This window comes from Hymenobacter saemangeumensis, from assembly GCF_039541835.1.
Lineage (GTDB): Bacteria > Bacteroidota > Bacteroidia > Cytophagales > Hymenobacteraceae > Hymenobacter > Hymenobacter saemangeumensis.
Genome location: NZ_BAABGZ010000010.1, coordinates 115,344 through 229,337, shown reverse-complemented (window position 1 = coordinate 229,337; position 113,994 = coordinate 115,344). Strand labels below are relative to the sequence as shown.

General features: G+C 60.6%; 103 protein-coding genes, 3 tRNA genes and 1 pseudogene (2 of these 107 running past the window's edge). 69 read left to right on the top strand and 38 right to left on the bottom strand.

Going from position 1 to position 113,994, the window contains the following annotated elements:
- A protein-coding gene (locus tag ABD919_RS03780; RefSeq protein WP_345233931.1) for a tetratricopeptide repeat protein crosses the window boundary here: on the bottom strand, positions 1–1,042 show its 5' portion. The gene continues 89 nt to the left of window position 1, outside the view; 1,042 of the gene's 1,131 nt are visible here — the first part of the coding sequence; its start codon is at positions 1,040–1,042; its stop codon lies off the left edge, out of view.
- 375 nt (positions 1,043–1,417) lie between these two features.
- On the opposite strand from ABD919_RS03780, the gene ABD919_RS03775 reads away from it, so the two are divergent.
- The 4 genes from ABD919_RS03775 to ABD919_RS03760 all read left to right on the top strand — a co-directional run bounded on the left by ABD919_RS03775 (position 1,418) and on the right by ABD919_RS03760 (position 7,682).
- Positions 1,418–2,113 carry an SIR2 family NAD-dependent protein deacylase gene (locus tag ABD919_RS03775; protein WP_345233929.1) on the top strand — a complete coding sequence of 232 codons (696 nt, stop codon included), beginning with the start codon at positions 1,418–1,420 and terminating at the stop codon, positions 2,111–2,113.
- Positions 2,114–2,183: 70 nt separating this feature from the next.
- Positions 2,184–2,738, top strand: coding sequence for a metal-dependent hydrolase (locus ABD919_RS03770; RefSeq protein WP_345233928.1), 555 nt, complete (start codon positions 2,184–2,186; stop codon positions 2,736–2,738).
- Positions 2,739–2,804: 66 nt separating this feature from the next.
- Positions 2,805–6,533, top strand: coding sequence for a bifunctional metallophosphoesterase/BamA family protein (locus tag ABD919_RS03765; protein ID WP_345233926.1), 3,729 nt, complete (start codon positions 2,805–2,807; stop codon positions 6,531–6,533).
- Positions 6,534–6,692: 159 nt separating this feature from the next.
- Positions 6,693–7,682: a Ppx/GppA phosphatase family protein gene (locus ABD919_RS03760; protein ID WP_345233924.1), complete on the top strand. Its 990-nt coding sequence runs from the start codon at positions 6,693–6,695 to the stop codon at positions 7,680–7,682.
- Between the two features lie 216 nt (positions 7,683–7,898).
- Here the strand turns inward: ABD919_RS03760 and ABD919_RS03755 are convergent, their stop codons facing one another.
- The 12 genes from ABD919_RS03755 to ABD919_RS03700 all read right to left on the bottom strand — a co-directional run bounded on the left by ABD919_RS03755 (position 7,899) and on the right by ABD919_RS03700 (position 26,448).
- Positions 7,899–8,816: a hypothetical protein gene (locus ABD919_RS03755; RefSeq protein ID WP_345233922.1), complete on the bottom strand. Its 918-nt coding sequence runs from the start codon at positions 8,814–8,816 to the stop codon at positions 7,899–7,901.
- Between the two features lie 312 nt (positions 8,817–9,128).
- Positions 9,129–10,040 carry an Omp28-related outer membrane protein gene (locus tag ABD919_RS03750; RefSeq protein WP_345233920.1) on the bottom strand — a complete coding sequence of 304 codons (912 nt, stop codon included), beginning with the start codon at positions 10,038–10,040 and terminating at the stop codon, positions 9,129–9,131.
- Positions 10,041–10,189: 149 nt separating this feature from the next.
- Entirely contained in the window at positions 10,190–11,863 is a 1,674-nt protein-coding gene (locus tag ABD919_RS03745; RefSeq protein ID WP_345233919.1) for a DUF6029 family protein, read from the bottom strand.
- A gap of 71 nt (positions 11,864–11,934) precedes the next feature.
- Complete coding sequence (locus ABD919_RS03740; protein ID WP_345233917.1) at positions 11,935–12,516, bottom strand: TlpA family protein disulfide reductase; 582 nt, start codon at positions 12,514–12,516, stop codon at positions 11,935–11,937.
- Between the two features lie 83 nt (positions 12,517–12,599).
- Positions 12,600–14,663, bottom strand: coding sequence for a T9SS type A sorting domain-containing protein (locus ABD919_RS03735; protein ID WP_345233915.1), 2,064 nt, complete (start codon positions 14,661–14,663; stop codon positions 12,600–12,602).
- Positions 14,664–15,453: 790 nt separating this feature from the next.
- Positions 15,454–17,856: a polyphosphate kinase 1 gene (gene ppk1 / locus ABD919_RS03730; protein WP_345233914.1), complete on the bottom strand. Its 2,403-nt coding sequence runs from the start codon at positions 17,854–17,856 to the stop codon at positions 15,454–15,456.
- A 55-nt stretch (positions 17,857–17,911) separates the two neighbouring features.
- Positions 17,912–18,292, bottom strand: a complete 381-nt coding sequence (locus ABD919_RS03725; RefSeq protein WP_345233912.1) for a RidA family protein — start codon at positions 18,290–18,292, stop codon at positions 17,912–17,914.
- Positions 18,293–18,364: 72 nt separating this feature from the next.
- Positions 18,365–20,359 carry a DNA topoisomerase (ATP-hydrolyzing) subunit B gene (gene gyrB, locus ABD919_RS03720; RefSeq protein ID WP_345233910.1) on the bottom strand — a complete coding sequence of 665 codons (1,995 nt, stop codon included), beginning with the start codon at positions 20,357–20,359 and terminating at the stop codon, positions 18,365–18,367.
- Positions 20,360–20,954: 595 nt separating this feature from the next.
- Positions 20,955–22,358: a T9SS type A sorting domain-containing protein gene (locus tag ABD919_RS03715; RefSeq protein ID WP_345233908.1), complete on the bottom strand. Its 1,404-nt coding sequence runs from the start codon at positions 22,356–22,358 to the stop codon at positions 20,955–20,957.
- Positions 22,359–22,494: 136 nt separating this feature from the next.
- Positions 22,495–23,904: a T9SS type A sorting domain-containing protein gene (locus tag ABD919_RS03710; RefSeq protein ID WP_345233906.1), complete on the bottom strand. Its 1,410-nt coding sequence runs from the start codon at positions 23,902–23,904 to the stop codon at positions 22,495–22,497.
- A 553-nt stretch (positions 23,905–24,457) separates the two neighbouring features.
- On the bottom strand, positions 24,458–25,753 hold the full coding sequence (locus ABD919_RS03705; RefSeq protein WP_345233905.1) for a tyrosine-type recombinase/integrase: 1,296 nt from the start codon (positions 25,751–25,753) through the stop codon (positions 24,458–24,460).
- Positions 25,754–25,755: 2 nt separating this feature from the next.
- Positions 25,756–26,448 (bottom strand): XRE family transcriptional regulator, encoded by a 693-nt coding sequence (locus ABD919_RS03700; RefSeq protein ID WP_345233903.1) that lies wholly within the window; start codon positions 26,446–26,448, stop codon positions 25,756–25,758.
- A 369-nt stretch (positions 26,449–26,817) separates the two neighbouring features.
- Between ABD919_RS03700 and ABD919_RS03695 the strand changes: the two genes are divergently transcribed.
- From ABD919_RS03695 to ABD919_RS03615, 17 genes are all read left to right on the top strand, one after another.
- The gene (locus ABD919_RS03695) at positions 26,818–27,096 is read left to right on the top strand and encodes a hypothetical protein (RefSeq protein ID WP_345233901.1); all 279 of its coding nucleotides are present in this window, start codon (positions 26,818–26,820) and stop codon (positions 27,094–27,096) included.
- Positions 27,097–27,282: 186 nt separating this feature from the next.
- Positions 27,283–27,912, top strand: coding sequence for a hypothetical protein (locus ABD919_RS03690; protein WP_345233900.1), 630 nt, complete (start codon positions 27,283–27,285; stop codon positions 27,910–27,912).
- Positions 27,913–28,128: a hypothetical protein gene (locus tag ABD919_RS03685; RefSeq protein WP_345233898.1), complete on the top strand. Its 216-nt coding sequence runs from the start codon at positions 27,913–27,915 to the stop codon at positions 28,126–28,128.
- A gap of 72 nt (positions 28,129–28,200) precedes the next feature.
- On the top strand, positions 28,201–28,473 hold the full coding sequence (locus tag ABD919_RS03680; protein WP_345233896.1) for a hypothetical protein: 273 nt from the start codon (positions 28,201–28,203) through the stop codon (positions 28,471–28,473).
- Positions 28,466–28,774, top strand: coding sequence for a hypothetical protein (locus ABD919_RS03675; protein WP_345233894.1), 309 nt, complete (start codon positions 28,466–28,468; stop codon positions 28,772–28,774). The genes ABD919_RS03680 and ABD919_RS03675 overlap by 8 nt, the downstream gene beginning before the upstream one ends.
- Positions 28,775–28,795: 21 nt before the next feature.
- Positions 28,796–29,929 (top strand): DNA polymerase III subunit beta, encoded by a 1,134-nt coding sequence (gene dnaN / locus ABD919_RS03670; protein WP_345233892.1) that lies wholly within the window; start codon positions 28,796–28,798, stop codon positions 29,927–29,929.
- 14 nt (positions 29,930–29,943) lie between these two features.
- Positions 29,944–31,083, top strand: coding sequence for a DUF5131 family protein (locus tag ABD919_RS03665; RefSeq protein ID WP_345233891.1), 1,140 nt, complete (start codon positions 29,944–29,946; stop codon positions 31,081–31,083).
- Positions 31,076–31,501 (top strand): hypothetical protein, encoded by a 426-nt coding sequence (locus tag ABD919_RS03660; protein ID WP_345233889.1) that lies wholly within the window; start codon positions 31,076–31,078, stop codon positions 31,499–31,501. The genes ABD919_RS03665 and ABD919_RS03660 overlap by 8 nt, the downstream gene beginning before the upstream one ends.
- Positions 31,491–32,138: a 3'-5' exonuclease gene (locus ABD919_RS03655; RefSeq protein ID WP_345233887.1), complete on the top strand. Its 648-nt coding sequence runs from the start codon at positions 31,491–31,493 to the stop codon at positions 32,136–32,138. Before ABD919_RS03660 ends, ABD919_RS03655 begins: the two co-directional genes overlap by 11 nt.
- Positions 32,135–33,373, top strand: a complete 1,239-nt coding sequence (locus ABD919_RS03650) for a hypothetical protein (protein ID WP_345233885.1) — start codon at positions 32,135–32,137, stop codon at positions 33,371–33,373. Before ABD919_RS03655 ends, ABD919_RS03650 begins: the two co-directional genes overlap by 4 nt.
- 2 nt (positions 33,374–33,375) lie before the next feature.
- Positions 33,376–34,818 (top strand): DEAD/DEAH box helicase, encoded by a 1,443-nt coding sequence (locus ABD919_RS03645; protein ID WP_345233883.1) that lies wholly within the window; start codon positions 33,376–33,378, stop codon positions 34,816–34,818.
- On the top strand, positions 34,815–35,156 hold the full coding sequence (locus ABD919_RS03640) for a hypothetical protein (RefSeq protein ID WP_345233881.1): 342 nt from the start codon (positions 34,815–34,817) through the stop codon (positions 35,154–35,156). Before ABD919_RS03645 ends, ABD919_RS03640 begins: the two co-directional genes overlap by 4 nt.
- Before the next feature lie 2 nt (positions 35,157–35,158).
- A complete protein-coding gene (locus tag ABD919_RS03635; protein ID WP_345233879.1) occupies positions 35,159–37,630 on the top strand; it encodes a BT4734/BF3469 family protein in 2,472 nt (823 codons plus the stop codon).
- A gap of 254 nt (positions 37,631–37,884) precedes the next feature.
- On the top strand, positions 37,885–38,241 hold the full coding sequence (locus ABD919_RS03630) for a hypothetical protein (RefSeq protein WP_345233877.1): 357 nt from the start codon (positions 37,885–37,887) through the stop codon (positions 38,239–38,241).
- Positions 38,242–38,272: 31 nt separating this feature from the next.
- On the top strand, positions 38,273–38,656 hold the full coding sequence (locus ABD919_RS03625) for a VRR-NUC domain-containing protein (RefSeq protein ID WP_345233875.1): 384 nt from the start codon (positions 38,273–38,275) through the stop codon (positions 38,654–38,656).
- 12 nt (positions 38,657–38,668) lie between these two features.
- A complete protein-coding gene (locus ABD919_RS03620; protein WP_345233873.1) occupies positions 38,669–38,902 on the top strand; it encodes a hypothetical protein in 234 nt (77 codons plus the stop codon).
- A 39-nt stretch (positions 38,903–38,941) separates the two neighbouring features.
- Entirely contained in the window at positions 38,942–39,508 is a 567-nt protein-coding gene (locus ABD919_RS03615; RefSeq protein WP_345233871.1) for a hypothetical protein, read from the top strand.
- A gap of 45 nt (positions 39,509–39,553) precedes the next feature.
- On the opposite strand, the gene ABD919_RS03610 is transcribed toward ABD919_RS03615, so the two are convergent.
- The 8 genes from ABD919_RS03610 to ABD919_RS03575 all read right to left on the bottom strand — a co-directional run bounded on the left by ABD919_RS03610 (position 39,554) and on the right by ABD919_RS03575 (position 45,889).
- On the bottom strand, positions 39,554–40,108 hold the full coding sequence (locus ABD919_RS03610; RefSeq protein ID WP_345233869.1) for a hypothetical protein: 555 nt from the start codon (positions 40,106–40,108) through the stop codon (positions 39,554–39,556).
- Positions 40,108–40,710, bottom strand: coding sequence for a phage virion morphogenesis family protein (locus tag ABD919_RS03605; RefSeq protein ID WP_345233867.1), 603 nt, complete (start codon positions 40,708–40,710; stop codon positions 40,108–40,110). The genes ABD919_RS03610 and ABD919_RS03605 overlap by 1 nt, the downstream gene beginning before the upstream one ends.
- Complete coding sequence (locus ABD919_RS03600; RefSeq protein WP_345233865.1) at positions 40,711–40,899, bottom strand: hypothetical protein; 189 nt, start codon at positions 40,897–40,899, stop codon at positions 40,711–40,713.
- The gene (locus ABD919_RS03595; protein WP_345233863.1) at positions 40,878–42,194 is read right to left on the bottom strand and encodes a phage minor head protein; all 1,317 of its coding nucleotides are present in this window, start codon (positions 42,192–42,194) and stop codon (positions 40,878–40,880) included. The genes ABD919_RS03600 and ABD919_RS03595 overlap by 22 nt, the downstream gene beginning before the upstream one ends.
- 113 nt (positions 42,195–42,307) lie before the next feature.
- Complete coding sequence (locus ABD919_RS03590) at positions 42,308–43,570, bottom strand: phage portal protein family protein (RefSeq protein WP_345233861.1); 1,263 nt, start codon at positions 43,568–43,570, stop codon at positions 42,308–42,310.
- Positions 43,571–43,573: 3 nt separating this feature from the next.
- On the bottom strand, positions 43,574–43,987 hold the full coding sequence (locus ABD919_RS03585; protein ID WP_345233859.1) for a phage protein Gp36 family protein: 414 nt from the start codon (positions 43,985–43,987) through the stop codon (positions 43,574–43,576).
- A 2-nt stretch (positions 43,988–43,989) separates the two neighbouring features.
- Positions 43,990–45,417: a phage terminase large subunit gene (locus ABD919_RS03580; RefSeq protein WP_345233857.1), complete on the bottom strand. Its 1,428-nt coding sequence runs from the start codon at positions 45,415–45,417 to the stop codon at positions 43,990–43,992.
- On the bottom strand, positions 45,404–45,889 hold the full coding sequence (locus ABD919_RS03575) for a winged helix-turn-helix domain-containing protein (RefSeq protein ID WP_345233855.1): 486 nt from the start codon (positions 45,887–45,889) through the stop codon (positions 45,404–45,406). The genes ABD919_RS03580 and ABD919_RS03575 overlap by 14 nt, the downstream gene beginning before the upstream one ends.
- A gap of 70 nt (positions 45,890–45,959) precedes the next feature.
- Here ABD919_RS03575 and ABD919_RS03570 point away from each other — a divergent pair, with 70 nt between their 5' ends.
- The 23 genes from ABD919_RS03570 to ABD919_RS03460 all read left to right on the top strand — a co-directional run bounded on the left by ABD919_RS03570 (position 45,960) and on the right by ABD919_RS03460 (position 61,300).
- Positions 45,960–47,147: an ATP-dependent Clp protease proteolytic subunit gene (locus ABD919_RS03570; protein WP_345233853.1), complete on the top strand. Its 1,188-nt coding sequence runs from the start codon at positions 45,960–45,962 to the stop codon at positions 47,145–47,147.
- A 67-nt stretch (positions 47,148–47,214) separates the two neighbouring features.
- Positions 47,215–48,315: a phage capsid protein gene (locus tag ABD919_RS03565; protein WP_345233851.1), complete on the top strand. Its 1,101-nt coding sequence runs from the start codon at positions 47,215–47,217 to the stop codon at positions 48,313–48,315.
- A gap of 86 nt (positions 48,316–48,401) precedes the next feature.
- Complete coding sequence (locus ABD919_RS03560; protein WP_345233849.1) at positions 48,402–49,022, top strand: N-acetylmuramidase family protein; 621 nt, start codon at positions 48,402–48,404, stop codon at positions 49,020–49,022.
- Positions 49,019–49,312, top strand: a complete 294-nt coding sequence (locus ABD919_RS03555) for a hypothetical protein (protein ID WP_345233847.1) — start codon at positions 49,019–49,021, stop codon at positions 49,310–49,312. The genes ABD919_RS03560 and ABD919_RS03555 overlap by 4 nt, the downstream gene beginning before the upstream one ends.
- Positions 49,309–49,902, top strand: a complete 594-nt coding sequence (locus ABD919_RS03550) for a hypothetical protein (RefSeq protein WP_345233845.1) — start codon at positions 49,309–49,311, stop codon at positions 49,900–49,902. The genes ABD919_RS03555 and ABD919_RS03550 overlap by 4 nt, the downstream gene beginning before the upstream one ends.
- Positions 49,899–50,138 carry a hypothetical protein gene (locus ABD919_RS03545; RefSeq protein ID WP_345233843.1) on the top strand — a complete coding sequence of 80 codons (240 nt, stop codon included), beginning with the start codon at positions 49,899–49,901 and terminating at the stop codon, positions 50,136–50,138. Before ABD919_RS03550 ends, ABD919_RS03545 begins: the two co-directional genes overlap by 4 nt.
- Positions 50,125–50,352 (top strand): hypothetical protein, encoded by a 228-nt coding sequence (locus ABD919_RS03540; protein WP_345233841.1) that lies wholly within the window; start codon positions 50,125–50,127, stop codon positions 50,350–50,352. The genes ABD919_RS03545 and ABD919_RS03540 overlap by 14 nt, the downstream gene beginning before the upstream one ends.
- Positions 50,321–50,506 (top strand): hypothetical protein, encoded by a 186-nt coding sequence (locus tag ABD919_RS03535; RefSeq protein WP_345233839.1) that lies wholly within the window; start codon positions 50,321–50,323, stop codon positions 50,504–50,506. The genes ABD919_RS03540 and ABD919_RS03535 overlap by 32 nt, the downstream gene beginning before the upstream one ends.
- Positions 50,506–51,708 carry a DUF2586 family protein gene (locus ABD919_RS03530; RefSeq protein WP_345233837.1) on the top strand — a complete coding sequence of 401 codons (1,203 nt, stop codon included), beginning with the start codon at positions 50,506–50,508 and terminating at the stop codon, positions 51,706–51,708. The genes ABD919_RS03535 and ABD919_RS03530 overlap by 1 nt, the downstream gene beginning before the upstream one ends.
- 2 nt (positions 51,709–51,710) lie before the next feature.
- Positions 51,711–52,127: a hypothetical protein gene (locus tag ABD919_RS03525; RefSeq protein WP_345233835.1), complete on the top strand. Its 417-nt coding sequence runs from the start codon at positions 51,711–51,713 to the stop codon at positions 52,125–52,127.
- The gene (locus tag ABD919_RS03520) at positions 52,118–52,429 is read left to right on the top strand and encodes a hypothetical protein (RefSeq protein ID WP_345233834.1); all 312 of its coding nucleotides are present in this window, start codon (positions 52,118–52,120) and stop codon (positions 52,427–52,429) included. Before ABD919_RS03525 ends, ABD919_RS03520 begins: the two co-directional genes overlap by 10 nt.
- A 215-nt stretch (positions 52,430–52,644) precedes the next feature.
- Entirely contained in the window at positions 52,645–54,477 is a 1,833-nt protein-coding gene (locus ABD919_RS03515) for a tape measure protein (RefSeq protein ID WP_345233832.1), read from the top strand.
- A gap of 2 nt (positions 54,478–54,479) precedes the next feature.
- Positions 54,480–55,160: a DUF6046 domain-containing protein gene (locus ABD919_RS03510; protein ID WP_345233830.1), complete on the top strand. Its 681-nt coding sequence runs from the start codon at positions 54,480–54,482 to the stop codon at positions 55,158–55,160.
- Positions 55,160–56,128, top strand: a complete 969-nt coding sequence (locus ABD919_RS03505) for a hypothetical protein (RefSeq protein ID WP_345233828.1) — start codon at positions 55,160–55,162, stop codon at positions 56,126–56,128. Before ABD919_RS03510 ends, ABD919_RS03505 begins: the two co-directional genes overlap by 1 nt.
- Positions 56,125–56,544, top strand: coding sequence for a hypothetical protein (locus tag ABD919_RS03500; RefSeq protein WP_345233827.1), 420 nt, complete (start codon positions 56,125–56,127; stop codon positions 56,542–56,544). The genes ABD919_RS03505 and ABD919_RS03500 overlap by 4 nt, the downstream gene beginning before the upstream one ends.
- 2 nt (positions 56,545–56,546) lie before the next feature.
- The gene (locus tag ABD919_RS03495; RefSeq protein WP_345233825.1) at positions 56,547–56,768 is read left to right on the top strand and encodes a hypothetical protein; all 222 of its coding nucleotides are present in this window, start codon (positions 56,547–56,549) and stop codon (positions 56,766–56,768) included.
- Positions 56,769–56,770: 2 nt separating this feature from the next.
- A complete protein-coding gene (locus ABD919_RS03490; RefSeq protein ID WP_345233824.1) occupies positions 56,771–57,079 on the top strand; it encodes a hypothetical protein in 309 nt (102 codons plus the stop codon).
- Complete coding sequence (locus ABD919_RS03485; RefSeq protein ID WP_345233822.1) at positions 57,076–57,372, top strand: hypothetical protein; 297 nt, start codon at positions 57,076–57,078, stop codon at positions 57,370–57,372. The genes ABD919_RS03490 and ABD919_RS03485 overlap by 4 nt, the downstream gene beginning before the upstream one ends.
- The gene (locus ABD919_RS03480) at positions 57,372–58,259 is read left to right on the top strand and encodes a hypothetical protein (protein ID WP_345233820.1); all 888 of its coding nucleotides are present in this window, start codon (positions 57,372–57,374) and stop codon (positions 58,257–58,259) included. Before ABD919_RS03485 ends, ABD919_RS03480 begins: the two co-directional genes overlap by 1 nt.
- A gap of 3 nt (positions 58,260–58,262) precedes the next feature.
- The gene (locus tag ABD919_RS03475; protein ID WP_345233819.1) at positions 58,263–59,054 is read left to right on the top strand and encodes a LamG domain-containing protein; all 792 of its coding nucleotides are present in this window, start codon (positions 58,263–58,265) and stop codon (positions 59,052–59,054) included.
- Complete coding sequence (locus ABD919_RS03470) at positions 59,054–59,884, top strand: hypothetical protein (RefSeq protein ID WP_345233817.1); 831 nt, start codon at positions 59,054–59,056, stop codon at positions 59,882–59,884. The genes ABD919_RS03475 and ABD919_RS03470 overlap by 1 nt, the downstream gene beginning before the upstream one ends.
- The gene (locus ABD919_RS03465) at positions 59,874–60,410 is read left to right on the top strand and encodes a hypothetical protein (RefSeq protein ID WP_345233815.1); all 537 of its coding nucleotides are present in this window, start codon (positions 59,874–59,876) and stop codon (positions 60,408–60,410) included. Before ABD919_RS03470 ends, ABD919_RS03465 begins: the two co-directional genes overlap by 11 nt.
- Positions 60,407–61,300 carry a hypothetical protein gene (locus tag ABD919_RS03460; protein WP_345233813.1) on the top strand — a complete coding sequence of 298 codons (894 nt, stop codon included), beginning with the start codon at positions 60,407–60,409 and terminating at the stop codon, positions 61,298–61,300. Before ABD919_RS03465 ends, ABD919_RS03460 begins: the two co-directional genes overlap by 4 nt.
- A gap of 56 nt (positions 61,301–61,356) precedes the next feature.
- On the opposite strand, the gene ABD919_RS03455 is transcribed toward ABD919_RS03460, so the two are convergent.
- The 4 genes from ABD919_RS03455 to ABD919_RS03440 form a co-directional block, all read right to left on the bottom strand.
- Positions 61,357–61,752 (bottom strand): hypothetical protein, encoded by a 396-nt coding sequence (locus tag ABD919_RS03455; RefSeq protein WP_345233811.1) that lies wholly within the window; start codon positions 61,750–61,752, stop codon positions 61,357–61,359.
- Between the two features lie 297 nt (positions 61,753–62,049).
- Positions 62,050–62,123, bottom strand: a tRNA-Arg gene (locus ABD919_RS03450).
- Between the two features lie 163 nt (positions 62,124–62,286).
- Positions 62,287–62,360: transfer RNA gene (locus tag ABD919_RS03445), tRNA-Pro, on the bottom strand.
- A gap of 73 nt (positions 62,361–62,433) precedes the next feature.
- Positions 62,434–62,521, bottom strand: a tRNA-Ser gene (locus tag ABD919_RS03440).
- Positions 62,522–62,676: 155 nt separating this feature from the next.
- Here ABD919_RS03440 and ABD919_RS03435 point away from each other — a divergent pair.
- The 14 genes from ABD919_RS03435 to ABD919_RS03370 all read left to right on the top strand — a co-directional run bounded on the left by ABD919_RS03435 (position 62,677) and on the right by ABD919_RS03370 (position 86,345).
- Positions 62,677–63,660 carry a VWA domain-containing protein gene (locus ABD919_RS03435; protein WP_345233809.1) on the top strand — a complete coding sequence of 328 codons (984 nt, stop codon included), beginning with the start codon at positions 62,677–62,679 and terminating at the stop codon, positions 63,658–63,660.
- Positions 63,657–64,652 carry a hypothetical protein gene (locus ABD919_RS03430; RefSeq protein ID WP_345233807.1) on the top strand — a complete coding sequence of 332 codons (996 nt, stop codon included), beginning with the start codon at positions 63,657–63,659 and terminating at the stop codon, positions 64,650–64,652. Before ABD919_RS03435 ends, ABD919_RS03430 begins: the two co-directional genes overlap by 4 nt.
- A 211-nt stretch (positions 64,653–64,863) precedes the next feature.
- Positions 64,864–66,045 (top strand): acetyl-CoA C-acyltransferase, encoded by a 1,182-nt coding sequence (locus ABD919_RS03425; RefSeq protein WP_345233805.1) that lies wholly within the window; start codon positions 64,864–64,866, stop codon positions 66,043–66,045.
- A gap of 311 nt (positions 66,046–66,356) precedes the next feature.
- Positions 66,357–67,805 carry a toxin-antitoxin system YwqK family antitoxin gene (locus ABD919_RS03420; protein WP_345233803.1) on the top strand — a complete coding sequence of 483 codons (1,449 nt, stop codon included), beginning with the start codon at positions 66,357–66,359 and terminating at the stop codon, positions 67,803–67,805.
- A gap of 72 nt (positions 67,806–67,877) precedes the next feature.
- A complete protein-coding gene (locus ABD919_RS03415; protein ID WP_345233801.1) occupies positions 67,878–70,394 on the top strand; it encodes a TonB-dependent receptor in 2,517 nt (838 codons plus the stop codon).
- A 561-nt stretch (positions 70,395–70,955) separates the two neighbouring features.
- Entirely contained in the window at positions 70,956–73,436 is a 2,481-nt protein-coding gene (locus tag ABD919_RS03410) for a TonB-dependent receptor (RefSeq protein WP_345233799.1), read from the top strand.
- A gap of 136 nt (positions 73,437–73,572) precedes the next feature.
- Complete coding sequence (locus tag ABD919_RS03405) at positions 73,573–74,250, top strand: TIGR02117 family protein (protein ID WP_345233798.1); 678 nt, start codon at positions 73,573–73,575, stop codon at positions 74,248–74,250.
- A 536-nt stretch (positions 74,251–74,786) separates the two neighbouring features.
- Positions 74,787–77,258, top strand: a complete 2,472-nt coding sequence (locus tag ABD919_RS03400) for a TonB-dependent receptor (protein WP_345233796.1) — start codon at positions 74,787–74,789, stop codon at positions 77,256–77,258.
- A 335-nt stretch (positions 77,259–77,593) separates the two neighbouring features.
- Positions 77,594–79,279: a M28 family peptidase gene (locus ABD919_RS03395; protein ID WP_345233794.1), complete on the top strand. Its 1,686-nt coding sequence runs from the start codon at positions 77,594–77,596 to the stop codon at positions 79,277–79,279.
- 290 nt (positions 79,280–79,569) lie between these two features.
- Positions 79,570–81,027, top strand: coding sequence for a histidine--tRNA ligase (gene hisS, locus ABD919_RS03390; RefSeq protein ID WP_345233792.1), 1,458 nt, complete (start codon positions 79,570–79,572; stop codon positions 81,025–81,027).
- 159 nt (positions 81,028–81,186) lie between these two features.
- Complete coding sequence (hutH, locus tag ABD919_RS03385; RefSeq protein ID WP_345233790.1) at positions 81,187–82,680, top strand: histidine ammonia-lyase; 1,494 nt, start codon at positions 81,187–81,189, stop codon at positions 82,678–82,680.
- A gap of 70 nt (positions 82,681–82,750) precedes the next feature.
- Positions 82,751–84,721 carry a T9SS type B sorting domain-containing protein gene (locus ABD919_RS03380; RefSeq protein WP_345233788.1) on the top strand — a complete coding sequence of 657 codons (1,971 nt, stop codon included), beginning with the start codon at positions 82,751–82,753 and terminating at the stop codon, positions 84,719–84,721.
- Positions 84,722–84,871: 150 nt separating this feature from the next.
- Positions 84,872–85,210, top strand: coding sequence for a YbaB/EbfC family nucleoid-associated protein (locus tag ABD919_RS03375; RefSeq protein WP_345233786.1), 339 nt, complete (start codon positions 84,872–84,874; stop codon positions 85,208–85,210).
- Positions 85,211–85,232: 22 nt separating this feature from the next.
- On the top strand, positions 85,233–86,345 hold the full coding sequence (locus ABD919_RS03370) for a glycosyltransferase family 2 protein (RefSeq protein ID WP_345233784.1): 1,113 nt from the start codon (positions 85,233–85,235) through the stop codon (positions 86,343–86,345).
- A 239-nt stretch (positions 86,346–86,584) separates the two neighbouring features.
- Here ABD919_RS03370 and ABD919_RS03365 read toward each other — a convergent pair whose 3' ends face one another.
- Positions 86,585–86,803 carry a PspC domain-containing protein gene (locus ABD919_RS03365; RefSeq protein ID WP_345233782.1) on the bottom strand — a complete coding sequence of 73 codons (219 nt, stop codon included), beginning with the start codon at positions 86,801–86,803 and terminating at the stop codon, positions 86,585–86,587.
- A 160-nt stretch (positions 86,804–86,963) separates the two neighbouring features.
- Here ABD919_RS03365 and ABD919_RS03360 point away from each other — a divergent pair, with 160 nt between their 5' ends.
- Both ABD919_RS03360 and ABD919_RS03355 read left to right on the top strand, forming a co-directional pair.
- A complete protein-coding gene (locus tag ABD919_RS03360) occupies positions 86,964–88,769 on the top strand; it encodes a tetratricopeptide repeat protein (protein WP_345233781.1) in 1,806 nt (601 codons plus the stop codon).
- Positions 88,770–88,890: 121 nt separating this feature from the next.
- On the top strand, positions 88,891–89,874 hold the full coding sequence (locus ABD919_RS03355; protein ID WP_345233779.1) for a pyruvate dehydrogenase complex E1 component subunit beta: 984 nt from the start codon (positions 88,891–88,893) through the stop codon (positions 89,872–89,874).
- Between the two features lie 209 nt (positions 89,875–90,083).
- Here the strand turns inward: ABD919_RS03355 and ABD919_RS03350 are convergent, their stop codons facing one another.
- A complete protein-coding gene (locus ABD919_RS03350) occupies positions 90,084–91,475 on the bottom strand; it encodes a hypothetical protein (RefSeq protein ID WP_345233777.1) in 1,392 nt (463 codons plus the stop codon).
- 57 nt (positions 91,476–91,532) lie between these two features.
- On the opposite strand from ABD919_RS03350, the gene ABD919_RS03345 reads away from it, so the two are divergent.
- Positions 91,533–92,093 carry a DinB family protein gene (locus ABD919_RS03345; protein ID WP_345233775.1) on the top strand — a complete coding sequence of 187 codons (561 nt, stop codon included), beginning with the start codon at positions 91,533–91,535 and terminating at the stop codon, positions 92,091–92,093.
- A gap of 90 nt (positions 92,094–92,183) precedes the next feature.
- Here the strand turns inward: ABD919_RS03345 and ABD919_RS03340 are convergent, their stop codons facing one another.
- Together ABD919_RS03340 and ABD919_RS03335 are read right to left on the bottom strand one after the other, a co-directional pair.
- Entirely contained in the window at positions 92,184–92,603 is a 420-nt protein-coding gene (locus ABD919_RS03340) for an acyl-CoA thioesterase (RefSeq protein ID WP_345233773.1), read from the bottom strand.
- A gap of 155 nt (positions 92,604–92,758) precedes the next feature.
- The gene (locus tag ABD919_RS03335) at positions 92,759–93,499 is read right to left on the bottom strand and encodes a methyltransferase domain-containing protein (protein ID WP_345233771.1); all 741 of its coding nucleotides are present in this window, start codon (positions 93,497–93,499) and stop codon (positions 92,759–92,761) included.
- 88 nt (positions 93,500–93,587) lie between these two features.
- Here ABD919_RS03335 and ABD919_RS03330 point away from each other — a divergent pair, with 88 nt between their 5' ends.
- Both ABD919_RS03330 and ABD919_RS03325 read left to right on the top strand, forming a co-directional pair.
- On the top strand, positions 93,588–93,773 hold the full coding sequence (locus tag ABD919_RS03330) for a DUF2256 domain-containing protein (RefSeq protein WP_345233769.1): 186 nt from the start codon (positions 93,588–93,590) through the stop codon (positions 93,771–93,773).
- Between the two features lie 101 nt (positions 93,774–93,874).
- Complete coding sequence (locus tag ABD919_RS03325; protein WP_345233767.1) at positions 93,875–94,195, top strand: hypothetical protein; 321 nt, start codon at positions 93,875–93,877, stop codon at positions 94,193–94,195.
- Between the two features lie 36 nt (positions 94,196–94,231).
- Here the strand turns inward: ABD919_RS03325 and ABD919_RS03320 are convergent, their stop codons facing one another.
- The 5 genes from ABD919_RS03320 to ABD919_RS03300 form a co-directional block, all read right to left on the bottom strand.
- Entirely contained in the window at positions 94,232–95,041 is an 810-nt protein-coding gene (locus tag ABD919_RS03320) for a molybdopterin-dependent oxidoreductase (RefSeq protein WP_345233765.1), read from the bottom strand.
- Between the two features lie 4 nt (positions 95,042–95,045).
- A complete protein-coding gene (locus ABD919_RS03315; protein ID WP_345233763.1) occupies positions 95,046–95,732 on the bottom strand; it encodes a cytochrome b/b6 domain-containing protein in 687 nt (228 codons plus the stop codon).
- A gap of 373 nt (positions 95,733–96,105) precedes the next feature.
- Positions 96,106–97,992: a CHRD domain-containing protein gene (locus ABD919_RS03310; RefSeq protein ID WP_345233761.1), complete on the bottom strand. Its 1,887-nt coding sequence runs from the start codon at positions 97,990–97,992 to the stop codon at positions 96,106–96,108.
- A 293-nt stretch (positions 97,993–98,285) separates the two neighbouring features.
- Entirely contained in the window at positions 98,286–99,647 is a 1,362-nt protein-coding gene (gene ffh / locus ABD919_RS03305) for a signal recognition particle protein (RefSeq protein WP_345233760.1), read from the bottom strand.
- A 60-nt stretch (positions 99,648–99,707) separates the two neighbouring features.
- Complete coding sequence (locus ABD919_RS03300; RefSeq protein ID WP_345233758.1) at positions 99,708–100,187, bottom strand: LPP leucine zipper domain-containing protein; 480 nt, start codon at positions 100,185–100,187, stop codon at positions 99,708–99,710.
- 92 nt (positions 100,188–100,279) lie between these two features.
- Here ABD919_RS03300 and ABD919_RS03295 point away from each other — a divergent pair, with 92 nt between their 5' ends.
- Both ABD919_RS03295 and ABD919_RS03290 read left to right on the top strand, forming a co-directional pair.
- The gene (locus tag ABD919_RS03295) at positions 100,280–101,605 is read left to right on the top strand and encodes a glycosyltransferase family 4 protein (RefSeq protein ID WP_345233756.1); all 1,326 of its coding nucleotides are present in this window, start codon (positions 100,280–100,282) and stop codon (positions 101,603–101,605) included.
- A gap of 98 nt (positions 101,606–101,703) precedes the next feature.
- Positions 101,704–102,744, top strand: a complete 1,041-nt coding sequence (locus ABD919_RS03290) for a putative sugar O-methyltransferase (protein ID WP_345233754.1) — start codon at positions 101,704–101,706, stop codon at positions 102,742–102,744.
- Here ABD919_RS03290 and ABD919_RS03285 read toward each other — a convergent pair whose 3' ends face one another.
- Positions 102,745–104,754: an FG-GAP-like repeat-containing protein gene (locus tag ABD919_RS03285; RefSeq protein ID WP_345233752.1), complete on the bottom strand. Its 2,010-nt coding sequence runs from the start codon at positions 104,752–104,754 to the stop codon at positions 102,745–102,747.
- A gap of 30 nt (positions 104,755–104,784) precedes the next feature.
- A pseudogene (locus ABD919_RS23925) lies at positions 104,785–105,105 on the bottom strand (Ig-like domain-containing domain); the annotation flags it as partial.
- Between the two features lie 301 nt (positions 105,106–105,406).
- On the opposite strand from ABD919_RS23925, the gene ABD919_RS03275 reads away from it, so the two are divergent.
- Positions 105,407–107,095, top strand: a complete 1,689-nt coding sequence (locus tag ABD919_RS03275; RefSeq protein WP_345233748.1) for an FG-GAP-like repeat-containing protein — start codon at positions 105,407–105,409, stop codon at positions 107,093–107,095.
- Positions 107,096–107,155: 60 nt separating this feature from the next.
- On the opposite strand, the gene ABD919_RS03270 is transcribed toward ABD919_RS03275, so the two are convergent.
- The gene (locus ABD919_RS03270; protein WP_345233746.1) at positions 107,156–108,979 is read right to left on the bottom strand and encodes a hypothetical protein; all 1,824 of its coding nucleotides are present in this window, start codon (positions 108,977–108,979) and stop codon (positions 107,156–107,158) included.
- A 160-nt stretch (positions 108,980–109,139) separates the two neighbouring features.
- On the opposite strand from ABD919_RS03270, the gene pseB reads away from it, so the two are divergent.
- On the top strand, positions 109,140–110,159 hold the full coding sequence (gene pseB, locus ABD919_RS03265) for a UDP-N-acetylglucosamine 4,6-dehydratase (inverting) (RefSeq protein WP_345233744.1): 1,020 nt from the start codon (positions 109,140–109,142) through the stop codon (positions 110,157–110,159).
- A 71-nt stretch (positions 110,160–110,230) separates the two neighbouring features.
- On the opposite strand, the gene ABD919_RS03260 is transcribed toward pseB, so the two are convergent.
- A complete protein-coding gene (locus tag ABD919_RS03260; RefSeq protein ID WP_345233742.1) occupies positions 110,231–112,411 on the bottom strand; it encodes a T9SS type B sorting domain-containing protein in 2,181 nt (726 codons plus the stop codon).
- A 145-nt stretch (positions 112,412–112,556) separates the two neighbouring features.
- Here ABD919_RS03260 and pseC point away from each other — a divergent pair, with 145 nt between their 5' ends.
- Entirely contained in the window at positions 112,557–113,747 is a 1,191-nt protein-coding gene (pseC, locus tag ABD919_RS03255; protein ID WP_345233740.1) for a UDP-4-amino-4,6-dideoxy-N-acetyl-beta-L-altrosamine transaminase, read from the top strand.
- Between the two features lie 91 nt (positions 113,748–113,838).
- Positions 113,839–113,994, top strand: the 5' portion of a protein-coding gene (locus tag ABD919_RS03250; RefSeq protein WP_345233738.1) for a pseudaminic acid biosynthesis-associated methylase. The gene runs 498 nt beyond the window's last position; the window shows 156 of its 654 coding nt (coding positions 1–156); its start codon is at positions 113,839–113,841; its stop codon lies off the right edge, out of view.

Below are 113,994 nucleotides of genomic sequence, written 5' to 3'. Positions count from 1 at the left end.
GCATATCCAGGGCCCGGGCCCGGTAGAAATACAGGGCCGGGTCGTCTGGGTGCTTGGTCAGGCCTTGCTCGGTGGCCTGCAGCTGCTCGGAAAAGCGCTTCTGGTCTTCCAGCACGCCGCACAGATTGGCGCAGTAGGAGGCGTTATAGGCATTCAGCTGCCAGGCCTGGCGGAAGCCGGCTTCGGCTGTGCTGTAATCCTTGAGCTTGTAGGCAGCAAGCCCGAGAAAGTTGTGCGCCTCGGCATTGCGCGGGGCCATCGCCGTGGCTTTCCGGGCGGCGGCCTGGGCCTGGCTCCAGTCCTGACGGCTTAACCAGTACCCCGCTTCCTGCGTGAAGGGCCGCACCAGGCCCGAAAACTCTTTCTGGGCCTGCCGGTAGATGGCCAGGGCTTTTTCCGGCTGGCCCAGGTGTCGCTCCAGCACCACGCCCTGGCTGATAAGGGCATCGTCGAGGGCGGGGCGCAGCTGGTAGGCTTTTTCGTAGGCGGTCAGGGCCTCGGCGTAGCGCTGCAGGGTAAACAGGGCGTGGCCTTTGTGCAGGTAGGCTTCGTCGTAGTCTTTGCGCAGCTCAATGGCTTTTTCCTCATCGGCCAAGGCCCGGTCGGCCAGTCCTTTTTCCAGGAAGTACTGGCCCCGGAAGCAGTAGTACGTGCCAATAGGCTTGAGCCGGATGGCCTGGCTGATGGCCTGCAGGGCGCCCGTGTAGTCGCCCTGCAGCTGGCTCAGCACCAGGCTGCGCTTAAAGGGAAGGTCGTCGCGGGTGGGCAGGGCCTTCTCGGCTGCGGCCAGGTCGGCCAGGGCCGGCTCGGCGTGGTTGAGCTGGTAATGGTACCAGCCCCGGTCGGCCAGGGCTTCGCCAAAGCCGGGGTGGGCCTTGAGCAGCACATTGAGGCGGGCCATACCTTCCTCAACCTTGTCTTGCTCAATAAGCTTATTGGCCGCCTGACGCTGCTGCTCCGGCGTTTGAGCGGCGAGGGTAGCGGGAAGCAGCAAGGCCAGCAGCAGGCCGGCAAAGGAAGTGGGTATGTAAAGCTGACGCATCTCTGTGGCTGGTTATGGCTAGCAAAATTGCTGGCGCACAACGGAGCAGACAATCCGCGGCAGCCCCTATTTATTCCCGTCTACCTCCTCCGTACCAGCACGGACGCGGGTCTCTCTTCCCCGTGCTGAGGCAGGGCGCTCAGTGGGCGCCGCAAGAGCAGCAGCCGGCTCTGGTTCCATATAAAAAACGGGTATGCCACCCGCCGGAGGCTAAACCCTGCCCGCTCCTTCTCAGGATGCTTTTGCGCGGACAGCCCCAGCTTATCCTGCTGGTGCTGCTAAAGCGTAAAGCCAATGGCGCGGCCACAGAAAGCAGCACGTCCAGCTGGTTTACCCTTCTGAAAGGCTACTTTTGCCTTATCCTTTCCTTTGCACATGCCCACCCCCAAGCACCTCGTAGTTCTCACCGGCGCCGGCGTTTCGGCCGAGTCTGGCATCCGCACCTTCCGCGACTCCAACGGCCTCTGGGAAAACCACCGCGTGGAGGACGTGGCCTCGCCCGAAGGCTTCCGGCGCGACCCGGCGCTGGTGCTGGAGTTCTATAACCAGCGCCGCCGCCAGGCCCGCGAGGTAGCCCCCAATGCCGCCCACCTGGCCCTGGCCGGCTTTGAGGAAGCGCCCGGCTGGCGCGTGAGCATCATCACCCAAAACGTGGACGACCTGCATGAGCGGGCCGGCTCCAGCCAGGTGCTGCACCTGCATGGCATGCTCAACCAGATGAGCTCCACTCGCACCCAGGAAGTGTACGACTGCCCCGGCGACATCCACGTGGGCGACCTGGCGCCGGATGGTTCCCAGCTGCGCCCCCACATTGTGTGGTTTGGCGAGCTGGTGCCCCTGATTGAAGATGCAGCAGAGATTACCGCCACTGCTGATGTCCTGCTGGTGGTGGGCACTTCCCTGCAGGTGTATCCGGCGGCAGGCCTGCTGCACTACGCCCCCGCCGGCAGTCCCATCTACGTCATCGACCCCAGCCAGCCGCCCGCGGGCCGACCCGGCGTACGCTACATACCCGAAGCCGCCAGCACCGGCGTCCCCAGAGTGCTGCGCGAGTTGACAGATGGTTTTTAGTTGTTAGTTGTTAGTTGTTAGTTGTTAGTAAAAGATAAGGCACGTTCATAACTCATAACTCATAACTCCCTTGGCCTCCATCTTCGGGCATACCATACTCGGCGGTACCATTGCGGCCCTGCTGCTGCCGGAGCGGCGACACGCCCGCTGGTGGGCGGTGGCTGCCGCCTGCGCTTTTCTGCCCGACGCCGACGCCATCGGCTATAAGCTGGGGGTGGCCTACGAAAGCCTGTGGGGCCACCGCGGCCTAACGCATTCTCTGCTGGCTGCCGTAGCGGTTGCCTCCCTGCTGGCCTTGCTCAGCCGAATGCTGCCCTCCCGCAGCGCCCCTCCCTCGGGGCGGCTGTGGCTGCTGCTGTTTCTGGCCACCGCCTCGCATGGGGTGCTGGATGCCGCAACCACCGGCGGCCTGGGGGTGGCATTTTTCAGTCCTTTCGACCTGGAGCGCTACTTTTTCCCGCTCCGGCCCATTAAGGTGTCGCCCATCGGCATTCGGGCTTTCTTTAGCTCCTGGGGGCTGCGGGTGCTGGCCAGTGAAGCGCTCTGGGTGGCCCTGCCCTGTATGCTGTTGCTGGTCCTTCGCGCCGGGCTAGTGAAACGAGCTAGTGAAGCGCGTAAAGCGTGAGGGTGCGGCCCAAAGTCAACCGTAAGGTCGTTTTATGACGTAGAAGAAAGCTTACCGCTTTTTTCTATGTCGCTTCGCTACCTGCGCTGCCTGCTCACTGCCTTTGCCCTCCTCAGTACTGCGTATTCATTTGCCCAGGCACCGGCTCATACCGTCTTTCTAATTGGCAACACGGCCCAGGCTGAGCTGCCGGCAGCCCGCCTGCAGCAGCTTCGGCGGGTGCTGGAGCAGCACAGCGGCCTGTTTACGGTGGTACACCTGGGCGACCTGGTGAGCAACAGCGGCTTGGCAAAAAAGAGCGACACCACCCTGGCCCAGGCGGGCAGAGAGCGGGCCGATGCCCTGATTGCCCTGGTGAAGGGCCTGCCCCAGGGCCGTATCTATTTCCTGCCCGGCGACAAGGACTGGGCCAACTCCGGCCGGCCGGGGCTGAAAGCGGTGCGCCGCCTCGAGAAGTACATCGAAGAGCAGCTGCCGGGGCAGAACGCCTTTCTGCCCAGCAATGGCTGCCCGGGGCCCGAGGTGGTTGACCTGGCGCCGCAGCTGCGCCTGGTGGCCATCAACTCCCCCTGGTTTACCCATCCTTTCGACCGGCCCGAGGCGCCGGACACCGACTGTAAAACATTAACCAAGCAGGAGTTTCGCGAACAGCTTCAGGACGTTATCGACGACACCAAGGACAAGAACGTGCTGGTAGTGGGCCACCACCCGGTTATCAGCAACGGCGTATATGGCGGGCACCAGCCCTTGTCGCGCCACTTGCTGCCGCCGGTACTCGGCACGGTGTATGCCGCCTACCGCCAGAACGTGGGCACGCCCCGCGACCTGGCCAACCCGCGCTACCAGGAGCTGCGCCGGGAGCTGCTCAACACCCTGCAAAGCAACCCCGGCGTGGTATATGCCGCGGCCCACGACTTTAGCCTGCAGCTTACCCCTTTTCAGGGCAACTACCATTTGGTAGCTGGCAGCCTGGTAGAAAGCCAGCACGTAGGAGCCCGGGGTGATGCGTTGTTTAGCGAGAGCGCCGAAGGCTTTGCCCAGCTGGAATACGCCACCGATGGCACGGTGAAAGCCACCTTCTACACGTTTGCGGGCCAGGAGGCGGCCAAGCCGGTATTCACCAGCACCTTGTTTCGCTCGGCCTGCAGCCCCGGCGGCGACCCCAAAATTCCGGTTAACGCGTTTGTCAGCAGCTGCCCGCTGGCGGCGACAGCCCCACCTACCGTCAAACCCGATGCTCCGTTCCAAAGCGTAACCACCCTCGCTCCCGGGCCGCAGTACAAGGGCAGCTTCACCAAGCGCCTGTTTATTGGCCCCATCTACCGCTCTTCCTGGACTCAGCCAGTGGCCGTGCCCACCCTCGACCTAAGCACCGAGCTGGGTGGCCTGCGGCCTTATGGCAAAGGTGGCGGCCGGCAAACAACTGCGCTCAAGCTCATTGCCGCCGACAGCTCGGAGTACGTGTTCCGCTCGGTAGATAAAGACGTAACCAAAATCCTGCCGCCCGAGCTGCGCCAATCCATCGCGGCCGACATTCTGCGCGACGTCACGGCCACGGCCCACCCGTACTCGGCCGTGGTAGCTGGCTCCCTGCTCGACAAGACCGACATCCTGCACGCCCGCCCCCGCCTGTTCCGCCTGCCCGACAACCAGCAGCTGGGCCCGTACCGGGAGCAGTACGCCGGCCTGCTGGGCACGCTCGAAGACCGGCCCACCGACCCCAAGCCCAACCTGCCCGGCTTCGGCAACAGCAAGGACGTAACCCGCAGCTTTGGCCTGTTCCGTAAGCTCTACAAAGACCATGACAACCGGGTAGATGCCCAGGCTCTGGCCAAAGCCCGCGTCTTCGACATGCTCATTGCCGACTTCGGCAAGCACGAAGACAACTGGAAATGGGCCGGCTACAAGCAGGAAGGCGGGGGCACCCTTTACCGGCCCATTCCGCGCGACCGCGACCAAAGCTTTACCCAATGGAACGGCCTGCTTACTTACCTGGCAAACCGCGAGTGGGCCGTGCGCAGCATCGAGGGCTTTGAGGAGAAATTCGGCGACATGAAAAGCCTGAACTGGCCTGCCAAGGACCTGGACCGCTTCCTGCTGCAGGGACTCAGCCGCGAGCAGTGGCAGGAAGCCGCCCGCTACATCCAAACCCAGATTACGCCGGCCGCCATCGACGAGGCTACCGGCAAGCTACCTACTGAGATTCAAAGCTTATCAGGCCAGGACTTAAACCGCAAGCTGAAGTCCCGGGTACAGCAGCTGCCTTCGGCTATCGATAATTATTACCTGCTGCTGGCCCGCCGCGTAGACGTGCTGGGCAGCAACAAGGGTGAAGTATTTGTAGTGAACCGCCTGGCCGATGGACAGGTACACGTGCAGATGTTCGACCGGGCGCATGATGGCGACAGCCCCGTGGGCCCGGCCCTGTTCGACCGTACGTTCAAGCCCCGCGAAACGGAGGAAATATGCCTGTATGGCTTCGACGGACGCGACATATTCCAGGTAACTGGCCAGGCCCGCAGCAGCATTCTGGTGCGCATTATTGGCGGCAGCGGCAAAGACCAGGTAGTGGATGAGTCCCGGGTGAGCGGCCTGCGCACCCTGACCAAAGTGTACGACGTGCCCGACACCAGCCTGCAGCTAGGACCAGAGGCCGACAACCGTACCTCCACCCGCCCCGACGTGAACGCTTACAACCGGGAGCACTTCGACTACAACACTTACCTGCCCCGCCTCACGCTGTTCTACAACCGCAACGACGGCTTTGGCGCCGGTGCGGGGGTCAGCTTCACCCGGCGAGGCTTCCGCAAGCCCGACTATAAAAACCTCTACTCCTTCGACGTGCAGGCTAGCAGCAATGGCATGCGCCTGCTCACGGCCAGCACCCGCCACCGCCACGCCATCGGCCGGGTCGACGCCGGTGCCGAGGTCAGCTACGGCAGCTACTTCCCTTTCTATAACTTCTTCGGCATTGGCAACAACAGCGAAATAAGCCAGGAGCGGTACGACAATGGCTTTTACACGGCCCGCTACCGGGGCTACACCTTCAACGCTTTTCTGGAGCGCAGCTTCCGGCAGCGCAGCACCCTGCGCCTGGGCCCGGCCTATGAAGACTACACCTCCAGCTTCCCCGAAAACAGCCTGCTCGATGTAATTGAGCGCACCCCCACCGAGCCCGGCAGCACCTTGATACGCCCCAACACCAGGCCCCAGCGCCTGCTGGGTCTCAAGGCCTTGCTCGACCTGGACTTCCGCGACCGCCAAAGCTTTGCTCGCCGCGGGGTGCGCCTGCAGGCCCGGCACGAAAGCTACCGCGAGCTGCAAGGGCCGCGAAGCATTTTCGGCCTCACGCAAGGCTTTGCTGAGTACTACGGCACAACCCGGCTGGGCATTCCCGTTACGCTGGTGCTGAAAGGTGGCGGCGCGGCCAACCACGGCCCCACGGCCGACATCCCTTTCTACAAGCTGACCTCGCTGGGCCTGCGCGAAAACCTGCGCGGCTACTACCGCAACCGCTTCACCGGCGATGCGAGCCTGTACGTAAACACGGAGCTTCGCCTGGCGCTGGGGCAGGTTCGCAACGGCTTTCTGCCGTTTTATTACGGCGTGTTTGGCTTCTACGACCGGGGCCGGGTGTACTACCAGGGCAGCTCGCCGGGCGGCTGGCACGACGGCTACGGCGGCGGCTTTTACATTGCGCCGGTAGTCGAAACCCTGGCCTTTTCCATCTCCTACCAGGTGTCGCCCGAAAACCCGCTTATTCAGTTTGGGGTGGGCTTCAACATCGACAAGTAACAGCCAGCATCATGGGTACCGGGCCTAAGCAGCGCTGTATTCCGCGCCCGGTGCCTTCTGCGAATACTTCTGCGCCTTCCGCGGGCCATCCCACCCGCACAAGTACTGCCCTTCCGCTCCCCGCGTATCTTTGGGCTTTGATACAACTTTACTTCCTGCATGAACTTCCCCCTTCGAAAACTTGCTGCCATTGATATTGGGTCGAATGCGGTGCGTTGTCAGATATCGGCAGTGTTGCTTTACGAAGGCCGCTACCGCCTGAAGCGCGTAGAATACGTGCGTTTTCCGATGCGCCTGGGCGAAGATGTATTTGCCACGGGCGAGATTTCCCCCGCCAAGCAGGACAAGTTTGTTAAGTTCCTGCACTCCCTTAAGCTCCTGATGGAGGTGCACGAGGTAGCCCACTACCTTATTTGCGCCACGTCGGCCATGCGCTCGGCCGCCAATGGCGGCGAGCTGGCCGAGCGGGTACGCCAGGAGCTGGGGATGGACATCAAGATAATTCACGGCCAGGACGAAGCCTTCTACATCAACCGCGTGATTGAGCACGTGCTGGAAGACAACAAGCACTACCTGCACATCGACGTGGGCGGCGGCAGCACGGAGTTCAACATCTACCACAACCGCCACAAGGTAGCGGCCCAGTCGTTTGAGATTGGCTCCATTCGCCGCATGCAGGAGGAAGAAGGGGGCAGCAAGGACACCGAGGCGCAGGCCGAGCTCTGGGCCCGCATGGAAGCCTGGGTGCGCGAATACGCCCGCAAGTACCACGTCACCCGCGCCATTGGCACGGGCGGCAACATCAACAAGATTTACAGCCTTACCCCTGCTGCGCCCGGCAAACACGTAACCCGCCGCGGCATTGAGCTGGTTATCAACCGCCTCGCTGGCTTAAGCATGAGTGAGCGGGTAAACGTGGCCATGCTCAACCCCGACCGGGCCGACGTAATCGTGCCGGCCGGCCACATCTACCTATCCGCCATGGAATGGGCCAACGTCAACCACATGGTAGTGCCCGACATCGGCCTCAAGGATGGCATGCTGCAAGCCTTATTCGAAGAGCATTTTGATGACCTGGCCCCCGAAGCCGGCCACCCCAAGAAGCTACCCGTACCCGACGTGCAGAATAGCCCGGCCGGGATTGAGTGAGCGGTTGGCTGCTGGTCAATGGCCCTTTGCGCTGCATAAAAACCTGTGATTGCCAGGGCGCAGCCCCTGACGATACGCTATTTTAAAAAGCCCCCTTCCAAAGCTGGTAGCGGGGCTTTTTAGTGAGATTTGGCAGGCATCAGAATGCCCCTTCCTCGTCGGTAGCCGCACAAACAGCTGGCTGCATATGAGTTGTAAAATCGCAGGGTTGCTTACTTAAGCAGCCAGTCCTTTAATAAAGCGTCTGATACCACTTCCCTTCATCCCGGTCAAGGTGTAAGTAAGGAAGGCCGCGCCAGAGAGCACTCCCACATTGATAAGAAATGACACCAGGTGCTCAACAATCTTGTGTGAATCTGCTTCCCCATATACAAGCTGCAACCCAATCCAGGCAGGATAAATGGAGATGTGCGCAGTTGCCGCAAGGCCAATGAGCTCTCTTCGGCCGGCATCGTCGATGGAAGCCAGCGCTGCTGCCACCCCAATAACAGCCGCCAATACGATACCGGCAAGCATTGAGCCCTTCAGCTCAAAAAGCATGGGCGGCTCGCATACCAGCGCTACGCAAATGCCCGCCAGAAATATAAGCAGCGTACTTACCACAAGTGCCAGCGCGGCTTGCCCCAGAAAGCGCCATTCTTTGGTGACGCCCCCCAATGCAATGCCCAGCAAATGGTGATGGAAAGGCAAAAACAAAAGTCCTGCAATGATGATAGGCAGGAAATTCTCCACCATACCATAAGCTAAGAGCACGGCGGATATAAATACTCTTCCCGCAAGACTGTAGGTGACTTTGATAAACTGATAAAGCTCCTGATAAACGTCGGTAGTGGGCCGGGCAATGGGATGGGCCTCGTCCTTGGGGGGCTTACTCCCAAAGAGCGACTCCGGGTGCCGGATGGTAAATGAAAAAGTAGTGGGATTATAAAAAGGGGCCTCCAACAAGGCTTCAATAAATTGCTTTGCCAGCGGGGTAGCCGTAGCAAGGTCCACCACGTCTTGGCTTACCTCCCCTTCACCGGCACGATGCAGAGTTGCCATGCTAACGACTGCTTCGCCAATTCCCTGGGCAAGAGCGATTTTAACAACCTCCTTACCTTCTCCTGCCGGGGTACGTACCGTGATTAAACGCATATCTTTTTTAGCTTTATTCTACATCTGATTTAGCCAAAAAGCCCAGGACAAGCTCAGGCTCAAAGGCTGCTAAGCTGGCTTAGCCAGGCAGATGGAATACGCTTAATTACAAGACAAGATGCAAGCAGGCCGTTAATCCGGCCTCCGGATGCAAAAAGCCCCACTGCCAAAGCTGGCGGTGGGGCTTTTTGGTATTGGGGCGCAGGTTGCGTGGGGGTGAAAGGATGAGCAAGGTTGCGCCTCGTCCTAAGCCAGGCTGGGCGCTCTTTCTCGCTTTATCTCCTCTTCCTCCAAAAACAACTCATCAGGCAATTACTTCACATGCTCTTCTGCTACCTGCACCACGCGGCGGGTAGCATCGTCGGCCAGAAACACGATGACTGAGCTGCGGCGGGCGTTCCAGGCGGTGGACAGCGTGTACGTCACGTAGCTGGTAAACTCCTGGTTTGCGGTGGGGTTGGTCGCCTGCAGGGTGCCAAAGGTGCCGTTGAGCGCCGTGCGCAGCACGTGGCGGTGCGGGAAGTTGGGAATGTCCTGGGGCGTGCGCGTGTAGTCCTTCTGCCAGCCCAGGAGGCTGTCTTCGGTGATGTAGATGCCCAGGCGGAAGCGCCGGCCCGGCTGGGCCGTGAGGTAGCGGCTGTTGATTTTCATGCGCAGCCGGCGCGAGCCCGGCGCAAACAGGGTAGTCAGGCGCAGGGCCTGCTGGGGCGTCTGGCTTAGCTGGGCCGTTACGGCGGCAGGCCAGTTGGCGTAGTCCAGCACCACGTCGGCCGAGCCCGGCAGCGGGGCCCGGTTTACGGCCCCTTTGGGCAAACCCAGGTTGCTCAGGCCAAACACATTGTCGAGCTCGTCGCTCACAATGGGCGTCCGAAAGTCGGTCTGGTACTTGGGGTCGGCCTTGGGCCCGGCGAAGAAAGTTGTTACGTGCGCTTCAAGCACACTCAGCCGTTCGCCGTGCTGCTGCTTGAGGGCATTGGCCACGGTGCCGGCCGCGGGGCAGTTGCCGCAAAACTGGCCGGTGTAATCCTCCAGCAGCACGTGCTGGGTAAGCAGCGGCACCGGCCGCGCCCGCTCGGCCGAGTCCAGCTGCAGCGTGTCGCGGCGGCCAGCGCTCACCAGCTGGGTGGGCGGAATGGGGTTTTCAACTACATCACAGCCCGGCAGCAGGGCCAGCGAGGAGGCCAGCAGCAGCAAGGGCAGCAGCAGTGCGGAGTGATGTTTCATGTCAGGGCTTAGGTTGTTAGGTCTTTGGTCTTAGATACCAGGACTTAGGTTCTGTGGAGCTAGCGCGAGATAATTCAGTTAACAGCTTACATCCGTTATTAGGTCATTGGCATCAATAATCTAATGCCCAAAACCCAACTAACTAAGTTCTAAAAGCTGCTGGTGATGCTCAGGGTAGCGCCATTGGAGGCGGGCACGAAGCGGCACACGCCGCCCACGCACACAATGCCGGCCCGCTGGCGGCCATAGCCCACGGCCACCCGCGTAGTGCCGCCTATGTAGCCCACCTGCCCGGTGATGTAATGAATCTGCTGCGCCGGGTTGGGGTTGCCGTAGTTGTACTGGTCGTACACCGTAGCGAAGAAGTGCGGCGAGTAGGTGTATTCCAGCAGCGCCATGGCCCAGGAGCCCTGGTCGCGCTTGGTAAACAGCCCCTGCACCTCGCTGCGCAGGCTGTGCTTGGCCGACACCTTGTACGTCACGTCGAGCACGCCCAGGTCGGAGCTGATAATGCCGTAGGCGCCCTGCCCCAGCCCTTCCACCACATCTTTGTTGTACACAAAGTGGGCGTACATGGCGTTGGCCTTCCATTTCTTGTTGAAGCGGCGGTGCAGCTCCACGTTGAAGTCGCGGAAGTACACCGGCCCGCCCACCCGGAAAAAGCCCGACTCGTAGCCGCTGCTGCTGTTGGTGTTGCGGTCGGGCGCGGCCTGCTTGTCGATGGCGTTGACGGCCGCGAAGTTTATGGCGATGTCGGTACCATAGGTACCGCCCCAGCTGCCGCTGGGCACGTGGTAGGTAAGCTCCACCTGCCCGCTCATCTCACCCAGGGGCTGGGTGGCGTAGGGGTAGATGCTGGCCGCCAGCATGTAGGTGTGCTGCTTGGTCAGGGCGGGCAGGAAGTTGAGCACCGACACGTTGGATGCCGCCGTGCGGTCGGTGCGGAAGTCCATGTTGTCGACCCGCTTGGCGCCCAGCACCAGGCCAAAGCCATTGCGGGCGTAGGTAGCCGTTACGAGCAGCGACTCGCCGGCGCGGTAGATAAAGCCATTGGCTGCCGAGGGGTCGTTGGCTTTGCGGGCGTACTCAGCGTTCAGGTTAAAGCCGCCGTTGCTGAGGCTGATGCGGGCCGCACCGGCGCCCACGTTTTCCGGCAGCACCAGGGCCGGGTCGTCGTCGGCCTGGAACTTGCTCACAAAGCTACCGCCCACGGTCAGGCGCGTGGCGGCCGAGTCCAGCCCCGGCAGCAGCTCGTTTAAGCTCAGCTCGGCGTCGATGCCGCGCACCGTGGCCGGGCTTTGCTCAAAAAAGCGGCGCTGCTTGCCAATAACGCCCGTGAGGCGCACCCCCGGCACGGGCTGGGCCCGTACCCGCAGCCCATCGATGGAGTTGTCGATGCCCAGGTTGCGCTCCTCGTAGGCCCGGAAGATGAGGCCGCTGCCAAACTGCTCGTAGAAGTTGCCCACCGTCACGGCGATGCGCCCGGCGTCGTAGCTGGCGAAGCGGTACGGCACGCCCTGGCCCCGGTAGCGGGGGTCGAAGCCCTGCAGCTGAGGCAGGTAGGCCTCGTAGCGGGCGCCGGCCGTGAACTTGCCGGCAGTCAGAATCAGGTTGGCGAAGGTGTTGCTGCGCAGCCGCTCGGGCACGTCGGGCGCCCCAATGGCGGGGTCGGCCTTGTAGGTCTGCACGTCGGTCTGAAAGTCGCCGTGCAGCTGGGCGCCCTGCAGCAGCCCGTTGCCACTCTGGGCGAAGCTGGCCAGCGGCAGCAGCAGGGTTCCGCCCCAGGCCAGAGTAGTCGCTAAACTACGGTAGGCGTTTGTCATCGAATAAAAAATAGAAATGCCTGCCGAAAGATACGCTTCCGGCAGGCATTTTCAGGTAGCTCGGGGCTATGCTACTGGCTGATTTTTTCGCCTTTGGCTACTTTGCGCACCAGCTCCACGAGGTGGGCCTCGTCGCCTTCGTTGTAGGCGTTGTGCTGCCATACGATTTCGCCGGCGCCATTCAGCAGAAAGGTGTGAGGCACGTTGTTCACGTTCAGAGCCCGCTTCAGGTCCTGGTTCTGGTCGAGGTACACGGGGTACTCCCAGCCCCGGCCCCGGGCCAGGGGGCCTACCTTGGCCGCATTGCGGGCGTCGTCGATGCTGATGGCAATCAGCTGGGCGCCGGTGTCCTTCTGCAAGTCCGGAAACAGCTCGTGGATGTTGGTCAGCTCCGCGATGCAAGGCTTGCACCAGGTAGCCCAGAAGCTGATGATGACCGGCTTGCCCTGCCCTACCCCGGGCAAAGCAGCCGTGCTAACGGGCTTGCCATCGAGTGAGCGCACGGTGACGGCAGGCAGGCGGCGGCTTTTCAGGTCCGCATCGTTGGGGGTGGCCGACTGCGCCGGGGCCGAAGAGCCCGACTGCGCCAGCGCAGCGGGGGCAGCAAGGGCCAGAAGGCCCGCTGTCATTAACAAAGTCGTATTTTTTCTCATGCGAGGGAAGCGAAGATGAAAAGCAAAAAGCCCGGCCAGCCGGGGTGGCTGCTGGCCGGGCTCTCGAAGCTATAGCACAAACATTATTCCAGGGTCAGCTTGCTGGTGCGCACGCCCTGGCTGGTTACCAGGCGCACGGTGTACAGGCCGGCGGCCTGCTGCGTCAGGTTCAGTGGAATTTCCTGGGCACCGCTGCCCAGCGCCAGCTGCTTGCGCTCCAGCACCACGCGGCCGAGCACGTCCAGCACTTCCACCCGTACGGTTTCGGGGCGAGCCAGCGAGGTGTAGAGCGTGGTTTGGCCCGTAGATGGGTTGGGCGCCAGCTCGAACGCCGTGCCGCTTTGTGCGTGGCGGGTGCCCAGCGGGTTGCGCAGGTTCAGGTACTCGCCCTGGTAGATTTCCTTGGTTACCAGGTCTTGCACGAATACCACTACCCGCAGGCTGTCGAAGTTCTCCACGGCCTGCGAGGCGGGCAGGGTCGAGATGTTAAAGGTTTGGTTAAGGGTGAAGGTCTGGCCCGAGCCCGTGGCCGGCATGTTGGTACCGTTCTGGTTGGGCAGCATCTTCTTCATTACGTCGTAGAACCGGGTTTCGCCGTTGGTGCGGGCGTTGTTGCGGGTTTCCCGCTCCGTCACCACCATGTGTACCACCATGCGGTCGGCAGGTACGGGCAGCAGGGGCTTAATGTTGGCACTCACCGTCACGGTGTTGCCGCGCGTGAGGGTGTAGTCGCCGGTAATACGGGCTAGGGCCGGCCGGGCATAGTACTGGTTTAGCGTTGCCGCCGTGTAGTAGTTGGAGTTGCCACCGCCAACCTGGTCCCAGGCGGCCGTGCCGTCCAGCAGCATGTATGGCACAAAGGAGCCCGAATAATAGTTAAACCGGGCGCCGCTTTCTACAGTGTAATAGGGGTCGGTGCCTGGGGCCGGGAAATTCTGCTGGTACTTGATTTCCACGAACTTATTCCGGTTAGCCGGCTGGGTGTTGATGTTACGGGTGTTGATGTTGCCGGGGCGGCAGGGCGGGCAGGTGCTGCTGGTGAAGTCTTCCTGTACCACTTTGCGGCGCATCGACGAGTCGGCTACCACCACCGTGGCCCGCAGCGTATCGTTGGACGGCTGCTGGTCTACCCCACCGTTGGGGCTGCTAAACCACACTTTCAGCGGAATCACGCCGCCAGCACTGGGCTGCCAGGCCGTAGGATGCACAAACGTGGCGGTATCGAACAGGCCCACGCTGTAGCCGCTGAGGGGGGCCGACACTACGGGCCCATTGCCAACCCGGTAGTTAGCCGTGAGGTTGGTGATGGTCTGGGTGCCCAAGTTGCGGAAAGCCCCGCGAATAGATACGCTGCTCTGGCGGGTAGCGGAGTTAGGCAAGCGCAGCAGGTCGGCGGCTATGTCCAGGGCGGGCTGGGTACCCGGCGTAAACTCATAGTAGGCATTGTCGGCCGGGGTGGCGTCGCCCAGGTCGGGAATGCTCACATTGGGGGAAGCGGGCACCTGCACGGCCTGGGTACCGTCGAGCTGAATACCCGCCGTCAGGGTCTGGCCGTTGGGGCCGGAGCGCTGCCATACCATGTACACCTTGTTGGAGCCTTCTTCCAGCACCATGGAGCAGTACACAAAGCCCCCCGTAATCGGAACGCTGGTGCTGCCCGTGGGCAGGCTCGCCGAGTTAAACTGAATCCAGTGCTGGCGGCGCGGCGCGGTGCCAAAGGTTTTGCTAATCATGTAATCGTTGCTGGCCGTCATCAACAGGCCCCAGATGCACACCGAGTTGTCGGGAATCTGGGGCGAGGGCAGCGCCGTATTGAAGGTAGCCGGTACGCTGGTAGCCGAAGTCGTGAACGTCAGCACCCCGCTGGTCGACACCTTGTAGCTGTTAAACGTCTGCCCGTTCATCTGAAAGCCGAACGGCAGGGTTTGCACCGGCGACCAGGCCGGGGCCGACTGCGTGGCGGCATCGCCGGTTACCAGCAGGTTCCAGCCCGGCTGGCCCAGGTCGTAGCGGCCTTCGCCATCGGTATTGACATAGCCGGGGTTGCGGCCTGCCCGCAGGTTGGGCACAATGTAATACTGGGCCATGGCTGGCTGGGCAGCCAGCCAGCTAAAGGCACAGCCAAATGCGAGGAAAAGTTTTTTCATATACCGAACAGGTAAAAATGAGTGGTTAAATTCTTTTTAAATCAACATAATAGCTGCACTGCGGCTATTCCGTGGCTCTAAAATTAGGAGTTATTTCCGAAACCTGGCAGCATCATTTTCATATCGCCCTTAAGTTGTATTTTTGCTCGGGTCGCCCCCGACCACGCTGCTTTTGTTTGCGTACCACCCCTACTTCCGTCAACACCCCAACGCTTCCAACATGAAAAAACTATTACTCGCTACGGCCGTGCTTTTTGGCCTGGCCGATACTGCCTCTGCCGGGCAGCTGCAAGGCGTCAGCCTCAGCGGCGCTCCCCTCATCACGGTGTACGGTGGCTATGCCCAGACCTCACCGCTGCAGGCAACGGTGGTTATTACCAACAACTCCGGCCGCAACCTGCGCCTGGGCCTGCAGCGCCAGATTCGCCAGGAGGTAGCCGGGTCCGAAAACAATTTCTGCTTCGGCGTCAACTGCTACCCGCCCAACGTTACCACCTCGCCTTCGCCCATCACCATTGCCAATGGCGGCACCGACAATAGCATGGTGCTCGACTACACGCCTAATAACCGCGTCGGCATCACCGTCATCCGCTATGCCGTGTACGAAACCGGCACCACGGACTCGGCCTACGTGACCGTCCGTTTCGATGCCTCCCAGCGCCTGCTGGCAGCCGCTGCCAGCCGCGCCCCCGAGTCGGTGCTGAGCCAGCCCTGGCCCAACCCCGCTACGGGCAGCACCGAGCTCAGCTTCCAGCTGCCAGCCGACGCGGCCCAGGCCGGTAGCCTGGTGCTAGTGTCGCTTGCCGATGGCCGCCGCGTCCGCTACATCAACCTCGCTGCCAAAGCCAGCTTCCCCGTGGCCGGCATCGCTGACGGAGGCTGCGTCATCGGCGGCAGGGGCGGCGACCTCGTCACCCCCTCGGCCAAAGTCGTCGGCGCTGGCGTCGTCCTCATCAATGTCCAGGGCCTCGCCCCCGGCTTCTACAGCTGCCTTCTCCTCGATGGTGCCCAGGGCCGCGGCCAGCTCCTGGCGGCGCGCCGTCTGCTGGTCCAGTAGGGCCAGCAGCCCCTCGGGGGTGGCCAGCGCCAGCTGGGCCTCGTCGCGCTTGAAGAAGTCCCGATGTACGTTTACGACCGGCTCGCCTGCGGCGGGCCGTTGTCGTATATAGGCCCCATCCTCGCGCATCTGGTAGCTGTTCTGGTTGTCCAGCATGTTCAGCATCAGAATGTTGATAGCCTCGCGCTTGAGCTGTGGGTTTACAATCAGGAACAGGGCCTCGATGCGGCGGTCGAAGGAGCGCACCATCACGTCGGCCGAGCCGGCATATACGCGGGCGTCGCCGCCGTTGTGGAAGTAAAAGAGGCGGGCGTGCTCCAGGTACTCGCCCACAATGCTGCGCACTTCGATGTTGTCGCTCAGCCCCGGCCGGCCCGGCCGCAGGCAGCAGATGCCGCGCACGATAAAGCGGATGGGTACGCCGGCCTTGGCGGCCTTGTAGAACTCATCAATCATTTCCTTGTCTTCCAAGGAATTCATCTTCATCACAATGCCGCTGGGCAGGCCTTTGCGGGCGTGCTTTACTTCTTCCCGAATGAGGTGAATCAGCTGCTGGCGCATGTCTTTGGGCGCCGTGATGAGGTACTCGTAGTCGTCGGGCTGCGAGTGCCCGGTAATCACGTTGAAGAACTCCGACACGTCGTGCCCATAGGTGTCGTTGGTGGTCAGCAGGCTGAGGTCGGTGTAAAGGCGCGAGGTCTGCTCGTTGTAGTTGCCCGAGCCGATGTGCACGTAGCGCGTCACCTTCTCCCCTTCCTTGCGGATAATCATCATCAGCTTGGTGTGGGTCTTGTACTTGCTCACGCCATAAATGACGAAGCAGCCGGCCTTCTCCAGCCGGGCGCCTTCCCGGATGTTCTTTTCCTCATCGAAGCGCGCCTTCACCTCAAACAGCACCGAGACGTGCTTGCCGTTCTCCGCTGCTTTGAGCAGGGCCGCCGATACGCGGGAGTCGTCGGCCAGGCGGTAGATGGTTTGCTTGATGCCCAGTACGTGGGGGTCTTCGGCGGCCTGTTCCAGCAGGCGCACCATGGGCTCGATGCTGTTGTAAGGGTGGTGCAGCAGCACGTCGTGGTGCTTGAGGTACTCAAACAGGTTGTCCTCCGTGCCTTCCGGCAGGCTTAGCGGCTGCACCGGCGCCGGCGACTTGGCGCCCTTGCCCCGGAAGTTGGGGTGGCGCACTATCTGCCACAGTCCCTTCATGTCAATCAGAGAATTGATGACGAAGATGTTGCCGTTGTCGATGTTCCAGCGCTCACGCAGCACCTCCATCATCACCGGCGAGGCATTGGGCTCTACTTCCACGCGCACCACGCGCCCCCGCTTGCGGGTTTTCAGGCCCACCTGAATTTCCTTGATAAAGTCCGAGTCAATGTCGTCGGACTCTTCCAGGGTGAAGTCGCCGTTGCGGGTAATGCGGAACAGGGTAGCCGCCAGGATTTCTACGTTGCGGAACAGGCGCGGCAGGTACTCGCGCACGATTTCCTCAATGGGCACGAAAATGACCTTGTCCTTGCGGTTCAGCTCAAAGAAGCGGGTCAGGTTCTGGGGCAGCTGCACGAAGGTGAGGCGCTCCTGCCCTTTGTCGGGCTCGCCGTCCAGGCCCAGGCTGTTGCCGATGCGCGTCACCACGCCGAAGATGAGCATCTGGTTCATCATCAGCGGAAACCCGTGGTAGGAGTCGTACACCATGGGCGTGAGCAGCGGGAAGATGGTGTTCTTGAAGTAGCCATCCACCTTTTTCAGCTCCAGCTCCGTGAGGTCGGCAATGCGCAGAATGTTGAAGCCGCTCTTCTCAAACTGCGGCTTCAGCTCGTTGAGGTAAGTAAGCGACTGGTCGTTCACGAAGCGGTGGGCAAAGTCCAGCAGCTTGCGCCGGAAGGGCATCTCCCGCAGCCCCGAGTAGTCGACCCGCTCTTTGCCGTAGTCGATGTAGTTGTAGAGCGAGCCCACGCGAATCATGAAAAACTCGTCGAGGTTGGAGCTGGTGATGGCCAGGAACTTCAGCTTGTCGAACAAGCTGCGGCTGGGGTCCTGGGCCTGGTCGAGCACGCGGTAGTTGAAGCGCAGCCAGCTCAGGTCGCGGCTGATGTACTTGCTTTTGCGAATAAGGTCGGCGGACTTGAACAGCTTCATATCAATTGGGGAAAGACTGGGCAAAATACGTGAAAACCGCCCTGGAAAGTATTTTTTAGCGGGAAATAATGGCGGTGGCCTCTATCTCTACCAGCAAACGCGAATCAATCAGGGCCTTAACCTCCACCATGGTGGATGCCGGGCGGATATTGGCAAACACCTCCCCGTGCGCCCGGCCAACTTCCTGCCAGGCCGTAATATCCGTTACGTAAATCCGGGTACGTACCACATCCTCCAACGATGCCCCGGCCTGTTCCAGTGCCGCTGCTATCTTCTCTAGTATTCTCCGGGCTTGGGCGTAGGGGGTTGCACCGCTAACTTCCTCACCGTCCTGGGCTGTAGTGCCGGCCACTTCCACCACATTGCCCACTCGCACGGCGCGGGAATAGCCAATAATGGGCTCCCAGGGAGCCCCGGATGAAATAAGCTGTTTCATGGGCTTAATAAGCAGATTCAGGCACAAATGAAAAAGGCCCGCTAAGCAGCGGGCCTTTTTCTTTCGCTGGGTTTATACGTCCAGCTTGGCGTACTTGGCGTTTCGCTCGATGAAATCGCGGCGCGGCGCCACTTCGTCGCCCATCAGCATGGAGAAGAGGTGGTCGGCCTCAGCGGCCGACTCCACCGTCACCTGCTTCAGGGTGCGGGTCATGGGCTGCATGGTAGTGGTCCAGAGCTGCTCGGCGTTCATTTCGCCCAGCCCTTTGTAGCGCTGCACGTTCACCGTTTCGGGCTTGCCCCGGCCCAGCTCTTCCTGCGCAGCCGAACGCTCTTCTTCGGTCCAGCAGTAGCGCTCCTCCTTACCGCGCTTCACCAGGTAAAGCGGCGGCAGGGCGATGTAGATGTAGCCGCGGTCGACCAGCTCGCGCATGTAGCGGAAGAAGAAAGTCAGAATCAGGGTACGGATGTGCGAACCGTCGATATCAGCATCGGTCATGATGATGATTTTGTGGTAGCGCAGCTTGTCGAAGTTCAGCGGGCCGGTTTCGTTTCCGTCGTCGTCGGTGCCGAAAGCCAGCGACTTCCGCTCGTTGAACGTCACGCCCAGCGCGGTAATCATGTTCTTGATTTCCTCGTTTTCCAGGATTTTGTGCTCCTGGGCTTTCTCCACGTTCAGGATTTTACCGCGCAACGGCAGAATAGCCTGGAACGCGCGGTTGCGGCCCTGCTTGGCGGTACCGCCGGCCGAGTCTCCTTCTACCAGGTACAGCTCGCAGATTTCCGGGTCGGAGTCGGAGCAGTCGGCCAGCTTGCCGGGCAGGGAGTTGGAGCCCAGCACGTTTTTGCGCTGCACCATGTCCTTGGCCTTGCGGGCGGCAATGCGGGCCTTGGCGGCCAGAATCACCTTGTCCATGATGAGCATGGCCTGCTTGGGGTTTTCCTCCAGGTACTGGGTCAGAATCTCCCCTACCACGGTGTTCACGGCGCCGCTCACGTCGGAGTTGCCCAGCTTGGTTTTGGTCTGGCCCTCAAACTGGGGCTCCTGCACCTTCACCGAGATAACGGCCGTGAGGCCTTCGCGGAAGTCGTCGCCGGTCACGTCCACCTTGGCCTTTTCCAGCATCTTGGTTTTGTCGGCGTAGTTTTTCAGCACCCGCGTCAGGGCCGAGCGGAAGCCGGCCACGTGCGTGCCGCCTTCAATGGTGTTGATGTTGTTGACGTAGCTGTACACGTTCTCCTGGTAGGAGTTGTTGTACTGCAGCGCCACTTCCACCGGCGTGCCGCCCTTCTCGCTTTCCACGTAGATGGGCTCGGGCAGCAGGGAGGGGCGCTCCTTGCCGTCGAGGTACTGCACGAAGTCGCGCAGGCCGCCTTCGGAGTAGAACTCCTCGTAGCGGAAGCTGCCGTCTTCCAGCACCTCGCGGCGGTCGGTGAGGCTGATGAATATGCCTTTGTTGAGGTAGGACAAATCGCGCAGGCGGCCGGCCACGGTGTCGTAGCGGTACACCGACTCCGAGAAGATGGTGTTGTCGGGCAGGAACTCCACCTCGGTGCCGTGCTCATCGGTGTCGCCAATCTCCTTAACGGGGTACTGGGGGAAGCCGATTTTGTATTCCTGCTGGTAGATGTGGCCGTTGCGGCGCACGGTAACCTTCAGGTCCTGGCTCAGGGCGTTTACGCAGCTCACGCCTACACCGTGCAGGCCACCGGAAACTTTGTATGAGTCCTTGTCGAACTTGCCCCCGGCGTGCAGCACGGTCAGCACCACTTCCAGGGCCGAGCGGCCTTCCTTCTGGTGAAAGTCGACCGGGATGCCGCGGCCATTGTCGCGCACCTTGATGGAGTTGTTTTCGTTGATGGTTACTTCAATCCGGTCGCAGTGCCCGGCCAGGGCTTCGTCGATGGAATTATCTACCACTTCCCACACCAGATGGTGCAGGCCTTTCAGGCCCGTGTCGCCGATGTACATGCTGGGACGCTTGCGCACAGCCTCCAAGCCTTCCAGCACCTGAATGCTATCGGCTGAATACTCAGCGGGGGCTTTTTTCTCTTTCGTATCGCTCATGAGGGCGGGGTTAAATCTAGTATTTTGCGGCCATTCGGCGCGCTTGTTACTGAACAATCAAAAGTACCAATTTAATCCCATACAGGCTATTTTTTCGCGGTTTTTTCCCGATAAAAACACGTTTTTTTAGCCCGCTTTCTGACGAGCTTTCCTACCATTAAAAAGCAGGCTCCAGCACTCATAATTCGCTGTTGAAACGAAGCGCAGTTGTTGCTACGCGCCGGGCATCTAGTCCTGGGAAACACACAAATCCTGCTGTAAAATGGGTTTTGAGTTACCGTATTACGAGGTTTTCGGTAAGCACGCCGCTTCGCTGTTCTATCTGCAAGGTTAAACGCCCCGGTAGGTGGCGAAAGTCCAGCCCCAGGCCGGCAGCATCGCCTTGAGCACCCTTACTTGTAACTCAACCTGGGCCCGACTCAAGCCCTCCAAAAGCCCGAGTAAATTTGACTACAGGTCATCGAAAGTAAATGATGAACCTATTAAATGAGAGCCATAAAATCGGATGGCGCGTAACGGCAGTACTAAATCAGGTCAAACAAAAAGGGCTTCTCCAGTTGGAGAAGCCCTTTGGGGTAATGGCTGGAAAAAGACCTTATTCAATCACCAGCTTTTTCTGGGCAGTACCGGCATCGGTACGAACCTGCAGGGTGTATACGCCTGCCTGCTCCTTGCTCAGGTCCAGGTTGAGGGTATGTGCACCTACTGCGGTAGCGTTTAAGGTTTGGCTGAGTACCCGGCGCCCCAAGGCATCAGTCACGGTCAGTTGGGCGTCGCTCTTCAGGCGGGTACCGAGCTCCAGTTGGAAGATGCCATTGTGGCTGGGGTTGGGATACGCTGCCATGCTCGCCTGCAGTGCGGCATCGCGGGTGCCAGAGATTACGCCTTTAAACAGGCCTCCAGCACCGGTAGTGTTGTTGGTTACACCGCCAATGTAGCCGGCTCCGTTGGCAATCAAATCGAGGCTGACATAGATAGCGCCGTTGTCGATGTTGGTCCAGTTGATGCCATCCACGCTCCGTGAAGAGCCAAAGTCGTTAATGGTGTTGCCCGTCATCAGGCGCGGGCCTACGCTATAGAAATAGCCATTGGCAGCGTCGATGTCGTTGCGGTAGTAGTTGCCCACCGGCGTAACCCGGGTCCAGGTAGTTCCACCGTCCGTGGTGCGAATTACGTTGATAGCCGTCACGGTGCCCCCACTAATTTCCAGGTTTTTGGCAATACCGTTCATGGCGTCCTTAAAGGCAATCCGCTGAATGGTGCCCGTCAGGGGCGTATTAGCAGCCGTCCAGGTTTGACCCAAGTCCACCGACTTCATAATACGAACCGGGCCGGGGGTGCTGCCAAACGTGCCGGTACCAGCCCAGAGAATGGGACGGCCACCGTTCACTCCTGGGGTGCCGGGCAGCGCAAAGTACGAGCGAACCAGACCGGCCTCGTCCGGAGAGTTGGGCTGGGGGATGTTGGCGTTTGGTACGCGGGTCCAGGTGGTGCCGCCGTTTGCCGTGGTGAGAATTTCAAAGTTGCCACCGTTGGGGTCACCAAAGGAAACGCCGTTGGTAGCGTCGAGCATCACCACCCAGTTGTTGAACCCGGCTGGGGTGGAGAACTGCGCGGTGGTGGTCACCTTGCGCCAGGAGTTGCCCCCATCCGTAGTACGCAGAATCTCCCCGCCCCCGCTGGCACCGTATTGGGCTACCAGGGCCGTCATATCCGAAACACCATGGATATTGGCTGCCCGATAGTTCGCGGTGCCGGTTATGGCGTTAAAATCGAAGTCGGTTCCGGTTGGGTTATTGGTTTTTACAAAGGTGTTGCTGAAGGAATTGGCTACGTTCTCGGTAGTGAGGCCCCAGGTCACGGTGGGGCTTACGGTCGACAGCTGGTCAACCCGGTAGTTCGGCGGCGTCTGCACGTTGTTCTGGTTGACAGCGACCCACTGGGCCTGGGCTGAAGTTGCCAAACCGAGCAGGGAAAGCAGAAGTAGTTTTTTGTTCATAAGGTTCTGTTTATAAAATGAAAAAGTGTTGACGCGTGAAGGTAAGTGTGTTTTTGCAATTTTTTTCTAGCCTACACCGCAAAAAAAAGCCTCTCCTTACCGGAGAGGCTTTTTTTATAACTATAACAGGATTACCTTACTCAATAACGAGCTTTTGCTGAGCCACGCCCGACTCAGTGCGTACCTGCAGGGTGTACACGCCAGCTTTCTCCTTGCTCAGGTCCAGGTTTACTGACTGGGCGGCAATGTTGGTAGCGCTCAGCTCCTGGCTCAGTACCTGACGGCCCAGAGCGTCCACCACCCGAACGCTGGCTCCCGTTTTCAGGGTCTCGCCAATCGTGAGCTTAAACACACCATTGGCGCTGGGGTTGGGGTAAACCGACAGCGACTTCTGCAAAGCAGCGTTGCCGGTACCCAGCGTGCGGGTTGGGGTCAGCACAGCACCACCCCAGCGGTAGATACCACCGGCACCGCTCATTGCGTTGCTGCGACCGCCTGCGTAAGCGTTGTTGTTGCTAATGGCATCTACTGCGAAATAGATGTTCACGTTACCGGGCGAGCTGCGGTCAATGTCGCGCCAGTTGATACCGTCGCTGCTGTAGGAAGAGCCGAAGTCCGAAGCCGTGTTCATGCTTGCCAGGGCACCGCCCACGCTGATGAAGTTACGGGTGCCGGGTACTGCGTCGATGCTGAACCAGTAGAAGCGGCCGTTGGCGTTGTTGGCGGGAGTAATGCTCGTCCAGGTAATGCCACCATCCGTGGTACGGGCCAGGTTAACGCCAATGCTGGCAATACCATTCATGGCGTCGGTGAAGGCGATGTGCGATACCCCACCCATGAGCGGCGTATTATAGGCGTTCCAGGTCAGGCCACGGTCGTTCGACTTGAAAATACGGCCCACCAGGGGGGTAGTACCGGCAACGTGCGAGCTGCCAGCCCAGATGGTGTTGCCCAGCACGAAGAAGGAGTTTACTACGCCATACTCGTCGGCCGTGAGGGGCGTCATGTTCAGGCTGCTGTTGGGTACCCGCGTCCAGCTTGTGCCGCCGTTGGTGGTACGCAGAATCTCGAAGTTGCCACCAACCGGGTCGCCGAAGGATACGCCTTCATTGGCGTCGAACATGGCCACAAAGTTGGCGAAGCCACCCTGGGAACCAGCGAACTGAGTAACCGTGGTTACTTTACGCCAGGAGTTGCCACCATCAACGGTGCGCAGGATTTCACCGCCGTTGCCAAACTGGGCAGCCAGAGCAGTCTGGTCAGTCAAACCAAAGATGTTGGCAACCTGAAAGCCGGTCGTACCCGTCACCGCGTTGAAGTCGAAGTCGGTGCCAGCGGCATTGTTAGTTTTCACAAAGGTCGTCGCCGTGGAGTTAGCTACTGCTTCTTCGGCAACACCCCACATAACGGTGGGCGACACAGTGTGTACATGGGTGATGTTGTAGTTGGGCGGAGTCTGAACGTTGTTTTGGTTAACTGCAACCCATTGCGCCTGAGCGCTGCCGACAAGGCCAAGCAGACCCAGGGAAAGTAGTGTTTTTTTCATTGGAAAAAAATGTAAAAATGAAAACAGAGGGGTGTAATTCGTTTGGGTGAGGTGGTAATTCTGAGGAAACTAACTACCGGTTTGATGGCACAAGGTAAACATTTCGGCGCAGATTTTACAAAAAGGCCCAATTTCGACAAGCCAGGCACTACCCGCAGCATGGCAGTAAGCGGCTGACTTTCTGCAATAATTATTCCTTTCGGCATAACCTTGCAAAGCATAGATACTTCTGGGAGCTTTATCGTTGCTTTTACAGCTAAAAATATGCAAGGCAAGCAGCCGCAAAGCTATTGAAAGGCTAACCTTACTTTACGAGACGGCCTTCTCCGGAATCCTACCTGCACTTTTCCAACCAGTGCCGCTCCCTTCACAACGGCTTCGGCCTGCACTCAGGGTGCTATTTGTGATACTGCCCTTTGAGCGTGTACCCCGTAAGGGACTGCTGGTTTTGAACAGCCCACGTGAACGCCTGACGTCCGAAAGTCCCCGCCCGGTTGACAGAACATTGGATAACAAATGTAAGGGGGTGTTCGGGAAATGTTTTACCAGCGTTTTACTTGGCCTCGTCATCGGCCTTTGTAATGGGCATAGGACGCTGAGCATAGACAGCAGCGGCCCCCTGCTGAACTACTTGCGAATCCCGGCCCCGCGTGTAGCGCTCGGTAGTGGCCCGGTTGGTGTGGCCGAGTAGACGTTGCACCAAGCCCAGGTCGTGGGTAAGATTGTCTGCGTCGCTGGCCAAGGCCCGCCGGCTGGTATGGCTCGACACCTTCCCATTGATGCCGGCCCGGGCGGCGGCCCGCTTCAGGTTCATGTTGACCACAGCCGTGGCCCGCTTGCGTTCGTGGAGTTGTTGGGCGGGGCTAAGCTCGTTATACCATGGCTTGAGCCAGGGCAGGATAAACGCATCTGGGTCGGGCTGGCCAGTAGCCGGCAGCAGCGAGTCGAGCAAGGCCGTCAGCTGGGGGCTCTCCTCCACCACCTTCTCCCGTTCCCCTTTGTCCATCTTAAACCGCACTACACCGTGGGCCCGCTGCTTCCACCGAAGCAGCAGCACCACGCCAATGCGCGAACCGTGGAGGTAGTACTGAATAAAGTAGGTGGTCCTGGCCAAATGCTGCTGTGCGGGCAGGCGCACGGATTCTAATGCCGCGAGTTCGGCGCTGGTGAGCCAAGTTTGCGTAGGCGTCGGCGTGGGCAGTTCGTAGTATTCGAGTGGGTTAGCATAGCGCGGCACGACGCCCTGGCGAATGGCCCGCTGCAAGTATATTCCCAGAATGTCGAGCGTTTTGCGGCGGGTTGTTGCGTTATTGCCCTTCTCTCGCTTCATCCACGCATCAAAGTCCGCTACCGCGGCCTCGGTGAACTGCTCGACAAGCAGCGGCTTTTTGCCTTCCTCCCACCCCCAGCACTCGGCCAGCTTGTTGAGGCAGGCTAGGCGATTGGCACAGGTGCCTTCTGAAAAGCTGCCTACGTCGTCGCGTTGGTGGCTGGCATAAGCAAAGGCCAGGAAGTCCTTTGCAGTAGCCGCCGGGACCAAGTCGGCCCCGGTGCTTAGCAACTGCTTTAGCTCATCGGCACTCAGGTAGGGTCGTTCCCGCCCGAGCTGCTGGGCCCGGGCCAGAAAGCCTTTGGCCGTTTGCTCCAGCTGGGCATGCTCGCGGTGGCTGGTCTTAAAGTAGTTCGGCTTATCGAGACTGCGCTTGTCGTTCCAATGTTTGGCCGCCACGGCCACCCCGGGCACGTTCAGGTAGCGCACCACACGGTTGGCAGTAATGCGCAGGCGCACGTCGTGCAGACCATCGCGGTCGTGAGTAGGCGCCAGAATCAGCTTAAAGGTGGCGGGCATGGCTAAAGCGGCACATAGGCAGCCCACCGCACCCGCCAGATAGCCCGAATGTCTTCGCCTCTGACTGGGAAAGAGCCGTCTTCTGGATTATCGGAGTGGAGCATAAGCAGGCCGTTTTCCAACAGGGTATTATTCTTTACCCGCTTAACTACGAAACTGTCATTATAGATAATACAATAGATGCCACTGGGCAGGTACTGCCAGTTACTCTGCACCACTGGTGTTACAACAACTTTGGCGCCGCTGCGCAGGGTAGGCTCCATGCTGTCGCCGTTCACTTCAACGACCAGAGCATCGGTAAACTCTTTGGTATCGGGGATATCAATGACTGCCATCGATTCGGCCTGTTCCCAATTGTATTTGTGGGTGTCATCGGCAAAAGACTCGGCAAAGGTTGCCCGCGCCCGAATGGGCAAATAAGGGAGTACACGCAGGTTTAGATTTTCGATAGGGATACGAGTAGCGTTCCGCTGTCGGGGGGAAACATCAGTGGACTTTAGGAGATCTTCAACGTCCACATCGAACTCAGATGATAGTTTGACTAACGTTTCTACTGACGGCTTACTTTCCCCGGTTTCAAACTGGGAAATAGCGGCCCTGCTAACACCGATTTTTTTAGCCAAATCCTGCTGTGTAAGTCCGGCCTGCTTACGGAGTAACTTTATTTTCATAGCGGCGGTGTCTTTTTGTGGCATTTAAGTAAGTATTGCTTTCAAGTTTTAAGGAAAATGCTTACTTTAGGCATTTTTCCGATAGCAATACTTGACTTAGAAAGCATTGCTTACGTACCTTTGAAATGTCAAGTGATTGACAAGCCAAATGTAAGTAAAGGAGATTGACATGCAAGCAAAAAAGACGGATTTAAGCAAGCTGCTTCCTTATGGAGCGCAAGCGGCAATTGCGAAAAAGCTGGGAATTTCTCGTCAGGGAGTTGCTGATGCACTTGCCGTAGGCCGGCCCGGGAACCGTGTGGTGATAGAGGCATTGCGCATTGCGCGCGAATCAGGCAGCCTCGCTGCTGCCCAAGACTTAGCCACCCTTAACACGGCCCCAGCCGCCTAGTCATGACAACCGTCATGCCCTTCGCTACACCTGCCGATATCGCCGACTTACGTCGCGAATTCCTTGCCTTACAAGCATTCGTGCAAGAGTTCGTGAGTAGTCAAGATGATGAAGTCGACACCAAAACGGCTCTCAAGCTCACTGGCATCAAGTCGCGCACTACGCTCATTATGGAGCGTGAACGGCCCGGCACACTGCTAAAACACGCCAAACATGGCCGCAGCACCAGCTACTCAAGAGCTAGCTGCATAGCCTACAAACGCGCTAAACGTCGCGGCTAATTTCTCACCCCTTCACGCTCCCCCTCCATGCTCTCACTCCGCGCCCGCCTTTCGGGCTTGGTGTTGCTGGCAGCCCTGGTAGCGGCCCTGTGCCACACCTAGCGCCTACTCGCCTCCGACTGGCTTTCCGGCCACCTCAGCCACGGCCCTCATTAAAAGTCCATAAACCCCAAAGTCCATTAAGTCATGTCATTCCTCCCAGAAAACTACGAAGTACCCACCGCCGGCGGTGGTGATTATACCAAGCTCCAGGCTGGCCCCAACGTGCTGCGCGTCCTCAGTAAGCAGCCAGCTATCGGCTACGAATACTGGAACGACGCCAACAAGCCCGTTCGCTGCTTGGAAAACCCCGGCAAAGCCCCTGCTGGTATGCGCAAAAAGGCCCCCAACGGTGGCGACGAGCGCGTGAAAGAGTTCTGGGCTATGGTGGTGTACAACTACGACACCGAAAAGATTGAAATCTGGCAAGTAACCCAGGTGGCCATTAAGTCGGCCATTCAGGAATACAGCCGGCATGCCAAGTACGGGCACCCCAGCAAGTACGACCTGACCATTACAAAAACCGGCTCGGGCCTGAACACGGAATACTCTGTGGTAGCTGATCCGCCCGAAGCCATCAGCGCCGAGGTGCTGGCGCTGGCCAAGCAGACGCCCATCAACCTGCAGGCGCTGTTCGACGGTGGCAACCCCTTCGAGGCCAGTGCAGCTGCCCCAGCTCCCGCACCGAAGCCGGCCGCTAAGCCCACGCCGGCGCCGAAGCCCAAGCCCCAGCCGGTACCAGCGGGCACGGACGATGACAACGACCTGCCTTTCTAAATGACGCCGGCTGAATTCGCTGCCTTTCTGCGCCGTGCTTTTCAGGTCAACACCTGGTATGGCATCCCTGCCACTGAGCGGGCGCTGCGCCGGGTCGACTGCAAGCTCAGCCCGGCCACCATCTGGAAGGCAGCCATGAAAGCAGGCTGGGCCGAGCACTACGCCGGCAACGATGAATACTGTTTGCTGGCGGAAAAGCTGCCAGCTGTGGAATAAAAAAGGGGGTGTCGCCTGGAACGCGACACCCCTTTCATTTCAACTCCTTCAAAATTAACAGCCCCCAAAGTTATGGGAAATTATAAAGACGAAAGTCGCAAAGACTGGCAGCCCAACCCGGCTGGGCGCCAAGTCACCAACGATGAAATCATGCTGGGGTGCCTGCAGCGCCTGGCTGATGCGGCCGAGCGCCAGGCTACTGTTGCTGAGCAGCACCTGAAGCTGGCAACTGCCACCAACACCCGCACCCACCAGCTCGAGGCGCTGGTAAAGGAAAACGACCGGAAAATCACCAGCCTGAAAGGCTCCATCAGCAAACTGAGAAAGGAGCTGAAAGGTGAGTAAGCTCCCCGCCTTCTCGGGCACCTGCCGGGCCCACGAGCTCACGGCTCAGGCCGCCCGCCGCGCTGCGCAGGCCCAATACCTGGAACAGTGGCGCCGCCTCTCCCCCGACCAGCTGCGTGCTGGCGCTGAGCGGAATTTCGGCAGCATGCTCCTGAGCATGGTCGCCGTGCTCGCTCTGGCCTTGGGCTACGCCCTGCACCTGAAAGCCCAGCAGGCCGCGCCGCCGGCTCCCACCGCTCAGCACTACCAGGAGGAACGCACCGCCCGCGGCCTCGAATCCCTCACCTGGCGCAACGACTAGCGCCCCAACCTCGATTCTCCCATGCCCAAGTTTATTGTAAGCAGCAGTGCCCTGCTCAAAGCCCTGGCCCCGCTGGCGGCCGTCATCACCAACAACCCGGTGGTGCCCATCCTGGAAAATTTCGTGTTTCACATCGAGGACGGAAAGCTCACCCTTACCGCCTCAGATTTGGAAGTTTTCGTCGTTACCTCATTGCCAGTCGAAGCAGGTAAAGGCGATGTATTCTCTATCTGTGTACCGGCACGTATCCTGAGCGACGTGCTGAAGCAGCTGCCTGACCAACCGATTACCATCACCGTCGACCTCGACGAAAACCGGGTACAGATTCAGACCGCCAACGGCCGTTACAAGCTAGCGGCTGAAGATGCCAGTCAGTACCCCCGCAAGCCCGAGCCTGGTTCCCGGCCGTTGCTCGAGCTTCCCTCATCAGTGCTGCAACGGGCCATCAGCAAAACCCGCTTCGCCATCAGCACCGATGAACTGCGCCCGGCCATGTGTGGCGTGCTGGTGCAGCTCACACGCACCCAACTCACCTTCGTGGCCACCGATGGCCACCGCCTGCTGCGGTACCGTCGCACCGACCTAGGTGCCGGCGAGGAGCGCAACCTCATTATTCCGCGCAAAGCGTGGAATCTGCTGAAAAACCTGCTGCCGTCCGATGCTACCATCGTGGCCACCCAGTTCAGCCAGAGCCAAGCCTTCTTTACGTTCAACCAGTACCAGGTAATGGCACGGCTCATCGATGAGCGGTATCCCGACTACGAAAACGTGCTGCCGGTGAGCAACCCCAACGTGTTGCTCATTAACCGGACCGAATTGCTGCAGGCAGTACGCCGCTGCGCCCTGGTAAGCAACAAAATGACGCACCAGGTGCGCTTGAAGCTGGCCGATGCCGAGCTGACTATTTCGGCTGAAGACCTGGACTTTTCCAACGAAGGCACTGAAACGCTGGCCTGCCAGTACGACGGCGATGCCATGACCATTGGCTTCAATGCGCAATTCGTGCAGGAGTGTCTTACAAACCTCGACAGCGAGGAGGTGACGCTGAGCATGAATAACCCCGACCGCGCCGGCCTGCTGGCTCCGACGCAGGCCCAGCAGGGCGAGGACGTGCTGATGCTGGTGATGCCGGTGATGTTGAACCAATACGTGTAAGGAGGGCCCACATCATGGCTGAAAACAGCAACATCGAGTGGACTGACCACACCTTCAACCCCTGGCGTGGGTGCACCAAGGTTTCGGCCGGGTGCAAAAACTGCTACGCCGAAACGCTGAGCAAGCGCAACCCCGCCGTGCTGGGGGAATGGGGCCCCAACGGTACCCGCGTAGTAGCCGCTGAATCTTACTGGAAAGAGCCGCTGAAGTGGAATGCCAAGGCCCTGGCTAGCGGCACCCGCGCCCGGGTGTTCTGCGCTTCGCTGGCTGATGTATTCGAAGACCGGCCCGAGCTGCATACGCCGCGCCTGCGCCTGCTGCGCCTCATCTACGACACGCCCCAGCTCGACTGGCTGCTGCTCACCAAGCGGCCGGAGAATATCGTTCCGGCAATAGAGCAGGCGCACCATGATGGATGTGCGTACTTCAACAGCCAGGCGGTTAGTGAGGGCTATTTCACTTTTATCGAATGGCTAGGCGCGTGGCTCAATGGCTCGCCTCCTACCAACGTCTGGTTGGGCACGTCGGTAGAAAATCAGGAGCAGGCCGACCTGCGCATTCCTCTGCTGCTCGAAGCGCCCGCTACTGTGCGCTTCCTGAGCATGGAGCCGCTGCTGGGCCCGGTGGATTTAGGCCGTGTATTTATGCTCTGTAAGCATTGGAATGGCCAAGGTGGCGACCCCAATGTTTATGGCAAGTATTGGTGGAAGCGCCAAGCTTTAGTTTGGGCCGGGTGGGAAAATGGCATCAACTGGGTAATCGTCGGTGGCGAGAGCGGCCCCAAGGCCCGGCCAATGCACCCCGACTGGGCCCGCTCCCTGCGCGACCAGTGCGAGGCAGCGGGCGTGGCGTTTCACTTCAAGCAGTGGGGCGAATACCAGCCGCTACCGATAGAAGACAACCCGGCCTTTGCCGGAGGACGCTTCTTTAAGCACCCCAATGGCAACACCTGCGGCATCAGCATCACCGAGCCGGGCAGCTCCTTCACGCCGGGCGTGCGTCGGTTAATGCAACCCGGCGACACAAACGGCCTGGGTATCATGTTGTCGCCTGACATCTTCGCGGCCAGGGTCGGCAAACACGCTGCCGGTCGCCAGCTCGACGGCCGCACCTGGGACGAGCTTCCTAAAAGAAAGGAGGTGCCCAGTGAATAACCTGCGCATCCTCTCCCTCTACCTCGCCGCCGGCATTCCCGTCGAGCACAAGGCCCACGGCCGCGGCATCCTGAAGGGCCTCCCCTTCTGCCAGGTGCCGACCGAGCGGGCCGTGGCGGAAGTTGCCTTCGACCCTCCTAATGCGATGGGAATGCACGACATCGAGGATGTCGCCAATGTGGTGCCCGTGCTCTACGACCTAGCCGACCTCGACAAAGTGCTCAATGAGCACCCCGATACGGGCTACCTATTCGACCTGCTCGGTGGCTTCACCGACACCGACCTGCAGCATTTCGCCCTGGTCACCGATACCGTCCGCGCCCTAGGCGTGGCCCTCAACATTCCCGAAGGCAGCTACACCCGCCGTGCTCTGCCCGCCCCACCCGAACAGCTCAGCCTTTTCAACAATGCTGCATAATCTAGTAGTCTTCGATTTCGAAACCACCGGCTTCAATCCGGTGACCGACCGCATCGACCAGCTGGCCGCCCTCAAATTCGAGGGTGGCCAGCTGGTCGATGCCTTTTGCCACCTGGTGCGCACCGGTGCCGACGTGCCTCAGGATTGCGTCGACCTCAACGGCATCACCCGCGAGATGTGCGACCGGGAAGGGCTGAACGAGGAGTTGGCCTTTCGCCTGCTGCGCAACTTCATGGGCACGGCCACGCTGGTAGCCCACAACGCCAGCTTCGACACCAGCTTCCTACACCAAGCTTACCTACGGCTGGGTGGCAAGGCACTGACCAACAATTTTATCTGCACCAAGACGCTGGCCGTGGCGCACCTGCCCCGCCTGAGCAGCTTGGGCGCCGATGCCCGCACCGGCAAGCCCTTCGGCCCGCATACCCTGAGCAATCTGTGCCTGCACTACGGCATCGTGCTGGAAGGGGCGCACCGAGCCCTTAACGACGTGCAGGCCACTTACAAGCTGCTCGATATGCTGCGGGCCACCTGGAACGAGGAGGAAGTCGTGGGCTTCCTCAACTGCTGCGGCCGCGGCCCGAAACATCACCCCCAACGCGGGCTTCCGCCCCATGCCAAAAACATCATCCAATGAGCCAGACCAACCAACCTAGCTGGACGCTTGATGAGCTGAAGGCTACCTATTATCAACCTTCCGACACCTGCCAAACCGACCAATTGGGACAATGGCTAAAGGTGTCGACTGAAGACGCCGGCGGCGGTGATTACTACATGGTACTCGAGTCAGTGCGCTGGGCTATTGATTCGCCCGAAGAGTTGATGGCGCTGCTGGCTGACTTTCAGCGTCGGGCGCAAGGTCTGGGCATCATGCTTGCACCAGTGCCCGCAGCCAGACCTACCCCAGACTATTTCCAGGAATCCAGTGCCGCGCCGCGCCAGGTTAATCCAAGCTGCGACTGCGGTACCGATGGCTGCAGCTTGTGCTTTGGTGTGGTACGTGAGCAGGCAGTGCCGGCGGCCCAGAGCACGAGCACTGAACCCGCTACTATCGACGGCACCCACGAAACCCTCTATCTGTGCGATAAATGTGGCCACGATGGTGGTTTGGCTTTTGACGACTGCACCCAGCCAGGGTGTAAAGGCATGTACCTGACCGGCCGCCAGTCGATGGGCCCGCACAAGGTTCACGAGTACGGATTCGGTATGCCGGCCGGGCCCTACCCGGTGGATGCCATCGACATCGATAAAGTGCGAACAGTGACTGTGAAGCCGGGCGACTCCTACGACGAGGCCCTACAGAAGCTGGCCACCAATGGCCACGAGCAGGCTCAGGCCGAAACTAGTGAGCCCGCAACCGCCTCCGATACCCCCGAAAACAATGACACGTCGCAGGCATGGAGTGAGGAAGATGATAAGCTTTTGGTAGCTAAGTATTCGGTAATGTCGAATGCAGCCCTGGCTGCGCTACTCGACCGCTCCGAACGGGCCATTCAACTACGGGCAGGGCGTTTGCAGCTAAAAAAAGCCGCCACTTATAAGCCCGTTCGTCGGCCCAAAAGCCCCGAATCACCGCGTGCTGGCAAGCGCAAGGCCAACAGAGTGACACCCGTAACGGAACCTGCCCCAGCACCCGAAAAGCGCAGCTTTACAGAGTTCCTGGCAGATAAGGCCCCAGAAATTGCCGGCAGCCTCGACCAGGACACCCACGCCCGAATCACCAAAGCAGTGCGTGAGTTAGGCGGGCGCCTTTTATCCAAAGCCGACACCACCGAAAAGGCTAAGGCCCTGGGCTTGCTTAGCCGCTACGAGTCGATGCTGCACGAGGTGCCTGGCGCCTCCGATTTGTACACCCGCCTAGCTGCCGAGTAGTAATGAGTAACCTACCCCAACTCCGCAACTACCAGCTCGCAGTTATCGAGGGCGTGCGGGAGCAGATGAAGCAAGGGCACCGCCGCATCCTGGTGGTGGTGCCCACCGGCGGGGGCAAAACCACCATCGGCGGCTCCATCATTCACAGCTCGGTAAGCAAAGGCCACCGCGTGCTCTGGCTGGCCCACCGCAAGGAGCTGGTCGAGCAGGCCCACGAGCGCATCAGCGACCGGCACAAGGGCTTTGGCATTCCCGCCGGCGTGATGATGGCCGGCCACCCGCCCCGCCGCAAGCATGCGGTGCAGGTGGCCAGCATTGCCACCCTCATCCGGCGCGACCTGCCCACGGCCAAAGTAGTCCTTGTTGATGAAGCCCACCACTCGGTAAGCCCCAGCTTCCTGAACATGCTGGATAAGTACCCCGATGCCGTCGTCATCGGTCTCACGGCAACACCCTACCGACTCGACGGCCGCGGCCTGGGTGACGTGTACACGGCCATCGTGGCCCCGGTGAGCATCGGTGACCTGCAGGCCCAAGGCTACCTCACCCCCGTTCGATATTTCGGCACTCGCAAAGATTTGGAGCCCAAGCTCGATACCGTGAAGACGGTGGGCGGCGACTATAAGAATGACGAGCTGTATAAGCTTTTCGATAAGCGGGCCCTTTACGACGGCGTAGTGGCCAACTACGTGAAATTTGCCAACGCTTCGCGGGCCATCGTCTTTAACATCAACGTCGAGCACTCGCTGAAGGTGATGGAGGCCTTTCGGGCCGCCGGCATTGCCGCATACCACGTCGACGGCGAAACGCCCCGCGCTGAGCGTGAAAGCATCCTGGCAGCCTTCAAGCGCGGTGAGTTTGAGGTGCTCTGCAACGTCAACATCCTGACGGAAGGTTTTGATTTGCCGGCCATCGAAACCGTGATACTGAACCGGGCCACCAAGTCGAAGTCGTTGTACCTGCAGATGGTGGGCCGTGGGCTCCGGCCGGCGCCGGGTAAATCGGCCTGCACCGTGATTGACCAGGGCGGCAACGTGCGCCACTTCGGCCCGGTGGAGCATCCCGAGGAGCATTCCCTCGAGGCCACACCCAAGCGCAAGAGCGGCAGCGGTGCCACCAGCGCCCCGCCGATGAAGACGTGCCCCCAGTGCGAACGACTGGACCTGCTTTTCGTGCAGCAGTGCCCCGAGTGTGGCCACGTCTACAGCTCGGGGGAAATGAAGCTAGAGCAGGAGGAGTTTTTGGAGCTGACGGACTTCCTGCCCAAAAATGTGGTGGTACCAGGTGCTAAAAAACCGGTACCGGACCATCTCAAAAAGTCGTGGCTGGACATGAGCAAGGAGGAGTTGAAAGAATACGCCACCATTCAGGGCTATAAGCCGGGCTGGGTGTACTGCCAACTCAAGCGCCAAGAGCAGGCGCAGGAAGGAGCGATGGCGGCATGAGCACCCCAATCGAAGGCTGGGCCAGCACCAACCCCGGTACCACCAAATACCACCACTACGGGCCCGATGGCCAAAGCAAGTGTAGTTATCAAAAGGGTACTGGTACCAGCCTGCATTTCCATCCGCAGCCAGAGCAGCTGACACCAGCGGAATGCTGCACCAGCTGCGACCTGCATATTCTGAAGGCCAAGCATCCGGAGCGCTTCAACAATCATCCGACCCTGCCCATCGACCGCCAAAGCAAGTGGCAGCAGAAGCAGTACGGCACCCAGGCCCCAGAGGCCCCAGCACCGCAACCGACCCCACCCCCAGCAGCTACCCAGCTGACCCTATTCTAGCCATGATGGTTTCCCTTTTTTCGAGCATTCAGCAAATTACCAATGGCACGACCGCCGCCATTGAAGACGTTCTAGGTGGGATTCAACACGGCGAATGGCGGGAAGTCGTGGAACAGGTACGCACCTGCGAAACCAAAACCGAGCAGCGCGAAGCCAAGAAGCGCGTGCCCTACTTCACCGTATCGGGTACCTTCAGCAAGCGCAACGACGCCGGCCTGCTGCAGCACTCGGGCATGGTGTGCCTGGACATCGATGCCGATAAAAACCCAGGCACTGACCTCAGGGCAGCCCGGGCCTTGGTGGAAGATGATGACTACACCTTCGCGGTGGCCACCAGCATCAGCGGGCTGGGCTGGTTCGCCATCGTGCGCATTCCCACCACCCACCACGAGCAGAGCTTTCGGGCGCTGGCGGCCTACTACCTCGAGCAATTTGGGCTTGTCGTAGACAGCCTGCCCGACGTGTCGCGGCCGCGGTTCGTGAGCTATGACCCGCACCTGTACTACAACCCCGAGGCCGAAGTATTTGCCGAGGTGTTGGCGGCGCCGGCGCCGAAGCCGACACCAGCCCCGGTACCGGCCTCCTCGTTCCAAGCCGGTCGACGTGGCGAGGGCTACGGCCCCGCGGCCCTGCGCACGGCCGTGAATAAGGTGCTCAGCGCCCCCGACGGGCAAAAGCATTACACCCTCAATAAAATGGCGTTCCTGTGCGGGGGCTACGTGGCCGCCGGCCTGCTCAGCGAAGCCGAAGCGCGGGAGCAGCTGCGCCAGGCCATCGGCTGCCGGGAGGTGACCGATAGTAAAAACGCCTGGAAAACCATCGATGACGGCCTGAAGGCGGGCCAGGCCAAACCGGTGCTGCCCGAAAACATGCAGCGTATTGTGCGTCAGCACCAGCGTGAAGAATCCAAGCGCGAAACCATTATTCAGACTTTGGCTGTCACCAGCGGGGCTTCTGCCGCTGCCCTGGCCCCAGCGGTGGATGCGGTCTTAGCTGAGCCCAACCCCACCTTACTCACCTTCTGGCGGGTAGTGTACAAAGAAGGCAAGCGGGCGGCCCAGGATACGTACAAGTTGCTGCTCGACCGCACCAAGCTGCGCGACTGGCTCCGAGATGAGGGCTTTAGCTTCCGGCCGGCCGGCGCCGGCGGAGCGGTCGAATTTCTGCACACCCACGACAACATCGTGCGCCTCGTGGAGCGCTACGAGCTGAAGCAGCATGTCATCGGTTACGTCGAGCAACTGCCGCCCCGGTTCGACCACATCGAGCGCGACGACTTATTGGAGGCAGTGCTGACCCAGGTACGTAGCCTGTTCGACAAGGAGGTGCTCGACTGCCTGCCACCGCTGGCTGGCCAATTCCTGACTGATGACGCGACCACAGCCCGCTATTTCTTCCGCAACTGCTGGGTGGAAGTCACAGCCACCGGCGTGCAAGTGCTCACTTATACTGCCTTGCCCGGACTTATATGGGAAAGCCAGGTGCGGCCCCACGACTTTGTAGCTCTCGATCACCTGTCAGCCCAGACATGTGACTTCCACACCTTCACGGTCAACATCACCGGTGGTGACCCGCTGCGCCTAGATGCCCTGCAGCGAGCCATGGGCTACCTACTCCACGGACATAAAGACGATGCCCAGGCGCGGGCCGTCATCTTCGTTGATCAAGTGGCCACTGCTGGCCAGCCCGCCGGCGGCACTGGCAAGAGTCTGCTCATGCGCGCCATCGGTGAACTGGTCAAGGTCACCCAGCTACCCGGCGCCACCTTTCGCTTCGATGATGACTTCCGATTTGCCCTCGTCGAGGATGATACGCGCATTGCCTACTTCGACGAGTGGGACGGCCGCCGGCTGCCATTCAAAAAGCTGTTCACGGAAATCACCTCCGACATGGTAGTGAACCGCAAGAACAAGCCGCAAATCGTCATTCCTTTTGCCCGCAGTCCCAAGTTTGCCATCACCACCAACGACATGGTGGCCGGCCAGGGCAGCAGTCATGAACGCCGCAAAATCGAGATAGCCCTCGCCCCCCACTACTCCGAGCGACACACGCCCAAGGATGAGTTCGGCACGGGCTTCTTCAACCAGGGATGGGATGCGTCTGAGTATAAGCGTTTTTTCAACCTAGCCCTCGGCTGGGTCCAACAATACTTGGCTCACGGCCTGCTGCTGCTGGACTCCGACGACATTCAGGCGCGCAAAATCGAGCAGGATACCTCCCCCGAGTTTGTAGAGTTTGCCCAGGCCGTGATGACTCTTGAGGGTAATCCTTTGGATAACAAACTGTGGGCAGCTGACCTCTATAATCAGTTCATTGACGAAACCGGCGAAAGCCGCTCCCGCTTCACTCTGCGGCACTTTATGAAGTGGATGGAACGCTTCGGTTACACCAAGGTGCGCAACAAGCGTCGCGACGAACGACAGAATCAATTCTTCTTCATCAAGCCCCAAAGCGATTGCGGCACGAAAAGCTAAAAACGCTCGTGCCGCAATGGGCCCTTAATAGTCAGCTACTTACAAAGATTACATACAGACACCCCATTCCTTGATAAGCGTTTGTACTTTTTTTATACGTGTAGTTGTAAAAAATTGATAAAGCACAAAATAATACAGTAAAAGGAGGGGTTGTTTTTTAGTCCAAAAGGCACCCATTAACGATCTAATTTTCAAATCGTCAGCTGCGGCACGAACATTTTTAATTTTTCGTGCCGCACCTAACCGATCAGTTTATGCCCCGTCACATCGCCAACCGCACCACTGCCCAATTGCTCGACGATTTGCGCCACCATATGACCATCCTACGCGTCCGGCAGCGCAACCTGGGCATCTTCTTCAACGCCCAGGCCGCCGCCCGCCTCAAGTCGATATATGAATCGATTGACCGCACCATCACTGAGCTAGCTACCCGCTCAGAAACCTCAACTCTGCTCACGGCAGCCACCGAGCTGCGTGCGGCCCAGCGCGAATACTTGGCGCGGAAAAACGACGTGCGCGAAGTACGCGAAGCGCCCAATAGTGGCTTTCAGCGTGCACAGGCAGAGCTCATGCGCTGCGAGGTGCAGCTTGACCCACTGCTGGGCCTATAATGCTTCCAAAACTCCCAGAAACTACCCCATTATGACTACCCCTGCCACCGACAAAATCTTCACGGAATCCGGCCTGCAAGCTGCCTGCCATACCTGGTTTCACAACACCCACCCCGAACTGCGCGGCCTGGGCTTCATGATTCACAACGATGGGGTGAAGCACGGCATACAGGCCAGCCAGGACAAAGCCCGCGGCTTGGTGGCCGGCATTCCGGACTGGTGCCTGATGGTGCCGCGCCGCGAACCCTGGGGCTTCATCCACGGCCTGTTTGTCGAGTTCAAGGTGGGCCGCAATAGCCTCGATACCATTCAGCTCAGGCGCATCGAGCAACTGCGTGCGCAGAACTACCAGGTAGAGGTCGTGCGCGAGCTGGACCACTTCCAGCAACTCATCACGGAATACCTCACCGCTTAATGCTCCCGCCTTATGCAGAAAAGTACCTCTACCCTGACATTGACCCCGGCCCAGGCCCGGGCCGGCACCCGCCAGGCCAACTACGACAAGCGCAACCGAAAAATCAAGGACGCCTTTTTCAAGCGTTACACAAATCAGCCCCGTCCCAAAATCTACACTCGTGAGTACGTCATCAGCCAGTTGGCTGAGGAGTTCAACCTGAGCATGGCACGGATTGAGGATATCCTCTATAAGCAGGCTAAGTAAATAATTTGGCTACCTTGGGCGCACACTAACTGTTCATTTATGACACCCAACCCACCTAGTTTAAAGAATTTAGGCCAGAAGGCTTCTTTTGAGGACAGTGTAAAAGCTATCCTGTCCCAGCGTGAGGAAGTAGAGAGTGCTAAACTGCGAAAAGAGGAAGAAGACAACAAGCTCAAAGCTCATATCGCTGCAGAGGGCCCTTTGCGTGCAGACAACTTCTTCAAAAGGGTAAAATCAGCTATTGAGGCAAGATTATCGACACCAGAAGCAAGTCGATTATTTGAACTGAATAGTCTTCCTCAGCACCCGTTTTCCTTATTTGTAGTTGTTGACAATAAATGGAGCCTGGGGTTTTCGGGCAACAATATGGACCTCAGCCTAACGCTAAATTCATTTGAAAGAGGGCGGGCAAACCCAATAACAATGCTCTTAATGGCGTTTCGTCTTTCTTATGATGAAAATGGCTTTTATTGGCAACGCTCCGAAAAGGCAGGAATAGACCAAACCACCCCAGGCCAATTTACAATTCGCTCCCTTGACAGAATAAATAGCGAGGATGAATTCGTAGAAGATTTTTTGGCAACATTAATCGAACTTGCCAAATAAAAAAGCCCCGGCCTCATTGGCCGGGGCTTTTTTGTAAGTGGTAACCTAGGCCCTGCTGGGCGTTGGTATCAATGGCAATATGAAGCCATCATCTTCTTCCTCTGGTGCAGGTTGCGCCCCAACCCCGACACTCAACGCCGCATCGGTCACGCTGGCCAGCTCCTGGGCCCCGTCGTTGTCGATGAGCTCCGACACGTAGCCCATGGCCAGGCACCAGGCTTCCGGATGCTGCACCCGGTCGCGGCGGTAGCTGGTACGCACCAGCGGGCCGTAGCCGTCGCCCTGGTGATGCTGCAGCGCCTTATGCACCTGCTGCACCACCTCGAGCCGGTTGAGCATGTTGTCGCGCCCTTGCGCCCCCTCATAGCTCTCCTCGCTCACCTCGACGGCTACGGTGAAGCGCAGCGTAGCCGGCCCCTTTTGGATGCCGGCGCCCAGGTCGCCCCAGGCGATATTTTCGAGATCGATGAAGACAGCCGGGTACTGAATCGGCTCCTGGTCCTCGTAATCGAGCTGGGCCATGTCAATGTCGATGGTGCCCAGGGCGGGCACCGCGGCTCGTAGGTGGTTGCAGAGCTGAGGGAATAGTTTGTGCAGCATTAGGAGTTAAAAATGCGCTTGATGTTGGTGTCGAAATAGTGTTTGATGTCGCTGGTGAGCCCCGCTGAGTCGCCCATAAACTGCCGGCGTGGTATGCGGGTGTTCATCTTGCGGGTGTGGGCCTTCACCGTCGACGTGCCGACTTGTTGCTTTACGTACTTGGCTTTGCGGGCCCCAGGTGCCGAAACTTCATCGGTTTCGTAGCGCCGCCGGCGGTGGCTGCGCACGCTGGCCACGCTATTGATGAGGCCGCCCTGGTTGTGAACCTGAGCATAGGGCGCATCAGTGGCGACCGTCACGCTTTCGCCTGGTACCACCGTCGCCACCCTAATGGAGCGGCGCAGCCGGCCAGACTTCACGAGTACCGCCCGGCCCTCGGATTCACCCTTGCCGAAGCTCTGGCGGCCCGAGATACCCGAGCGGTTGCGCTTCTCCTTTTTCCGCGCCTTCCACGGAATAAAGACGCCCCGCTCGTTAAGCCAGCCCTGGCGTTTGAAGCTGGCCACGTATTCGCGCACGGCCAGCTGGCCCATCACCCGAGGAGCACCTTTCAGGAAGCTCGCCATTTTCGCAGCGTCCTTCCGGAGTTGGTCCAGTTTCATTTAAATGACGCGCTCTTTGCCGTAGTCAGCCCCCTGGCGCTTGGCGGCATAAGACGTGCGGAACATATTGCGGGCGGTGTCTTCGCCCCAGCCCACAGCTAAGCGGATGTATTCCACAAATTCGTCTTCAGTGACGGTGAAGTTGTCGACCTTTTCCCGTAGCTCTGCTATTCGCTTGGCGTTATCCATTTCTTATGAACAAATAATGAGTGAATAGCCTCCCGGATAGGCGCAAAATCTTGTGTAGTCCACTGCGTAGGCACATCGTCGCGCTGCAGCTTCTCCAACAGGCCCAACAGGCCCTCATCGGTGGATTTCTCTGCAATATACTGCGAATATGCCCGGGCCCAAAGCTCCTCCGGACGGCTCAAATACTCGGCGTAGCTACTGGCTTCAATCGGCAGCGAGAAGTCATTTACAATACGTTGGTACGAGCCATAAAGCTGCGACTCGCGGGCCGCTTTCAGCACCAGCACCAGGTCGGAGCCGTCGGCGAATCGGGTGAGCCCGCCGGTGGGCGCCAGGTGCTGGTAGTCGAGGTAGTGGCCCAGCTCATGCAGGGCGGTAAAGGCTACTTGCTCGCGACTGGCCAGGGCGTTGCTCAGGTTGATGGAAGGAGTGCCACCAATCGGGAAGCTGAACTCGCCGTTTTCGTACCCTTTCATCTTGGCGAATTTGATGGGAAGGGGTGCCTCGCCGGCGGCCACCTCTGGCAACAGATGCACCCTGTCAATGCTGTTCAGGGCGGTACGTACCCCCATTTGCCGGTATGCAGGCCCGCTCTTGCTATACTTTACGACTTTGTATACACCGCCGGGCTCTGCTCGCTGCAGTGCCTTCCGGCTATCCTCTGAGAGCTCACTGAAATAAGGGTGCTCCTCCGGGAAGATGATGCCGGTTTTGCCTACGTTATTTGAAAACAGGGGGTCAGGGTCGGGCAGCGCTGGTAGTACCGAGCGTGGGGTAGGTTTTCCTCCTACATCAGTTACGAGAGCAAGGCAACGACAAAGCCAGCCATTGGGCGGATAGTGGGTGTTCCACCATTCATCATCGGCCGGCCGTGTGATGTTGTCCCACGCCCTGTGTTCCTCCCGCACACGGCTATCACCTGCCGTCTGATAGCTGAGCATGTCATTAGGCCCAAATTCTTGCCAGCGGGCCGCCATCTGGGCGCTGGCCACGGCGTGCTCATACTCGGCCTGCAGCCACCGCTCGTTATACTGCTCATGAATGGCCAGCGTGTCGAGCTTGAAAGTTGACCACGGCTTAATAGCGCCCGACTCATCGAGCAGCAGTTTGGTCATTGCCTTAGTCTGGTGGGCAGTTTTCGCGCCGGCGAACAGCTGCACATTATTGCGCAGAAAGTCACCCTGGGCCTCATCGGCTACCCCAAAGCCCAGGGTGACGGCTCCCTGCAGGCGGTTATTGAGCGCTTCGTACATCGCCTGGTGCAGCTCGATGCGCCCACCGCCGGCGGCATGCACCTGCTGGGCCAGCTGCTCGAAAATTTGGCGCAGCTCGTCATCTTCCCCGGCTGCGCGGGCCGAGGTGATGAGGTTGCCGTGGTGATGGGTGCAGGCGCGGGCGTAGAGGGCAGTTACGGCCGCGCCGAAGTCTTTCCCGGCGTCGGCAGTTGCTGCGAGGGGTCGGTACCTTTTTGCGGCGGGGTCGGTACCATTACCGGCTCGGGCTTTTCTTCCACTTCCACCCCGAAGGTTTCGGTGATGTACTTGGCCGGCACCCGGTAGCCCGAGTGCTGCATGATGCCTGCTACAATCTCCCACTGCTCTTTCTTGCCCAGGTTCTCCGACTCGTCCCATTTGAACTCGTAGCCAGCCAGCGGATAGCCGTGCAGCAGCAGGCGGTCCCAAAGCTCCCACATTACCAGGTTGCGCAGTCGCTGCTTATCGGCCTGGGTGTACTTTTCAGCCACCCGCTCGTGCACTTCCGACTGGCTCAGGCTGCTGCCGTTTTCCGTAGTCATCGTCTGGCCCAACACCAGCTTGCTCAACTCGGCGTTGGGGTGGTCAATCATGCCAGCAAACACCCCCGATTGAAACGTCTGGGGCAAGTGGTACTGGAAATTGGACGCACCAGGTGGCAGGATGGCATAGGCCGCCCGGCCCATGTTTTTGAGCATGTTTTCGACCTCGGCCCGGTCTTGATCATTCAGGTCCATGTCGACGGTGCGTACCGGCAGCGCGAATCGGTCGCAGTATTCGGCCCAGGCCTGCATCGCGTTTTTCTTCCACACGACGTGAGGAATGGCTTTGTGCAGCAGGCCCAGGTCGCGGGAGTCGCCCAGCTGGATAATCCACTGCGCATCGATGCCTTCACGGTAAGCTAGTCCATGCTGGCTCATCGGGGCATCCCGGATGATGCCCCGCTCCGGAATCACCATCTCGGGCTGAATCACGTCGAGGCCGGCCAGCTCACCATCCACCGGCGGCCGCAGCTCGACTACCCGCGGCCCCCAGAAGATGGACTCGACCAGCTCCTCACAGAACTTGTAGAACCAAGGCGTCTGAAACATGCGGGTCAGCTTCTCATCTTCCTTGCCGCCTTTGGTGGCCACGATTTTGAAAGGCTGGCTCAGCAGGTTCAGCTTCCGGCTCTCCATCACGCTGCTCAGGTGCGCATCGAGCACCACCTCGCGGTACAGGCGGTACAGCTCCACCCGGTCGGGGTAGTACAGATTTTCCGCATTGCTCAGGGCATTGCGCCAGTGGCTCAGGTCGGAGCGCAGGCGCATGGTCTGGTACTCGGTGATGCGGCCGGCCACCGCGCGGCGGCCCGTCTTAGTCGGCTTGGTGGGGTCAACAGCGCCCACCTGGGCGCGGAGTCGTTCGTGCAGGTTCATAGGTTACCAGCTAAGGGTTTGACGGGGGGCCGAGCCCCATTTGAAGCCACCGGTGCGGTCCTCGAGGGGCAGCAGCGGCAGGTTGGCGGATATTTTGCCGGTCGCCACGGCCTTCAGCCAGTCAATGGCCTGGTCGTAGCGGTCGATGCGTTTTTCGGGCATGGCCACCCGCCCATGCCGGGCGTGCACGGTGTAGAGGGTGATGTCGACCATATAGGTCACGATGAGGGCGCTGCGCTCCTCCCCTTCTGCCCCGAAAATGGCTGCCACGTCGTAGCGGGTGCGCAGGTAGCTTTCGATAAGTTCCTGGGCAAAAATTTCCGCCTGGGTCAGCGCCGTGGGCGTTCCGGAAAGCACGATGTCGAGCTGCTCCTGGCGAATGAGGGTGCCGTAGTCGGCAGTTACGAGAAAGCCCATGGTTAATAAGCGCGTTGGTTGGTTTCGGCACGAGTGCCCATCTTGGGTTTATTGCTGCCGGCCCGCTGGTAAGCCCGCCATTCGTTTTGGAAGCACCGGCATAGGAAGTAGTCGTTGGCGTCGGTGGCGTGGCCATAAGGCTCGTAGCTGACCTTCGTTTTGGGGTCCTGCACCTTCTTTTTGTCCTTCGTGCCGTCGCTGGCCTTCTTCACCTTCTGGTAGTCGGTGCTGGTGACGTTGCACCCACGGTCGAAGCGCAGGCGTATGCCGTCCTGCTCATGGGCCAGGATATCGTCAATCCACAGCCCCCGCATCGATACCGATGGGGCCGAGGCCTCGACGCGCAGCGTCACCTTCGGCAGCTTGCGCAGCTCCTTCACCACAATGGTGAAATCGTTGCTGCCCTGCTCGGTGCGAGTGTCGCCGTGCTTGCCGGCCGGGTCGCCGTACACGAAGACTTCGGCCTGGTGCCCGCCGTACTTGCGCATGAAGCGCTGGCAGGTGAGCGTCGTTTTGCCGTCCTGGGTGAATTCGTCTATCTGGGTGGCCTGCTTGCCCCGCACCTGCCACACGTTGAGCGTGACGCCTGGCGTTAGGTTGAAGTCGAGCGTTATGTGCAGGGGCAGGCCCGGGTTGTAGCTCTTGGCATAGTCGCCGACGTGCAGCTGGGTGTCGAAGCTGGGGTAGAACTCGCCGCCGGTCTTTTCCACGGCATTCCAATCCCCATCGAGCAGGCGTTGGCGGTCGTAGTCCTTCATCTGCTCGAGGCTCTTTTTGTAAGTGGCCACGAATGCCTTATCGGGGTTGTCGGTCACCAGGGCCTGAATCACCTGCTGGTAGGGCTTCAGCTGCACCGGGTTGTTGTCGACGTCGTACACGTACTTCAGCCGCACCCAGGTGTAGCCCGGGTTGCAGGTGATGAGCATTTTCGGAATCAAGCCGAACTCGGGCAGCATCCACCGGATGCGGCTTTTGATGATGTCGGCCCCTTTCTCCGGCACGCCGTCGTTGGCCTCTTCAATCCACACGTCGGTAATTTCCAGGGAGCCCAGGCGCTGGTAATCTTCATCGGCCGGCGAATAGGCCAGCTCCTTGAAAATTTCGCGGCTGCCGTTGGCGAAGATGAGGGCTTCCGGAGCGCCCGAGCGCGACACGTAACGGTAATCCTTGCCCATTACCAGGCCCCAGGCCGTGAGCACTTTCAGGTAGGTTACCACGGTCGACTCCTTTAGGTCGATGAGGCGCGTGCGGGCCGTTACGCCGCGGCTGCCGGCGTAGCGCAGGCGGCGGTACACCTTCCAGCACACGCCCAGGTACGATTTCCCACCGCCGGCCGCGCCGCCGTAAACGACTTCCTCGGTGGTGTCATCTTCTAGGGCCTGCCAGGCCAGGTGCTGCTTCCAGCTCGGCTTAAAATCAATGTCCACCATCGGGCTCGGGTGGCGCGGGGGCCTGGTAGTTGAAATTGAACCCCACTGCGCCCTTGTGCTCGGTTTCTGTCTTCTCGGTGAAGCCTTCCACCAGCTGCACAAACAGCTTCGCGGCCGCCGTATCGGGCGGGTAGTGCTCGGTGTAGTCGTGCTGCTCAACCGAGGAACCGCAGCCGGCCCCCATCGATACTGTCAGGAACTTGACCGCTGGGTGGGAGTAGCCAGTGGCCCGCTCGTAAAGCTTCAGGATAACATTTGGGGTCAGGTGCTGAAACACGTTGGTTTTGCCTTCCCCTAGCTTCACGCGCTTCAGGTGTGCCTTTACCGTCTTGGCCGACAAGCCAGTGGCCTCCACCAGCTCCTGCACGGTGGGTTTGCGCATCTCCTTGCGAATGATGCGGGCTATCTCTTTCTGGATTTTCGCCCGGTTGCGCTGGCTATCCTGGCGTTCTTCGTTCGGGTTGGAGGGCATAAGTAGCCCAAATGTGCCAAAAGAGGCCATGCAGCGCATTTCTGCGTGAGCACTCACGGCAAAATTTCCCTTGACTTACGGTAAATTTTCCCTTGACTACTCCCGCGAATTTGCCGCCCCTGCCTTACTGGGACAGTTTTGGGGCATCATGCAGCGCGAATTCCTCCTGTTTCAAGTCATCGAGTCGCACCACGCGGCCCAGCTTGACCAGTTCCTTTCGGAGCTGGAAGCCGCCGGCGCCCGCACGGCGACCATTCGCATCAATTCCCCTGGTGGGAGCTGGAATGCGGGGCAGCTGATGCAGTCCCGCATGATGATGAGCAAGGTGAAGCTGACCACGATAAACGAAGGCCTGGTCGGCTCGGCCGCTACGCTTCCCTTCGCTGCCGGCAATGTGCGCCAGTGCCAGCCCCACGCCAAATTCATGATGCACCAGGTGGCCAACGACCTGGGGCCTGCCGTGAACGAGGAGGCCCTGAACCGGGCGCTCGCTGCGCACAAGTCGCTCAACCGCTCGACAGCGGAAATGTACGCCGCCGTTTCCACCAAATCGGCTGACGAGTGGGTGGAAATGATGCGCAAAGAAACGTGGCTCAGTGCCGAGGAGGCCAAAGCTATTGGCTACTGCACTGAGGTATTGCCTGCCAAAGCCGGATTAGTAGCACCTGAGGCCACCATGGCCGTGGGGGCGCTGCACGGCTATTACATGTCCATTATTTCCCAATCAACCGAGATGAAGCTCGACGAAGTAAAGAATGCGCTGCGCCTCGCCGGCGTCACGCTCCCTGACAACGCCACCGAGGCTGAGGCCCTGGCCGCCATTGGCAAACTCAAAAACCAAACCGTTGAGGCGGTAGCCGCTACTCTCAAGCCGACGCCCGAAGAAAGCGACGAGCTGAAGGAACTGCGCAAAGAGCTGGAACAGCTGAAGGCTGGCCAAGCCTCGGAGCAAACCCGCCGCATCGAGGAAACGGTAAACAGCGCCGTTTCGGCCGGCAAAATCACCGCCGCCCAGAAAGACACCTACAAAGCACTGCTGGGCGCTGACTTCACCAACACCGCCAAGGTGCTCAGCGAAATGCCCGGCCGTCAGTCGGTCGCTGCCCGCACTGGTGCCGCTGCTGCCAATGGCACTGGCGAAACCCGCAACGACTGGGACTTTGCCAAGTGGGGCAAAGAAGACCCCAAGGGCCTGCGCGACATGCGCCAGAATGAGCCCGAGAAGTACCAGAACCTGGTCAACAGCTACATCGGCTAATTCTTTCACCATCCTAAAGCGGCCCCGGTCGCACCCCCAATCAACGTCGCCAATTCCTTTTTTAACCATGAAACATTTGCTCCTTATCGGTAAGCTGCTCGCCGGCTTGTTCCTCGCCGCCTTCATCGGTGGCGCCGTAGGCGCTGCCCTGGGCTGCGGCCCGGCTGTGCCCACGGCCTTCATCTTCGGTGCCCAGGTGCTGCGGGCCTGCGTCAACCCGGCGCACCAGGTAGCCGGCTCCTTTGCGTTTGAGGACGTGCTCACGAGCATCTTCACCCGCGAACTGCAAAAGGTGCTGTTTGCCGACAATGACTTTTATAAGGCCACCAAGCTGCTGAACACGGCAGCCGATGCGCCGGGCATTGCGGCCGCCAGCTACCAGATTCCCCAGGAGCTGCTGTTGCCGGAAGGTGTGGTCGACCCGGCTGTGTTCCCCCTCGAAGTGCAAGAGCTGGAAGGTGGTAATGAAATCGTGACCCTGAACCTGCTGGCCACCAAGCCCACCCGCCTGGGCGACCAGGAGGAGCTCGAAGTAGCCTACGACCGCCGGCAGAGCATCCTGAGCCTGCACTCCAGCGTGCTCGACCAGATGGCCGCCGCGTCGGCCCTCAACAAGATGTCGCAGGTAGCCGCCGGCAACCTCATCCGCACCACCGGTGCCGCCGAGGCCGCCGCCCTGCCGGGCCTGACGGGCAACCGCAAGGCCCTGACGAAAAACGACTTCATCAAAGCCGCCGAGCTGCTCGACCGCACCGACATGAAGGGCCAGCGCTATGCGCTGATTCCGGCCACGATGCACAGCCAGCTGCTCAAAATTGACGACTTCGTCAGCTACGAGAAAACCGGCAACACCACCGCCCTGGCCAAAGGTCAGCTGGGTGAGCTGATGGGCTTCAAGTTCTACAAGCGCAGCACGGCCGCCATGTTCACCGTGGGCGGGGTGGCAAAAGCCGTTGGTGCCGCGGCCGCCTCGGGCGACAACGAAGCCGCCCTGTTCTGGATTGGCGACGCCATCGGCCGCGTGGAAGGTGCCGCCAAAATGTACATCAACGAAGCGCAGGCCCAGTACCTGGGCGCCCTGGCCAACGGCGCGGTGCGCTTCGGCATGAAGCTGCTGCGCACCGACAAGAAGGGCGTGGTGGCCCTGGTGCAGGACGCTGCTGCCTAACCGCTCCCACCTAAAACACCACAAAAGCGGCCATTCTGCGGGATGGCCGCTTTTGGCGGCAAAAGCCTATCCGTTTTTTCTGCACCATGCAACGCCTCACCCCCGCTCAGATTGACGCCACTTCCCTGGCTGCCGGCTTTGAGCCGCGGGCGGTTCGGGCCGTGCTGCAGGTAGAATGCGGCGGTACCGGCTACGCGCCCAACGGCTGGCTGCTGATTCAGTTTGAACCCTCGTGGTTCCGCCGGCAGCTGCCGCCCGTCATCACGGCCCGCATTAAGCAGGCCGTTGCCGCTGAGGCCGCTAAAAAGGAGCTGACCGAGGCCGAGGTGGCGCTGCTCAAGGACTGGCGCACCACCCAGGCCAATGGTGTCGAGGGCCAGTTGCGGGAGCGCATGGCCTTTGATGCCGCCTGCCGCATCGACAAGCGGGCTGCGCTGCTGAGCACGTCCTGGGGCCTGCCCCAGATGATGGGCTTCAACCACCGGGCCTGTGGCTTCGCCACGGTTGAGGACATGGTCGAGGCTTTCCGCCAGTCGGAGGCCAACCAGCTCGCCGGCATGCTGCGCTTCATCAAGTCAAAACCCGCCTTGGCCGCGGCACTCAAAGCCAAAGACTGGGGTGTCCTGGCCTACCACTACAACGGCCCGGCCTACAAGCAATTCAACTACGACCGGCGCCTGGCGACGGCTTATTCTACCTTATCGTGAGTGTGCAATCCAATACAGCAGAATGGGTGAAGTGGGTAGCCGGGGTGGCGCTGGCCTTTTCCAGCGCCGCCTTTGGCTATGCCCTCAACACCGAACACCGCCTCACGAGCGCCGAAACCGACCTAGCCCGGCACTTGGTGGACTCGAAGGAATCGAAAGCGGCTATTACCCACCGCCTCGATTCACAAGACCAGAACCAGAAAGAGGTACTGCAGGCGCTTAACGACGTGAAAGTGGACATGGCCGCCATTCGGGGTGCCCTGGGCATACCCAAAGCATCGAACAAATGAAAGCACTCCTCACCGTTCTGCTCTTTCTGGCCTGCGCGGGGTGCTCACTGCTCCGGCCCAATCCCGAGCGCCAGCTGGGCCGCTTGCTGACCAAGTTTCCGGAGCTCAACACCCGCGACACCGTTACCGTGCACGACACGGTAACGGTGGAGCAGGTGAAGGTCGAAACCCGCTACGTGGCCATGCCCAACCCGGTGCGTGAGCGGCGCGACTCCCTGCACCTCGACTCGCTGCTGGCCAAGCTCAGCGCTTCGCTCGACTCCGCTCAACGCAAGGCTGCCCAGGGCAGCATTCATCGCCTGGTACGGCAGCGCCCCTACTTCCCAGATACGCTGTGCTTCGACACGCTGGGGGTACACGGCCGCATCTGGCAGCGGGGCAATGTCTACCACATCAAGCTTACCCGCGACGCCATTACCACGCCCGTAGCAGCTAAAACCGTGGTGACACGGATTAAGCCCTGCAACTGTAACCCGGTTTTTGGATGGCGGCAGCCCGCCACCTGGCCCCGCTGGGTGTACCTGGTGCTGGGAGCTGTCGCCAGGTCGCTGCTCACTGTTTCGCTCATCCGCTTAGCCCGTCAGGTATGAAAACGCTCCTCACCCGCTTTTTCGCGCCAACCCCTGCCTTCTGGGTGCGGGTGCGCAACCTCACGGTAGCCGTAGCGGCGGTGGCCGAATTCGTGCTGCACTACGAGGCGACGCCCGAGCAGTGGCTGCCCCTGCTGAAGACCGTGGCCACTATCGCCGCTACTGTGGCTTTTGTGGCCCAACTGACTTGCAAAGATTCTCCCACTTCACCCCTCCCCGAACATGCCCAGAGGTAAGAAAAAGGCCGCCGAAGGCGCCGAAACTCCCGATTATTCCGCTCACTTCGAAGCCAACCCCGGCGTGAACACGCTGCTGGTGACCAGTGACGGCCAAGTATTCACCGAGGCCAATGCGCAGTGGGCCAAATCCCACGCCAAAGGCCTTGAAGACCGCACCATCACCGAGGTGCACAACGACGATGCCGAAGGCGAAGAAGAAGACGCCGAGTAAAGCCGACCACGCCCGGGCCTGCGCTGCCATGCGGGCCCTGGGCGTGGCCACGCTTTACGGCAACGGGGACGGGCACTACTTCCGCACCTCGGCTGCAGCCGCCCAGCACAACGGCGGCGACACTAAAACGCTCATCACTTATTCCCTCGACTAATGGCACTGCCTGACGTTCGCATTGTAAGAGGCCGTGGGGGCCTCGGCCGCCAGCGCCCGACCGAAGACGGCGTATCCGGCTTCATCACCCAGGGCGTGGCCGTCGTGGGTGGCCTGCAGCTCAACACCAGCTACGAGCTCCGCTCACTGGCCCAGCTCGAGGCCCTGCTCGTAGATGCCGACTACGATACCACCAACAGCGCCGACCTGTACTACCAGGTGTCGGAGTTTTACCGCGCCAACCCCGGCGCGGTGCTCTGGCTGCGCGTGGTGGCCCGCACCGTCACCCTGGCCACCATCGCCGATAAAGCGGAGAACCACGCCAAGCGGCTGCTGCTCGACGCCGGCGGCAAGATTAAGCAGCTGGCCATGTCGCTCGACTCGGCCAATGCCTATGTACCGGTGGCAGTCGACGGCCTCGACGGCGACGTGGTGGCCGCCATCACCAAGGCCCAGGCCCTGGCCGTGGAAGAATTCGAGCAACACCGCCCGGTTGTTATCCTGCTGGCCGGCCACAGCATGAGCACCACGCTGGCCGACGTGCTCGACCTGCGCGGGGAGGCCGCCGATTACGTGGCCGTCGTGGTGGGCACCGACCACCTGACCCGTCCCGCCGTACCGGCCATCGGCTGCGCCCTGGGCACGCTCAGCCGCGCCGGCGTGCACGAGAATATCGGCTGGCTCGATAAGTTCAACCTGGCCAGCGACGGCCGCTTCCTGAAAGCGGGCCTGTCCAATGGCAAGCACCTGGGGGAGCTGGTCGCCGGCGACCTGGAAGGCCTGCACGCCAAAGGCTTCATTTTTGCCCTGCAGCACACCGGATTCGATGGGTTTTTCTGGAACGACTCGCACACGGCCTGCCCGCTGGATAGCGACTACGCCTACCTGGAAAACGTGCGGGCCAGCAATAAAGCGGCCCGCATCGTGCGGCAAACGCTGCTGCCCAACCTGAAGGGCCCGCTGCCGCTCAACGCCGATGGTACGCTGCAAACCCAGACGGTGGGCGACTTCGAAGCCAAGAGCAAAACGGCGTTGGAGGCCAACATGACCCGCAACGGGGAAATCTCGGCCTGCGACGTGTACGTCGACCCCACGCAAGACGTGCTTGCCACCAGCCGCGTGGACGTGAAATACACCATCGTGCCGGTCGGTACGGCCCGCGAAATCGTGGGCACTATCGGCTTCGCCAAATCCCTCAACTAACCATGGTACCACTCATTAACGGCGTGGCCTATTCCTGGGCCGACATCAACGCCCACCTGCTGGGGCGCACGGTTTTCGGCATCACCGCCATCTCCTACGAGGACATGCAGGAGATGACCGACAACAAAGGCGCCGGCATTTTCCCGGTGAGCCGGGGCTACGGGGCCAACGAATGCAAGGCCAGCATCACGCTCGAGGCCAAAGAGTCCGAGCGCCTGGTGGATGCCACTCCTTCGGGCCGCCTGCAGGACATTCCCCCGTTCCCCATCACCGTGAGCTACGTGAACACGGCCAACAAGGCCGTCACCCACAAGCTCATGAATGCCCAGTTCAAAGGCAACAAGCGCGACGTGAAGTCGGGCGACACGAGCATCGAGGTAGAACACGAACTTATCATTTCCCACATCGAATGGAAGTAGTAGACAAAGAAGCCGCCGACCTGAAAAAGCAGCACGGCGAGATTCAAACCCTTATCCTGCGCAACAAAGCCGGCGACGTGGTGGCCACCTGCTACCTGAAGCAGCCCAATCGCGTGGTAGTGGCCCGCGCCATGTCGCTGCTGGCCCAGCACAAGCCCCTGGAAGCCGGTGAGTTTATTCTGGAAAACTGCCACGTCGGCGGTAGCCAGGAAGTGCTCAGCGACGAGCGACTGAAAATGTCGGCGTCCATGCAGGCCGTGCAGCTGGTGGAGCTGCTCGACGGGGAGCTGGTAAAAAACTAACGCCCCTGCCCGTCGACGAACGGGACGGCCGCGACGGCATCCGGAAGGCAGACGCGCTCATCAGCCACTACCTGCACATTCCGCACCCAGAGCAGCTCGACACCCAGACGTGGCAGGACAAAGCGGGGCAAGCCGACTGGCTGCACCGGAACCTCAACAAAACCAAATAGCAACAGGAGCGGCCGCCCGGCGGCTCCTGTTGTGTTTTCCGCAACATGGCCAACCTGCTTTCCTACACCCTGGCGCTGAAAGACTTTTTCACCGCTCCGCTGCGCAAGGCGGGCGTGGTGGGGGAATCGTCGTTGGCAAAGGTGACCCGGCAGGCCCAGAAGGCCCAGAGCGCCGCCGGCGCCATGGGCAACACCATTTCGGCCGCCAACGCCAAAATTGTCAGTTCCACCACCAAGGCCACGGCCAGCCTGACCTCGCTGGAGATTAAGCTCAACACGCTGAAGCAAGCCCGTAGCGTGGCCCTTAACCTCAACGACATTGCCCGGGCCAACCGGGCCATTGACGAGGTGGAGCGGAAAATACAGAAGCTCGAGAACCACGGCCGCCGCGGTACCGGCGGTGGCATGGGCCTCGGCCTCGTGGGAGGCCTGGCCCTGGGTGCCGGCGTCGCCGGCGTGATGGGGGGCCTGCAGGACACGGCCCAGATTCAGGGCATGCAGCGTTCGATTGCCTTTGCCTCCGGTGGCGGGGAAAAGGGCGCGCAGGCCAATGCGTTTGTTGAATCGGCTACTGACCGCCTCGGCCTCGATGCGGTCGCAGCCACCGATGGGTACCGCACCCTGGCCGGTGCCATGATGGGCACCAAGCTGCAGGGCGAAGCCACCCAGAAGATTTTCGAGCAGGTAGCCACGGCCACCACCGTAATGGGCGTCGACGCCGAAGCCCAGAAAGGGGCTTTCCTGGCGCTGGGGCAGATGATGAGCAAAGGCAAAGTGTCGGCCGAAGAATTGAATGGCCAGCTCGGGGAACGCATCCCTGGGGCTATGGGCATTGCAGCTAAAGCCATGGGTATGGCACCAGCTGCACTGATGGACCTGATGAAAGAGGGCAAAGTGCTCAGCGAGGACTTCCTGCCCAAGTTTGCCGCTGAGTTGCAAAACCGCTTCGGGCCCGGCCTGCAGGCCGCCCTCAACGGCATTCAACCCAAGCTCAATGCTTTCAACAACGAATGGCTGCGCACCAAGACCGCTGTTATTACTGTTGCCTTACCTGCCATTATGTGGGTGATGGGAGCTATTCGAGAGCTTATGGGCCTCGTACAGCGGGCAACAGCATTTGTGAGGGAACACAGCACGGCATTTCAAGTCTTGGGGGGCGTTATCTTAACGATAGGTGCTGGCATTTTGGCTTACAACGCTTACGTCGCGATAGCGGCTTTCAGAACTACTGCATGGACAGCCGCCACGGCGCTGTATGAAACCGTTGCCATTGCTGCTGCTACTGCAACAGGCGGCTGGGCTACCGCTATGGCCATCCTCAATGCCGTGATGGAGGCCAATCCCATTGGCCTTATCATCGGCGCCATTGCCGCCCTGGTTGCTGGCGTTGTGTATTGCTGGAACACCTTCGAAGGTTTCCGAGGGTTCCTATATGCCTTTGCCTTTGGGGTCAAAGAACTCTTTTTTGGGCTTGGGAATGTTATCGCCGGCGCCTTTACCATGGACCCCGCTCAGATTTCGCGCGGGGTGCAGCAGCTCAGCAACATTGCCAACAAAAGCCGAGAGGGATACATCCGAGGGGTAACCGACTTTCATAAAGGCAAGGCGACCCCCGACCAGCAGCAGGCGCCGGCACCTAGTGGCACCCCGCCTCCCACCGCACCAACGGTGGGCCTGAGCGGCAGCAAGGGCGGCAAAAGCGGCGGGGCTGCCGGCGGCGGGGGTATCACGCACATCACCATCAACGTGCACCAGCTGGGCCAGACCACTATCCACACCACCAACATCAGCGAAGGCATTGGCCAGATGAAAGACAACCTGCGCCAGGCGCTGCTTTCGGTGCTCAACGATGCCAACGCCATGACCACTGCCCACTAGCCATGCAGTACAACATCAACACCCGCGCCCTACTGGCCGAAGCCTTCGGGTATTCGTCGGTGATGCGCTACGTGCTGCCCGAGGAGCCCGAGCCGGAGGAAGCCAGCAAAGACCTTTACGGCAAGCCCCTGCCGCCAAATAAAGAAGGCACGGGCCTGCTCGGCCTGCCCGTGTTTACGCGGGTGACCTTTCCGGGCAATGCCTTCCGGAATGCCGTGGTGCTCGATGAGCCCCTGGTGGAAGTAAGCCAGGATAAGAACATCGTCACCACCGAGGTGCAGGGCCGCAACGGTACCGTCAAGGAGTACATCAGCGACGGCGACTACTCCATCACCATCAAAGGCATCCTGGCTTCCGACCCGTTCGACGGCCGCTACAGCCGGCGCTATCCGGAGCGCGAAGTGCAGGCCCTGCGCCAGCTCATCGCCTTGCCGGAGGCGTTGCCTGTTACTGGCCGGCTGTTCCGCATGCTCGGCATCCGGAGCCTGGTCATCAAGGGGCATAGCTGGCCCACGCTGCCCGGCTTCACCAACCTGCAGGCCTACGAGCTGCGCTGCCTCAGCGACGAACCCATCGAGCTGGGCGCCGGCCTGGGCGTCGACCGCCTCACACCGCGCCTGGTGCGCACGCCCGCACAGCCGACTATCAATACCACGCCTCCTACGACCCTGCCCACTGCCTAATGCTGCGGCTTACTTGTCATATTACCCTCGGGGCCTACGAGCTGAATTTCGTCAACGAGGTGACGATTGAAAGCTCGTGGAAAGACCTGACCGACACCTGCACGGTGCGCCTGCCGCGCAAGGTGCTGGTGAACGGGCGGCAGCTGCTGCCCGATGTGGTAAAGGTGGGTGACCGGGTCGTGGTGCGCTACGGCTACGATGGCCAGCTGCGCACCGAGTTCAGCGGCTATGTGGTAGGCGTCAAAACCGGCCCGCCGGTGGAGATTCAGTGCGAAGACGACATGTACCTGCTCAAGCGCAAGCCGATGACCAAGAGCTGGCGGTCGGTGACGTTGCAGGCACTGCTCGAGTACGTGCGGGCCCAGCACGGCTTGTCGTTTCCCATTCAGGTGTTGGGGGCCACTAACCTGGGCAAATTCACCATTGACCAAGCCACCGGGGCCCAGGTCTTCGACGCGCTGCGCAAAGACTACGGCATCCGCTGCTTTTTCCGTGAAGGGATGCTCGTAGCCGGCGACCCCTACAAAGCCCGGGCAACGGCCCCGAAGCACCGCGTGGTGATGCAGGGCAACGTGGTGAGCCACGATTTGCAGTACGTGCGGGCCCAGGACGTGCGCATCAAGGTGCGGGCCATTAGCCACATCGAGGGCGCCAAAAAAGGCCGCAAGCGCATCGTGAAGGAATTTGGCGACATCCTCGACGGGGAACTGCGCACGCTCAACTTCGTGGGTGTGCCCGAGTCAGAGCTGGTGGCGCGGGGCAAAGCCGAATTGGCCCGCTTGCGTTTCGACGGCTACCGGGGCACGGTGACGACGTTCGGCATTCCATTGGTGGAGCACGGCGACGTGGTGACCATCATCGACGGCAGCTACCCCGAGCGGGACGGCGACTTCGCCGTCGACAAGGTGAGCAAATCCTTTGGCACCGGCGGCAGCCGGCGCACCATCACCTTAGGCCCGAAAGCATGAGCAGCGAGATTAACGACATCATCGGGCGCATGACGGGGCAGAAGGCCCTCATCCTGCCAGGCGAGGTGCTCGCCGTAGATGCCGACGCCGGCACCTGCGACGTGCGCCCCGACAACGGCGACGCCGACCTACTCGACGTGGCCCTGCTCAATGGGGTGTACCCAGCGGAAGGTGCGCAGGTACTGGTGGGACTCATTGAAAACCGACGCACCGACACTTTTCTAGTAGCAGCCGATAAGATTACGCACTACCAGCTGGCCACCGAAAACGAGAGCCTGCACACGTTGCTGAAAGACATCGTGGCTGAAGTACGCGGGCTGAAGTTCAGCACCAACGCCGGCCCCACCATTGCCCTGCTCACTGACCCCAATTGGCTGGCCCTTAACGACCGCATCGACAACCTGCTTCTCCCCTAACGATGGCCCTGAACACCACCCGAGCCGAAACCGCCGTGCTGGCCCTGTTGGATGACATGGCCAGCCGCACCGACAACCCCGCCCAAGCCCGGCGCGACTTCGCCCGGCAGCTGGTGGCCACGGTGGCCGACCTCATCCGCAGCGGTACCGTGACCGGTACCGTGGCTACCACCGGCACCGCCGCCGCGCAGACCGGTACCATCACCAGCGCTACTATTTCCTGACCATGTTCGCGACCGACCTACTTCTTGATGATGACTACGACTTGGTGCTCACACCCGGCGGCGACGTGGCGACGGGCGAGTCCGATGACCAGCACATTGCCTTGCTGTTGCTCACCAACCAAGGCGACTGGCGGGCCGACCCGCTTGTGGGCATTGGCCTGCGCCGGCATCAGAGCGGCCCGCTGGGCCCGACCGAGCAGGCTGCCTTTAACCGCGAATTGGCGGTGCAGCTGCAGCGCGACGGCTACCAGGTGAAGGAAGCCACCATTGACGACAACGCCCACCTTTTTATTGACGCCGCCCGCCCATGAAAACCGTGATTTCAGCCGGCCAGAGCCTGGTCGACGTGGCCCTGCAGGAGCTAGGCACCGTCGAAGCGCTGTTCGACCTGGCCGATGCCGCCGGCCTGGGCATCACCGACGTCCTGAGCGCCGGCCAATCCTTGGAGGTGCCAGCCAGCCCCGCCGCCCTGGCCGATGTCGCGGCCTACTTCGCCGACCGCAGCCAGCGCATCAACACCGCCAGCGAGCCGGCTCCTGTGCCAGCCCCGGCGCTGAGCAATGACTTTGACCACAACGACTTCACCCCAACTGACTTTTACTAATGGGCGCCTTAGCTGAAACTCTTACCGACTTATTGCCCCTGAAGATTCGCTCGAATGGGGACGCGCCCGGCCTCACCACGGCCCAGGACCTGCGCGAATACGAAACGGCTGTTATCGAATCGATATACCAGCTGGAAAAACTCACGCGGGGCAGCCGGCTGTTTGCCTCTGAGCTATATGGGGCCACGCCTACGCCGGCCGATGCCGAGTTAGGAGACGTGTACATCGATACCGCAGCGGGCACGGTCTGGCTGTTTGATGATGGCGAGTGGGTGACACGTGGCAACCTCCGGCCGGCCGATGGCAGCAAGATTCTCGGGGGCACGCTGGCCCCCGACAATGCCCTGGGCAAGGTCGGCGACTGGTACTTCCGCTACAACATTGCCGCGTTTGAGAAGACCACGGGGGGCTGGGTGAGCCGCTTCCCGCTGGGGGCTGCCGCAGCATTGCCTGACCAAACCGGTCAAAATGGGAAGGCGCTGTTCTCCGATGGGGGTTCCGCTTATTGGGCCTCGGTACCGGCCGGCTACTCCGACAACCAGGCCAAGGATGCAGCTGCTTCGTTGTTTACCGGCGCCCTGGTGAGCACCAACCTGCTGGGCTCTTATAATGGAGGTACGCGGGTGCTCACCTTTAACGTGAAGCCGGCGAGCCTGACCACGGCCGAAATCGCGCCTACCTCCCTGGCTCCTGGGCAATTCCCTGCCTCAGAGCAAGCCAAGCTCACCACGGCAGCCAACTGGACCAGCGGCGTGTACAGCGGCATTGGGCCGCAGGCGCTGAGCGGCGTGGAAGAAGGAATGTTTTACGCCAGCGGCGGCTACGCTTTCCGGGCTACTGGCACCAATGCGGCCGTGTGCTGGAAACTCACCTCTTTTGGCTCTTAAGTCATGCCCAAATTCGTCACCTCCAACGGGAAGCTGCTCACGGCCACCAATGCGGGCAGTGCGTTGTATTTCTCGTCTAACCCAAATTCCGGGGTTATTCCGCCCGCCTCAAACATCTACCAGAATCCAAACCAGATAACGGTGGAATGTTGGGCGTTTCCGCAACAGATTGCCAGCGCAGGACTGACCATGGCGTTGTTTTTCACCAGCCGACTGGCCAGCAATTACCAGTGGTATTGGCGGCTAGACCCATTTGGTGCTGCTGCCAATAAGAACAGCAAAATGGTGCTGACACATTACGGCACCGGGCTACCCTATACTGGCAACGCAGTCATACCTTCCGATGCCTGGGTACACCTGGCCTTCACGTTCAACAAAGACCTGCCTTCTGGCCAGCTGCGGTTTTATGTAAACGGGCAGATTGATGCCATTTTTAACACCGGGAACGTGGCCAGCACAACCATAACGGGTGGGCTGCCCAATATCGGATGGGGCTACTTGGATAGCAACGGGGCGCATCGGTTCCGGGGCTTGCTCGATACGTGCCGCATCTGGAACTACGCACGCTCCGCGGCGCAGATTGCCAGTGCCTACCTCACGCGCCTGGTGCCGCTGGAAAGTGGGCTGATTGCCGATTATGGTTTTGATTCCACGGGCACCACGGCGTTTGACCGCAGCAGCCAGGTCAATAATGCGGCAATCGGTGGCAGTGGCTCGGGCCTTACCAGCATGGCCCGGCAAGGCAGCACCATTCCCTACACCGACAATACCACCGGCTCTTTAATCATCATCTAATGGCCCGTTCCATCGCTACCATTCAGGCTGCCATTGCCGCCGACCGCGCCACCCGCCCCGAACTGGCGGGCCTCACCAGCCCCAGCGCCACGGCGATTTACCGCCTCATAGAATACCTGGTTGCTGTGTCCCAATGGGTACAGGAAACGCTATGGGACCGTTTCAAAGCGGACGTGGATGCCACCATAGCCCGTGCGCCAGCCGGCACGGCCGCCTGGTATGCCGACCAAGCGCTGCTGTTCCAGCTCAATGACCCGCTGGTGATTCTGCCGACTGGCAAACCCGGCTACGCGGCCGGCACCACCGGGGAACGGGTAGTAACACGGGCCACGGCCAAGGAAAACGGCAGCACGGGCCGGCTGTTTATCAAAGTGGCCAAAGCCGGCCCAAGGCCGGGCACCTTGGCCCCGCTGGACCAACTGACCGAGCTGGTGCAGCTGCGGGGCTACTTCGACCGCATCAAGTTCGCCGGTACGCGGCTGGAGGTGCGCAGCCGCCAAGCCGACCGGCTGCGGGTGGCCGCGAAGGTGTATTACGACCCCCTGCTGCCCCGCGCCACTGTGCAGGCTGCTGTGGTGGCCGCTATTGAAAACTACCTGGCTAAGCTGGAATTCGATGGCTTGGTGTACGTGGCCAAGCTCCAAGATGCCATTCAGGCCGTGCCCGGCGTGCGCGATGTGCAGATGCTTACGGTAACCGCCGTGACGGGCGCCAGCACCGCCGTGCCCGTGGTGCGGGTGTACGAAACCGAAGCCGGCTACATCGTGCCCGACCCTACCCCCGGCAACACCTTAGCGGACACCCTCACCTTCTTGCCGCATGGACAATAACATTGACTTTCTCCGGCTGGCCACCCAACTGCTGCCGCCCCTGCTGCGCAAGCCCAAGCTGCGGGCGTGGGTGGGCAGCCTGCTCAGCCCCCTGCGCCAACAGCACGCCGCCTTCTTGCTCTATGCTGCCCAGGCACGCCGCGAACTGAGCTACAACAGCCAGACAATGGCGTATGAGAAGGCGTTAAACGACCGTTTTGACCCCAACGGCCAACGCATCTGGATTGAAAACAGCGACCGGGAACTGAAGCCGTTGTATCTCAATTTCACGGCAGAAAACCAAGAAGCGAAGCCCGTGTACAGCCGGGCCGAATGCCCGCCCTGGCAGTACATCTACAGCCAAGCCGACTTTAACAGCCAGCTGGATTTCATCGTGCGGGTGCCCCCGGTGCTTTTGCCCAGCAACAATCCGCCTGCAGCTGCGGAACTAACCGCCCAACTCCACGCCCGCATTCAGCGCTTCCGCTTAGCCGGCAAACGCTACGCTGTTCGATTTAGCAACACACCACGTCCCACTTACCCATGATACAGTTAGAATTTGCCACCGGGGGCCGGCCCCTGACCAACGACGATTTGCAGGCCCTGCAGGATGAGCAGCGCATTGCCGCTTCCGCCAGCTTTCAGGGCCGTGGCCCCTTCATTGTCTCTGGCTGCCAGGTGAGCGGCCCCAACGGCGGTCCCTACAGCGTCAGCGCCGGCATCGTGTTTTTAGATGGCGAGTTCGTGCGCTTCTACGGTGCCAGCAACGTGAGCTTGCCCGCCCAGTTTCAACGCGGGGCGCTGGTGGTGCTGGATGACCGGCCTTATGAGAGCGGCAACACGCTGCCCTGCCTGCAGGAACGCGCCGCTGAGCTGGCAGCTCCCAACCCCGCCTACGGGGGCGGGGAATTTCTAGCCCTGAACACTTGGGGCGGCAAGCGCTGGGACGATGTGGTACGGGGCATGGCCCGCAGCCTGGGCGAAGTGCAGCAGCTGGCAGCCCCCGGCTATGTAGCCGCCAACTACGATGCCACCGGCCTGGGCAAGCCCGGCACCGAAGCCTGGGGCTGGGGCCTGTGCAACGGCCAAAACGGCCGGGCTGACCTGCGGGGCATGTTTGTGGCGGGTTTAGACCCTGCCCGTGCTGACTACGATGCAGTGGGAGATACAGGCGGCTTTGAGACCGTGCCGCTGGTCATTGGCGAATTGCCACCGCATAGGCACCGCATGACACCTTATAAGGTTACAAGGGAGGGCGAAAGCGGCAGCAACAATTACAGCATCCTTGTATCCGGCAATAACGGAGCCAGCAATAACCTTGCCCATCCCAATGCCGGAAACGACAATTTCACGGAGGATACAGGCGGGGGGCAGCCGCACGAAAACCGGCCACCGTTTTATGTGCTGGCCTTCCGGCAATGGATTGGCCTCAGTTAGCATCTTCACACCACATCTATAAAGCCCAGCCTACTCAGACTGGGCTTTTTTTATAATTATTGGTTAGGGTTCTTATACCGATTAGTACCAAAAGGATCATCCTGGTACTCTAAATGGCCATTAGGCTGAATAGTACACTGAGCTATTACTCGTTGCCGAATAGCTTCCCCACCATACATATTACCGTTAGCCGGCACTTCAAAAGTCGTAGTATCAAGAAAGTGAACTACAAGTGTTCCATCGCTTGGGCGTAACTCCGCAGCCAATGCGACTGCGTCGCGAACTTTTCGCCAACTTTCCTCATCTTGGGCATTGAATCCTGGCGCACCGTAATACACGTCAGCACGCATCCCTTCGTTTTTACGGGCCAACTCGGTGAAACCTTCAGGCAATGCCTCAGAACATGCAATAACGGAGAAAGCTACCCCTAGAATGGTGACAAGCTTTTTCATTATAAATTTTTATGAAATGTGGATAGCGGCAAATGTAATGTTGCAATCTTATCTTTTATTGCAGCATGCGTTTACTCTGCGAAACCCTGCATTCCGTGTTCACCGACCAGCACGGTTACCCAGCCCCGCTCTGGGGTCTATTTAGGCTCTACCTGGTGGCCTGCGCGGCAAGCTTCCTCGCCTTCCTTGTGACGCTGCCTTTTCGGCATTTGTAGGTTAATATCAAAGCCAGTTTTACCAATGTTTTACCGGGCTCACAAAAAAACGCCGCCAGCGCATTGCCAGCGGCGTTTCTAGCACCCCGTAAGGGATTCGAACCCCTGACCGTCCGCTTAGAAGGCGGATGCTCTATCCAACTGAGCTAACGAGGCAGTAAACAGCATTTGCCGTTTTTCAAATCTGGAAGCCGGCTTAAGCAAAAAAGTGCTTCTACGGTGATAGAAGCACTTTAAAACAGACTGTTTAGATAAAAGCCAGTGGCTGCAAAGGCGCTGGCTTTCTCTTAAACAAGCTACCGGGATAATAGCTTCAACGTCGGGGTGGCAGGATTCGAACCTACGACCTCCTGCTCCCAAAGCAGGCGCGATACCGGGCTACGCTACACCCCGAAAATAATTATGAATTATAAATTATGAGTTATAATGGTCATAACTCATAATTTATAATTCATAATTTTCCTTGCGGAGAGAGGGGGATTCGAACCCCCGGTAGCCTTTAGAGCTACGGCAGTTTAGCAAACTACTGGTTTCAGCCACTCACCCATCTCTCCTGACAGGTTTCGCTTCCGTCCGAAGCGGGTGCAAATATACGGGCAGTTCTGAAAAACCCATACCTCGGCGCAAAAAATTATCTTTGACCCGGTTTTTTTCAGACTCAGACGAACCGGCCGCCTGGGTGCTGCTGTGCTCTTATTTAATATTCCTTGTGTTGAACTGGGCTTATCCTGATTTTGCAATTGTAGGCCTGATGCTGGTAATCAGCCTGGTGCTCTTGCTGCTGTATAGCCGGCGGAGCGGGCGAATAGCTCGGGCCCTGGGCCGGCGGGCTACTGCCCTGGGCTGGAAGCTGCCCCTGCGCCTGCTGAGCACGGCGGGGCTGTTGCTGGCCTTGCTTGGGCCCTCGCTGGGAGTCAGCCCGCAGCAGGTGCGTACCATGGGCAAGGATGTATGGTTGTTGGTCGACGTTTCGCGTTCCATGGATGCCACGGATGTGGCACCCTCCCGGCTGTTGCGCGCACAGTATGAGCTGCGCCAGCTGGCAGCCCGGTTTCCGGCCGACCGGCTGGGATTGATTGTCTTTAGCGGGGATGCCGTAGTGCAGTGCCCGCTTACCCACGACCAGGAAGCGCTGCAGGTTTTTATTGGCACGCTGCACACCGGCTTGCTGCCAGCCGCCGCTACTACCCTGCGGGCCCCGCTGGACCTGGTACTGGAAAAACTAATGCAGCAGGTGACGCCTGGCACCCCAACGAATGCTCCCCGAACTACGGCAGCCGTGGTGCTTAGCGATGGGGAAGACTTTGGCGAAAACCTTGAAGCATCGCTTCATGCGCTGGCCCGCACAGGCACCCGCGTCTATACTGTGGGGGTCGGTACGGCGGCCGGCTCAAAAATTCCTGCTTCCAACGGCCGCTTTGTGCGCGATGGCCGCGGGCAGACTGTCGTAAGTCAGCTCCAGGAAGCTCCGCTGCTGCAGCTGGCGGCCCAGACTGGCGGGCAGTACGTGGAGCTGAACGACCAGCACAACGGCATGGGCACGCTGGCCTCCACGCTGCGCAACCTGCAGGCCCCTACTGAACAAACCCGCACCATTGCGGTGGCCGACAACCGTTACCGCTGGCCCTTGGCGGCGGCCCTGATGCTGCTTGCTATCGACGTGGTATTGACCATAACGGTAATACGGCCATGAAGAACCTCCTACTGCTGGGCCTGCTGGCCGTGGCGCCCGTGCTAGGGTTTCTTACCCGTGTAAGCAAACGAAATGAAGCCGTGCAAGCTGGGCGCCGCGCCTACTTAAGAGGGGAAGCCAACCTGGCCGCCCAGGCCTTCGCGCGTGCCGACGTTAACGGGGCCGGCCGGCCAGCAGACCCTTACCTGGTTCTGAACCTGGCCCATGCCCAGGCCCGGGCAGGCCAGCTTGCTGCCGCCCAGCGCAGCTATGAGCGCCTGCTGACTGCTCCAGCACCGGTAGGCAGCGTGGCCCGGCAGCAGCTGGCCGTGCTGCAGGCCCGGCAAGGGCAGCTGGCACAGGCCCTGGGCTTGCTTCGCCAAGCCCTGCTGCTGGACCCTAATAACCAGGGGGCACGCTACAACTATGAGGTGTTGAGTGACTACCTCAACCAACGCCAGGACACGCCTGCCATCCCGCCACCGGCCGCCGGCTCCGATGGCAAGAAGCAGAAGGCCCCGAAGGAGCAGCCCCAGGAAAAGAAGGCAGGTAGCAAAGAAGGAACCGACCGCCCCGAAGACGTAAACAAACCCAACCCTGGTTCTGGTAGCCCGGAAACGCCACCGGAAAGCCGGCCCGACCCCGGCGGCCAGCCAGACCAGCAGCCGGCCGGCGGGGCTGGTAGCAACAGCCTGCCCTCGCCTGAGCCGGGCAGCGGGGCCCCGCAGCCGGTGGCCAGCGGCAGCGGGCCAGGCGCCCGCCGGGGGCTGGACCGCAGCGGCGCGGCTGGCTCTCCCGCACCGGGTGGCAGCAGCCGCGGAGCGGGCACAGAAGCCGCGGCGCCCGAAGACCTGCGGATGCAAACGCAGCGCGAGCGGCTGAAAGCCATGAACCTGAGCCCGGCCCAGGCACGTCAGCTGCTGGAGGCTTTGCGCATGCAGGAGCAGCAGTACCTGCAGCAGCTGAAGCGCCCGGCCCCTGGCAAGCCTGACCCTGGCAAGCCCAGCTGGTAAGCGCTGGCAGAGAATGCGGCATTCCTTCTTTCGGGCCGGAGCCCTGAACGTCGGAATGTCAATTCTGAAAATGCTGCACAGCAGGTGCACCGGAGCATTGCTGAGCAGTACCGGAGCCGGGTTTGCTTGCATGCGGCCCTCCCCTACTTAATGAGTACTTTTGAGCCGGATAACCCAAACTCCCACCCAACACTTTTTTCCATTCATTTCTATGCAAACCAAAGAAGTTGTCATTGTCTCTGCTGTGCGCACCCCAATTGGCTCGTTTGGCGGCGCCCTGGCCTCACTCTCGGCCACGGAGCTGGGCGCCATTGCCTTAAAGGGAGCCCTGGAGAAAGCCGGCGTAGCACCCTCCGAAGTTGAGCAGGTGATTATGGGCAACGTGATTTCGGCAAACCTGGGCCAGGCCCCGGCCCGGCAGGCGGCCAAGAAAGCCGGCCTGCCCGACACCGTGGAATGCACCACGGTAAATAAAGTATGTGCCTCCGGAACCAAGGCCATTATGTTTGCGGCTCAGGCCATTATGCTGGGGCAGTCGGAAGTAGTGCTGGCCGGTGGCATGGAGAGCATGAGCAACGTGCCCTACTACCTCGACAAGGCCCGCTTTGGTGCCAAGTACGGACACAGCCAAATGATTGACGGCCTGATGAAGGACGGTCTGTGGGACCCCTACAACGACTACGCCATGGGCAACGCGGCCGATGCTACCGCCAAGCACTACAACATCACCCGCGAAGAGCAGGACGCCTTCGCCATTGAGAGCTACACCCGCAGCGCCAATGCTGCTAAAGCCGGGAAGAAAACCGAGGAAATCATCCCGGTAACTATTGAAAGCCGCGGCAAGACCACCGTGGTGAGCGACGACGAAGAGTACCTGAAAGTTGACTTCGCCAAAGTACCGGGCCTGCGGGCCGCCTTCACCAAAGAAGGCACCGTGACGGCAGCCAACGCCTCGACGCTGAACGACGGTGCGGCGGCCGTGCTGCTGATGAGCCGGGAGAAGGCCGAAGCCCTGGGGGTGAAGCCCATCGGCCGCATCCTGGGCTTTGCCGATGCTGAGCAGGCCCCGGAGTGGTTTACCACCTCGCCCTCGCTGGCCATCCCAAAGGCGCTGAAAAATGCCGGCAAAACCGCGGAGGACGTAGACTTCTACGAAATCAACGAGGCTTTCTCGGTGGTAAGCCTGGCCAACAACAAGCTCCTGAACCTGGAAGGCACCAAGGTAAACGTGTACGGTGGGGCCGTGAGCCTGGGCCACCCCCTGGGTGCTTCCGGAGCTCGCATCGTTACCACGCTCATGAGCGTGCTGCGCAACGAAGGCGGCAAGATTGGTGTCACCGGCATCTGTAACGGCGGCGGCGGGGCCAGCTCCATTGTAGTCGAAGCCCTGTAATCACTGATTGCCGTTGATTAGGCTGATTTCACTGATGTTCCGTGGTGCAGCTGAAGTTGACTGTTGCTGTCATTTGAGCGACTAAGGGCTGACGTTGCGGCAGACTATTTGAGTAAGCAAAGCCACTTCTTACCGGAGTGGCTTTGCTTTTTTATCATTGCTCGGCACGGCGTCTAGCCCTATAGCCCATTCAGCCCACTGCTCTTTATTTTGAGTTAGCGTTGTGTGGTAAACGAAATGCAGGGCGAATGCCGTTACCCTGTTACATTTTAATCAACGAAATCAGATTAATCAGCGGTAATCAGCGATTCATGAAGTATCTGTTGCCTTTCTTTCTGCTCCTTGCCTCAGCTGCCCACGGGCAGAAGCTCAAGCGCTTTGTGAGCTACTTTGACTCGACCAAAACCCAGAAGCGGGAGGTTTATACCGCCCTGGTGGCGGGCGACACCATTCCCCAGGGCACCTACAAGCGGTTTTACCGCAATGGCAAGCTCGAGCAGCAAACCAGCTTCAACCAGGGACGCCGCGACTCGGCCTATGTGGAGTTTCACCCCACTGGGGAGCGTCGCCTCGAAACGACCTACCGCGCCGGCATCCGGCAGGGACCGTTCAAAACATACTATCCCACGGGCAAAGTAGCCCAGGAAGGCATGTTTGACGACGACGAGCCCAGCGGGGAGCTGACGTATTACCATCCCAGCGGGGAAATCAAGCTGCGCACCACCCTGACGCGGGGACAGCCCAACGGCCCCCTGAAGTCCTTGTACCCGGATGGCCGTACCCAGGCCGAAATCATCTACATCGAAGGCAAGCCCAATGGGCCGGTGCGCTTTTTCTACCCCGATGGGCAGCTGCAAAGCGAGGGCACTTTTATCCGCGGCCTGCTGGCCGGCCCCTATAAAACCTACTACCCCAACGGGCAGCTGGAAACCGAAGTGCTGGCCGACAAAACCGGCAAGGGCCAGTACCGCAGCTACTATCCCAGCGGCAAGCTGCAGACCGAGGGCACCTATGCCCCGGCCCCACTGGTGCAGCGCCCGGTGAAAAACCCCCTGGGCGACGACCTGACCAAGCGCGTGGCGCCCCCCACCGGCACGGCCTCCCTCGACGGCCCGGCCACGAGCTACTACGAAACCGGGCAGGTGAAAACCCGCATCACCTACCGCATGGGCACGCCCACGGGCAAGGGCGTGGAGTACTACCTGAACGGCAACGTCCGGGAAGAAACCGACTACGCGAATGCGGGCAAGGACCGTAAAATCACGCGCTACTACGATGCGCCCGGCAAGCCCAGGGAGGCCGAAGAGCAGTACAAGAACAACCGCCCCACGGGTACCTGGCGGGAGTTTTATGCCGATGGCAAGTCCCCCCGCAAAACCGAAACATACGGCCCCATTGGCCGCCTGCTGGGCGACCGGATTCAGTACTACGAGAACGGGCAGATGCAGAGCCGCCAGCCTTATGTGAACGGCCTGCTGATTGGCGTGGGCCAGGAATTCTACAGCTCCGGCAAGCTGCGCAAGGAAACAACCTACGTGCACAACCTGCTGTCGGGCCCCTTCAAGGAGCTGCGCGAGGATGGTACCCTGGCCGTGAGCGGACAGTACAAGAACGGCAAGCAGAACGGGGTGTGGACGTATTTCAAGGAAGATGGGCAAACGGCCGAGCGCAGCGTGACTTACAGCAACGGCCGCCTGCTGCCCGCTGGGGGCAGCCCCAAGACGCAGAAGCCGGCCAAGGCGCCGATAAAGAAAAAATAAGGCGGTGAGGGTGCAACGGAAGGGGTAGCGAACAGTCATTGGCCCGCTTTTCTGTCCCCTACTCCTACGCCCATGCGCCTTTCTTTCTGCTTGCCTGCCCCGCGCCTGTCACTGACCGGCGGCCTGTTTGTACTGGTTTCATTGCCGGCCCTTGCCCAGGGCCCGGGTGCCGTGCGCGGCACCCTCCTCGACGCGGCCAATGGGCAGGGCGTGCCCTTTGGCAACGTGGTGCTGTACCGCGCCGGGGCCGACTCCAGCCTGGTAACGGGCGTGCAGACCCTGGAAAATGGCACGTTTGCCATCGAGAAAGTGGCCCTGGGCCGCTACACCCTGAAAGCCTCGGTGGTGGGCTACGCCCCCCTGCGGCGTGCCATCAGCCTGACGGCGGACGCGCCGGCTGTGCAGCTGGGCAGCCTGCGGCTGGCCGCCGCCAGCACCAAGCTGGCCGAAGTAACCGTGCAAGGCGAGCGCGCCACGGTGGTCGACAACCTCGACAAGCGCGTGATAAACGTGGCCAAGGACCTGAGCAGCGTGGGCGGCACCGCGGTGAACGTGCTGCAGAATGTGCCTTCCGTGACCGTAGACCAGGGCGGGCAGGTAAGCCTGCGGGGCACTTCCAACGTAACCATCTACATCGACGGCAAGCCTACCGGCGCGGCAGGTGGCGGCCGCTCCGTAAACCTGGACCAGATACCGGCTTCGCAGATTGAGTCGGTGGAGGTAATGACCAACCCTTCGGCTAAGTACGACGCCGAAGGTGGTGGCGGTATTATCAACATTGTCCTGAAAAAACAGCGCCAGGACGGCCTGAACGGGACGGCCACGGTGAACCTGGGCACCCGCGACAAGTACAACACCTCCCTGAGCCTGAACCGCCGCAAAGGCAAGCTCAACCTCTTTGGCTCCTATGACTTCCGCCAGGAGCGGTTTCTGCAAAACAATACTACCCGGCAGCAAAGCACGGTAGACCGGGTGAGCACGCCCGGCGGGCCAACCGGGCGCGTTGCGGCCAGCACGGCCATTGTGGGCGACCTGACCCAGCAGAATGCCTCCCACGGGGTGCGCCTGGGCGCCGACTACAGCTTTAACCCCCAGAACACGCTCACGCTGGCCGTGCAGCCGCGCTACAACACCAACCGCATTCCGGAAGACCTGCGCACCGAGCTGACGACCCGCTACGGCTTCCGCAGTGCGCCCGGCGACTCCCTGGTGCGCACCGATATTCTGACCGGTCGTAACCTGACCACGACGACGTTTCCATCCGTAGACTTCACGGCGGACTTCCGGCGCACCTGGGCCGAGCAGAAGCGGCGCGAGCTGACGGTTGGGGCGGTATTCTCGCCGGTAAAGGGAAACCAGGTGCTGTCTCAGCGCCAGAACGAGGGCCAGCCCCTGGAGCTGATTCAGCAGCAGGATATTGCCTTTCGCCTCAACCAGGGCTCGGCGCAGGCCGACCACGTGCTGCCCATCGGCGAGAAAGGCCGCTTCGATGCGGGGCTGAAAAGCACCTTCCGCGGCACCGATGGCAGCTTCGACTTTACCCGCCTGCAGGATGGGCAACTGGTGCGCGACGCCAGCCGCTCCAATGCCTACCTCTTTAAGGAGTACGTGCAGGCCGGCTATCTGCAGTACCAGAATGAAACGGCCCGCAAGCTGAGCTTTCAGGCGGGCCTGCGGGTGGAAGCCACCACCCTGCGGGGACTGTTGCGCACCACGGGCGAAGAGTTTAACCAGGACTACGTCAACTTCTTCCCCTCGGCCACGCTCACGCGGGAGCTGCCCCAGGACCAGCGCCTGCAGCTGGGCTTCTCGCGCCGCGTGAACCGGCCTGACGTGTCGACCATGCTGCCGTTTGCCAACTATTCCGACCCGCGCAACTACCGCATCGGCAACGTGCGCCTGCGGCCCGAAAACATCAACGCCCTGGAGCTTAGCCACCAGAAAAGCTGGGGCGGCGCCACGCTCAGCACGGTGTTTTTCTACCGCCTCACCCAAAACCAGATTCAGCGTTACCGCGAAATTGACCCCACGGCTTCGGCCGCCGTGGGCTATGTGGTGACGCGCACAAGCTTTGTGAATACCGACCGCAACGAGAGCTTCGGCCTGGAGCTTAGCCTGAACCAGCCACTGACGAAGTGGTGGCGCCTGAGCGCCAACGGCTCGGTATTTCGTAACAACGTCAGCAGCATCAGCAGCACCGAGGCCGACAACTCCAACTTCGTGGGTACGGCCCGACTGAATACAACCATTACCCCCGTTAAAAAGCTGGACGTGCAGTTGACGGCCAACTACCGCTCGGCCAACGTGGCAGCGCAGGGGCGCATCGAGCCTATCTACTTTATGGAGATAGCCGTGCGGAAAGAAGTACTCAATGACCGGGGCAGCATTTCCCTGCGGGTATCCGATGTGTTCGACACGCAGAAGTTCCTGGTGCATGCCTACGGCCCGGGTCTGGAAACCGACTTTGCCTTTAAGCGCGAAACGCGGGTAGCCTGGCTGGGCTTCACCTACCGCTTCGGCCAGCAGGAGCAGCGGCGCCGCCGGCCCGAGCAGCAGCAAAATGGCGGAGGTCTGGACTTTGGCGGCTGATGCCCTCCACCTAACAGAGCAGCAGCGCACTGCTCTTCGGGCATCGGCCAAGCCTCTTTCCCTCGAAAGGATAGGCATTGAAAGTGATGCTCTGGAGCGGTTTCGCCGTCAGGGTACGCCGCTCAGTAGCGCGGAATCTTAGTCTGCGAGTTCACCAATTCGGGCGCCCTCGCGGACTAAAAGCCTGCTCTACCTACAGCAGCACCGAAACGGCTCTAAGCTGCTTCCAGGACGTTGCATCGGGGCTTGCTCAGACTGAAGGCTTACTATGCAGCTGAACTTGTGGCAGGATGATAATTTCTGTAAATGATTTTTTCAGCATCCATCACTACTGAGCAGCGCGACCAGTATTAATCCTGAATTTCACACCATTATAACTAGTATTCAATCAACATGCCTCGTGTTGCCGACTGATTTAGTCGGCTTTTTATTGAAAATTTTTATGATATATCATCTAAGTCTGCGCAACCTACGAAACTTGTCGTAGTCATTGCCTCGCTTACTGATTAACCTATTCAGCTAGCAGGCAGTCACTTTTCTCACTTCCTGTTTTTTTCACTTATGTCGCACCTTTTTTCTCTGCTTCGCAACAGCCTGGCCGCGCTGCTCCTCACCTTACCGCTGGGCCTGCGGGCCCAATCGGCCGGCTCGGTTACGGGCACCCTGCTGGAGCAAGCCAGCCGCCGGCCTCTGCCCTACTCTACCGTGCTGCTGCGCCGGGCTGGCGGTAGCGATACCAGCGTGGTAGCCAATGTCCAGACGGGGGAGAACGGGCGATTTGAATTCACCAAGGTGCCGCTCGGCTCCTACGTGCTCCGGAGCTCGGCGCTGGGATTTGAAGAGCTGCGCCGGCCAATTATGCTGAGCGCGGCCATTCCCGGGCTGACCCTGGGGGAGCTGTTGCTGGCTCCGGCAGCTACGAAGCTGGCTGAGGTGACGGTGACTGGGGAGAAGGCCGTGGTGCAGGACCAGCTCGACAAGCGCATCATCAACGTGGAGAAAGACCTGAGCAGCGTGGGCGGCACGGCTATTAATGTGCTGCAGAACGTGCCCTCCGTGACGGTGGACCAGAACGGGCAGGTAAGCCTGCGGGGCACGCCCAACATCACAATCTATATTGATGGCAAGCTCAGCGGGGCCGGCCGGGCCGGCCTGGACCAGATTCCGGCCTCCCAGATTGCCTCGGTAGAAGTAATGACCAACCCTTCGGCTCGCTACGATGCCCAGGGGGCGGGCGGCATCATCAACATCGTACTGAAAAAGCAGCAGAAGCAGGGCCTTAACGGCCGGGCGGCCCTTAACCTCGGCACCCGGGGCAAGTACAACACCTCCCTGAGCCTGAACCGCCGCCAGGGCAAGGCCAACTATTTCCTGTCGTACGACTGGCGGCACGACGAAATTCAGGTGAACCACCGCCGCGACCAGCGCATCTTGAGTAACAATGAGCTTATCCGCAACCTGCAGCTGACCGGGTACGGGCAGACGGCCGAAAACCATGCGCCCCGCCTGGGCCTCGACTACGACTTTACGCCCACCCAGAGCCTTACCCTCAGCGTGCAGCCCCGGTTCAATACTTACCAGTCGGCAGGACGACTGGACACTTATATCAGCAACGAAACCACCGGCCAGGACCTGGGGACCTTGAGCGGCCCCACGGCCACCCGCACCCGCAGCCGCACCGTGGACGTGATGCTGGACTACCGCCGCACCTGGGCCGAGCAGAAAGGCCGGGAGCTGTCGGCCAACCTGGTGCTCACGCCCGTGGGCTGGGGCCGCTCCTTTATGGAGCAGCGCTACAACGAAGGGCAGCCCGGGCAGCTCGTGCGCCAGCAGCGCGGCTACTTCAACTTTATCATGGGCACGGCGCAGCTGGACTACGTGCACCCGCTCAGCCCCAAGACGCGGGTGGAGGCGGGCGCTAAGTCCACCCTCTTCGACACCGATGAAGGCAATGACTTTGCGGCCCTGCCCTTCGACCGGCGCGAGTTTGTGCCCGCGCCGGGCCTTACGCGCAGCTTTCGCTACCGCGAGCAGGTGCAGGCCGGCTACGGCATCTGGCGCAGCGAAGCCGGTAAGCTGACGCTGCAGGCCGGGCTGCGGGCCGAGCAGACCAACACCCTCGGCCAGCTCACGGCCGGGCAGCCCGAGCTGAACGGGCGGGAGTTTGTGCGCAGCTACTTCAACCTGTTTCCCTCGGCTACCGTGGCCTACGCCCTGCCGGCCGAGCAGCGCCTGCAGCTGAGCTATTCGCGGCGAATCAACCGCCCCAGCATCGACGCCCAGCTGCCCTTCGTGGAGTTCGAGAACCCGCTGAGCACCCGCGTGGGCAACCCCACCCTGCTGCCGGAGCTGAGCAACGTGCTGGAGCTGGGCCACCAGTGGCAGAAAGGAGCCGCCAGCCTGAGCACTACCGCGTTTTTCCGGGAAACCAACCAGCGCATTCAGCTGCTGCGCCGCGTGCTCGATACCACCACGGCCGTGAATGGGCAGCGCCTGCCGGTATCGAACACCACCTTTGCCAACATCGGCCGCAGCACTACCTACGGGCTGGAAATCAGCTTCAACCACACCCTGGCCAAGTGGTGGCGCCTCAGTGCCAACACCTCGGCGTTCCGCAGCCTGATTTCGGGCGATGAAAGCCGGGAAATCGCCAACCAGGCCTTTGTGTACACCGCCCGCCTCAACACCACGTTTACGCCCCTGCCCAAGCTCGACGTGCAGCTGACCGGCACCTACCGCTCGCCCAACGTGTCGAACCAGGGCCGCGTGGCCGAGCAGTACTTCGTCGACCTTTCCCTGAAAAAGGATGTGCTCAAGGACCGGGGCAGCATTACCCTGCGCGTGTCCGACGTATTTGACTTGAACCAGACGGGCGTGGTGGTAACGACACCCGACGTGACCATGGACATTCTGCTCAAGCGGGAGTCGCGCATTGCGTTCCTGGGCTTCAGCTACCGCTTTGGGCAGCAGGACCAGGCCCCGCGCCGCCCCCGCCGCAGCCCCGACTCGTCGAGCGGTGGCGGAGTGGATGTGGGGGGATGAGGAATACGACTGAAGCCAGGTAAAGCCCAATACCCGGGCTGGCTACTGCTAGCGCGCGTCTGCGGACTTTTTTGGCATAAACGGGTTACTGCGGCCCTGCGGCTTGTATCAAGGGCCCTACCTAACCTGATTCGCCGTGCCTGCCAAGCTTCGCTTTCTGCTGACTCCTGTGTTGCTGCCGCTGCTCTTGCTGCTGGGTACCTGTGTGCCGGTCAACCGGGACTTTCGGGCCACCCCGGGCGGCATTCCGCTCTATGTGGTTTCGAATGGCTTTCACACCGACCTGCTGTTTCCGCTGCGGGAGCCTCGCTCTGGCACCGACTGGCTGGTGTTTCTCGAAAACAACGACTGGCAGGCCCGTTTCCGCGGCTATGAGTACGTGGCACTGGGCTGGGGCAACGAGGGCTTCTACCTGGATTCCTACGACCACCGCTTTCCGGGCGTAGGCACTACGCTGAAGGCAATATTCTGGCCCGGCCCAACCCTGATGCATGTCAATTTCTACCAGCGGGCGCCCCGACCGGGCGCACGGGTGGCCGCCCTGCAAGTAAACGCGGAGCAGTATGGCCGCCTAGTGCGCTACGTGCAGGCTTCTTTTGCCCGCGACAGCACCGGACGCCTAGCTATGCGCAACCCGGCGGGCTACACGCCCGAAGACTTTTTCTTCCGGGCCCGGGGGCGCTACCATGCCTTGCGCACCTGCAACGACTGGACCAACCAGGCGCTGAAGCAGGCGGGAATCCGGGCCGCCTGGAAAGCCCCACTGGCGCATTCGGTGATGCACCAGGCCAGACGGGCGGCAGAAAGCAGGTGAAGGCAAGCCGGCATACCAGCCGGCGGTAGGTCCCAATACTGAGCTACACTTTTATGACATCCTGGATTAAGGCAATCAATTGCTCCTTTATCCATTCACCGCCCGGACAGCCAGCGTTTGTCCGGGCTTTTTGCTGATTTTTCAGGAGCTCCGGGCAACCACAAATTCTGTGGATGCATCTGCCGGCCACCTCCCGCAGGCAAGCCTGGCTTAGCCTGCCACTGCCGGAGAATTTTTTAACAAAATTTTCGAATTGGTTTTCAAATAGTTAAAACATGGCACTGTTGCTATGACGCTAAATATTTGAAACAGTACCTTGCGTTACAAAGTACCTGCTGTAAGTTTGTTCTGTCGAAAGCAAAGTACCTGACAGTAGCTCGTACCAAAGAACACCCGCTAGCCCTGCCTTCGGCCTTCCTCTTCACCAAAACCACTCACCCGGGCACCTGCCTAAACCCTGAAACCTCTCCAGCGGAACCGCGGCCGCTGCCAGCAAAATCTTCAGGAACCCGCCAGCTGCTCACCACTTCCGCACCATGAAAACGTTTACTTGCACCCGCTTTTTTCAAACTGCCTTCTGCCTGAGCCTGCTCGGCATCTTCTCGCCTCTCAGCTCCATGGCCCAGGGCCCGGGCAGCGTGCGGGGCAGCCTGCAGGAAACCAACGGCCAGGCCCTGCCTTTTGCCGACGTGCTGGTGCTGCGCGCCGCCGACTCCACCCTGGTGACCGGCGTGCAGACAACTGAGAACGGCAGCTTTGCCGTGAAGGAGCTGGCCCTGGGCACGTACATCATTCGCACCCAGGCCTTGAGCTACCAGGCCGGCCGCAGCCGGGTGGTGCTCACGGCCGAGCAGCCCAGCGTGCAGCTGCCCGCCCTGAAAGTGGCGCCCGCCACCACCAAGCTGGCCGAAGTAGTGGTGCAGGGCCAGAAAGAAACCGTAGTGGAAAGCCTCGACAAGAAGGTTATCAACGTGGAGAAAGACCTGGGCAGCGTGGGCGGCACGGCCGTGAACGTGCTGCAGAACGTGCCCTCCGTGGCCGTAGACGCCCGGGGTACGGTAAGCATGCGCGGCTCCTCCAACCTCACCATTCTGATTGACGGCAAGCCTTCGGGCACCAGCAACGGCGGCAACGGCCCGCGCCTCGACCAGATTCCGGCCTCGCAGATTGCCCAGGTGGAAATCATGACCAACCCCTCGGCCAAGTACGACGCCTCCGGTGCCGGCGTGATTAACATCATCACCAAAAAGCAGAAGAAGAACGGCTTCAACGGCCAGGCCGGCCTGGTGGTGGGCACCCGCGACAAGTACTCGCCCTCGCTGAGCCTGAGCCGGCGCCAGGGCAAAGCCAACTGGAACCTGAACTACAGCGGCCGCGACCAGGTGTACCTCGAAACCCGCGAAAACCAGCAGCTGGCCACCCTGCCCAACGGCAGCCAGCTGCGCAGCCAGCAGAACGGCAGCGAGCGCGACCACTCCACCAACCACCGCCTGAGCCTGGGCCTGGATTACGAGCTGAGCCCCAACACCAGCCTGGGCTTCAACCTGACCCCCGGCCTGGAAGGCAACCGCGAGGTCGGCCAGTCGGTACTCACCCAGCACGCGGCCAATGGCAGCACCAGCACCCAAAAGGCCACCCAGGAGCTGGAGGTAGATGTAAAGGTTATGAATGCCAGCACCAACCTCCGTCATACCTGGGCCAAGCAGGAAGGCCGGGAGCTGAGCGCCAATGCCGGCTGGGTGCGCATCGACGCCCATGCCCCCGTCACCCAGACCGTGACCGGCGCCCTGGCCGGCGGCTGGCGCCAGGACCTGCGCCTCGACGCCAACATCTTCTTCGCGGGTGTCGACTACGTGCATCCCCTGGCCGAAGGCAAAGGCCGCTTCGAAGCCGGCGCCAAGGTGCAGGCAGGCAGCAGCACCGGCGGGGCCGACATGTCCCTGCCCGTGGAGGGCCGCCCGGGCGAGTTCGTGTACAACGCCGCCCGCTCCATGAAATACACCAACAACGAAGTTATTCCGGCCGCTTACCTAACCTACCAGCGCCCGCTCGGCCACGGCTGGAGCACCCTGGCCGGCCTGCGCAGCGAGTATACCGCGGTGAGCGGCGAGCTGAAAAACCAGACGGGCAGCTACGACGTGAAGTACCTGAGCTTCTTTCCCTCGGCTACGCTGGCCAAGGAGCTGGGTGAGAAGCCCGGCCAGCAGAAAGTGCAGGCCAGCTACGCCCGCCGCCTGAACCGCCCCGACTTCATGCAGCAGCTGCCCTTCGCCTTCTACCAGGACCCCCTGAACTACCGCACCGGCAACCCCGCCCTGCGCGCTGAGTTCAGCCACAACGTAGAGCTGGGCCACCAGATTACCCTGACCAGCGGCGCTACCTTCACCACCACCCTTTTCGGCCGCTTTACCGACAATGCCATCCAGAGCGTGCGGGCTGTAGACGAGGCTGCTACCGCCGCCAACAACGGCGCCGGCCTGGTAACGGCCGAAACCTACCGCAACCTGGGCACCATCACCAACCTGGGCGCCGAATTCACCTGGAACCAGCCCCTGGCCAAGTGGTGGCGCGTGGCGGCCAGCGGCTCCCTTTTCCGCAACGAAGTAGCCAACAACGCCGCCAGCCAGAACAACCGCAGCGCCCTGGCCGGCACCCTGCGCCTCAACAACAACTTCCAGCCCACCAAAACCCTCGACGTGCAGCTCACCGGCTCGTTCCGCTCGGCTACCCTCACCGGCCAGGGCCGGCAGCTGCCCACCGGCGGCGTCGACATTGCCCTGCGCCAGCGCCTGTTCCAGGACCGCGCCGCTCTCACCCTGCGCGTCAGCGACATCTTCGACACCCAGGTGCGCAACTACGAGCTGAATGCGCCCAACCTGCAGGCTAACTACGAGACCAAGTACGAAACCCGCGTGGGTTGGCTCGGCTTCACCTGGTACCTGGGCGCCAGCAAGCCCGGCAAGCGCATCGAAACGGCGCCCCAGGGCGGCGGCGGGTTCGGGGGCTAATACGGCCCCGCCTTCCTCCTCAGAACCCTTCCCACCGCTGCTCTCCCTTTTTTCTGCACGCTCTTTTCTGCCTTTCCACTCCACCTTTTCGCTGCAAACCTCTTTCCCTTCACCCACCCCACCTTTTTTCTGCACGCTTTTCTGCCTTTCCACTCCTCCTTTCTTCTGCCTCCTCTTCTCTTTCACCCACCCACCTTTTTTCTGCAAACCTTTTTTCTTCCCTTCTGCCCGCCCCTGTTCTCCTTTTTTCTGCCAAACACCCATTCTTCTGCCTGCTCCTGCTCTTCCTTCTTTCTGCACCATCCTACTTCTTTTACTTACACCTTTTTGCTCTGATGAACAAGCCCACTCTCTTTGCCTTCGCCCTATTGCTGGCTGGCGGAACCGTAGCAGCCCAACCCGCCAAATCGGCTGGCGGCAAGGTAAAACCCAAGTCCCAGGCCGCGGTTACTATTTCTACGCCAGCGGCGCCGGCACCACTGGACTGGTCGCTGACTTACGCGGCCAGCATTACGCCGGAAGCGTTGCGCCAGGATTTGGAGGTGCTGGCCTCAGACGCCTACGAGGGCCGCAAAACCGGCGAGAAAGGCCAGAAGATGGCCGCCGACTACCTGGCCAACGCTTTTGCCGCGGCCGGCCTCACCGGCCCGATGACCGGTGCTGCCAACCCCTACCTGCAGCAGTTCACCCTCAACCGCGTGGCGCTCGACGCAGCGGCAACCACGCTGCAGCTCGGCGGCAAAACCTACCGCGGCAATGCCGACTTCCATGCCATCCTCAACGCGGCCTTTGAGCGGCCCCAGCTCTTGCAGCCGGCGTTTGTTGGCTACGGCATTGTGGATGAAAAATATGCCGACTTCGTGGCCAATACCCAGGAGTACAAGGGCAAGGACCTGGTGCTGTTGATGGGCGAGCCCCTCAATGCCAAGGGCGAGCCCCTGCTGGGCACCGATGGCAAACCAAGCCCGTACGCGGCCCTCGACCTGAAAGGCATTGGTGCCCGGCAGCGCCACCTGATGCCCCTGGGGGCACGCTCCATCACCTTCATCCTGCCCAGTGCGGAGGCCTTTGCCACGGTGCCGGCCAACTTCAAGCGCGCCCTGGGCCGGGAGGAAATTGAGTTCGACGGCAAAGCGTCGGATGAGCATGGCTTCAACGGCCTGCTGGTTTCGCCCGAGCTGGGAGCGCGAATGCTGGGCACTACGGTAGCCGGCCTCGACAAATACCGCAAGGCCGTGGCCAAAGCCGGCAAGCCCCTGGCTTCGCCCTTTACGCCCGCTGCGGCTACTTTGCGGGCGGTGCGCAATAAGGTGCCCTTTACCACCGAAAACGTGCTGGGCTACCTCGAAGGCAGCGATAAGAAAGAGGAGCTGATTGTGGTGTCGGCCCACTACGACCACCTGGGCATGAAAGACGGCAAGGTGATGAACGGCGCCGATGACGACGGCTCCGGCACGGTGAGCGTGCTGGCCATGGCCCGCGCCTTCAGCCAGGCCAAGAAAGACGGGCACGGGCCGCGCCGCAGCCTGCTGTTCCTGGCCAACACCGGCGAGGAAGCCGGCCTGCTGGGCTCGCAGTACTACACCGAAAACCCGGTGTTTCCGCTGGCCAATACCGTCACCAACCTCAACATCGACATGATAGGCCGCGTGGACGAGGAGCACGCCGGCAAAGGCGACTACCTCTACCTGGTGGGCGCCGACAAGCTCTCGTCGGAGCTGCACGCCCTGAGCGAGGCCACCAACCAGCAGTACAATCCCCTGGCCCTGGACTATAAGTACAACGACCCCAACGACCCGGAGCGCATCTACTACCGCTCCGACCACTACAACTTCGCCAAAAATGGCATCCCGGTGATTTTCTACACCAGCGGCGACCACGACGACTACCACAAAAGCACCGACGACGTGGACAAGATTGACTTTCCGGCCATGGCCCGCCGCGACCACCTGATTTTTCACACGGCCTGGGCCCTGGCCCAGCGCGAAACCCGCGTGGCCGTGGATTCTAATAAGCCCTGAGCAGCCAGACAATAATCGGTCGGCTGCGCGTTCTCCCTGCGCTCCTTCTCACCTTTTTTCTGCTCCGCTTCTCCTTCCCTCCACCATTCCTTTCTTCTGCAAAAAGCCCCGCCGCCGGTTAGCCCGGTGGCGGGGTTTGTTTTTTGCTTGAAAGGCTTTGCCTGCTTCAGGGGCTGAATGGCAGGGGCATGCGTCGTGCTGGCATCGTTCAACGACGTTCACCACCCCAATTTTCGCGGCGTGAAAATCTCCCCTCCTTAAAAAAGGTGGGGAGTTACCTTTGCGCCGTTATGCAAAAACCCAGTATACCGCAAGGCACCCGCGACTTTGGCCCGGCCCAGGTGGCCCGCCGTCAGCACATCTTCAACGTTATTCGCCGCACGTTCGAGCAGTTTGGCTTCGCCCCGCTCGAAACGCCCACGCTGGAAAACCTGTCGGTGCTTACCGGCAAGTACGGCGACGAGGGCGACCAGCTGCTGTTTAAAGTACTGAACTCCGGCAACTTCCTGGTGAAAGAGCGCAAAGGCGAAACCACGCCCACCGTGACGGCCGACGACCTGGAAGCCGGCCCCAAAGCCGTGCTGCCCAAGATTGCCGAGAAAGGCCTGCGCTACGACCTCACCGTGCCTTTTGCCCGCTACGTGGCCATGAACCGGGGCACGCTCACCTTCCCCTTCAAGCGCTACCAGATGCAGCCCGTGTGGCGCGCCGACCGTCCCCAGCGCGGCCGCTACCGCGAGTTTTACCAGTGCGATGCCGACGTGGTAGGCACCGACTCCCTGCTCTGCGAAGCGGAAATCGTGCTCATGATGAGCCAGGTGCTGCACCAGCTGGGGCTGTACGACTTCACCATTAAAATCAACCACCGCGGGGTGCTGCGCAACATCTACCAGGCCCTGGGCGGCGAAGGCCAGGAAACGGATTTGTTCGTGGCCATCGACAAGCTCGACAAAATCGGCCGCGAGGGCGTTAGCAACGAGCTGCTGGGCAAGGGATTCACCCAGCCCACCATCGACACGCTGTTTGAGCTGCTGAGTGTGGAAGGCAACTTCGAGGAAAAGCTGGAGCGCCTGCTGGCGGGCTTTGCCACCTCCGGGGTGGAGCCCGATGGCTTCGCCGAAGGCAAGTCGCTGGCCGAGCAGGGCGAGTCGCCGCTGAGCGGCTACCGCGGCCTGGCCGAGCTCGGGGAGGTGCGTGCGCTGCTCCAAGCCTCGGGCTTCAACCAATTCGACCGCCTGGAGTTTGACCCCACCCTGGCGCGGGGCCTCTCCTATTACACCGGCTGCATCTTCGAGGTAAAAATCAACAACGTGCAGATGGGCAGCGTGAGCGGCGGCGGCCGCTACGACAACCTCACCGGCTCCTTCGGCCTGCCGGGCGTGTCGGGCGTGGGCTTCTCATTCGGCGTAGATAGGCTTTACGACTGCCTGGAGTCGCTGGACCTGTTCAAGCCCACTGGCGAAACTCCTACCCGCTGCCTCATTACCAACTTCGACGGTCCCACCCTGCCGGCCGCCCTGGGCCTGCTGGCGCAGCTGCGCGCCGCCGGCCTGCCCAGCGAGCTTTACCCCGACACCGTGAAGCTGCAAAAGCAATTCAAGTACGCCGATGCCAAGGGCATTCCGCTGGTCATCATCATGGGGCCGGAGGAGCTAAGCCAGGGCATCGTAAAAATCAAAATCCTGGCCAGCGGCGAGGAAAAGACCCTGCCGATTGGCGAGGTGGTGTCGGCGCTGACGCACGACTAGCCATAGCATGAGAACTAAGACATTAGACGTGAGACGTTAGACATTAGAATTGTTCTGAAAAGCTGATAGAACTTTCTAACGTCTCGGGTCTAACGTCTCNGTCTAACGTCTCGGGTCTAAGTTCTAAAATCTAAATCCCGCCCTCCCACCCACCCCTGCATGCCCACCCACTCCCTCTCGCCCACCCGGCACCTGAGCCTGGCCGACCTGGCCGCCATTCTTACCGAAAGCCCCAGAGTAGAGCTGGGCGACGACGCCCGCCAGCGCCTGGCCGACTGCCACGCCTACCTGCACCGCAAGCTGGAAACTTCCGATGCGCCCATCTACGGCATCAACACCGGCTTCGGCTCCCTGTACAACGTGAGCATCGCGCCCGAAGAGCGCGGGCAGCTGCAGGTAAACCTGATGATGTCGCACGCCTGCGGCACCGGCCACGAAGTGCCCCAGGAGCTGGTGCGCCTCATGCTGTTTCTGAAGGTTCAGAGCCTGAGCTACGGCCACAGCGGCGTGCAGGTGGCCACCGCCGAGCGGCTGCTGGCCATGTACAACCGCGAGATGTACCCCGTGGTGTACGAGCAGGGCTCCCTGGGAGCCAGCGGCGACCTGGCCCCCCTGGCCCACCTTTGCCTGCCGCTGCTGGGCCTGGGCGAAGTAAACTACCAGGGCTACCGCCTCGCTGCCACCGACGCGCTGAGCCTCTTCAGCTGGAGCCCGCTGGAGCTGCAGGCCAAGGAAGGCCTGGCTTTGCTCAACGGCACCCAGTTCATGCTGGCCTATGCCGTGGAAGGCGTGCTGCGCGCCCAGCGCCTGCTGGTAGCAGCCGACGTCATTGGCGCCATTTCCCTGGAAGCCTTTGGCGGGCGTATCGACCCGTTTGCTGAGCAGCTGCACCGCATCCGGCCCCATGCCGGGCAGGTGGAAGTGGCCCGGCACCTGCGCGAGCTGCTGGCCGGCTCCGAGCTGCAGACCCAGCCCCGCATGGCCGTGCAGGACCCCTACTCCTTCCGCTGCCAGCCCCAGGTGCATGGCGCCAGCCGCGACGCCCTGGCCTACATAGCCGGCGTGGTGGAAACCGAGTGCAACTCCGTCACCGACAACCCCAACATCTTCCCCGACGACGACCTCATTGTGTCGGGCGGCAACTTCCACGGCCAGCCCCTGGCCCTGGCCCTCGACCACCTGGCCCTGGCCGTGGCCGAGCTGGGCAACATCTCCGAGCGCCGCACCTACCAGCTCATTTCCGGGCAGCGCGGCCTGCCCACCTACCTCGTGGCCGAGCCGGGCCTGAACTCCGGGCTCATGATTCCGCAGTACACCGCGGCGGGCATCGTAAGCCAGAACAAGCAGCTGTGCACGCCCGCCAGCGCCGACTCCATCGTAAGCAGCAACGGCCAGGAAGACCACGTGAGCATGGGCGCCAACGCCGCTACCAAAAGCCGCCGCGTGCTCGACAACGTGGAGCAGGTGCTGGGCATCGAGCTGCTCACGGCCGTGCAGGCCCTGCAGTTCCGCCGCCCCGGCCGCAGCTCCGAGGCCCTGGAAAAGGTAGTGGATGCCTTCCGCGAGGAAGTGAAGTTTGTGGTGCGCGACCGCGTGCTCTACCCCGACCTGCACAAGGCCGCGGCCTTCGTCCGTAAGTTTGACTGGCAGTAGCGCTGCCTAAGTCGTCCATTTCGTGCGGCTATGGGCAAGAAACTGCCTCGGCCGGCGTTAGACCTCACTTATGAAGTATTCAATTGTTCTTGTCTGGCTGCTGTACCTGCTCACCCAGCCGGCCCTGGCCCAGACGGACTGCCCGCCCTCGGCCCCGCAGCCGGGCTGCACAGTGGGTTTCCGGGCCATTGTGGCCGGCAGCAACCCAGCTCAGGAAGTTACATCGCTGTGCGTAGGCCAGCGGGTGCAGTTTGTACCCTGCAATGCGCCCATGCCTTTTACGGCTAGCTACCACGCCGCCCCGGGTACTGTGCAGGCTATTCCGGGCTGCAACCCCACCAACCTGCCTTCCAACGAGTACACGCCCTCTGCCGCGGGCCCCGTGACCATCTTCGTGGTCATCAACAACAACTCGGGCGGTGGCCCTCCCAGCCTGCTTTACCGCATCACCTATAACGTAAACCCCACTCCCACACCCGACTTCGACCTGGAGCCCTGCTCGGGCAACAACGTGCGTGTGACCCTGAAGCCCGGCACGAGCTACGACCAGTACTTTATCCAGGTGGGCAGCGGGCCGCGCCAGGGGCCCTACCCTGGCAATGCGCCCTTTCCTTTCCAGCCTACGAATGGCGCCACCAGTGTCACGGTAAGCGGCAACTATACGGGCAACCCCACCTGCGGGGCCAGCCAGACCAAGACCTTCACTGCGCTGGGTGCAGCCCCCACGCCCCGCCTTGTGCGGCTAACGCAGGGTGCCCAGCCCGGCAGCGCGGCTACCCTCGCCTTTGGCAATGTGCTGGCTCCTTACCGCTATACCGTACTAAACGATAACGGCAGCGGCTTCCAGCCGGTTGCCACGATTACCCCGCCTGCCAGCAGCCTAACCCTGCCTGGGCCGGCCGCCGGCTGCTACCAGCTGCGCCGCACCGATGCCTGCGAGCTGGACCCGGCCACTTCGGCCAGCCTGTGCGCGGTGGGGCTTACGGCCACGGCCGCCGCTGGCCGCAACAACCTTGCTTTTAGCTATGCGGGAGCGGCGGCTTCTATTCGGGTGGAGCGCAACGGCACCCTGCTGACGACCCTGCCCGGCACGGCCCGGAGCTACGAGGATGCCAGCAACATCATTTGCGGGCAGCGCTATACCTACCGGGCCACGGCCGTGCTGGCCGGGGCGGAAGAATCGATATCAAACGAAGCCGCCGTAACGGCCGTGCTGGGCCCCGCTCCGCCCCAACCAAGCCTGGTGGCCGGCTTCACCTTCCAGAACACGGTGGAGCTGCGCCCCCTGCTGCCCGGCGGCACCATTCCCACGGGCAGCACCCTGCGCTACCGCAAAACGACGGGCAGCGGCAGCGGGGCCGATATTGCCAATGTGATGACGGCCCGTGTGGTAGGCGACTCTACCTCCTTCGATGTGCTGAAAGCGGCCCCGCCCTGCTACACTTTGCGCTTCGTGGACGTGTGCGGCAACTCCTCCGCAGAAAGCGCCCCCAGCTGCCCGGCCTTTCTGACGGCCCGCGCGGCCGATGCCGATGGCAACCTCATCAACTTTTCCTGGACGCCCTTCACCGGCCCGGGCACGGGCTTTACCTATACCCTGCAGCGTCTCGATGCTGATGGCACGGTGCTCAGCAGCTTTCCGGCCACCACCACCGACCCCCTGCCGCCCAGCGACCGGCAGGTGCTGCGCTACCGCCTCCAAATCAGCGGCGGCACGCTGCCAGCCGGCACGTTCAGCTACTCCAACGTGGCGAGCGTGGCCCGGCAGGTTGCCCTCACCGTGCCGTCGGCCTTCACGCCCAACGGCGACGGGCTGAACGACGTGCTGGAGATTAAAGGGCGCTTCCTGAAAAACTACAGCTTTGTGGTGGTCGACCGCAACGGGCAGGAAGTGTTCCGCGGCACGCAGCGCTCCGACACCTGGGATGGTAGCATCAATGGCCGCGCCCCCGTGAACGGCGCCTACGTGTGGCGCTTTTTTCTGAACGACGAAACCGGAACTGCCGTAACGCGGACAGGCTCGGTTACTATTTTGAAATAAGCAGGATTTGGTTGTCAGTTGTTCGTTGTCAGTTGTCAGATTGTTCTGATAAGCGCTGACTCCAGAACAATCCTGACAACTGACAACTGACAACTGACAACTGACAACTGACAACTGACAACTGACAACTGACAACTAAAAACCAAGACTATGGCATTCGACATCATGGGCATGATGGGCAAGGTGAAGGAGCTGCAGGACAAGATGCAGCAGGCCCAGCAGGAGCTTCAGCACATCACAGCAACGGGTGAGGCCGGGGGCGGCATGGTGCGCGCCACGGCCAACGGCCACCGCAAGGTGCTCAAGCTTGAAATCGACGAAACCCTGCTCACCCCCCAAGACCGCGAAATGGTAGCCGACCTGGTGGTGGCGGCCGTGAACAAAGCCCTGGAGGAGGTAGCCGAAAAAGCGCGGCAGGAAATTCAGCGCAAAACCAGCGGCATCATGCCCAATATTCCCGGCCTGGACCTGAGCGGCTTTGGCGTCTAAGCTTTCAGGTGAGCCAAGCGGAATGAGGAAGGAAGACTCCATGTCAGCAGCCGGCAGCCCGCTGCCCCCGGCAACGGCAAGTGCCCCGCAGCCTCTCACAGCATCTGTCGGCGCCGACTGCGCCGATGTAGCTATTGTCATCCTGAACTGGAACGGGGCGAAGTTTCTGCGGCAGTTCCTGCCCGGCGTGCTGGAGCATGCCGATGGCGCCCGGGTGATAGTAGCCGACAATGCTTCTACCGACGACTCGGTGGAGCTGCTGGCGCGCGACTTTTCCACCGTGGAGCTGCTGCTGCTCGACCGTAACCTGGGCTTTTGTGAAGGCTACAACCAGGCCCTGGCCCAGGTCGACAGCGACTATTACGTGCTGCTGAACTCCGACGTGCAGGTAACACTGGGCTGGCTGCGCCCCCTGCGCGACCTGTTGGCGCGGCAGCCCCGTATTGCGGCCGTGCAGCCCAAAATCCTTTCTCAGGCCGACCCGGCCTTCTTCGAGTATGCCGGGGCGGGCGGCGGCTACCTCGACCGCCTGGCGTATCCGTTCTGCCGGGGCCGCCTGTTCGATACGCTGGAAAAGGACCTGGGCCAATACAACGATGCGCGGCCCGTGGCCTGGGCCACCGGGGCCTGCCTCCTGGTGCGGGCCACCGCCTGGCGCGAGCTGCAGGGCCTGGAGCCGGCGTTCTTCGCCCACATGGAGGAAATCGACTTCTGCTGGCGCCTGTGGAATGCCGGGCAGGAAGTGTGGTATTACGGGGGCAGCACCGTGCTGCACGTAGGCGGCGGTACCCTGCACAAAAGCAACCCGCGCAAAACCTACCTCAACTTCCGCAACGGCCTGGCGCTGCTGTACAAAAACGCCGCCCCGGGCGAGCTGCGCAGTGCCCTGCTGCAGCGCCTGCTGCTCGACGGCGTGGCCGGCCTCAAGTTTCTGGCGGCCGGGCAGTTCAGAGACTTCATGGCCGTACTACGGGCCCACTTCAGCTTTTATAGCAAGCTGGGCTACTGGCGGCAGCAGCGGCAAGCGGCCCGCCCCCGCCTGCGCGTGCAGGAGCGGCCCGGGGTGTACCCGGGCAGCATCGTGTGGGCCTACTTCGCCAAGGGTAAGAAGAAGTTTGCGGAGCTAGGGCTGTAGTTAGCAGTGAGCAGTGAGCAGTGAGCAAAATTTACGTGTCATTGCGAGGCGGAGCCGAAGCAAACGCAGTTCGGCGTAGCCAATCCGTCCTGTTCTCAGCGACTAACCTTCTAATGTGAAAAGCCCCAACGTCATTCCTGACATTGGGGCTTTGTTTATGAACTGCTTACTCGCAGCAGAAAAAGTGGCCGGACGCCCAAGCCAACTGTTTACTTCTTACTTCTTACTGCTAACTGAAATTAAAGGTCCCACACCGTGCTGCGCTGCTGGCGCATGGCCCGCTGCACGTTCATCCAGAACACCCCGGCGAAGTAGAGCACGATTGGTGAGCCAAACGTGAAAAACGACGCGTAGACAAACGAAAGCCGGATGCTGCGGGTGCTGAAGCCCCAACGCTGGCCAAGCGCCGAACACAGTCCGAACGACTGTGATTCGAGAAAATCGGTAAGGCGTTTCATGGGGTAGAAATGGTGTAGATAAACAATCAGTTGGGCTAAGATAGGCGTTTGGGGTGGGTGGCGCAAGCGGAACTGCCTAATTTCGTGGCTCGTTTGCGGACCTTACTGGCGCCGTTTACGTTTGATGGGTTGGATTAAGTTGCTACTGTTGCGCATTTTGATGAATGTTTTTTCGCGGCCCCTGGCCGTAGGAGTGCTGGCGCTAGTCGTTGGCCTTCAGGGCTGCACCCTCCCGCGGGTACTTCAGCAGGCGGAAGCCGGGCGGCAGGTAAAGGCCTACCCCAGCCCGCTGCTGGCGGCCGGCGAAACTGTTCCCTTTGAAGTAACGGCCCGCGTACCGGCCCGGCACCTGCACAAGAAAGTGGTGTACGAGCTGCTGCTGCGCTACCGCTACGAGCACGGGATGCGCGAAGACACCATAGGCCGGATTTCCTTTCTGCCCGGCGAGTTTGTGTACGACGACTCGGTGAAAAATCAGCTGGTTGCGCGCAAGTCGTTTACCTTGCTCAACACGCCCGGGCGCAACCCCGGCGAGCTGCTGGCCCGCCCCCAGGTGCGGCAGCTGAAGAAAAACGGCCGCGTGCTGCAGGCAAAGGATGTGCGCGTGGCCCGCGGCATTGCCGACCCGGCCCGGCTCGTAACCCGCGAAGACACCACCCTTACGCTGCTGCCCGAGCACGCCAGCAACGTGATGAGCGGCACCCGCGTGCTGCCCTTCTTCTTCGACCAGGGCCAGTGGTTTATCCGCGGCTACCTGGGCACCAACGTGGCCGCGCTCGAAGACCTCATCGACGCCAACCAGCGCACCCAGAAGGTGATGATTGTGGCGGGCCACTCGCCCGACTCGGCCGATGCCAGCAACCCCTGGCTGGCCAGTAAGCGCGTGCGCATGCTGCTCTACTACTACAAGCAGCGGGTCAAGAACTTCTCCTACCTCAACAAGGTCGAAAACATCAAGTTCGATACCCTGGCGTATACCAAGCGCTGGGACCTGTTCCTGAGCAAGGTCACAACCTCGGCCCTCAAGCCCGAGCAGATGGACTCGGTAGTGTCCATCATCAACGACACCCGGGGCAGCTACGAGCAGAAGGAGCGGGCCCTGCATCAGCTGTCCTTTTTCGACTACCTCGAAGAGTACATCTACCCGGTGCTGCGCTTCGGCACCGTGGCCGTGACCTACACTGCGCCGCAGCGCTACGACTCCGAGGTGTACCTGCTGTCGAAAAAGATTGTGGAGCAGCAGCTGGAAGCCGACGCGCTAAGCCCGGAGGAGCTGCGCTTCTCGGCCACGCTGACGCCGCTGCTGGCCGAAAAGCAGCGCATCTACGAAACGTCGGCCGCTTCTACCGGCAGCTGGGAGGCCTTTCACAACCTGGGCGTGGTGCTGCTGCAGCGCGGAGAAAAAGAGCCGGTAGACAAGGTGCGCCGCGCTTTCCTGCGCCGGGCGGGCGTCAACTTCACGCTGGCAGCCCACCGCCACCCCACGGCCGAGTTTTTCTACCACGCCGCCACGGCCTACCACCGGGCCGGCGACCGGCTCGAAGCCCTGCAGAACTACGACTACGCCATCAAGCTGGGCGGCCCCCGCCCGCTGCTGCGCAAGGTATTCTCCGACCGCGCCGCCTTGGAGATTGAAGTGGGCCAGCCCGATGAGGCCCTGCGCAGCCTGCAGTACGCCGGGCCCTCCTACCAGAACCACCTCAACCTGGCCCTTATCTACCTGCTGAAAGAAGGGCACGAGGCGGCGGCCGGCGAATACCAGAAAGCGCAGGCCCTGCGCCCCAACGCTGCCGCGCCGGTGTATGGGCTGGCCGTGGTAGCCGCCCGCCGCAAAGACGAAGCCGCTGTGGGCCAGCTTATCCGCCAGGCCGTGGCGCTGGACCGCAGCTATGCCCAGCGCGCGGTAGAAGACCTGGAGTTTCAGGACTACACCCAGGGGAAGATTTTCCGCGAGGCGCTGAAGTAAAGCTGGCCCTGGCTCGGCCCTGGCCAGCTTACTTGCCCATGCGCAGCCTCAGTCGTAGCTTTGCCGAACGGCCCCAGGCCATTGTTTTGCTTCTTACTCTTAGCTTCTTTCAATCTTTTCGATGCGTACTATTCAATTCCGCGAGGCCCTGCGTGAGGCCATGAGCGAAGAAATGCGCCGCGACCCGCGCGTGTTCCTCATGGGCGAGGAAGTGGCCGAATACAACGGCGCTTACAAGGTGAGCCAGGGCATGCTCGACGAGTTCGGGCCCGAGCGGGTTATTGATACCCCGATTGCCGAGCTGGGCTTTGCCGGCATCGGCGTGGGTGCGGCCGCCAACGGCCTGCTGCCCATCATCGAGTTCATGACCTTTAACTTCTCGCTGGTAGCCATCGACCAGGTGATTAACTCGGCTGCCAAGCTGTACTCCATGTCGGGCGGGCAGTACTCCTGCCCCATCGTGTTCCGCGGGCCTACCGGCAACGCCGGCATGCTTTCGAGCCAGCACTCCCAGAACTTCGAGAACTGGTACGCCAACTGCCCCGGCCTGAAGGTGGTAGTACCCTCTAACCCCTACGACGCCAAGGGCCTGCTGAAAGCCGCCATCCGCGACCCCGACCCCGTTATCTTCATGGAGTCGGAGCTGATGTACGGCGACAAGGGCGAAGTGCCCGAGGAAGAGTACGTGTTGGAAATCGGCAAAGCCAACGTGGTGCGCGAAGGCAGCGACGTGACCCTCGTAAGCTTCGGCAAGATGATGAAGGTGGCTTATGCTGCCGCCGATGAGCTGGCCAAGGAAGGCGTAACAGCCGAGGTAATTGACCTGCGCTCGGTACGTCCCATCGACTACGACACCCTCGTGAACTCGGTTAAGAAAACCAACCGCATGGTGGTAGTGGAAGAAGCCTGGCCCCTGGCCAGCATCTCCAGCGAGCTGGCCTACATCGTGCAGCGCCGCGCCTTCGACTACCTCGACGCCCCGGTTATCCGCATCACCTGCGCCGACGTGCCCCTGCCCTACGCCCCCACCCTCATCGAAGCCTCGCTGCCCAACGTGGCCCGCGTGGTGAAGGCCGTGAAGGAAGTAACCTACGCCAAGGCCTAAGCTTAACCCATAGGCAAACAAAGAGCCCCGTCAGCTGAGCTGGCGGGGCTTTTTTATTAGCTATTGCTGATGTTACACACGAGCTTGTACTATACGCGCTGTAGCAGGCAGGTTCTGGTCTCTTGTTGCTGGTTTCTGGTTTCTGGTCAAGAACAAACCAGAAACCAGAAACCAAGCCAAGGGCTTCGGCCTCCGCTACGCAACAGCAGCTACTCATAGCGCCGGGCCGCGCTTTCGGGCTGCAGGTAGCGGGCAGTATCTTCCGACAGCTGCCAGCAGCCCCACACCCAGCCCAGCAGCAGCAGGCAGGCCAGCGCCCGCCGCCCCGGCCCCGCTTGCTGCAACCAGGCCAGTGGCCGGGCGCTGGCCGCCACCAGGGTCAGGAGTAACAAATGCAGCGGCAGCAGGAAGCGGCATTCCATGGCGGTAGGAATGGCGAGGGCGCAGGGCAGCAGCAGCGCCAACAGCAGGGCCGTTGCCGGCCCTTGCAGTTTTTGGCTGCGCGGCCTGTTGCGCCAGCCCGCCAGCACCAGGGCCAAGGCTGCGGCCAGCAGCACATAGTTCAGCACCCGCAGCCCAGCCTGCCCGCTCGGATGCAGCTCACGCAGGTAAGGCGTGGCAAATCGTATATCCAGCCCATTGAAAACGTGACGAGCACATCGAACCGCAAAGTCAACGGGGTGCTTCCGGGTGAAATGGATGAAATCAGGGTAGCTATTGAAGGCCGCGCCGGGACCCACGGCCAGGGCGGCCTGCCCGGCCGGGTCGGCGAATAGCACCTGGCGCGGATATTCCGGCATCAGGCTGGTTTCGACGCGCTGAAAGGCCGTGCCCCAGGTGAGCTGTTGCAGGTAGAGCGCCCGCTTGGTAGCCGGGGCCGCCAGCACCAGCGGCGTAGCCTGGCCAAAGTGGCGCAGGTTGATAAGCAGCTGTGGCAGCAGCACCAGGGCTGCGCCCGCCGCAAACGCCCCGTGCCGCAGCCCGCGGCCTGGCTTGCGTATCAGCAGCCAAAGCACCGGCGGCAGGCTGGCCAGGTAGATGGGGCGAATATTCAGCGCGCCGGCCAGCAGCAGCCCTGCCGCCAGGGTCCAGCCCCAATGCGGGCGCCACAAGGCCGCCAGGCCCAGCAGCAGCAGCGTCAGGGCCGGCATGTCGCTCAGCGGAAAATTGAAGTAGTCGCGCCAGAACACGAAGCCCAGCCCGACCAGCAGCAGCCAGCGCCTGCCGGACAACGCCTGCCCGCTACCCAGCCGCCAAGCGGCCGGAATAGCGCCGCCAAACAGCAGGGCGGCCCAGCCGGCGCCCAGCGCCTGGGCGCCGCGCAGGGCCGGCCAGCCCGTGAGGTGGCACAGCAGCCGGCCCGGCTGCACCAGCAGCGGCCCCAGGTAGCCACGCACGGGCTCATCGTAGTGCAGGAGCGAAAACCGGCCCTGCTGAAAAAACTTCAGCGACAGTTCCCAGTACTGACCGGCGTCGAAGCGCAGGTGCTGGGGCTGGTAGCCGCTCAGGGGCAGGTAGAGGGCATAGAGCACCAGCACCAGTACCAGGCGCCCGGCCAGCGGCCACTCCCCATGCTCCAGCTTAGTTGGCTTGTTCCTCACGCGGGTTTTTCCGTACCTTTTGCCCAAAGCTACACGCCGCCCGCCCCACTCCATCCCATGAACCACCGCCTGCACCTCAAATTTGAGCAACTTGAACGCGCTACCAACAAGCTGCTGGCCTCCGTTGATGCCCTGGGCGCCGAGGCCGACCGCCAGCCGGCCCCCGGCCAATGGTCGGCCACGCAAGTGGTGCACCACCTGTTCTTTATCGAAAGCAACATCATTCGCTATGTCGACAAAAAGCTGCAGGCCGACGAAGCTCTGCCCAAGGTCGACATCTTTACCCGCCTGCGGGCCCGCTTCGTGCGCCTCATGCTGCGCCTGCCCGGCCTGAAGTACAAAGCCCCCCGTGGGGTAGCCACGAGCACCGACGCCGGTGAGCACCCTTCGCTGCCGGAGCTGCGGGCCGAGTGGGAGTCTACCCGCCGCCAGCTCGAGCGCCTGCTCAGCAACTTCCCCGGCCCCCTGCTGAACCGCGCTATTTTTCCGCACCCCCGCTCGGGCCGGCTGACCATTTACCAGGTAATGGAGTTCCTGCTCGACCACCTGCTGCACCATCAGCAACAAATCGGACGCATCAGCAAGGCCCTGGGGGCAGCCCCGGCTAAAGTCGCCTGATAGCAGCTGCTTTTGTTGAGTTAAAAGTTAAAAGGGAAGAGTTAAAGCCCCGAGCGGATTTTAACTCTTCCCTTTTAACTTTTAACTGATTTAACTCTTCCGCTCCGGCTCAAACGGCGGCAACTCGCGCATCATGGCCGTGAGCTCGGCTGGGGGCACGGTTAGCTTGCGGCGGTCGAGGTCGAGCCAGGCGCCGTCGACGGTGACGGTGGCGGCCAGCCGCCCGTCGGCTTTGTAGATGCCGTGCACGATGCTCCAGCGGGAACCGTCATCGCTCAGCTGCGCCAGCTGGCTATCGACCCGTATTTCTTCCCCGATTCCGATTTCCTTAAGGTAGCGGGTTTCTTCGCGGAAGAGAATAGGGCCAATGCGCAGCTCCGCAAATCGGCGCAGGCTGAAACCTGCCTGAGAAAGGCTTACTACGCGCTGGTCGGCAGCATAATCAGCATAAGCCGAATGGCGCATGTGGCCATTGGGGTCCATATCAGCCCAGCGGGTGCGGTAGGTCATTTTGGTTGGAGTTATGAGTTGTGAGTTATGAGTTGAAGCGAGTGAATTCGTTTGCTCGTAGGCATCACTGTTAATTGTTCATTGTTCACTGTTCACTGTTCACTGTTCATTGTTCACTGTTCATTGTTCACTGTTAATTGTTCACTGTTAATTGTTCATTGCCCACTGCTCAGGGGCATCAGGCGCACCAGGTACTGGCCGTCTTCGTCTTCGCCCAGGATATCGGCGGTGTAGCCGGCGGCTTCGGCGGTGTCGTGAAGCAAGGCTGCATCCACAAAAAGCCAGGGAAATGTAACGCCGCGCCGGCCCTCATAGCCGAAGGCGTATTCTACTTCCCCGTAGTAAGGCCCGTTAAGATTTATCAGGAGTGCTCCTTCTTCGTCTTCGTAGAGGTAGCTGATGTCGGAGGAGGTAGCCAGAATCTGGCCGCCGGGAGCCAGCAGGGTGCGGGCATGGGCCAGCAGCTTGTCGAGCCCGTTTAGGGAGCCTGCCAGGCCCAGGCCGTTCATCAGGAGCAGGATGGTATCGAAGGGCAGCTCGTCGTTGGGGCGGGCTTCGAACAGGCTGTGCCGGGCTACCTGCTGCACGCCGCGCTCCGTCATCACCTGCACCGCCCCGGCCGAAACGTCGACGGCCTTTACGGTAAAGCTCCGGCTTTGCAGCTCCAGGCTATGGCAGCCGGCGCCAGCGCCGACGTCCAGCACCCGGCCGCGGCACTCTTCTAGCGCCAGGCGCTCCAGCTCCGGCATCTGCAGCAAGGTGCGGAAGAAGTACGAGGCGGGAAGCTCCTCATCATCGGCCACGTTGCAGTGCACCGTCAGGGTGGCATTAGTGCGGCCACGATGGTAGTCCAACAGGGCCTGGCCCAGGATGTCGGGCGCGGTGGTTGTAGTCATAAGTCAGCTGCTTTGAAGTCGAAAAGTACCCAAAACTTTACGGCAGCCCGCGAAGTTGGCTTTCCATCTACGCTAAAAAATCGACTTTATGCTTCCCAAAAAGCTACGCAAGGGCCAGCTTCCCACCAAGGTATGCCAGGCTTGTGGGCGTCCTTTTGAGTACCGCAAAAAGTGGCGGGCCTGCTGGGAGGCAGTGAAATACTGCGGCGAGAGATGCCAGCGCAACCGCCCAGTGGTACCCGGCACCAGCAGCAGGGAGCCGGCCAGCAGGTAGCCACGCATCTTTTCCGTACGCCCCTTCGTTCAATCCGAGCACCTGTTTTCGCCCTTTTTCCTTTTGTCATGGCCTCCAACCTCGACTATCTATCCCCGAACTTGCTTCCTCTAGAAGAAAAAGTAAAGGAATACCTCAGCGTTGAAGAAGAAATTCGCAAGGCTACCCTCCACGCCGGCCTAGTAAGTGGCGGCCCGACTGCCACCGCGGACAGCAGCGGGCAGCACGAGCAGGTAACCCAGCGCCTGCAGGCAATGCGCGAAGATTTGTCGGCGCTGCATGCCGAGCTGCTGGCCATGCTTCCAACCCGCGACGAATGGGTAAAGGTTAACCTGGGCTACGGCCCCAGCCGCGTCGGGGCCTGGCACGTGCCCGCCACCGACGCCACTCCCGAGCATTACCAGGTCCGGGTTGTGCACTAAAGCAGACCGTAGATTAGCTTCCTGTCAGCTGCTTCGCTAGTGGCCGGAATCCCAGTCGTAGCCGCGCTCCGCCCAAAAGTCGCTGGGGCGCTGGGTGGCAAAAGCAATGGTGCCGATGCGCTTAAGGTGCTTGATGCCATACTTGAGCGGCGTTACCAGCCGAAGCGGGGCGCCGTGGCTGGCCGTTAAAGGCTGGCCGTTCATCTCGTAGCACAGCAGCGTTTGCGGGTGCAGGGCGCTGGCCATGTCCAAGCCGACGTAGTACTTACCGTTAGGCGTACGCAGGGCTACGAAGGGAGCCAGCTCGTCGGGCCGGCCGGGCAGGCCGGCCAGGGGGTAGCGGGCCAGGAAGTCGGAAAAGCGGGCACCGGCCCAGTGTACAATCAGGCTCCAGCCCTCAATGCACTTCAGCTCGGTGGTCATCTCCACCCGGGGCAGGGCCTGGATATCGGCCAGGGTAAGCTCCTGGGCCGGCCCCGCTCCCAGGGGCTGCACCCGCAGCCGCCAGGTTTCCGCATCCAGCGGGTCTTCGAGCCCGTAGCGGCCGTTTACCCGCGGCGTGCGGGCGCGGGAGCGGGCAAACTCCGGGGCCAGCCGGGTTTGCTTGAAGTAGGCGCTGCTGAGCTGCCCGTTGGCGTCGAGCACGCGCCGCAGCGGGGCGGGCAGGCCGTCTTCCTCGGGCCGGCTGAGTAGCCAGCTCCAGCCGCCAATGCCCAGCAGGCTGCCCAGCCCCAGCCCAATAAAGGCCCGGCGCGACCGCCGCCGGGCTTCGGCCTGCACGGCCAGGTCGTGGGAAGAGGAAGCGGAAGTATCCGGTTCACCCTCAGGAATAGGATTCTGCTTCATGCGTTTAGGCTTTCTCGGGGCGGTTACCCGCCGGTGGAATAGCTTCTACTACCTCAAACCCGGCAACCATACCCCGGAAATTGTTCCAGCCGGCTCGTACCACCTGGGCCAGGTGCACTACGAAGAACAGCACGTAGCCCAGGGTGAGGGCAAAGTGTATTACCCGGGCGGCCTCGTACCCGCCCAGGAGCTGCGTTAGCCAGCCCAGCTGCACGGGCTTGTAGATGGCCAGCCCGGTAAGCACTGAGCCCAGGCCCATCAGCACGACGGCGGTGTAGGCAATGCGCTGGGCGCCGTTGTATTTGGCTGCCGGCGGGGCCTGGCGGCGCAGGCCCAGGTCGTGCAGCACCGCCTGCCCGGCCTCGCGCAAGGAGTGCCGGTTGGGCAGCAGGTGGCGCCATTCGCCCGAGAAAAGTGTATAAAGCACGTACAGCAGGCCGTTAATGGCAAAGAGCCACATTAGCACAAAGTGCCAGGCCATGCCCTTGGCCAGCTTGAAGCTGAGGCCAAACGCGTCGTAAAATGACTTGGGAAAGAACTTGAGCAAGGTGGTGTCGCCCCAGCCGAGGCGGTACACGTCGTTGGCCCAGTAAATCCACAGCCCGCTCCAAATCATCAGGGCCAGCACCGGAAAGTTTATCCAGTGAAACCAGCGGATAGCCAGGGGGTGCTTTTCAAGGAGCTGCTTCATACCAGAGCTTAAGGGCTGGCCTGCAAAGTAACAGGCCGGTCCGGCTAATGCACGTTCTGTACAACCAGCATATCCGGGTTTTGCTTGCAAGTGGTTTGGCAGCCCACGCCCTTTTAAGGCAAGGACATAGGCTTGTGACTGTTAATCAGCCACAAGGACAAAAAAAATCATCCCACCGGGAAGCCCGGTGGGATGACCATAACCAAAACACCTTAAAAAACTATTCTTTCACGGGAGCAGTAACAATGATTGCACCAAATAATTCCCAGACGTTTTAAAAATTTGCTAATATTCTCTGCAACCGCCAATTTTTCAGACGCTTACCTGAATACAACCCTGGTCAGGCGGCAAATGCGGGGGCTCTGTGCGGCCGCTATTCTTTCACCACGCGCATCACCACCCTGGAATCGGCTAGCTCCACGGTAAGCAGGTAGATACCCGGCGCCAAGCTGCCCAGGCTGAGGGGCACGCTGTTGCTGCCGGCCCGGACGGCCAAGGCCTGGGTTTGCAGGCTGCGACCTAGCAGGTCGCTTACCTGCAAGCGGGCCGGGCCCGCCTGCCGCGACTCAAACGCCAAGGTCAGGACCGAGGTGAAGGGGTTGGGCGCAGCCGTTACCGTTTCCGGCAGCAAAGCGGCCGACCGGGTGCTGAGAACGCGCTGCAGGTTGCGGGCCCCGCGGTACACCTGCCCGCGGATTTCGCCGCCGGGGAAGGCCGCCGTGTGCAGGTTCATGTACATGCTGTCGCGGCGGAACTGCAGCGAACGGCGCAGGGTAAAGGGTTGGCTGGTGTTGTCGTCTTTCCAGAAGCCATTAACCGACGAGGGGTTGGTGGCCGTGTCGAAGTAAGGCGCCAGGTTGAATACCACCGGCCCGCTCTGGGTGCTGAGGCCGGTATGAAAGTGGGCGCCGGTGATGGGCCCGCTCAGCCCGCCCCACACGCTCATGAAGTGGGCCGTGCGCTGGTCGCGGTCGATGCTGACCACGCCCACACCGTAGCCGGGGCTGCTGGTGGGGTTGGGCCGCTCCTGGGCCCCGTTTAGGCTTATGGTGTAGCCTTCCCGCGCCAGGCGGTACAGCTGCCCGCGGATTTCGCCGCTGGGGTTGGCGGCGGTGTTAATGACGAGGTTGATGGTTCCCCGCAGGAAGGCATTGACTGTCGCGGGCGCCAGGTTTACCAGTCGAAACCCGGTAATGTTGCCATTGGTGTTGCCGCCAGCGCCGGAGCTGATTGCCAGGGTGCCCAGCAGGTTGCCGCTGGTGTTGGGCTGGCCGGCATCAGCCGCATATAAGGCCACGCTGGTAGGCGGGCCGCTTAGCCCGGCATGGGCCACAAACAAGGTCATGGTATCGAGGGTGGCTACGAGGCGGCCCACGGCCAGGCCCTTGCCCGTAGCGGCATTGGCGGGCACCATCTGCGCGCCGTCGAGGACGGCATCATGGGCAACGAAGCGGGTATCGGCCACGAGCTGACTGCGAATTTCGCCGCCGGGGTTGCTGGCCGTGTGCACGTTAATGTACACCAGCCCCTGGCTGATGGCATTGAGAAGTGCCAGGGAAGGCACGATTTCGCCCTCCACGACATTGCCATTCAGATAAGGCGCCAGGTTCACGATAACCGGCCCGTTTACTCCTACCGCAGCTTCGTGGAAATGCACCCCCGTGATGGGGCCGCTCAAGCCCGCCAGCGCTACCCGAAACTTCAGCTTATCGAGGCTCTGGCTTAAGGTGAAAATACCCAGGCCGGTGGCGGTAGTGGCAACGGCCGGTACTTCCTGGGCGCCCGTCAGGCTGGCCACCAGGGGCAGGTCGGTCTCCAGGCGAATCTGCCCGCGGATTTCCCCGCCCGGGTTAGCGGCGGTATGCACGTTGAGATAGTGGAGGCCGCGCAGGTACTTAGCCAGGCGCGCCGGCGCGATGTCGGCCCCGGTGAGAAAGCCGGAAAGGCGGTTGCCGCGCAGCATGGGCAGCAGGTTGGTTACCACCGGGCCGGCCACGCCCACGGCTCCTTCGTGAATATGCACGCCGGTAATGGCACCACTCAGCCCGGTAAAAGCCGCCTGCACGAAGAGCGTGTCGCGGGTAGCATTCAGGGTAAAGCCCCCCACCCCCTGAGCGGCAGTGGTGACGGGCGGGGTTTCCTGGTCGCCGGTGAGGCGCGCCGAGAACAACAGATGAGGGCGCAGGTGGTCGGCCGATGCGGCCAGTGGGACAGCCAGCAGCAGCGCAGCCGTCAGGTTTCGTAGTAAGCCTGTAAACATGGAAATGGGGTTAAGGGTGCTAATGGTATGGCTATACTCGGAAGCAAGCCCCATTTCGTTGCCTTCTCAACCTAAAGCGCTTTTCAGGTTGGCATACGGTAACGCGGAAGTTCATTCCGCGCCTCTATCCCCCGGTTGATTGTCGTTGCCGACGCGCAGACGCGGAATGAAATTCCGCGCTACCCGCCGCCGCGGGGTCAAGTCCAACAAGGTTAGGGTGGTGCCTGAATCACCTGTCCACAAAAAAGCCCCTGAGCTTCACAGCTCAGGGGCTTTTTTTGTGGACCTACAGCTTAGCGCATCATGCCGGAGCCGCCGCGCATGCTGCCCATCATCTTGGCCATCTGCTGCATGCCGCCCTTGGTCTGGCTGAGCTTGTTCATGGTGCGCATCATCTTGCGCATATCTTCAAACTGCTTCATCAGGGCGTTTACCTGCTGGATATCGGTGCCGGAGCCCTTGGCCAGGCGGCGCTTGCGCGAGCCGTTGATGATGTCGGGGTTGGCGCGCTCCTGCTTGGTCATGGAGCGGATAATGGCTTCCACGGGCTTGAAGGCGTCGTCGTCGATTTCCACGTCCTTGATGGCCTTGCTCATGCCGGGAATCATGCCCATCAAATCCTTGATGTTGCCCATCTTCTTGATTTGCTCCAGCTGGGAGAGGAAGTCGTCGAAGTTGAACTGGTTTTTGCGGATTTTGGCGTTGATGCGCTTGGCCTCGTCCTCGTCGAACTGCTGCTGGGCCCGCTCTACCAGGCTGATTACGTCGCCCATGCCCAGGATGCGCTGGGCCATGCGGTCGGGGTAAAACAAGTCCAGGGCCTCCATCTTCTCGCCCGTCGAGATGAACTTGATGGGCTTCTCCACCACGGCCCGGATGCTGAGGGCCGCCCCGCCGCGGCTATCGCCGTCGAGCTTGGTGAGCACCACACCGTCGAAGTTGAGGCGGTCGTTGAAGGTTTTGGCCGTGTTCACGGCGTCCTGGCCCGTCATGGAGTCCACCACGAACAGCGTTTCGCTGGGGTTGATGGCCGACTTCACCTGCTCAATCTCGCGCATCATCTGCTCATCCACGGCCAGGCGGCCGGCGGTGTCGATGATGACCACCTTCTTGCCGCTGCGCTTGGCGTGCTCGATGGCGTTGCGCGAAATCTCGACGGGGTTTTTGTTTTCTACTTCGGCGTACACTTCCACGCCAATCTGCTCGCCCAGTACCTTGAGCTGGTCGATAGCGGCGGGGCGGTACACGTCGCAGGCCACCAGCAGCACGTTACGGCCGCTTTTCTTGATGTGGCTGGCCAGCTTGCCGGCGAAGGTGGTTTTGCCCGAGCCCTGCAGGCCCGAGAGCAGCACCACCGCCGGGTCGCCCTTGATGATGATGTCCTTTTTCTCGCCGCCCATGAGCTCGGTGAGCTCATCGTAGACGATTTTCACCATGAGCTGGCCCGGCGACACGGCCGTCAGCACATCGCGGCCCATGGCCGCGTCCTTGATTTTGTCGGTTACCTCCTTGGCAACCTTGTAGTTTACGTCGGCATCGACCAGCGCCCGGCGAATTTCCTTGATGGTGCTGGCAACGTTGATTTCAGTGATGCTGCCCTGACCTTTCAGGGTTTTGATGGCCCGGTCGAGCTTGGTGGAGAGGTTGTCGAACATGAATCGCTGATTTAGCGCTGATTTAATTGATTTCGCTTATTAGACTGGTGTTGCGGCCCGCTAAGAAGCGTTTCGCAGCTGGTTTTCGACTGCCCGCAGGCGGGCGTCGAGCTCGGCGTTGGTGGGGTGCTGGGCTTCTTCCACGTGGGTCAGGCGCAGCTGCGTGGCCCCGGTCTGCTCCGTCAGCTGGCCTACCTGGTCGAAGGTGCCCACCAGACGGCGGTTCGTTTCAGCCGCCTGTGTTTTAATTTCCTGCACGTCAGTTTTTAGCTCCTTAACTTCTTCAGTCAGGTAATTTACCTGTTCGGTCAGGTGGTCTACCCGTTCGGTCAGGTGGTCTACCCGTTCGGTCAGATGGTCTACCCGGGCAGAAACATTGTCGATACGAGCCCCTAGCTTGTCTTCCAGGCGCAGAAAGCCGTTGACCATCACTTCGGTCAGCTGCTCGAAGCGACGGTCCGACTGAACGCGGTACTCAGCGGCTTCTTTGATTTGTTGGCCCATCAGGGCCAGCAACTCGTTCACTTGGTCGTTGTTCATGAGACGGCGGGGCTATTACCGGCTCAAAGTTACGGCAGCGGCGGCCGTGTCGTTCATGTAGCTTTGCAGTTCGGCTTTTTTCCGCTTTTCCCGTGCCTCCTGCCCGCCCCCTGCGCCTGCTCGTCATCACCTACTACTGGCCCCCATCCGGCGGCGCCGGCGTGCAGCGCTGCCTCAAGTTTGTGAAGCACCTCGGCGCTTTTGGGGTAGAGCCCACCGTCATTACCGTCGACCCCGCCCAGGCCACCTACCCGGTGCGCGACGAGTCGCTGCTGGCCGACGTGCCGCCCGGCGTGCGCGTGATTCAAACCAAAACCTCCGAGCCCTTTGAGTCTTATAAGAAGCTGACGGGCCGCGCCGTGCCCTACGGCGGCTTCGCCAACGAAGGCAAGCCGGGCCTGCTGCAGAAGGCACTACGCTTTGTGCGCGGCAACCTCTTCATTCCCGACCCCCGTCGGGGCTGGAACGGCTACGCCGTGGCCGCCGTGGAAAAGCTGCTCGCTGCCGGCGAGCAGTTCGACGCCGTACTCACCTCCTCCCCGCCCCACTCCACCCAGCTGATTGGCCTGCTGCTGCAAAAGCGCCACGGCCTGCGCTGGCTGGCCGATATGCGCGACCCCTGGACGGACATCTACTACTATAAAGACCTGCACCACACCCCCCTGGCAGCCTGGCTCGACGCCCGCTACGAGCGGCAGGTGCTCACCCGGGCCGATGCCGTGCTGGTGACTTCGCCCGAAACCAAGCGCATCTTCCTGGGCAAGCTGCCGGAGCTGCCCGCGGCCAAGTTCCACGTGCTGCCCAACGGCTACGACGAAGCCGACTTCCACCAACCCTCCCAGCCGCCTGCCGACTGCCTGCGCATCACCCACACCGGCACCATCACCGAAACCTACCACATCGACGAGTTGCTGCGGGCCCTGGCCGACTGCGCCCGGCAGCACCCCGACGTGCCCCTGCGCCTGCGCTTCGTAGGCCAGGTAAGCCAGGAGCTGCGCCGCCGCATTACCAGCGCCGGGCTCTCGGAATTAACCGAGTTCATTGCCTTCGTGCCCCACGATGCGTCAGTAACCTATCTGCTGCGCTCCTCGGTGCTGCTCATGGCCATACCCGACGTGGTGCCCAACTTCGGCATCCTGCCCGGCAAAGTATTCGAGTACCTGGCCACCAACAAGCCCATTCTCTGCGTGGGGCCGGTGGGCTCCGATGCCGACCACCTGCTGCAGGAGTGCGGCGCCGGCCGCGCCCTGCCCTACGACGGCTACGCCCTGATGCTGGAAACCCTGGAAGCCCTGGTAGCCCAGTGGCAGCAAAGCCCCAACCTGGATTTGCCGGCGCTAAGCCACGGAAAGTACTCGCGACGGGCGCTGACGGGGCAGCTGGTGGGAATTGTGCGGCAATTAACAGGCAACGCTTAAAATCGGACTCACCAAGCTGGTATTCCCAAGTAGCTCGGTTACCTATCTTTGCCAATCACACTTAGTCAAAAAGGCAAAAAATGTCTCTTGTCAGCAGCATGAATCACCTTGATAAATTATACCAAGCATACGATAGCGCGCCAGAAGTTTTTCACGCCTCACGCTACTGGCGGGCTTATGAAGCGAAGATTATTAACGAGATAAAGACTGCCGACTTAAGTGAAATTCGCAGTGGCAAATACCCCATTTTCACAACCTTCGGGTTTAATGACTTGGTGTATTATTACCACCCTACAATGCCGCTACATGTTAAAATAGCCCGGCAGCAGATACGCAAGCTATTTATTGACAACCGCGCTTCCCTGCCGTACTCCCTACGCTTAGAAGATATCCGGGAAATGGCTTACCTGCACTGCGATTTACAAGGGCAGTTGGCCGCAGCTCCGCCGATTAGCAGCATCGAAACCAGCTTGTTTGGCAAGCCGCAGGACTTGTTCGAGATAGGTGGGAAGAAATACACTATGAAGTTCCTTAACTTCTATATCCGCTACTGCTTCCCGCAGCAGTTCCTGCACTTTAAAGGCGATGAAACAATAGTGGAGTTGGGCTCGGGCTCCGGAATGCAGGTAGAGCTATTAAAGAAGCTTTACCCTAATCTTACGATTCTCTGTTTCGACCTGCCTGCTCAGCTTTACTTATGCGAGAAGTATCTAACCAATGTACTGGGTAAAGAAGCAGTGGTGAGTTCTGAGCAAAACCTTGATGCTGTCAGCCTCGGCTCCCTGGAAAAAGGCAAGGTTCACATGTTTGGCAATTGGCAGACTCCTCTACTAAAAGGTTTTTCGTTTGACATATTCTGGAATGCGGCCAGCTTCGGCGAAATGGAGCCAGAGATTGTTGCCAACTACTTGAGTTACGTTAAAGGCGGCGCAAAGTGGGTTTACCTGATGCAGGCCCGCTATGGGAAGGAGAGTTCCAAAGAGGCCGGAGTGGTTAATCCCATCAAGTTTGAGGATTATCATACCATGCTGGGAATGGGCTACAAGCTGGTGCGCGAAGCCGATGCATATGATGCTAATCGGAGGGTATCGCAAACTGGTGGTTATTTCCAGGCACTCTGGAAGCTGAATACGATGTAACTACCGTATGACTTCTACCCAGCCTTTGTAGCTATGCCGGGTGGCAGTGTTTTCGAGCAGGTAATAGTAAAGTCCCGCCGCCGCTTCCGCGCCCCAGTCATTGCGGTAGGCACTCGTAGAATATACTTTCACCCCCCAGCGGTTGTACATAACCAAGGCCCAGTTTCCACCCTGTAAGCCGGCAATAGCGAACAGGCTATTGAACTGGTCACCATTGGGAGTGAATACATTCGGGATATTCAGGCACGGAGAAATGGATATCCGGCGGGTGAGCATACGGCTATCGCAATCTGAGCTAATCTGCAGAGAATAAGCACCCTCCTGGCGGGCCCACAGGGTAGTGCCTGTCGAGCCATCAAACCACCGGTACTTAATGCCGGCACCGGGTAATACCGGCGCCTGCAGAAGCAGGGAGTTGCCTTCACAAAGCGTGGTATCAGCTCCTATGGTATAGCTGACTGAGGAAGGCAGCGTAGCGCCGGAGCGCACCCTCTTCTGCGTTGTAACCGAGCAGCCACTGCCAAAAAAAGCTGTTACAGAATAAATTCCGGGCTGCTGGATCTGAATTCCAGGAGTTGTAGCACCGGTGCTCCACCGAAAAGAGCTGGGCGGAAATGCAAGTCCAGGAACACTGGACGCCGTTGCTGTTAAGGTGGCTGGGCCGGCAGGACAAAGCACGGAATCGCCAGCAATTTGAACAGTTGGATTAATCCCATACACCCGGCGTTGAACGGTTCGGGTGATGCCGCCCGGGAAAGTTGCGGTAACTGAGAAGATACTTGGTGCTCCGCTGCTTGTAGCTGGAATGCTTGCCGTAGTAGCACCCGTGTTCCACCGATACGAGAGAGGGGGCGCCGAAGGAATTGCTGTCAGCTGAACCTGCCCACCATTACATACCAGCGAATCGCCGGTGATTGCCAGGGTATAGGGAGAAGGACGATTCAGGAATATGCTGACGTTACTACTGGCAAAATTTGCTACCGCAATATCCAGGTCGTTGTCGTTATCAAAATCAGCCAATGCCACCCGGTAAGGGTCGGCTCCTACCATCAAAGTAGAAACTGGGGCGAAGGTACCATTGCCATTGTTCAGACTTATACTTACAGTGTTGCTCAATATATTTGTGCACAACATATCTAGGTCGCCATCCCCGTCTAAGTCAGCCGTGGTTACGCTGCTCGGGAAGTTTCCTACGGCAATTTCAGAGCCTGACCCAAACACGCCGGCACCGTTATTTAGCCTTACACTCACGGAGTTGCTACCGGCGTTTGCGGTAAGTAGATCCAAATCACCATCGCCGTCAACATCCGCCGTAGTCAGGCCGCGGGGTGCGCTGCCAACCACGGGGTCGGATCCGCCGCTAAATAACCCGCTGCCGTTGTTAAGACGGATGCTCACCGTATTGCTGTTGTAGCGGCCGCTCAGCATATCAATGTCGCCATCACTATCCACATCGGCCATGGTCAGGCTGAAAGGGAAGCCTAATCCAGCAATGGTGCTAGCCGCCGTAAAAATACCGATGCCATTGTTGAGTGATACCCGCACATCGGAACTGGCCTCACTGGAAACCAGCATGTCTAAATCACCATCCCCATCTACATCAGCCGCGCTTACACTCTGAGGCCGGATGCCGGCGGGAACTTCAGTACCGCCTGCAAAAGCCCCGGCCCCGTTGTTGAATCGGACGCTGGCCGTATTACCGCTATAGTTAGAGGTAAGGATATCAAGGTCACCATCGCCGTCAATATCGGCTAGGGCTAGGCCCCGGGGCTGGTTGCCAACCGGCACAGCCGCTGCCATTGTGAAAGTACCAGTTCCATTGTTCAGGCAAACGCTTACCGTGTTGCTATTAAAATTGGGCGTGAGAAAATCAACGGCTCCGTCGCCGTTCACGTCGGCCGTGACAATGATATAGGGCTGTGAACCGACCCACACATTCGGACTGGGAGTGAAAGTACCGCTTCCTCCAATGGCTGCGGCAGTAAACTGAAATACCCGGGCGGCAGGCATGGCAACCCCAATGCTGCTCCTGACTGCGGTGGTTACAGTAGCAAATATTGTCTCACCGGGCCTGAATGTAGTGGCAGGGGTAAATGTAATTCCATTGCCTGCTACCGTATTAGCGCCACCTGCATTGTTCAGCAAGCCACCCCGCTGGCTACTAAACACTTTAAGGGCTGGGGCAGATGCCGCGCTCAGCATTTGGTTGAACTGGACTGACACGGCGCTGTTGCGCGGGGCGCTAATGGTATTGGGCCTAGGGCTTATGGAAGTGATGCTAAGCTGGGCCCGTAGTGAAGCCGATGGAATTACAGAAAGAAAACAAATAAGAGGCAGCCAGAATGGACGAGATGAATTCATCATTACACTCAGTTTATATACTTACAAAATCCGGTAAAGGTAACCAAGCCTTCTGGGATGAAGACCAGAAAAAATCAGTTATCGCCGTTAAAGCTTAGGCAACTAATTTAGTGCGAGTTATAAAGCTATAACTTAGGCGTGTTAGCCGATTTCAAATCTGATTTATATCCTACCACTCAGTAATTAAGCTAATAACAGAGAGCATGAGTGAATTTGCGGCAGTAGTGGGATAAATCCATTTACCTTTGATTAAGAAGGCTACTCCTTCGGCTGCTGCGACAGCTTCCTACTTCTTGCGCTCATGAAAAAACACTTCCTGTTTACTACACTTGGCCTTGGCCTGGCCCTTAACTCAGCGTTTTATAATCCGGCTTTGGCGCAGTTCAATGTAACTGGTACTACTCCAGCCGCAAACCGCATCAGTACAGTTCGGAGTAGCAGTGTTTCGGCGAATTTCTCTCAACCCGTAAGCGTAGGGTCTACTGGTGCTTTAAGCGTTTTCAGTTCTCAGCGGGGTGGGCTTCGCACCGGAAACTCGGGCACCATTACTGTAAATAGCAATACTATCAGCTTCGCCCCTACTTATGCTTTCCGGCCCGGTGAAACAGTACAGGCGGTAATTTCCATGGCCGCCCAAAGCACTAGCGGTGCAATGCTCAGCACACCCCACGTTTTTCAATTTACGGCTGCGGCCACCGGTGGCACAGGTTTTTTCGGTGGTGGCGGAGATTTCCCGGTTGGCAACCAACCTTACCGTGTTGCTCCTGCTGATGTGGATGGTGACGGCGACCTGGACTTGCTGGTGGCCAACTTTGCCGGCAACTCGGTAAGCGTACGCCTGAACAACGGCAGAGGAGGGTTCAGCAACGGCGCGGACTACCCCGTGGGGAACAGCCCTTATATAGTGGTAGCTGCCGATGTGGATGGTGACGGCGACCTGGATTTCCTCACCCCCAATTTCAACGGCAACTCGGTGAGCCTGCGGCTGAACAACGGCAGTGGCATATTCGGTGGGGGAGCCACTATACCGGTTGGCCGCCAGCCACGAAGCGTGGCTATGGCCGATTTGGATGCTGATGGGGACCTGGACTTACTGACGGCAAACTACGCCGACAATTCAGTTACTGTAAGCTTTAACGTCGCCGGGACCTTCGGTGGTGGCGGAGACTTCATGGTGGGCGGGCAGCCGCAAAGCATTGCCGCGGCCGATGTCGACAATGACGGCGACCTAGACTTCATCGGCACCAATGGCACTTCCAATACTGTTAGTGTGCGGCTCAACAATAGCAACTTTGGCTTTTTCAGCGGCGGCTCCGATGTGCCAGTAGGGTCTTTCCCCTTTGCTGTAGCAATGGCCGATGTTGATGGCGACGGTGATGTTGATATTCTGACGGCTAACTACCAGTCTACTACAGTGAGCGTACGCCTGAACACAGGGTCCGGCACCTTCACCGGCGGCTACGAAGTGCAGGCCGGCAGCCAGCCCCGGGGCTTGACCACCGCCGATGTAGACGGCGACGGCGACCTAGACCTGCTGGTAGCCAACGCGGGCAGCAATTCGGTCAGCATGCGCCTAAACAACGGTAGTGGCTTCTTTTCCGGCGGGGCTGATTTCCCCGTAGGAAGCTTCCCCGGCAGCGTAGTGTGCGCCGATGTAGATGGTGACAGCGACTTGGACCTGCTCGTAACCAACATCTTCAGCAATACTGTAAGTGTGCGGCTAAACAACGGTACCGGCCCGCTAGCTGCAGGGCGGCCACTCCTCCAGCCTGCTTTAACACTTGCCCCAAATCCAACCAATAGCTTGGTGACCATTACCGGTCTATTGCCTAGTCAGCGTCTTGAGGTACTTGATGCCTTGGGCCGGCCGGTAGCGCACGCGCAAGCGCCTCTGCAAGGACCCTTATTGCTGACTTTGCCAGCCGCCCTGCCGTCCGGACTATACCTGGTTCGCGCCGGTCAGCAAACCTGCCGACTGGTGGTCGAATAACCGCACCGGCGGCACTTAACGCGGCTAGTTAATTACTTTAAGGGGCGGAGTTTGCGGGGATTAGCTCCGCAGGCTCCGCCATTTTGCTGGCAGGCTGCTCCACAGTCGCGCCCGAAAATCGGCCCATGCTGAATGCCCCAACTGCCGACCCCGCCAACTACCAATGGCCTGGGCTACCTGCTGAGCCAGCGAACGGTAGTGACGGGGCTGATAATGGCGCACGTTATTCGTCACGTCGGCCCGCTGGTTGACGTAGAGCCGCACATCTATCAGGTAACAATTGACTGCTGTGGCCACGAATTCTTCCAGGGCAGCATTCATATCGGCATGTCGTTTAGAAATGCCTTTTTCGTGTGTTTCGGCGACTTCAATCTCCGCACCGTTTAGAAAGAACATTGGCACAGCGGACGGTATTTGCTGCCGCAGCCAAAGCAGGTTTTCCTTAAACCGGCGGGGAGAGATGGGACTAGCAAAAGCAAAATCCTTACAAAACTGGTGGAGGAAGCTCTCATCCATGCCTTTAAACCGGCGCTGTGCATATTTGGCGGCCAATGTGGTTAGGTCTTGGGTCATGAGATTGAGATTGCCGAATGGAATTTCCAGCCCGGTTGCCTTTTCCCTATAGATATCCTGCGCATAATCCATCAGCGGGCTGAACACCAGCACGTCGTACGCTCCGCTCCACAGCCTGGTATCGAAAGCGCCGTGGCCCAGGAAGGGCAGCCGGCTGGCCAGGCGCTGCTGCTCTGCCGGGGGCAGCTCGCGGGTGTGGCGCAGCAGGATGGTGTGCTCCAGGTGAGCGGTAATCTGATTTTCGTTGAGGTAGTTGAACTCCTCTTCCACTTCCAGGTCGAAGGCCTGCAGGAAGGGCGTGAGCTGGCCCAGGTCGCAGCCGCCTTTGAGGAACACGCGCAGCTTTTTGCCGGAAGCCGGGATTTTTTGGGGGTCGGGTTGTGGAATGGAACTCTGCTTTACCAGCTCAATCCAGTCGGGCTTGTCGGTGCCGTTCAGCGCGGTGGCTACTTCGCCCTGCACTGCCAGGGTGGGAAAGCCCAGGCTGGCGTAGGTGAACTGCTCGACGCCCAGGTGCAGGATGCGGCAGGAAAATACCAGCTGCTCCAGGCGGTGTTCGGCCACGTACAGGCAGTACACGCCCACCAGGCCGTAGTCGCCGAACTGGTCGCGCACCCGCACGGTGCCCCAGCGCAGGCTGGCATCTGCGAAGCTGGCAGCCAGGGCCTCTTTCTGCACCCGCTGCTTGGTGAAGTTGAGCTGGTTGGAGCGGTTGATGAGCTCCTCGATGCGGGCCAGGTCGGGGAGCACGGCTGCGGCGCCTTCGCGGAGCTCGACTTTTACCTGGGCCGCCCGCAGGAAGGCCAGGTTGTCGCCCTCGTACTGGGCGCGGGCCTGCTGCTGGCGCTCCAGCAGCTGGTACTGCTTCAGGCGCGACAGCTCCGGGTCGGGCTTGCCGCTGGCGCGCAGCTGGGGGGCCAGGGCCGGCAGCTCGGCCGGGTCGATGGTTTGCAGGCCGGGGTTGTAGAACGCGGCTTCGCGCCGGTTTACGGCGTTGTCGTCGATAAACAGGGCGTTGGGGGCCCGCAGCTGCATGGCGTCCAGCAGCTCTTTGATAATGGGCCCCTTGGGCTGCCAGCTTACCCGCGGAAACACGAACAGCTCGCGAATGCCCAGCTCCCGCAGCTTTTCCTCCACTGGCTGCAGGTCGTTTTTGCTGACTATGGTGTGCACCAGACCGCGGGCGGCGGTATCGCGCACCAGAGCCAGGTTGTCTTCCACGGCGTTTACAACGCCTTCCGACAGGGTGCCCTGCCAGAAGGTGTCGTCTAGGTCCCAGATGAGAAGCTTGATGGGTTCAGTGGTGAGCATGGGCAGGGGCGATAGCGCGTAACGCGGAATTTCATTCCGGGCCGGAAGGCGGAACGTGCCGAATTGGGTGTGTCGCGGAATGAAATTCCGCGCTACGAGTGTTGGCGGCACTACAAAAGTACCGCAGGCCGTACTTTTGCCCTTTCTCCTCCCCTGTTTCATGGCGCTCGACCTCAACCATAAGTCTATTCTCGTTACCGGTGGCACCGGCTCTTTCGGCAAGCAGTTCGTGCGGGCCGTGTTTGAAAAATTCCCGCAGGTGAAGCGGCTGGTGGTATTCTCGCGCGACGAGCTGAAGCAGTACGAGATGAGCCAGGAGTTTTCGCCCCAGCAGTACCCGGCCATCCGCTACTTCATTGGCGACGTGCGCGATGCCGAGCGCATGCACCGCGCCTGCGAAGGCATCGACATCGTGATTCACGCCGCCGCCCTCAAGCAGGTGCCGGCCGCGGAGTACAACCCGATGGAGTGCATCAAAACCAACATCTTCGGCGCCGAAAATGTCATCAACGCGGCCCTGGACTGCGGCGTGAAGGACGTGGTGGCCCTGAGCACCGACAAAGCCGCGGCTCCCATCAACCTGTACGGCGCCACCAAGCTGTGCTCGGATAAGCTATTCGTGGCCGCCAACAACATGAAAGGCAGCCGCGACCTGCGCTTCTCGGTGGTGCGCTACGGCAATGTAATTGGCTCGCGCGGCTCGGTGGTGCCGTTTTTCCTGCAGCAGCGCCACACCGGCATGCTGCCCATCACCCACCCCGACATGACGCGCTTCAACATCTCGCTGGAAGAGGGCGTGGATTTGGTGCTGTACGCCCTGGAGCATGCCTGGGGCGGCGAGATTTTCGTGCCCAAGATTCCCAGCTACAAAATCACGGAAGTAGCCCGTGCCATTGGCCCTGACTGCGAGCAGCGCATCGTGGGCATCCGCCCCGGCGAGAAGCTGCACGAGGAGATGATTACCGAAACCGACGCCCTGAGCACGGTGGAGCTGGACCGCTACTACGTTATCCTGCCCTCTACCCCACAGTGGGACCCGGAGAAGTTTATCAGCCACTTCGGCGGGCAGCGTGTGCCCCTGGGCTTTCACTACCACTCCGCCAACAACGAGGACTGGCTCGATGCCGAGCAGATTCGCGAGGAAATCCGCCTGCACGTGGATGCGGATTTCACGGTTTAATCAACGAACACCCCACTATAAAAAAGCCCCGCCTGCACTGGCGGGGCTTTTTTTATGGTGCTCCTCAGAACCTAGCGGGCCACTTCCACCCAGCCCTTGTACTGCTGCCCGGTGGCTGCGTTGGTGAGCAGGTAGTAGTACTGCCCATCGGGCTGGCCCTGGGCGGCCCAGGCGTTGTCGTACTGCGTCTTGGTGTAGATTTCGCGGCCCCAGCGGTTGTAGATACGAATAGACCAGTCGGGCGCCTGCAGGCCTCGCAGTACAAAGGTCTGGTTGAGCGCGTCGCCGTTGGGGGTGATGATGTTGGGCAGCACCAGGGGGCAGGACGGGTCGTACCCAAGCTCCAGGCTGGCCCGGGCCTCGCAGCCCCCGGGAGAGACAACCGTTAGCGCATAAGAACCGGCAGTCCGAGCTACAAAGCGGGCCTCCGTGCTGCCATCCTGCCAGCGGTAGCGGCTGCCCGCCGGTTGTGGGCCGGCACTTAACTCTACTTGCCCAGTAGCGCACAGCGGCTGGCTGGCTGTCAGCCTAAGTACTGGAGCCGGCAGCGCATTCAGCACTATGGTATCGCGGACGCTGCAGCCTGCTGTTGTTACTTCAGCCCAAAAGAGGCCGGGCGCCACGGCCGGGCGGGTGGCAGCGGTACTGCCATCATTCCAACGCACGGTGGTGCCCAAACCAAGGGTGCCCACAGATAGGAGCACCGCAGTGCCCGGGCAGACGGTCACATCGGGCCCCAGATTCAGGGCAGGGCGGGGTACAACGCTTACCGAGCCCCGCAGCTGCTCATCGGGCCCAAATGAACGGTTGCGTAGGCGCACTGTTACTGCATAGGTTCCGGTTTGAGCGTACAGGTGGCTGGCCTGCGGAAGCGTGGTGCGCAGGGTAGCCCCATCGCCAAAGTTCCAGTCCAAGGTGTCGCCACTAGCACCGAGGGTATTCCCCATCAGCGTAAACACGACGGGCTGCCCCGCACAGCTGACCGCAGAAAAGCCAAGCGCCTGAAGGCGTGGCTGCGGCGGCTCGTTGGGCACTACCGGAAAATGTCGAATGTAGCGACTAGGAACCAAGGCAACAGCAGCAGTTCTATACTGACAGCCAGAGCCCCGCACGTTGGGCTGGGCAATTACATCGAGGTTGTAATTGGGTTGGCTGCTATCACCACCGGGCATACTTGCCAGATAAATGCGGCCATCAATGGCCCGTTGCATTCCCACAACCTGCCGGCCGCAGCCGATGTACACCAATATGCCGGAGGCAGCCACGGCTGCCGGAGTAGAAAGCCGCAAATCAAATTGTCTGACCTCACATATGGCATTTAAGCTGCAGGGGTGTCCGAAGCCCGAGCCAGGCCCGCGTCGCGACTGATACAGCAGGCTCCCATCCGGAGAAAAGGCTATACCCTCACTATAGATGCCGTACCCCAGGCGTATGGGGTTTGTAACCCGGCCATTCCCCGGGTTAAAATCAAAAACTTCGGCCCCAAGTATCTGAGATGTAAGCGCCAAGCGGCGCCCGTTAGCAGACACAGCCAGCGCACCCGGCATGTCGGCTCTGGAGTTGGCATTGCCCGCCAGGTGGTGAACCAAACCCACCGAGCTTACTACAATGGAACTGCGCGAAAATCCATTACCCGTCACCAGTACGCTCAAAAACACATTGGTATCGAGCAGATGGGTTACCAGCCAGTAATCGTGGCCATTGGCATGGCGAACCAAAGCCTGCATCTCCATGAAGTCACGGTTGCCGAGGCGTTGCAACAGCGTATCGGGCACAACCGGCTGATTGAGGCTGAGCACACTGCCCTGCCCATTAGCGGCGTTTACATTGATTTCCGCTACTCGTAGGCCCCGGCGCTGTTGAGTAAACCAGCCATCGAGGGTAAATAAAAAGTAATAGCCCCGCCGCCGCGGGTTTGGCACCAGCGCACACCCCTGGGAGCTGGTTGAGTCGCCCCCCAGCCGCTCCCCGTTGACCAAAAGCTGATGCCGGCCATTCCAGACGCGCCGCCCGTTGCTATACAGCAGCAAGCGTCCGGTAGAATCGCAGATAGTAGCACTGGCAGCCTCACTTACCATGCGGCTATCCTGCAGCACTATTGCGGAGTCTGGAGTGAAGCGCAGGGCGGCCTGGTGCCCAAAGTACCAGCGCGACCATTCCGCCTGGGCCTGGGCGCGCTGGGGCAGCAGCACTGCCCCCATTCCTCCAATAAATAGTAAGAGTCGAAGTCGATTAATAAGGGAAATAAGCATTCGGCAGAAATAAGCAATAACTGCAAAAGTAAAGCCCTGATGAGCGGCAGTGGACTGGGAAGATTAGTTCAAGGACAGATGGAGGGAAAATGAGCCTCTTTTAGGCTCTGGCCTCAACTCCCTAACCGGCTATCTTTGCTCACCGATGCCTGACTCCGCTTTCACCCCCTCCCGGCCTATTCCCTACGGCCGCCAGCACATCACCGAAGCCGACGAAGCCGCCGTGCTGGCAGCGCTGCGCTCCGACTTCCTGACCCAGGGCCCGGCCGTGGCCGCGTTTGAAAAGCAGTTTGCCGAATACATCGGGGCCCGCTACGCTGTGGCGGTGAGCAACGGCACCGCCGCCCTGCACCTCTGCGCCCTGGCCCTGGATGTGCTGCCCGGGCAGCGCGTCATCACCACGCCCCTGACCTTTTCGGCTTCGGCCAACTGCGTGCGCTACTGCGGCGGGGAGGTGCACTTTGCCGACATTGACCCCGCCACCGGCCTCATTGATTTGAACAAGGTGCGGGCCTTATTGGATGCTCATCCCCAAGGGCACTTCACTGGCCTGATTCCCGTGGACTTTGCCGGGCTGGCTGTGAACCTGGAGCAGGCCCGCGCCCTGGCCGACCAGTACGGCCTTTGGATTATTGAAGATGCCTGCCACGCCCCCGGCGGCTTTTTCGTGGATAGCCAGGGCCAGGAGCAGCGCTGCGGCAACGGCAACTTTGCCAACCTGGCCATCTTCAGCTTCCACCCCGTCAAGCACATTGCTACCGGCGAGGGCGGCATGATAACGACCAACGACGAGGCCCTGTACCGCCGCCTCCTGCGCCTGCGCACCCACGGCATCACCCGCGAGCCGGCCGACCTCATCCACGAAAGCCACGGCGGCTGGTACATGGAAATGCAGGAGCTGGGCTACAACTACCGCCTCCCCGACCTGAACTGCGCCCTGGGTTTGAGCCAGCTTGCCCGTGCCGATGAGGGCCTGGCCCGCCGCCGCCAGCTGGCCGCTCGCTACGATGCCGCCTTTGCCCCGATGCCTGGCGTGACGGTGCTGGCCCCGGGCCACGCCGGCCATGCCTATCACCTCTACGTCATCGAAGTAGCCGACCGGAAAGGGCTGTACGACTATCTCCGTACCAAGCAGATTTTCACCCAGGTTCACTACATCCCCGTGCACTGCATGCCTTACTACGAAGGCCTGGGCTGGCGTGCCGGCGACTTCCCCCTGGTAGAAGAATATTACAGCCGCTGCCTGAGCATTCCCCTGTTTCCCACCCTCACTGATGAGGAGCAGGACTATGTAGTGGCGTGCATTTCCGAGTTTCTAACTCGAATTAAAAATTAAAAATGAAGAATTAATAAACCAGAACCTGCCCTTTAAAGCAAGCTGGCCTTCCCATCATTTTTAATTTTTAATTTTTAATTTTTAATTCACTTTGACTAACACCCAACAAGAGGACTTCTGGTCCGGCGACTTCGGCCGGGAATACACTGACCGCAACTCGCGCCCACTGGACGAGTGGAATGAGTTTTACCGCTCGCTCTACGGCCACACCAAGCTGGAGATGAACGCTGCCTTTATTGGCGACCTC

What these genes read in the sequence shown, in the direction of transcription:
- dnaN (WP_345233892.1), top strand. Translation starts at nt 28,796, where the DNA reads ATGCCCAAGTTTATTGTAAGCAGCAGTGCCCTGCTCAAAGCCCTGGCC.
- ABD919_RS03345 (WP_345233775.1), top strand. Translation starts at nt 91,533, where the DNA reads ATGAACCACCGCCTGCACCTCAAATTTGAGCAACTTGAACGCGCTACC.
- ABD919_RS03375 (WP_345233786.1), top strand. Translation starts at nt 84,872, where the DNA reads ATGGCATTCGACATCATGGGCATGATGGGCAAGGTGAAGGAGCTGCAG.
- ABD919_RS03485 (WP_345233822.1), top strand. Translation starts at nt 57,076, where the DNA reads ATGAAAACCGTGATTTCAGCCGGCCAGAGCCTGGTCGACGTGGCCCTG.
- ABD919_RS03565 (WP_345233851.1), top strand. Translation starts at nt 47,215, where the DNA reads ATGAAACATTTGCTCCTTATCGGTAAGCTGCTCGCCGGCTTGTTCCTC.
- ABD919_RS03630 (WP_345233877.1), top strand. Translation starts at nt 37,885, where the DNA reads ATGCCCCGTCACATCGCCAACCGCACCACTGCCCAATTGCTCGACGAT.
- ABD919_RS03340 (WP_345233773.1), bottom strand. Translation starts at nt 92,603, where the DNA reads ATGACCTACCGCACCCGCTGGGCTGATATGGACCCCAATGGCCACATG.
- ABD919_RS03700 (WP_345233903.1), bottom strand. Translation starts at nt 26,448, where the DNA reads ATGCCACAAAAAGACACCGCCGCTATGAAAATAAAGTTACTCCGTAAG.
- ABD919_RS03650 (WP_345233885.1), top strand. Translation starts at nt 32,135, where the DNA reads ATGAGCCAGACCAACCAACCTAGCTGGACGCTTGATGAGCTGAAGGCT.
- ABD919_RS03640 (WP_345233881.1), top strand. Translation starts at nt 34,815, where the DNA reads ATGAGCACCCCAATCGAAGGCTGGGCCAGCACCAACCCCGGTACCACC.
- ABD919_RS03260 (WP_345233742.1), bottom strand. Translation starts at nt 112,411, where the DNA reads ATGCTTATTTCCCTTATTAATCGACTTCGACTCTTACTATTTATTGGA.
- ABD919_RS03300 (WP_345233758.1), bottom strand. Translation starts at nt 100,187, where the DNA reads ATGAACAACGACCAAGTGAACGAGTTGCTGGCCCTGATGGGCCAACAA.
- pseC (WP_345233740.1), top strand. Translation starts at nt 112,557, where the DNA reads ATGCCTGACTCCGCTTTCACCCCCTCCCGGCCTATTCCCTACGGCCGC.
- ABD919_RS03655 (WP_345233887.1), top strand. Translation starts at nt 31,491, where the DNA reads ATGCTGCATAATCTAGTAGTCTTCGATTTCGAAACCACCGGCTTCAAT.
- ABD919_RS03505 (WP_345233828.1), top strand. Translation starts at nt 55,160, where the DNA reads ATGCTGCGGCTTACTTGTCATATTACCCTCGGGGCCTACGAGCTGAAT.
- ABD919_RS03315 (WP_345233763.1), bottom strand. Translation starts at nt 95,732, where the DNA reads ATGAAGCAGCTCCTTGAAAAGCACCCCCTGGCTATCCGCTGGTTTCAC.
- ABD919_RS03410 (WP_345233799.1), top strand. Translation starts at nt 70,956, where the DNA reads ATGTCGCACCTTTTTTCTCTGCTTCGCAACAGCCTGGCCGCGCTGCTC.
- ABD919_RS03705 (WP_345233905.1), bottom strand. Translation starts at nt 25,753, where the DNA reads ATGCCCGCCACCTTTAAGCTGATTCTGGCGCCTACTCACGACCGCGAT.
- ABD919_RS03580 (WP_345233857.1), bottom strand. Translation starts at nt 45,417, where the DNA reads ATGGTGGACATTGATTTTAAGCCGAGCTGGAAGCAGCACCTGGCCTGG.
- ABD919_RS03285 (WP_345233752.1), bottom strand. Translation starts at nt 104,754, where the DNA reads ATGCCTGCCGCCCGGGTATTTCAGTTTACTGCCGCAGCCATTGGAGGA.
- ABD919_RS03335 (WP_345233771.1), bottom strand. Translation starts at nt 93,499, where the DNA reads ATGACTACAACCACCGCGCCCGACATCCTGGGCCAGGCCCTGTTGGAC.
- ABD919_RS03665 (WP_345233891.1), top strand. Translation starts at nt 29,944, where the DNA reads ATGGCTGAAAACAGCAACATCGAGTGGACTGACCACACCTTCAACCCC.
- ABD919_RS03530 (WP_345233837.1), top strand. Translation starts at nt 50,506, where the DNA reads ATGGCACTGCCTGACGTTCGCATTGTAAGAGGCCGTGGGGGCCTCGGC.
- ABD919_RS03545 (WP_345233843.1), top strand. Translation starts at nt 49,899, where the DNA reads ATGAAAACGCTCCTCACCCGCTTTTTCGCGCCAACCCCTGCCTTCTGG.
- ABD919_RS03715 (WP_345233908.1), bottom strand. Translation starts at nt 22,358, where the DNA reads ATGAACAAAAAACTACTTCTGCTTTCCCTGCTCGGTTTGGCAACTTCA.
- ABD919_RS03275 (WP_345233748.1), top strand. Translation starts at nt 105,407, where the DNA reads ATGAAAAAACACTTCCTGTTTACTACACTTGGCCTTGGCCTGGCCCTT.
- ABD919_RS03310 (WP_345233761.1), bottom strand. Translation starts at nt 97,992, where the DNA reads ATGTTTACAGGCTTACTACGAAACCTGACGGCTGCGCTGCTGCTGGCT.
- ABD919_RS03745 (WP_345233919.1), bottom strand. Translation starts at nt 11,863, where the DNA reads ATGACAAACGCCTACCGTAGTTTAGCGACTACTCTGGCCTGGGGCGGA.
- ABD919_RS03755 (WP_345233922.1), bottom strand. Translation starts at nt 8,816, where the DNA reads ATGCGTTTAATCACGGTACGTACCCCGGCAGGAGAAGGTAAGGAGGTT.
- ABD919_RS03760 (WP_345233924.1), top strand. Translation starts at nt 6,693, where the DNA reads ATGAACTTCCCCCTTCGAAAACTTGCTGCCATTGATATTGGGTCGAAT.
- ABD919_RS03495 (WP_345233825.1), top strand. Translation starts at nt 56,547, where the DNA reads ATGGCCCTGAACACCACCCGAGCCGAAACCGCCGTGCTGGCCCTGTTG.
- ABD919_RS03550 (WP_345233845.1), top strand. Translation starts at nt 49,309, where the DNA reads ATGAAAGCACTCCTCACCGTTCTGCTCTTTCTGGCCTGCGCGGGGTGC.
- ABD919_RS03690 (WP_345233900.1), top strand. Translation starts at nt 27,283, where the DNA reads ATGTCATTCCTCCCAGAAAACTACGAAGTACCCACCGCCGGCGGTGGT.
- ppk1 (WP_345233914.1), bottom strand. Translation starts at nt 17,856, where the DNA reads ATGAAGCTGTTCAAGTCCGCCGACCTTATTCGCAAAAGCAAGTACATC.
- ABD919_RS03575 (WP_345233855.1), bottom strand. Translation starts at nt 45,889, where the DNA reads ATGCCCTCCAACCCGAACGAAGAACGCCAGGATAGCCAGCGCAACCGG.
- ABD919_RS03270 (WP_345233746.1), bottom strand. Translation starts at nt 108,979, where the DNA reads ATGCTCACCACTGAACCCATCAAGCTTCTCATCTGGGACCTAGACGAC.
- ABD919_RS03605 (WP_345233867.1), bottom strand. Translation starts at nt 40,710, where the DNA reads ATGAAACTGGACCAACTCCGGAAGGACGCTGCGAAAATGGCGAGCTTC.
- ABD919_RS03625 (WP_345233875.1), top strand. Translation starts at nt 38,273, where the DNA reads ATGACTACCCCTGCCACCGACAAAATCTTCACGGAATCCGGCCTGCAA.
- gyrB (WP_345233910.1), bottom strand. Translation starts at nt 20,359, where the DNA reads ATGAGCGATACGAAAGAGAAAAAAGCCCCCGCTGAGTATTCAGCCGAT.
- ABD919_RS03490 (WP_345233824.1), top strand. Translation starts at nt 56,771, where the DNA reads ATGTTCGCGACCGACCTACTTCTTGATGATGACTACGACTTGGTGCTC.
- ABD919_RS03585 (WP_345233859.1), bottom strand. Translation starts at nt 43,987, where the DNA reads ATGGGCTTTCTCGTAACTGCCGACTACGGCACCCTCATTCGCCAGGAG.
- ABD919_RS03725 (WP_345233912.1), bottom strand. Translation starts at nt 18,292, where the DNA reads ATGAAACAGCTTATTTCATCCGGGGCTCCCTGGGAGCCCATTATTGGC.
- ABD919_RS03290 (WP_345233754.1), top strand. Translation starts at nt 101,704, where the DNA reads ATGAATCACCTTGATAAATTATACCAAGCATACGATAGCGCGCCAGAA.
- hisS (WP_345233792.1), top strand. Translation starts at nt 79,570, where the DNA reads ATGCAAAAACCCAGTATACCGCAAGGCACCCGCGACTTTGGCCCGGCC.
- ABD919_RS03320 (WP_345233765.1), bottom strand. Translation starts at nt 95,041, where the DNA reads ATGAAGCAGAATCCTATTCCTGAGGGTGAACCGGATACTTCCGCTTCC.
- ffh (WP_345233760.1), bottom strand. Translation starts at nt 99,647, where the DNA reads ATGTTCGACAACCTCTCCACCAAGCTCGACCGGGCCATCAAAACCCTG.
- ABD919_RS03480 (WP_345233820.1), top strand. Translation starts at nt 57,372, where the DNA reads ATGGGCGCCTTAGCTGAAACTCTTACCGACTTATTGCCCCTGAAGATT.
- ABD919_RS03455 (WP_345233811.1), bottom strand. Translation starts at nt 61,752, where the DNA reads ATGAAAAAGCTTGTCACCATTCTAGGGGTAGCTTTCTCCGTTATTGCA.
- ABD919_RS03750 (WP_345233920.1), bottom strand. Translation starts at nt 10,040, where the DNA reads ATGAAACATCACTCCGCACTGCTGCTGCCCTTGCTGCTGCTGGCCTCC.
- ABD919_RS03645 (WP_345233883.1), top strand. Translation starts at nt 33,376, where the DNA reads ATGAGTAACCTACCCCAACTCCGCAACTACCAGCTCGCAGTTATCGAG.
- ABD919_RS03590 (WP_345233861.1), bottom strand. Translation starts at nt 43,570, where the DNA reads ATGAACCTGCACGAACGACTCCGCGCCCAGGTGGGCGCTGTTGACCCC.
- ABD919_RS03600 (WP_345233865.1), bottom strand. Translation starts at nt 40,899, where the DNA reads ATGGATAACGCCAAGCGAATAGCAGAGCTACGGGAAAAGGTCGACAAC.
- ABD919_RS03470 (WP_345233817.1), top strand. Translation starts at nt 59,054, where the DNA reads ATGGCCCGTTCCATCGCTACCATTCAGGCTGCCATTGCCGCCGACCGC.
- ABD919_RS03560 (WP_345233849.1), top strand. Translation starts at nt 48,402, where the DNA reads ATGCAACGCCTCACCCCCGCTCAGATTGACGCCACTTCCCTGGCTGCC.
- ABD919_RS03615 (WP_345233871.1), top strand. Translation starts at nt 38,942, where the DNA reads ATGACACCCAACCCACCTAGTTTAAAGAATTTAGGCCAGAAGGCTTCT.
- ABD919_RS03365 (WP_345233782.1), bottom strand. Translation starts at nt 86,803, where the DNA reads ATGAAACGCCTTACCGATTTTCTCGAATCACAGTCGTTCGGACTGTGT.
- ABD919_RS03475 (WP_345233819.1), top strand. Translation starts at nt 58,263, where the DNA reads ATGCCCAAATTCGTCACCTCCAACGGGAAGCTGCTCACGGCCACCAAT.
- hutH (WP_345233790.1), top strand. Translation starts at nt 81,187, where the DNA reads ATGCCCACCCACTCCCTCTCGCCCACCCGGCACCTGAGCCTGGCCGAC.
- ABD919_RS03535 (WP_345233839.1), top strand. Translation starts at nt 50,321, where the DNA reads ATGCCGAAGGCGAAGAAGAAGACGCCGAGTAAAGCCGACCACGCCCGG.
- ABD919_RS03380 (WP_345233788.1), top strand. Translation starts at nt 82,751, where the DNA reads ATGAAGTATTCAATTGTTCTTGTCTGGCTGCTGTACCTGCTCACCCAG.
- ABD919_RS03415 (WP_345233801.1), top strand. Translation starts at nt 67,878, where the DNA reads ATGCGCCTTTCTTTCTGCTTGCCTGCCCCGCGCCTGTCACTGACCGGC.
- ABD919_RS03610 (WP_345233869.1), bottom strand. Translation starts at nt 40,108, where the DNA reads ATGCTGCACAAACTATTCCCTCAGCTCTGCAACCACCTACGAGCCGCG.
- pseB (WP_345233744.1), top strand. Translation starts at nt 109,140, where the DNA reads ATGGCGCTCGACCTCAACCATAAGTCTATTCTCGTTACCGGTGGCACC.
- ABD919_RS03735 (WP_345233915.1), bottom strand. Translation starts at nt 14,663, where the DNA reads ATGAAAAAACTTTTCCTCGCATTTGGCTGTGCCTTTAGCTGGCTGGCT.
- ABD919_RS03620 (WP_345233873.1), top strand. Translation starts at nt 38,669, where the DNA reads ATGCAGAAAAGTACCTCTACCCTGACATTGACCCCGGCCCAGGCCCGG.
- ABD919_RS03695 (WP_345233901.1), top strand. Translation starts at nt 26,818, where the DNA reads ATGACAACCGTCATGCCCTTCGCTACACCTGCCGATATCGCCGACTTA.
- ABD919_RS03355 (WP_345233779.1), top strand. Translation starts at nt 88,891, where the DNA reads ATGCGTACTATTCAATTCCGCGAGGCCCTGCGTGAGGCCATGAGCGAA.
- ABD919_RS03765 (WP_345233926.1), top strand. Translation starts at nt 2,805, where the DNA reads ATGTCGCTTCGCTACCTGCGCTGCCTGCTCACTGCCTTTGCCCTCCTC.
- ABD919_RS03685 (WP_345233898.1), top strand. Translation starts at nt 27,913, where the DNA reads ATGACGCCGGCTGAATTCGCTGCCTTTCTGCGCCGTGCTTTTCAGGTC.
- ABD919_RS03425 (WP_345233805.1), top strand. Translation starts at nt 64,864, where the DNA reads ATGCAAACCAAAGAAGTTGTCATTGTCTCTGCTGTGCGCACCCCAATT.
- ABD919_RS03420 (WP_345233803.1), top strand. Translation starts at nt 66,357, where the DNA reads ATGAAGTATCTGTTGCCTTTCTTTCTGCTCCTTGCCTCAGCTGCCCAC.
- ABD919_RS03680 (WP_345233896.1), top strand. Translation starts at nt 28,201, where the DNA reads ATGGGAAATTATAAAGACGAAAGTCGCAAAGACTGGCAGCCCAACCCG.
- ABD919_RS03515 (WP_345233832.1), top strand. Translation starts at nt 52,645, where the DNA reads ATGGCCAACCTGCTTTCCTACACCCTGGCGCTGAAAGACTTTTTCACC.
- ABD919_RS03400 (WP_345233796.1), top strand. Translation starts at nt 74,787, where the DNA reads ATGAAAACGTTTACTTGCACCCGCTTTTTTCAAACTGCCTTCTGCCTG.
- ABD919_RS03370 (WP_345233784.1), top strand. Translation starts at nt 85,233, where the DNA reads ATGAGGAAGGAAGACTCCATGTCAGCAGCCGGCAGCCCGCTGCCCCCG.
- ABD919_RS03460 (WP_345233813.1), top strand. Translation starts at nt 60,407, where the DNA reads ATGATACAGTTAGAATTTGCCACCGGGGGCCGGCCCCTGACCAACGAC.
- ABD919_RS03395 (WP_345233794.1), top strand. Translation starts at nt 77,594, where the DNA reads ATGAACAAGCCCACTCTCTTTGCCTTCGCCCTATTGCTGGCTGGCGGA.
- ABD919_RS03330 (WP_345233769.1), top strand. Translation starts at nt 93,588, where the DNA reads ATGCTTCCCAAAAAGCTACGCAAGGGCCAGCTTCCCACCAAGGTATGC.
- ABD919_RS03500 (WP_345233827.1), top strand. Translation starts at nt 56,125, where the DNA reads ATGAGCAGCGAGATTAACGACATCATCGGGCGCATGACGGGGCAGAAG.
- ABD919_RS03540 (WP_345233841.1), top strand. Translation starts at nt 50,125, where the DNA reads ATGCCCAGAGGTAAGAAAAAGGCCGCCGAAGGCGCCGAAACTCCCGAT.
- ABD919_RS03775 (WP_345233929.1), top strand. Translation starts at nt 1,418, where the DNA reads ATGCCCACCCCCAAGCACCTCGTAGTTCTCACCGGCGCCGGCGTTTCG.
- ABD919_RS03520 (WP_345233834.1), top strand. Translation starts at nt 52,118, where the DNA reads ATGGAAGTAGTAGACAAAGAAGCCGCCGACCTGAAAAAGCAGCACGGC.
- ABD919_RS03635 (WP_345233879.1), top strand. Translation starts at nt 35,159, where the DNA reads ATGATGGTTTCCCTTTTTTCGAGCATTCAGCAAATTACCAATGGCACG.
- ABD919_RS03430 (WP_345233807.1), top strand. Translation starts at nt 63,657, where the DNA reads ATGAAGAACCTCCTACTGCTGGGCCTGCTGGCCGTGGCGCCCGTGCTA.
- ABD919_RS03740 (WP_345233917.1), bottom strand. Translation starts at nt 12,516, where the DNA reads ATGAGAAAAAATACGACTTTGTTAATGACAGCGGGCCTTCTGGCCCTT.
- ABD919_RS03360 (WP_345233781.1), top strand. Translation starts at nt 86,964, where the DNA reads ATGAATGTTTTTTCGCGGCCCCTGGCCGTAGGAGTGCTGGCGCTAGTC.
- ABD919_RS03465 (WP_345233815.1), top strand. Translation starts at nt 59,874, where the DNA reads ATGGACAATAACATTGACTTTCTCCGGCTGGCCACCCAACTGCTGCCG.
- ABD919_RS03710 (WP_345233906.1), bottom strand. Translation starts at nt 23,904, where the DNA reads ATGAAAAAAACACTACTTTCCCTGGGTCTGCTTGGCCTTGTCGGCAGC.
- ABD919_RS03510 (WP_345233830.1), top strand. Translation starts at nt 54,480, where the DNA reads ATGCAGTACAACATCAACACCCGCGCCCTACTGGCCGAAGCCTTCGGG.
- ABD919_RS03525 (WP_345233835.1), top strand. Translation starts at nt 51,711, where the DNA reads ATGGTACCACTCATTAACGGCGTGGCCTATTCCTGGGCCGACATCAAC.